This is a genomic window from Pseudomonas sp. yb_9 (assembly GCF_043103635.1).
Lineage (GTDB): Bacteria > Pseudomonadota > Gammaproteobacteria > Pseudomonadales > Pseudomonadaceae > Aquipseudomonas > Aquipseudomonas monteilii.
On the sequence record NZ_JBICKA010000052.1, the window covers coordinates 55,516 to 167,483 of the forward strand.

Here is a 111,968-nt window from a genome sequence, read left to right on the forward strand (position 1 = left end):
CCCATGAATGATCGAATCATCGAACTGTTCACCGACACCACATTCTTCGGCATTTCCATCCTCAACCTGCTGGTAGCGCTGTGCGTTGCCGTGCTGACGTTCGTGATTGCCAGAGCTGTCATCGGCCTGTTGATGCGCCGGGTGCAGCGCTGGTCCGAACATGACGGGGCAATGAGTCAGGTGCTGGCCAAGGTACTGGCCGGCACCAGCAACAGCCTGCTGCTGCTCGCTTCGCTGCTGGTGGGTTTGAGCATGCTGGACCTGCCCGAGCGCTGGCTGGGCCGGGTCAGTAGCTTGTGGGTCGTGGTCGCTGCCCTGCAGATCGGCCTCTGGGTCAATCGCGCCATCGCGCTGGGCCTGACCCGCTACTTCAGCCGGCACAGCGCCGACGGCCTATACCAAGGCAGTGCGCTGGCCACGCTTTCGGCCTGGGGCGCGCGCGTGCTGTTGTGGTCGGTGGTGTTGCTGGCCATGCTGTCCAATCTGGGCGTCAATATCACCGCCTTCGTGGCCAGCCTGGGTGTGGGCGGCATTGCCGTCGCCCTGGCCGTGCAGAACATCCTGGGTGACCTGTTCGCCTCGTTGTCGATTGCCGTCGACAAACCGTTCGAGGTCGGTGACTTCATCGTCATCGGGCCGCTGGCCGGTACGGTGGAGCACGTGGGGCTGAAGACCACGCGGATCCGCAGCCTGGGTGGCGAGCAGATCGTCATGGCCAATGCCAGCATGATCAGCAGCACGATCCAGAACTACAAGCGCTTGCAGGAACGACGCATCGTGTTCGAGTTCGGCTTGTCCTATGACACGCCCACCGAGGCGGTGAAACAGGCGCCCGCCCTCGTCGAAGAGGCGATCACAGCCCAACAGCAGGTGCGTTTTGACCGCGCTCATTTGCGCGGCTTTGGCAAAGAGGCACTGGAGTTCGAATGCGTCTATATCGTGAGAGACCCTGGCTACAACCTCTACATGGATATTCAGCAGGCGATCAATTTCCACCTGCTCGAGCGCTTCAACAGGATCGGTGCCAAGTTTGCCGTACCGGTACGTGCCATCAAGGTGACCGCACTGCCACAATCCCTCGAGCAGCCCCAAGCCCTTTGATCGACAGCGGCACTTTGGCCAGCATGGGCAGTCCTACTTGAATCCCGCTCGTAGATTGATCGGTGCCAGGCCTATAATCGCCGCCACTGCTCACTCCCGGTCCGCACAAGGCTCGTGCCCATGAAATCGTCCAGCAAGCCCACGCTCGCCTCGCCGCAAAACCCTGCGCTAAGCGCCAGCCATCTGGACTTTCCAGTGGTGGGTATCGGTGCATCGGCCGGCGGCCTGGAGGCGGTCCAGGCGTTTTTCAAGCACGCCCCCGAGAACTGCGGCATGGCATTCGTTGTGGTGTTGCACTTGTCGCCGGACCACCAGAGCCAGGCCGACCGCTTGATCCAGCGCGTCACGCGCATGCCGGTGTGCCAGGTAAGCGAGCCGGTACCGATCGAGCGTGACCACGTCTATGTCATTTCGCCGGCCAACCGCCTGTCCACCAATGACGGCTACCTGCGGGTCAGCCCGGCCAGGCGCAGCCGCGGTGACCACGTCGCCATCGACCTGTTCTTCCGCGACCTTGCTGATGTGCACAAGGACCATGCGTTCTGCGTGATCCTTTCGGGCAGCGGCAGCGATGGCGCAGTGGGCCTGTCGCGCATCAAGGAACAAGGTGGCGTGACCCTTGTGCAGTCGCCCGATGACGCCCAGTACCCTGACATGCCCAAGGCCGCCATCGCCACCGGCATGGTCGACCTGATCCTTCCGGTGACCGAGATTCCGGGCAAGCTGGTGGAACTGTGGCGCTCGGCTCAGAAGGTCAAACTGCCGGAAATCGAGGATGACAGCCTCCCGCCGCCGCTAGGCGAACGCTCAGGCGACCCAGCCCAATGCGACCCGCTACTCGACGACATCCTCGCCCGGCTGCATGCCAGCACCGGCCACGACTTCCAGCACTACAAGCGCGCGACCGTCCTGCGCCGGCTTGAACGTCGCCTGCACGTCACCGCGCAGACCGACCTTGCCAGTTACCGCGACTACCTCGAGCGGCATCCTGAAGAGTCTCGCGCCCTGTTGGCGGACATGCTGATCGGGGTCACCAACTTCTTTCGCGACCGGGACGCCTTCGAAGCGTTGCAACAACAGGCGATGCCGGGGCTGGCCAACGACGACAGCGAGGATCCGCAGCGCGAAATACGTATCTGGTCGGCGGGGTGTTCATCCGGCGAGGAAGCCTATAGCCTGGCGATTATGGCAACCGAGCAATTGGCGATGGAGCAGCGCAGTGCCAAGGTGCAGGTGTTCGCCACCGACCTCGACGAGCGCGCGATCAATGTCGGTCGGCTGGGCGTCTATCCCGAAGCCATCGCCACCGATGTTCCCACGGCCAGGCTGCGCCAGTTCTTCATTAAGGAAGATCAGAATTACCGCGTGCGCAAGGACATTCGCGAAAAAGTGCTGTTCGCCCGGCACAACCTGTTGTCCGATCCACCGTTCTCTCAGTTGGACCTGGTGGTATGCCGTAACTTGCTCATCTACCTGGACCGAGAAGTGCAACGGGAAATCCTGCGGCTGTTCCACTTCGCCCTGCGCAAAGGAGGTTACCTGTTCCTGGGCAGTTCGGAATCTGCGGACGTGGCGGCCGACCTGTTCATTCCCGTGGACAAACGCCATCGCATCTTCCGCGCCAGGGAAGTAGAACCGGCGCGCCGTCCGGGGCGGCTTCAGACGCCCGACACGCAAGCCGTACGCGCCAAACCCAAGCTCCTGCGCAAGCTGTCCTATGCTGAAATCCATCACCGGGCGTTGTCCAGGCGCTCACCGCCCAGCCTGATCGTCGATGGCGATGGCAACATCTTGCACATGAGTGATGGCGTCGGCCGCTTCCTGCGCCACGCCGGTGGCGAAGTCAGCCCCAGCCTGCTGAACCTGGTACTCACGCCGCTGCGCCCGGCCCTGCGCAGTACCCTGTTGCAGGCTCAGAACACCGGCCAGCCGGTCAGCTCGGGCGCAGTGATCACCACCGTCGACGATCAGCGCGTCGAAGTCCAGGTACAGGTACAGCCCCACCAGGACGAACCCAGTGGCAGCGAATGCCTGCTGGTGGTTTTTCAGGTTCGCGAAGCTGATCCCCACAACCCGCCTGCTATTCAGCAAACCGAAGGCATGGTGTTGAGCACCCTGGAGCGCGAACTGCAGCGTACCCGTCAGCAGTTGCAGGAAACCATCGCGCAATCGGACATCTCCAGCCAGGAGCTGATGGCCTCCAACGAAGAAATGCAGGCGATCAACGAAGAGTTGCGCCTGGCCAGCGAAGAGCTGGAAACCAGCAAGGAAGAGCTGCAATCCATCAACGAAGAACTGCTGACGGTCAACTACGAGCTCAAGACCAAGGTCGATGAAACCGACAAGATCAACGACTACCTGAGCAACCTGATCGCCTCGACCCAGATCGCCACCGTGTTTGTCGACCGCAACCTGCACATTCGCTGGTTCACCCCTGGGGCCACCGCCATTTTCAGCATATTGCCGGTCGACACCGGCCGCTCGCTGCTCGACATCACCCATCGCCTGGAATATCCAGGCCTGGCTGACGATGCGCGTGCGGTGATCGAGCGCGAAACCACGATCGAGCGTGAAGTGATCGGCCAGGACCAGCATTGGTACCTGGCGCGCCTGCTACCGTACCGGGCCAGCGAGCAGAATGTCGATGGCACCGTGCTGACGTTTATCGACATCACCAAGAGTCGCGCTGCCGAAGAACGCTTGCGTCAAGGTGAGGAGCGCATGCGCCTGGTCGCAGAGAGCACCCATGACTTCGCCATCATCCTGCTTGACGAACAAGGCCTGATCATCGACTGGAATACGGGCGCTGCGCTGATCTTCGGCTACGCCAAGGATGAAGTGCTGGGCCTTCACTATGCGCTGATTTTCACCGAGCAGGACCGCGAAAACGGCGAGCCGGAACGCGAATTGCGCGCTGCCCGCCTGCATGGCCGCGGCCAGGACGAACGCTGGCATGTGCGCAAGGACGGCAGCCGCTTCTATTGCAGCGGTGAAGTTTCACGCCTCAAGGGCAGCAGCCTGCGCGGTTACGTGAAGATCGCCCGTGACCTCACCGGCCACAAGCGCCTGCAAGACGAACAAAGCAAGCGCCTGGCCGAGTCACAAAGCTCCAGCCACATGAAGGACGAGTTCTTCGCGGTGATGTCCCATGAGCTCAAGCACCCGTTGAACCTGATTCAGCTCAATGCCGATATCTTGCGACGTATACCATCGGTCACAAGTACCGGCATGGCGAACAAAGCGGTCAACGTCATTCGCGATGCGGTCACCAGCCAGGCGCGGATCATCGATGATTTACTCGATGTAGCGCGCATCCGCACGGGCAAACTCAAACTGAAGACCCAGCCGGTCGATTTGTGCGCCGTGCTGCAGGGTATCTGCTCCGTAGCCTGCAATGAGCAGCGCGGCCGAAGTGTTCGGCTGACGCTGCCGGCTGATGGGGAACCGGTCTATGTGGAGGCCGACAGCACACGTGTCGAGCAGATCATCTGGAACCTACTGAACAACGCATTGAAGTTCAGCCCTGCCGATGGCGAAATTCTGTTGAGACTTGCTCGGCAGGATGAGCAGGCGCGACTTGAAGTCATTGATCAGGGTATAGGCCTCGCCAAAAACTCCCTGGAAGATATTTTTGAGCTGTTCAACCAGGCTGCACCCACCGGCCATGGGCGAGAGGGGCTAGGTATTGGCCTTTCCCTGGTTCGTCAATTGGTAGAAGCCCATGGCGGAGCGGTCAGCGTAGAGTCTCCCGGAATAGGCCAGGGTTGTACGTTCATCATCACCCTGCCTTTGTGCGTGTATACCCAGCAACCCCAGGCTCAGGGCGAAGCGCTGCCATCAGAAGGTCGCCTGAAAGGGATTCGCATCCTGCTGGTGGATGACTCGCTCGATGTGCTGGAAGTGATGGAACAATTGCTGTTGATGGAGGACGCCGACGTTGACGCCTACAGCGACCCGATACTGGCGCTGCAATCGGCGGCAGATGCGCGTTACGACGTGATTATTTCCGACATCGGCATGCCTGGCATGGACGGTCATGCACTGATTCGGGCGCTGCGCGGTCTGGAACATCTGCGCTACATCCCGGCCATCGCGTTGACTGGCTTCGGGGCAAGCGCTGACCAATACAAGTCCCGGCAGTCCGGGTTTGACCGCCACTTGAACAAGCCGGTGGGTTACGACGACCTGATCGACGCGATCGAGCGCCTGAATGGCTCAGCATCGGTCTGATTAACGGCAGATGGGCTTTGCGGGGGCGACTCACACCCCCTCAGTGCTTCCTGCCCTCCTCCTTCTGTTTTTCTTCGTCCTGCCCTTCAACCTTGTCCATCAGCAAAGGCATCGTGCCCAGCACCAACAGCGCCAGCACCGTGCTGACCAGCGCCGTGGCTTCGCGTCCCATCCCCGCTGCCGTACCGATGGCAGCCGTCATCCATAACCCGGCAGCTGTGGTCAGGCCTTTGACATGACTGGTGTCCTGGCCATTGCCCTTGAGAATGGTGCCCGCACCCAGAAAGCCGATACCGGCAACGATGCCCTGAATCACCCGGCTGAGTGCCTGCGCATCGGCACCTGCCATGCTGGGTGCCAGCACGAACAGCGCCGCACCCAGCGAAACCAGCATGTGCGTGCGCACCCCGGCGGACTTGCCCTTGTGCTCTCGCTCGAAGCCTAGAACAGAGCCCAATACGGCAGCCATCACCAGCCGTACCAGAATTCGCACGATCTCGCGCTCATCGCCAATATCGGCGAATTCGGCCTGGATTGTTTGCCAGATCATGTCCATTGACAGATACCGGCCGGATGAGGTTCTCTGCTGATGCGGCGCTCTTCACAGGCTCTCGTTGGTCCGATCTTGATCGGCATGGCAGCGGCTTCCGAGGACGGTTAAAGCGTATGACTGCGAGCACTGCAAGGTTGCTGCATCAAGTTCCACAAAGCGTCTTAAAGCCTTCAGATACATAGGCGCCTCAGGTGGCTTGACTTGATGTCAAAACCGGCCCGGTGATGTTCATCTCCTTACCAATCGTGCGTATAACTGGCAGTCAACACAGTGCCGGGTGCTGGCAAGTGGCTGGTGTTGTTGTTATTGCGCAGCAATTGACTGTAGAGCGGGTAGTAGTCGCGATTGAACAGGTTCTGGATGCCGACGCTTACCTTGTCGTCAGCGGATATCTGGTACTGGCTCACCAGGTCCACTGTCGTATAGCTACTCACTTGATGCCGACCGAAGCTGTCCACGCCATCGAGCCTATAGTCCTTGCCGTCGAAGAACGTAGCTTGCAAGCGGTTGCTCCACTCCAGTGTCGGCTTGTACTGGACGTAGGCGGTCAGCTTCAGGGGCGGAACGCGATAGCCGGTCATGTCTTGCCAGCCTTTGCCGTCCGGTTTTTCTCGTCCGCGCATCCAGGTCGCACTCCCCCCTGCGCCCCACACCGCATCGTCGGACAGCCAATCTGCACTGGCTTCGGCTCCGTAGATGCGCTCCTTGGTGCGGGTCAGAATCAGGCCATTGTTGAAACTCTGCACATCCCCCAGTTTGGAGGTGGTGTAGAACAGCGCCAAGGTACCGAGGGTGTTGCTGCCCAGCTCTCCTCGCCAGCCAAGCTCATAGTTGTTGGTTTTGACCGGTTCCAGGTTCGATACGCCGATGTCGAAACCACGGCGCGCATTGCGCAATTGAATGCCCACGTCGGGCAATTGGAAGCCCTGGCTGAAGGAGGCGTAGATCTCCTGGCCGAGTACCGGTGAGTAGACGACGCCCAGGTTCGACAGCACCGCATCGTAATGAACTTCGCCCCCCTTCACCGCCACCGGTGAGGCAGCGGTGGATTCGGACAACGGAACGAAGTCATCGAATTCGGCAGTGGAGTATTCGTAGCGCAGGCCGCCGTCGACAGACCAATGCTCATCAAAGCGATGCTGTAGCTGGGCGAACGCACCGGCGCTTCGCGTCCTCAGCGGGGGCATGTAGGTGAGCTTGCCCGTCTTGTCGAAGACCAGGCCGCCACTGGCGTCATAAACCGCAGGGTCGAAGACATCGAGCGGCATGTCGCTGCGCTCCTGGTTATAGTCGCCCCCCCACACCAGCTCGGTACTGCCGCTGTCGCCAAGTGGCGTGCGCAGGGTCAGGCGGCTGCCGAACACTTCGCTGTTCTGCATGATCTGGTCCACGTTGCTGCCGCGGGTAGCAACGGCCCGGGCATCGAACGGCGTGAAACGGGTGAAGTAGTCCCGGTAGTACATCTGGGCAGAGAGCCGGCTGCCGAGAATGTCGAGATTCTCGTACTCCAGGTTCACCAGCGTGTTGCGAATGCGGTTCTGTTCGTCAAGATCCAGGCCCTTGATCGCATTGGCCGGCACAGAGCCTGCGGGGAGTTTCGCGACGCTTGGGTCTGTAGCGTAGTCGGTGTCCTGGCGTGCATCGTAGTGGCTGACTGCAAGCTGGATTCGCTGGTTCTCGTCGATGTGCAGCCCCAGCTTGCCGCCGATGTTGTAGATGTTCGAATCGAACAGGTCACCTTGACTGGGCTCCGGGGCGATCCGGTCACCATGCGCATCGTACGAGGCACCGATGTGGCGGGTGCCGAAGTCGAACGCGTAGTCCACCGCTCCCTGAGAGCCTGCGAAATACTGCTGGAACTGGCCCCCCAGGCCATCGCTGCCCAGGCGGGTAAGTGGCGAGGTGGCGCTCAGGCTGGTTTCGGCACGGTTTTCACCACCTGCAGGTCGTGTAGTGATGGAGATGATGCCTCCCGTGGCGCCGCTGCCGTAGATGGCGCTGCTACCACGGATAACTTCGACCCGGTCGATCAGCGCCGGGTCGATATTGGCCAGGTTGCGCGACGAGTCGCGGTTGGTATTGAGCGGCACCCCGTCGACCATGACCAGCATGCTGCGCCCGCGCAGGGTCTGGCCATACTCGGTGATGGTGCGGCTGGAGTCGGACATGCCCGGAATCGCCTTGGCCAGTACCGTGGCCAGGCTGTCTGAACCCTGGCGCAGCTCCTGCAGTTGTTCATGCTCAAGAACGGTGGATTGCCGCGTTGCGGAAACCAGGCTGCTGCTGGTGCGCGAGGCGGTGATTTCCATCTGCGCCATTTCCACGGGCACGCTCTGGGTCACGGGGCTGGATGCGGGGGCACCCTGCGCGACGATGACGAACGTACGCTCATCCTTGGCCTGCAACTGCAAGCCACTGTCCTTGAGCAGCGTTTTAAGTGCTTGCTCAGGTGTGAACCGTCCTTTCACCGCAGGCGCGTTTCGGCCTGCACCGAGATCGCTGGCAAAGATGACCTGTACCGAAGACTGCTGTGCAAGGGCGTTGATGGCCTCCCCCAGCGGCGCGGCGGGGAGATCCACGTTCACCTTTTCCCGGCCCTGGGCCGACATTGCGATGAGCAGGCTACTGGCGAGCAATGACAGGCGTAGTTGGCGACTGCGGAGGGGAAAATGCACGTCTCGAGTTCCTTTTTCTGGTTGGGCTTTTTTCAATAGCCGCCATGAGAATCGAGAAACCCTACCTGCGCTTGAGCTTTATTTTCTTGCCGATTTACGTTGAATCCGCACGCTGCCATCCTCTGTTTTCAACACGGCGACGGGCAGGATGCTCGGTAGCAGATCCAGCAGTCGGTCGACATTGTGCGCTTCGAAGACCCCTGTCACCTTGAGTGCAGCCAAGCTTGGGTCGCTCAGCTCAATGGATGCCTTGCGATAGTGACGCAGCAACGACACCGCTTCATCCAGCGGCGTCTGCTCGAACACGATGCGATCATCTTTCCAGGCCATCGCCTTCAAGGCGTCGACCTTCGAAACCGGCATCAGTTGCCCGCCGATGGAGTCGACCTGTTGCCCTGGCCTGAGGGTGACAGGCGCGTGTTCTGAAGCTGCAGCGGTGACGTCCACGCGTCCACGGGCCAGGGTCACACGCACCGCATCGTTATCCAGCCGGCGGACATTGAACAGCGTACCGAGCACCTCGACCTTCGCCGGGCCAGCGGACACTACGAAGGGGCGATACACGGCCGAGGAGACATCGAAAAGCGCCTGCCCTGCGCGCAGGTCGACTTCGCGGCTGAGCAGACGCCAGCTGATATCGACATGCGTGCCACTGTCCAGCAGCAGCTTGCTTCCGTCGTTCAGCAGCACAGCACGCCGCTCACCAATGGCGGTAGCGAAACGCTCGCTCTTGTAGGCAGGGTTCAGCCAGGCCAGGCCTGCAAAGGCGATCGCAACCGCCAGCGTGATACCTGCCGACTTTGCTGCCTTCGAGGGCGCAGGCCTGGACGGCGGCATGGGGAACAGCTGCTTGAGCTCTTCACGATGTCGCCCAAGAGCCTCGTCCAGTGGCACCTGTTCGGGTTGCTTCGTCATGGGCGCACCTCATCACGCCCAAGCCGTTGCCGGCACGCCGCCAGCCCCAGGCGCAGGTGCTTTTCCACGGTCTTGATGGAAATACCGAGGCGAGTGGCTACTTCTGCCTGGGGGATTTGGTGAATCTTGTGCATGACGAAAACAGCTTGGCAGCGAGGTGGGAGGTCTGTGATCGCGTCGACGAGCAGTTGAAACTCGCGCTCGCTGTCATACCGGGTCATCGGGGTGGCCGCCGGGCAGGCCACCTCAGGCAGCTCGGAGACCGCCTCTACCCAGGCGCCCCGGCGGCGATCGCTACGATAGCGACTAATAGCGGTATCGTGGGAGATTTTTCGTAGCAAGGCCAATGGGGTTCGAACGTCTTCTTTCTCACCGCGCTCAAGCAACTGCACGCACACGTCATGCACCACATCACGCGCCATGCTTCTGTCGCCGAAGCGTCGGCGAATGTGGTCCACCAGATCGTCATAGTGACGTACCAATGTAGACAGCAGCGTCGGTTTGGCGGGATCGAACGACACGATGCATCCTGGATAAGAGGTAGGCTCCGAAACAAGACACAAGTGTAAATGAGAAATAATTGCGAATAAACCAGCTGCCGCGTTGCGGTATGCTAAATCGCAGGAAGGTGAGCAATGGTCAGCCCGTTGGCAACGGCAAAGGCCAGATCACCAACGGTCTGGTCGCTGTAGCTGCGGTAGTTGTTGGCTTGGCGATGGGCCACGATAAGCCCGAGTTGCTCGTAATAGCGCTATGTATGGCGGCCGACTTCACTCCGGCGCTCCAACTCTCCAACATTCACAGTAAAAACTCCTTGACTGTAGAGTACGCTCTACACCTTAGCCTGCGCCGATCATTCAAACAAGGATTCAGGTATGAGCGTGGAGTGCTTCGTCACAGGCGGTAGTGGGTTTGTGGGTCAACATCTGCTGGCCCATCTTACCGCCACAGGGCATAAGACTTGGGTGCTCATGCGCACCCCTGAAAATATCGGACGCCTCAAAGCGCAAGTCGGGCAACTGGGAGGTAACCCTGCGTATATCCATGCAGTTGGAGGAGATATCAGCAGGGATGGGCTTGGACTCAGCGAAGCAGACAGGCAATGCGTAGCTTCAGCCGCTGTGGTCTTCCACCTCGCGGCGCAGTTTACCTGGGGCCTGACAATGGAACAGGCCCGCGCAGTCAATGTACAAGGGGCGCTGAATGTCGCCGGGCTCGCGGCGAGCCAGCGCATGCGCTTGCTGATGGTGGGCGGTTATATGCTGCAGAACCTTACACATCTTGCAAGTATCGGAGTTGATAACGAGCACCCTGAAAACACCAATTGGCCTGCAGTCTACGGCCGTGTAGGTGGCTACGAAGGGAGCAAGCTGGAGTCCCATTTCGCCGTCATCCGTTACATGCAGGCGGTAGGCGCAGATTACGCGATCGTTCATCCTGCTACGGTGTGTGGTCACAGCGAGAGTGGGCACATCCCTGAAGGACAACCTCTGGTAGATCTCATTCGAAATCTGGCACTGGGCCGGTTCAAGGCTGTCCCGGGTTCCGACAGGCACTGGTTGCCATTGGTCAGCGTCGATTACCTGGTAAAGATGATGACCTGCGTGGCGTTCGACCCGTCAATGGCCAACCGGCAGGTGCTGGCGCTGTATGAGCACACGCCAAACCTGCAGGGTATGCTCGAACAATTGGCACAAACGCTGAATATAAGGGCTCCCCGCCGCCATGTACCTATAGGATTGCTGAAGTGGCTATTGGCGATTCCCGGACTGGCCACCCGATTATCGATCAGCGCCGAGTCACTGAACTTCGTCCAGACGCAGCGCTTCGACATGAGTGACAGCCAGCAACTGGAACTCAAGTATCAGCTGGCACATCCCGACATGGCGCGAGCGTTGGAAAAGACCGTGCGTTACGTCCAGGGTTACTTGCCCAATCGTCATGTTCACACTTCTGCAAACCCTGCCGGGAGATAACAAACGGGTTCTGCCCTGAGTCACCCAGCTGAGCCCTGCGCATCGGCACCTGCCATGCTCGGTGCCAGCACGAACTGAGGGTGTCCCTGGAGTTGACCATGTAAGGATTACTCCTTGCAATTTCTTCCACACGCCCGGAGCTACGGTCCGCAGGAAGTAAATCCGATCCCTAGCCGTGTTCGAGAAGATGTTGGGCAATGGCAATCCTCTCGATGACTACAATCCTTTCGCCCCACCCGCTGTTCACTCGGATGCAAACGAAGGTCGTTCCGCGAACCATGCCACCGCCAGCGCCTTGAACGCCTCGGCCGAAGGCGTCAGCGGATAGCGCTGATCATGCGCTGTACGCAGATCCTTGCCATCGAATACTTGTTGGCGGCCCAGGCATTCGAGTTTCTCAAGGAGCAGCGCGTTGGCGCAGGTACCCAGGTAGTCTGGCGGTTACTGCGCGAACGGGTGCCTGCCTATGCCCAGGACCGCTAGCTGGCTCCGGACATCGCCAGCAGTGCATCGATCCTGAAGAATCCCGGCCTGCTTGACGCTGCCTTTCCTTGGCTGCTATGACGCGTGCTGAACGGCGCCAGGGTGTTCACACTACAGCGCTTGATGCTGCCCCAAAGGATTACTCATGCTCTACATCGTCATGCTCGGCGGTCGCCACCCTCGAGCCCGTATCGAAGTCCACGATGTTGTCTTCGCCCAGGCCGACACCCTGGAACAGCTCCATCCCCAGTTGCGCGAAGCCTGGTTTGGCAGCGCACAAGGCCTGCACATCGACTCCTGGCTGGAAGTCGGCGGGGTCGATGGCTACCGTGTCGAACTGAGCCAAGTAGCCCCCGGCCCCGGCGCCATGCGCTTGTTTTTCCTGAACCTGGGCGGTTATGAACGGCAGGTATTTGGCGAAGCGCACCGGTACCTGCTGGTGGTGGCTGTCGACAAGGCCGAAGCCAAGCGCCTGGGCAAGCAACGTATGGCAGAAGATTGGCTCAAGCCGCATACCGACGCCGTGCTGGATGTCGACGATTGCCTGCCGGTCGACCTGGTGGCAGGACGCTATGTGCATCTGGTCAAGGGTGAGCATGCGGGTATTCGCCAATTCAGCGACTACATCCTGCTCTGAAGCCTATGAGCCCAGGCCAAAACCAGCCCGTTCTTTGACCCGAAAATCCTGCCAAACGTAAACAGTGACTCGGCATTGACCGGCTGGAAGTTGCTGAAGCCTTCGCGGATCAGGCGGCCGAAGTTGCCCCCGGTGATCGACACCAGCGCTTTATACGCTCAGAGGTTTGCCTGGAAGAACGGCGTCAGATGCTGCAAGGCCCTAAGCACGCCCGGGCCGTCGTACAGGTCCATGTGCGCCAGGCCGTCGAGCACCACCAGTTCCTTCTTGCCCTGCGCCTTGGCAAGTATCTGGAAGGCGCTGGAAGAATGATCGTGGTACCTAACCGATTGGTGAACTTCATCGTCTGACCTTGCGGGCAGCTCCTGAAAGCCATGAAACCGGCATATTTTGATAATGCCGGTTTTTTTGTTCAGTTTCAGCGCACGCTTGGAATTCGCATCTTTACCTGTGCAAAAACTTGTACATCAATTTATATTTGTACAGTATTTTGTTTTCCGGTATCACACGCATGGCAAGCAGAAGCGCGGCGCTCAGCCTGTACACCTTGGCCATTCTGACCGCAATGGCGCTGCCCGCAAGCGCAGACTGGCGGCAATCGCTGTCATCGGCACACATGGCCGGTAGCGGCGAGTTCAGCTGGTTTGGCCTGCGTCTGTATACCGCCCGGCTTTGGCACAGTGGTTCCGCGTGGGACTGGAACGAGCCGTTCGCCCTCGAGTTGATTTATCACCGGTCGCTGTCCAGAGACACATTGGTACAGGCCAGCATGGATGAAATGCAACGCCTGGCTGATCGCCCAATGCCGGCAGAGACCCTGAATCGTTGGTCCCAGGCTATGCGTCAAGCCTTTGTGGATGTACGCCCGGGCATGCGCATCAGTGGCCTATACCTGCCTGGAAAAGGTTGCCGCTTCTACGTCGATGGCCAACTTGTCCAGGAAGTGAACGACCCCGCCTTTGCCCGTGCCTTCTTTGCCATCTGGCTCGACCCGCGGGCCCGCGATCCACAGCTGCGCCAGCGATTGCTTGGGCTGACCGAGCAGGATCAAGGAGACTGAAACATGCACAAACTATTGCTGTTGATCGCCTGCCTGCTGCTGGGTAGCTGCAAAGTCGGCGTTGAGCATTACGCCCAGGAACAGCCACAGTTGGATTTGGTGGAGTTTTTCTCGCGGCCCGTGCAAGCCTGGGGCATGTTCCAGAAACGTTCAGGGGAAGTCGTCAAACGCTTTCATGTACGGATCGACAGCCGTCTCGAAGGTGAACAGTTGATCCTTGACGAGCACTTTGTCTACAGCGACGGCACGCGCCAACAGCGAACCTGGGCACTCACCCCGAACGGCCGCGGGCGCTGGCGTGGCACTGCGGGAGACGTGATCGGTGAGGCCAGCGGAGAAGTGGCAGGTAACGCGTTGCGCTGGCGCTACCGCCTGGATCTACCCGTTGATGGCCGCCACTGGGAGGTGGACCTGGATGACTGGATGTACCGGATGGACGAAGACACCCTCATCAACCGCTCCAGCATGAGCAAGCTCGGTGTGGAGATTGGGCAGATAACCTTGTTCTTCCGCCGTCTTCCGGCCAGCAAAGAGTAGTGCCGACGATGCGACTGGGCTTGGTGCTGGGCGACCAGCTGTCCTTCGACTTGCCGGTGCTGCGTGCGCTGGACCCTCAGCGCGATATGTTGTTGATGGCAGAAGTGGACGGTGAAGCACGCTATGTCCCTCATCACCCGCAAAAAATCGTGTTTATTTTCAGTGCAATGCGCCATTTTGCTCATGCATTGCGCGAACGGGGCTGGCGTGTGCAGTACCAAACATTGGACACGCCAGGCAACAGCGGCTCTATCGCCGGCGAGCTAAAGCGCTGGCTGGTGTTACTGGGCGCAGACGAGGTGCATGTAACCGAATGTGGAGAGTGGCGCCTGGAGCAGGCTCTACGCGATGCCGCGTTGCCACTTGTCTGGCACCGCGACACCCGCTTCCTGTGCTCACGCGAAGCGTTCGCACGATGGGCCGAGGGCCGCAAACAGCTGCGCATGGAGCATTTCTACAGGGGGATGCGCAAACGCTGCAACCTGCTGCTGGAGCCTGACGGCAGCCCCGCCGGCGGTGCCTGGAACTTCGATGGAGCCAACCGCAAGTCATTGCCACGCGGCTTGCGCGGGGCAATACGCGCGCAGTTTACCCGCGACGCCATCACCACTTCGGTCATTGCACTGGTTCGTGAGCGTTTTACCGACCATTACGGCGCAATCGATGCCTTCGACTATCCCGTAACCCACGAAGAGGCGCGGCAGCTCTGGGAACACTTTCTGGAATTCGGCTTGGCAGCCTTTGGCGACTACCAGGATGCGATGGCCGAAGGTGAACCCTATGTGTTCCATGCCCGCATCAGTGCAGCACTGAATGTTGGCCTGCTGGATGTGCGTCAGTTGTGCGAGGATGTCGACGCAGCCTGGCGTGAGCGGCGTGTGCCACTCAATGCGGCAGAGGGTTTTATACGGCAGCTGATTGGCTGGCGGGAATATGTGCGGGGTATCTACTGGTTGCGCATGCCCGAATACGCGCAACTCAATTACCTGGGTAATGTGCGTACGCTCCCCGAGTTCTACTGGACAGGCCAGACGCGCATGCGCTGTATGGCCCAGGTGATTGGGCAGACACTGAAGCTGGGCTACGCGCACCATATCCAGCGCTTGATGGTCACCGGCAATTTCGCGTTACTGGCCGGCATTGCCCCATCGGCGATATGCGAATGGTACCTGGCCGTGTACATGGATGCCTTCGACTGGGTCGAATTACCCAATACGTTGGGCATGGTGATGCACGCAGACGGGGGTTACCTGGGCTCGAAACCGTATTGCGCCAGCGGCCGCTACATCCAGCGGATGTCCGATCATTGCAAGGCGTGCAGTTACAAGGTCGATCGCGTTGTGGAGGACGACGCTTGCCCATTCAATGCGCTCTACTGGCATTTCCTTATCCGCCATCGCCCTTTGCTGTCTAGCAACCCCCGCCTGACGCTGGTTTATCGGGGGCTGGACAGCATGTCAGCCAGCCGACGCGACGCTGTCTGGCAACGTGGCCAGCAGCTAATGACGCACCTGGATGCCGGGGAGTCGATATGAAAAAACCGTTTCTACCCAGCAAAGTCTGCGCCGAGTGTGGCTTGCCTTTCACCTGGCGCAAGCGGTGGGCCGGCTGCTGGGAACAAGTGCGTTACTGTTCCGAACGCTGCCGCCGCTCACGCCACACGTCACATTAACGCGCTACCCGCTTTGCCCCACCAGAGCGGCTGGCCCGGCTGACGACAGCTTTCCCGGCACGATCGAATGCGACAGCGCATCACCGATCAACGACCAGCCCTTGAGCATCAGGAAACAGGACAGGAACGCACACACGCCGCCCACCAGCATCGACACCCACATCGCATTGCGCATATAGCCATGGGCGAACGGCTCGATCAGCCCTTCGACGATGGTTTGGGTGGTAACACGTCACGGGTCGAGGTAAGTCGGAACCAGACCCTCTTCCCCGTTGAGCGAGTCGACATACAGCACACCGCCATAGTGCGCGCCGGTTTGTCGGACACGGGGCTCTCACTGAAAATGGCCGGAACAGCAGCGCGCCAAGCAGCGCACCGGCAAGGCGTCAGGGTCCGGAAAGGTGCTTGTATTGTTCGAACATCCGACACTTCCACGTCTTGTCAGAGGAAACGGCTAGGTTGACGGTAGGGGCGCCGCTGTTTGAACCCGCACGACACGCACGGGTACTGCTGGCTTTAGTGCAACGAGTATGAATTGCTACCCTGCCGATCGCAAACAGGTCTACTGCCATTTCTCAATTCCCCCAAAGCCGCGTCAGGATGGTAGACTTCGCACCGGGTGCTAGCTGCATAACGCAGCAACGCAGGTTAAAGAACAGCGCAGGTCGGGCCGCCTTGCGGGGTTACTTGTACCTATGCAAAAAATTCGAATTCCCCTTGCCCAACAACTGGCCCGTCGCGCGTTCGCCACGCTTGAGCGCTTCCTGCATGTCGAGGCCGTAAGTGGTTTCGTTCTGCTCATCGCCGCCCTGGCCGCACTCGCCTGGGCAAACTCTTCACTCGCTGATAGCTATGATGCGCTCTGGCACACACCGCTCACGTTCGGTGTGGGTTCGATGGTCTTCTCGCAATCCCTGCACTTCTGGATCAATGATGGCCTGATGACCATTTTCTTCCTGGTGGTCGGCATGGAGATCCGCCGGGAAATCCACGAAGGCGCGCTGGCAAGCCTGCGCCAAGCCACCCTACCCATGGCGGCAGCCGTTGGCGGCGTGGTTGTACCTGCCCTGATCTACCTGGCGTTCGCTCATGCACCCCAAGAACAGAACGGCTGGGCGGTCCCCACGGCGACCGACATCGCCTTCGCGGTTGGCGTGCTCGCCTTGCTTGGCAAATCGATCCCGTCCAACGTGCGTATCTTCCTGCTGGCACTTGCGATCATCGACGACATCATCGCGGTGCTGATCATTGCAATCTTCTATTCGGGCGGCCTGGACTACGCAGGCTTTGGTGTTGCCATCATCGGCATCCTGCTGGTTGTCGGGCTGCAGAAGATCGGCGTTGGCTCGGCCTACGCTTACGTGATTCCGGGCGCAATTACCTGGCTCGGCGTGCTGATGACCGGCGCCCACCCCACACTGGCGGGTGTGGTGCTTGGGCTCATGACACCCGTTCGCTCAGCGCCCATGGGTGAGCGCCCTGTGGATGCCGTCAAACGGTTTTCCAACGACCTGTTCGGCACCGCAAAAGCGCCAGAGCAGGACAGCAGCAACCTGATTGACCCACTGAAACGCCTGCGGTTTGCCCAGCGTGAAATGGTACCGCCTGTGGTGCGGGTCCAGAGTGCACTGCACCCCTGGGTCGCCTTCGTGATAATGCCCCTGTTCGCGCTGGCCAATGCCGGGGTCGGGCTGTCTGGAGTAGACCTGTCCTCCGAAGGGCCATACCACGTCATGCTCGCTGTCACCCTGGCACTTGTCCTGGGCAAGCCCTTGGGCATCGTCGGCATCAGCTGGCTAATGGTGCGCCTGGGTTGGTGTGAGCTGCCCAAGGGTGTCACCTGGAGTGGCATTACCTTGATCGGCTTGCTGGCAGGTATCGGTTTCACCATGTCGATCTTTATTGCCAACCTTGCCTTTGTCGACCCTGGCGCACTGGGTGCGGCCAAGCTCGGCATTCTTACCGGCTCGCTCATTGCTGCAACAGTCGGGCTGTTGTGGGGCGCAGTCAGTGTTAGAAAAGCCGCCAGCCCACTGAACGCCAGCTAGCCTGCAAAGTACCGCTTGCGGGCCACGCTGCGTCTCGGCAGCCCGCAAGTCAGGCTCTCGGTTTTACATCTCGACCTGGGTGCCCAGTTCAATCACCCGGTTCAACGGCAATTTGAAATATTTCAGGTTACTGTTGGCATTCTTCAGCAAGAACGCGAACAGGTGCTCGCGCCACTTGGCCATGCCGATCCGCTTGGTCGGTACCACGGTTTCCCGGCTGAGGAAGTAGGTGGTGCGCATGGGGCTGAAGTCCAGTTCGGCTGCGCCGCACTGGCTCAACGCGAGCGGTACGTCTGGCTCTTCCATGAAGCCGAAGTGCAGGCTTACCCGGAAGAACCCATCGCCGAAATCTTCGATCTCGAAGCGCTCGCCCACGCTGACCCGCGGCGAATCCTCTGATACCACCGTCAACAGCACCACTTGCTCATGCAGTACCTGGTTGTGCAGCAGGTTATGCAGCAGTGCATGGGGCACGGCATCAGTGCGGGCCGTCAGGAACACCGCAGTACCCTGTACCCGATGCGGCGGCTGTGCCTGCACACTGGCAATGAAGAGGTCCAGCGGCAATGCTGACTCGTCCAGCCGATCGAAGATGATCGAGCGCCCGCGCTTCCAGGTAGTCATGAGCACGAACAGGGCCAGACCGGCAATCACCGGGAAGGCGCCACCCTGAAGAATCTTTGGTGCGTTGGCCGCGAAGTACAGACCATCCACCAGCAAGAAGCCCAACAACAGCGGAATCGCCAACCAGCGCGGCGTCTTCCACAGCAACAGCACCACCGCCGAGGCCAGCAGCGTGGTGATTAGCATGGTACCCGTCACCGCCACACCGTAAGCGGCGGCCAACGCGCTGGAAGACTCGAAACCGACCACCAGCAGCACCACACCCACCATCAGCGCCCAATTGACCATGCCGATGTAGATCTGCCCCTGCTCTTCACTGGAGGTGTGCTGGATGAACATACGCGGCACATAGCCCAACTGGATAGCCTGCCGCGTCAGCGAGAAGGCACCGGAAATCACCGCCTGCGAGGCGATGATGGTGGCCAGGGTGGCCAACCCGACCATCGGCAATAGCGCCCACTCGGGGGCCAGCAGATAGAACGGGTTACGCACTGCCGTTGGGTCGTTGAGGATCAACGCGCCTTGGCCGAAGTAATTGAGCACAAGGCCTGGCAACACCAACATGAACCATGCCCGGGAAATTGGCTTGCGGCCGAAATGCCCCATGTCGGCATACAGTGCCTCGGCCCCCGTCAGGGCCAGTACCACCGCGCCCAGTATCGCCACGCCCACACCCGGATGAGCGACGAAGAAGTGCACGGCCCATGCAGGGCTGAGCGCTTGCAGCACTTCGGGCCGTTGAGCGATTCCATAAACGCCAAGCGCGCCCAGCACCACGAACCACAGCACCATCACCGGCCCAAACAGTATGCCGATACGCGCCGTGCCATGCTTCTGGATCACGAACAGCCCGACCAGCACCACCACCGAGATCGGTACCACCCAGTGATCAATGCCATCGATGCCCAGTTGCAAGCCTTCGACCGCCGACAGCACAGAAATGGCCGGGGTGATCATGCTGTCACCATAGAACAGCGCCGCGCCGAACAGACCCAACAGCACCAGCACCCTGCTCAGGACTGAATAAGGCCGCGCCGCCCGCCTGGCCAGCGCAGTCAGTGCCATGATCCCGCCTTCGCCCTGGTTGCTAGCACGCAGGATGAACAGCACATATTTGACCGACACCACCCAGATCAGCGACCAGAACACCAGCGAGAGGATGCCCAGTACCCCTTCAATGTTGGCCTGCACGCCGAAATGGCCGTTGAACACTTCCTTGAGGGTGTACAACGGGCTGGTACCGATGTCGCCGTAGACCACGCCAACGGCAGCGACCAGCAGGCCGACGCCCGTGCTCTTGCCAGCGTGGGATTGATTTTCAGCAGTTGCGGTTTGGCTCACAGATAACGTCTCGTCTGTTTTGCGTAAATTCTGGCGTAGGTAGGAATTCGGGTGCTTGAAAAAGCTGCGCCAGTATCGGCCCTGGCCGTGATCCAGCGCATAAAGAATGCGTAAAAAAACCGTCGGCCGCCTCACCGTCCGCGTAAAAGAACAGCCGCCTTCACCCGCTGGCTGCCGGGGCGAAGAGCCCTTGGTTATTTTTTCATTTTGCTGCATCCAAGTGGCCTTCCCGTGGGTATTACCCAAGGGCAACACATCCTTGCCCTGCCAATCCCCCACCAGGAGATCACTCGATGAACATCACTCATGTCTCGTTTCTGCTTGCCTCTGGCCTGGTACTGGCCATGGTGCTGCCAGCCGCGCACGCCCAGACCGGAGTGCCCGATGCCGTAAAGGTGCCAAGCGGCTACAAAGTGGCGCTAGAAACCGTCGGCGTTGGCGAAATCACCTACGAATGCCGCGACAAAGCCGAGGCGCCCGGGCAGGCCGAATGGGCATTTGTTGGCCCTAGGGCCGTGCTCAATGATCGCAAAGGCAAACCTGTGGGGGACTATTTCGGCCCGCCCGCCACCTGGCAGGCGAAGGATGGCTCAAAGATAACCGGCACCCAATTGGCCATCGCCCCAGCGGCCAAGGGCGACCTGCCGTATCAACTGGTCAAGGCAAACCCCGCCGATGGCAAAGGTGCCATGAGTGGCATCAGCTTCGTCCAGCGCCTGGCCACACGTGGCGGCGTTGCACCACAAAGCGCCTGTACAGCGCAAAACAAGGGTGAGAAGCAGATCGTCAAATACCAGGCCGACTACATCTTCTGGGCCGCCAACTGAGGGCCGGGCGTACGAGCGTGCCGCCAGCCTTCAGCTACGCTCATGAGCACCCCCGGCCAGCCGGCCGGGGTATTTCTGCCAGCAGAAGGAACGCACCGGTTTGAACCTGCCTACGACGCCGTTCGACTTCCAGCGTTGCCTCGAGGCCTGTGCCATGGGCGAACGCAGCGCCTTGCAGGCGCTTTATGACCAGGAAGGTGCCCGGCTGCTTGGTGTAGCACGGCGCATCGCCCGTGACGATGCCATGGCCGAGGACATAGTCCATGATGCCTTCATCCGCATCTGGACCCGCGCCGCCACCTTCGACCCCGCGCGCGGTTCGGCAAGGGGCTGGATTTACAGCCTGACGCGGCACCTGGCACTGAATTTCATACGTGATACCCGTCGAGAAACCGTGCTGGACGATGTCGCCATTGATGCCATGGCGGCAATGGCACCCGAACACAATGACATGGCATTGCTGGCTGACTCGGCAAAGGTTCACCGTTGCCTCGATCAACTTGAGCCTGCTCCTCGCACGTGCATCCTGCATGCCTATGTCGACGGCTGCAGCCATGCCGAAATCGCCCACCTGCTCGGTAGCCCGCTGGGCACGGTCAAGGCCTGGATCAGACGTAGCCTGAAAGCGCTGCGGGAGTGCATGGAATGACGACCGAACCCGGCGCCGAAAACTTTGATGACCTCGACCAGCTGGCCGGGGAGTATGTGCTGGGCACATTATCGGCCGAACAGCATGCCGTGGTGGTCCGGCGCCTGGGCACCGACCGCGCATTACGCGATGCGGTAGACGCATGGGAGAACCGGTTGCTGGAGCTGAACACGCTGGCCACGCCCCAGCCGCCCAGCAGCAGGTTGTGGCAGCGGATCGAGCGCAGCCTGGGTGACCGCCCTGCCCGCCCTTCGTGGTGGCAACGCCTGGGGTTGTGGCAAGGTTTGGCCGCCACGAGTCTGGCCGCGAGCGTATTGCTGGCCCTGGCGTTAGTGACTGCGCAACCTCCGACAACCACCTACCTGGTGGTGCTCGTAGCGCCCACCACCCAGGCACCTGGCTGGGTGATCCAGGCCCGTGACACACACCAGATTCAGCTCATCCCCCTGGGCAAAACCGAGGTGCCGCCGGACAAAGTCTTGCAGTTCTGGACCAAGGGCGATCAATGGAAAGCGCCCGTCTCCCTTGGCCTGATCAGGCCTGGGCAACAGACCGACGTGCCGCTCGACAAGCTGCCTGCGTTGGAGCCCAATCAACTCTTCGAGCTGACGCTGGAGAAGCTGGGCGGTTCCCCAACAGGGCGGCCGACTGGCCCGGTGCAATTCATTGGGCGCGCGGTGAAAGTAATCTGAGGCGCCTGAAGACCCGACGCTCGGCCTGGCATACCCTCACTCACAGGTTGGTCTGGTCCTTGCTACGTAAGTGCCAAGCCGACGGTGATCGGTACCCACAATCACACTCCCGCTTTGGCGTTATCCGAATACTGCAACCACCGTCCGGTAACTGCAGACCCCTCGGGCCAGAACGCTGCAGCCATGATTGCCTGTGTAACGAGAGGTGACAATGATCATCAACGATACAAGCCTTGCGAGTGGTGAATGCTTCAGTGAGTTGCAACTGTTCACCGAACAGAACCAGTTATTCCTGCATTACGACCTGGACAACGTGCGCAGCAGTGTCGGGCGGATATTCAAACCCCATGAGCTGTCCGCCGTTCGCACTGGCGAGACGGTAGCGGCAAGCATGCACCATGTGGTCCGTGGGGGCCTGTCACTGGGGCGCCTGGAGTATGCGACGGAGGTCAATATCGACCCAGGGCGGCTTGAGGATTTCTATCTGGTCCAGATCCCCATCCACGGTGGCGCGACCATCCTCTGCGAAGGCATGGAGTTCGAATCCTCTCCCTTGGTAGCCTCGCTGCTGTCACCCAGCCTGCCGGCGCGCATGCGTTGGCAAGGTGGTGCGCCGCAACTGACACTGCGTATCGAACAGGCCGACATGGCCTACCACTGCCGCCAGCACATCCCACAAGCCAGCCAGCGCCTGCCGCGTTTCGACCCGCGCCTGGACTTCTCGCGCCCGGGCGCCGCCTACTTCCTGCAACTGCTCAACACCCTGGTCACCGCCATCGGCAGCCCGGAACACCCGCTGCACCAACCGCTGGTGCTCAAGCAATTTGAATCGGCACTGCTCAATTCGCTGCTGTATGGCCAGCCCCACAGTGCGCTGGACAACCTCGACCGCCCGGCAGAAAGCACTGTCTCGCCCTACTTCATCAAGCGCACCGAGGCCTTTATCCGAGAGCACCTGCACGAGCCGCTCAGCGTCGAGTCGCTGGCCGAACAGGCTGGCGTCAGTGTGCGCACCTTGTTCGCGGGCTTTCGCACCTTCCGCAATACCAGCCCGATGGCCTACCTGCGCGAATTGCGCCTCGAACAGGTGCATGAGGAGCTGGCGCGCAACGAGCAGGCTTCAGTGACCGATGTGGCGTTCAAATGGGGTTTCGCCCACTTGGGGCGGTTCGCTCAGGAGTACAAACGTCGCTATGGGGAACTGCCCTCGGCGACCCGACGGTTTCGAGCGTCCTGAGGGGACGGCGCGGTTGCCTCAGCGCAATCGCGCCAGTGTAGCGGATGGCGACTCACCGAACGCCTTGCGATAATCGCTGGCAAAGCGACCCAAATGACTGAAGCCCCACTCCAGCGCCACACTGGAGACACTGGCCGAGGCTCCGCCATTCAACAGCGCACTGCGCGCCGCTGCCAACCGATGATGCTTCAGGTAGGCCATGGGTGTCAGCCCATGATGGCGGCGAAAAGCCTCGTAGAGTTTTTCTCGCGACACCCCCGCGACCTGCTCCAGATTATCCAGGCGCAAGGTTTCGCGGGCATGCTGGTGAAGAAACTGGCGGGCACGCACCAGATACTCTGGAACGCGCTCCATTGCGCCCGGCTCCAGCTCCGCCGAATAGTTGCTCGGCTGGGCCAGCAGCAGGCCCCGAATCAGCAGGCATTCCATGTCGCGCGCCAGACGCGGCTGACCGTACAGCGCGCTCATCTGCGGCCAGTGCTCCAGCACCTGCCGGATGCTCAACCACCAGGCGGCCACCGCCGCGCACCCGGTATCCATTTCTGCACGAAAACGGATTGGCTCGGCCAGCGGCCGCTGCAACAAGGCTTCGGCCACTTCCTCAAGGGCCTGCCGGCGGATCACCACCTGAAGTTTCTCGCAGTCCCCTCCCAGCTCCAGCGAATGGGCTTCGAGGGGTGACACCACCAGGCCGCATGCTGCGTCGGATCGCACCTGGTCCCGCCCGCTGCGCAGGCGCTGCCGCCCGCGCAGAGGCAGGCTGATGCTGTAGGCATCGAGGGAGCGGATATCGATGTTCACCTCCGTGCCGTAGGCGATACGCCCAAGTACCGTGCCCAACGCCGGCAGGCGCGTGCCCAGGTGGCTGAAGCACAGCTGCTCCGGGTGCCGGGAGCGCAACTGGTGCGGGCCGCAGATCTCGCTCATCCATTGCTGGGCCAGGCCCAGTTCGGCACAGCGATTGTGCAGCGTGGCAGCGACGCTGTGCATGGGCATCTCCCGTCAAAACAATGGTCTGGCTCAATTGTCCGGCGCAGTACGGCCTCGCCACTATCCATTTTCTGCAGCTATTTGCAACCGTGTCATCCACGCACTGCAACGCCGGAAAAAATGGCTGATCAACGCCCATTAAGTGGCTAGAGCGAATGTGCTGCCAGCGCTTCAATCGTGCACACAACCCCAACAATGAGGACACGCCTGATGAGCGCCCGCAGCCTGACCCAATGGCAAACCTACGTCCAGGGTTGCCTGGACTTTCGCCCCGTCGAGGGGGTCTATCGCGTCGCCCGCGATATCTTCACCGAGCCAGAACTGTTCGACCTGGAGATGGAGCTGATTTTCGAGAAGCAGTGGATCTACGCCTGCCACGAAAGTGAAATCGCCAAGCCCAACGACTTCATCACCCTGCGCGCCGGCCGCCAGCCGATGATCATCACCCGTGACGGCAACGGCGAGCTGCATGCGCTGATCAATGCCTGCCAGCACCGCGGCGCCACCCTCACCCGCCAAGGCGCTGGCAACCAATCCACCTTCACCTGCCCGTTCCATGCCTGGTGCTACAAGAGCGATGGCCGGCTGGTCAAGGTCAAGGCCCCCGGCGAATACCCGGAAGGTTTCGACAAGGCCACCCGAGGCCTGCGCAAGGCGCGTATCCAGAGCTACAAGGGCTTCGTCTTCATCAGCCTCGACAGCAACGCCAACGACTCGCTGGAAGACTTCCTGGGTGATGCAGGGATCTTCTTCGACATGATGGTCGCCCAGTCGCCCACCGGCGAACTCGAAGTGCTACCCGGCAAATCGACCTACACCTACGACGGCAACTGGAAGCTGCAGAACGAGAACGGCCTGGACGGTTATCACGTGTCCACCGTGCACTACAACTACGTGTCTACCGTGCAGCACCGCCAGCAGGTCAACGCGGAAAAAGGCGGCAGCGGCAGCACCCTGGACTACAGCAAGCTGGGCGCTGGTGATGCCGAAACCGACGACGGCTGGTTTACCTTCCACAACGGCCACAGCCTGCTGTTCAGCGACATGCCCAACCCCGCCGTACGCCCCGGTTACGACAGTGTCATGCCGAGGCTGGTCGAGGAATACGGGCAGACTCGCGCCGAATGGATGATGCACCGCCTGCGCAACCTCAATATCTACCCGAGCCTGTTCTTCATGGACCAGATCAGCTCGCAGCTGCGCATCGTCCGCCCGGTGGCCTGGAACAAGACCGAGGTCATCAGCCAGTGCATCGGAGTCAAGGGCGAGTCCGCTGCCGACCGGCGCAACCGGATTCGCCAGTTCGAGGACTTCTTCAACGTCTCGGGCATGGGCACGCCAGACGACCTGGTGGAGTTCCGCGAGCAGCAGCGCGGTTTCCAGGCCCGCCTGGAACGCTGGAGCGACATCTCGCGAGGCCATCACCGCTGGGCAGACGGCCCCACGCCCAACAGCAAGGCGCTGGGCATTCAACCGGTGCTGACCGGCCGCGAATTCACCCACGAAGGGCTCTACGTCAACCAGCACGGCACCTGGCAGCGTCTGCTGCTCGAAGGCCTGGCCCGCCGCGCGCTGCAACTCAAGGAGGTTCAGGCATGAACATCACCCAGCACTACGCCATCGAACAATTCCTGATCCGCAAGGCCGAACTCTGCGACGCCCAGGACTGGGACGCCTATCTGGAGCTGTTCGATGCAGACAGCGAATTCCACCTGCCGCAGTGGATCAGCGAGCACCGCTATGTAGAAGACCCGGACCAGGGCCTGTCGTACATCTACTACGCCGACCGCTCCGGCCTGGAAGACCGGGTATTCCGCCTGCGCACTGGCAAGTCCGCAGCTTCCACGCCGCTACCTCGCACCTTGCATCAGTTCAGCAACCTGCGGCTGCGTATGCTGGGCGACAACGAATTCGAAGCACGCGTGGCCTGGCACACCCTGTACACCCGTCAGGGCCAGCAGAGCAGTTTCTTCGGCCACTGCACCTATCGCCTGCGACAGACCGGCGAAACGTTCCGCATTCGCCGCAAGCATGTACTGCTGCTCAACGACACCATCGATTCCGTGCTCGACTTCTACCACCTCTGAGGGCTGCCAGCATGACCCATAACGTTGCCCTCAGCTTCGCCGACGGCAAGACCTTCTTCATTGCCGTCAAGCCCGGCGAACTGCTGCTCGACGCTGCACTGCGCCAAGGCATCAGCCTGCCGCTGGACTGCCGCGAAGGCGTCTGCGGCACCTGCCAGGGCCGCTGCGAGGCCGGTCGCTATGAGCAGGACTACGTCGACGAAGAGGCCCTGAGCCCCCACGACCTGGCCCAACGCAAGGTACTGGCCTGCCAGACCCGCGTGCAGTCCGATGCCACCTTCTACTTCGACCACGATTCCAGCCATTGCCATGCTGGAGAACCCCTGCTGCTGCGCAGCCGCGTAACCGATGTGGAGCTGGTATCGGCCAGCACCGCCATCCTGCACCTGGATGCCAGCGAGCAGCCAGACACCCTGCACTTCCTGCCCGGCCAGTATGCCCGCTTGCAAGTGCCCGGCACCGATCAATGCCGTGCCTACTCATTCGCCAACCGGCCAAACCCTGGCAACCAGCTGCAGTTCCTGATTCGCCTGCTGCCAGACGGTGTGATGAGCAACTTCCTGCGCGAGCACTGCACGCCCGGCATGGAAATGCTGCTGGAGGCGCCGCTGGGCAGTTTCTACCTGCGTCAGGTGGAACGGCCGTTGGTGATGGTGGCGGGCGGTACTGGCCTGTCGGCGTTCCTCGGCATGCTCGACGAGATTGCCGAGCGCGGTGACTGCGGCTACCCGATCCAGCTGTTCTACGGTGTCAACCAGGAAGCCGACCTGTGCGAAACCGCGCGCCTGGAGGCCCTGCGCGCGCGTATTCCCGGCTTTGAGTTCACCCCCGTGGTCAGCCAGCCCGGCGCCAGCTGGACCGGAAGGCGCGGTTACATTCATGAGCACTTCGACCGTGAGCGACTGGTTGCCACGCCGTTCGACATGTACCTGTGCGGCCCGCCCCCCATGGTCGAAGCCGTGAAAAACTGGGTCACCGAGCAGGCCTCGGCCGGGGTGCAGGTTTACGCCGAGAAGTTCCTGCAAAGCGCCAGCCGGCGCTAACCCTGAAATAACGGCACAACAGAGGTAAACACAATGAGCCTGGGCATTTCTTGGAATGCCCGGGCTCAATGCATTCCGGGGCACGCTCTGCTGTGTCACGCACTCTTCAAAAAAAAAGGCCTGCCAAATGGGCAGGCCAAACCTTCATCAAGAGGCGAACACCGCCTCGATCAGAAGTGGTGGATATAGCGCACCTGCAACCGCGATCCGTCCGGGCGGTTTTCCACGTCCTGCTCGAAATAGGCGTTGAACACGAGGTGATCGTCCTTGGAAAAGCTGTACATCGCACCCGGCCCGATTGCCCAGACCTTTTCCCGGCGCCCAGAGACTTCATGGCCATCTACCCGGGTGTCACTGATCTGCTTGAGCCAGTACCCGTTGATGCCCAGGCGCAGTTGCGGGGTGACCGCATACTCGGTAGCGAAGTTGGTGTGCAGTGCCTGGCCAGCCTGAATATCGTCGGCATCGCCAAAGCCGTAGTTGGGGTCGTGGTTCTTGAAGTTGTAGAGGTAATGCGCACGCACCGAGGCGGTCCAGTCGGGGGTGAACCAATAGGTCGCCGCCCAGTAGGGGTTGAAAGAAACCGCATTGTTGCCGGGGTTGATGTCCTTCTTGTCGCTGTACTCGCCGGTGGGCAGGTTGACCTGCAATTCGATGCGGTGGACAAAGCGTGGGCCGTCCGGCCCCATGATCGGGTCGAACTGGATGAACGGCCCGATCAGCCAGTCACCCACCCCGCCCTGGTCCTTCAGGGCCGCGTTGTTCAAACCGTCATCGACTTTCATCCGGGTGACGATAGGCAACACCGTGTTCAGGCCCAGGCTGGCGTTGCCAACGCGCAGCTCAGACAGGTAACTGACCTGCGTCACCGCCACCTGATAGTCCAGCTGGGTCTTCGGCAAGCCCAGCTTGTCGCCGTTCTTGTCTACCAGCCGGTTCGCGCTGTAGTTCTGGAAGTACTGTTGCAGGTACCAGCCCGGCCCCGCCGGCAGGCCGCCGTCGAGAAAGCTGGTCAGGCCCAGGTTGACCACCGGCAGGTCATACGCTTGGGCCGCACCACTGCCCAGCGCAAGGGCGCAGGCCAGGTAACGGATGTTATTCATGCAAGGCTCCGAATGTTGTTTTTGGTGGCAGGAGACTCAACGGCCGAGTTCGGGGTGCGCGACGGCGACCCGGTACTGCCCGGCATGGAAGACCAGCGGTTCTCCGCCGCTGTATCGGTAGTGCTCGATTTCACCGAGGAAGATCAGGTGATCGCCGCCCTCGTACTGGGTGACGTTGCGGCACACCAGGGTAGCGATGGCACCGTCGAGCAGCGGCACGCCGGCGGTGGCCTCGACATGCTCGATGCCAGCGAACTTGTCTGACGAAGGCCGCGCAAAGTGCCCGGACAAACCGTGCTGGTCGCTGCCCAGCACATTGATGGCGAAATGGCTGGCGGCCAGGAAGTCGCTCACACTCGGCGCCGTGCGCGCCAGGCTCCAGAGCACCAGCGGCGGCTCCAGCGACACCGAGGAAAACGAATTGGCGGTCATCCCCACCTTGCGACCGTCGCTCGCCCGGGTGGTGACCACCGTAACCCCCGTGGCGAACTGCCCAAGCAGGTTGCGCAGGGCCCGTGGCTCGCTGCTGTCGGCGGCGATCAGATTGTCAGGCAAATGCATTGCGTTCATGCTCATGGCTCCTCAGGCTGCCTGCTGGCACAGCTTGTCAACAAAGGCCTGGCAGGCCTGGGCATCGAACCACCAGGGAGCAAACTGCCGCGGGTCATCGAAGTTGTTGGCGATGATCGAGGCCAGCGCCTGGGACTTACTGGCAGCGCCGAGCAGTTTCAGCAGGTGCTCGGGGGGCGGCAGCAGCATGCTGTTGGTCCAGCCGACCACGTGCTGGGCGTAGTCCCAGTAACGCTCGAAGGTCTGCACCATCCATTGCGGGGTGAACGCCTGGTCGCCATGAGCAACGATGGCATCGAGGTAGACCTTGCTGCACTTGGCAGCGTTGTTGGAGCCCTGGCCGGTAATCGGGTCGTTGACCACCAGGGCATCGGCCATGCCGAACACCGGCAGGCCTGACGGCAGCTCCAGCACCGGCTTGCGCACCATCGGCGTAAAACGTCCGGCCAGCACACCTCCCGCATCGGTCAGCTCTACATTGCGGCAACGCTCGGCCTCCCAAGGCACATAGCGGCGAACAATTTCCAGGCTGCGCTGCAAGTGCTGCTCGGGGCTCTGCACGTCTTGCCAGCAGTCCATCGGCCCGCCAGGCACGCCTTCGAACACCATGATTTCGCACGGCCCGCTCAAGGTCAGCGCCGGGAACACGAAGTACTCGCCTACGCCGGGGATCAGGTTGAAGGCCACCCGCGAATAGGGCGACATCGGCGTCATGCCTTTCACGTAGGTCAGCGCCAACGCCCGCTGCGGCTGGCTGAAGCAGGTGCGCTCGGCATCCTTGGGGAACAGGTTGACGATCTCGCCCTTGCCCGCCGCCAGCAGCACCAGGTCGTGGCTGACAGCCAACGCTTCCAGCTCTTTGACACCGACGTCCTGGATGGTCAACTCGCCGCCACGGCGGACGAACTCATCCATCCACACCGGCATCTTCAGGCGCTGGTCCACGGCTTGGGCGTAGCGTTCGAGGCGCGCACTCCAGTCAATCGCCTTGCTGCCCGGCTGTTCAGGGTGCGGGACGCTGAGGCCGATGCCTTCCACGGCGGGGCATTGTTCTTCCCAGAAGTTGAGGCCCAGGTCCCGTTCGGTCTGCAAGGCGGTGTTGAACATGCACTGGCTGGACATCACCTTGCCGGTACGAATCTGTTCAGCGGTGCGGTTGGTGGTAATGCTCACCTGGTAGCCCTGGGCAAGCAGCCCGAGCCCCAGTTGCAGGCCGGCCTGGCCGGCCCCGACGATAGCGATGCGACGCATGGAGTAACTCCCATTGTAGGATTGTTTTTGTGGAAAACAGCGCGCTTGGTGCGCGCTGGAAACACGCTTTCGCCAGCCTTATTCGGCCAGCCTTGGAATGGCCGGAACATTGCGCTCCGGCCCCATTACCGAGTAGCCACCGTCCACCGCGTAGTCAGCACCCGTGACGAAACTGGCCGCTGGCGAGCAAAGGAAGGCCACCACCTGGGCCACCTCGGCGGGGTCACCAAGGCGCCCCAGCAGGTGATAGTCGGCGGCCACCTGGTCGGCCTTGTTGCGATCACCGCCGCTGACCTCGGCGATGACCCGCGACCAGGTCCAGCCCGGCGACACCGAATTGACCCGGATGCCGTCGCCGGCCAGGTCCATGGCCATGCAGCGGGTCAACTGCTTGATGGCCGCCTTGGACACCGGGTACAGCCAGCGCCCGGTCTGCGCGCAGCCAGCGGAAATCGAGGCGAAATTGACCACCACCCCGCTGTTGGCCCTCAGCTCGTCGTGCAGTGCACGCACCAGCTGCACCGCCGACACCAGGTTGATATCCAGGGCCCGCAGCCATTCTGCCCGGTCAGAAGCCAAGCCTTGGTCGAGGTAGCTGCAAGCCAGGTTGATCACCATGTCGACCCGGCCCCAGCACTGCTTCACTGTGCCGACCGCCTGCTCGATGGCCGCATCGTCGGTCAGGTCCAGCGGCACAAACAGACATGCCTCAGCAAGACTTGACGCCACGTCGGCACCTTTCGGGTCGATATCCAACAGTGCCACCCGTGCCCCCGCAGCCACCAATACCTCCGCCACCGCCGCTCCGATCAGGGTCGCACCGCCACTGATCACCGCCACCTTACCTGCCAGGTTCATGCTCATGGCTCAACCCTCGATCGGTAGGTTGGCGCTACTGGCCCAACCCGGCATCAGGGTGTTGGACGGCAGCGTCTCGTCGAGCAGTTTGTGCGCAGTCTGCACACCGGCCACCGGTAGGCCGCTAGGGTCGAGCAAGCCGATCTGCACCATTACGCTGGCCTGGTCCCAGTAGATATGTTCGTGGTAGAGCTTCGGCCCGCGGAACTTGACCACACCTAACATCGGGATCTCGACAAACCGCCCTGTGGGTGCCACGCCCGGCAGCATCCAGTCGATTTCCTGATCGTGGGTGAAGCTCATGATGAACTCGTCGACGATCTGCGACGCACCGACAGTGCGCGAGATCGGCGTCAGTGCCATGTCCTTCGGGTTGCCATGCACGAAGTGGTAACGGTAGAACCGCGCCAGCTCGCGATAGCCGACACCACCTGTCATGGTCGGGATATGGTTGACGTAAGGCTGGGGGACCATGGTTGCCATGGTCGCCGGCACGTCGCGGGTAGCGAACTCGTGGCGGACATGTTCATCCCACAGCGCCGACAGGTTGTAGTCCGGCCCGATGGAACGGCGCAGCGCTGCGATGCTGCGTTCATGGGCGAGCAAGGCCGAGGGTTTGTGGTAGTGGTCGCTTGCTGGACGGGCGAACGCATGGTCGACACCCGGATAGACATAGGCCTCGGTGCCGGGCTTCTGATGCAGTGCGCGGATGATCGTTTCGCGGGCATCGGCCTGGCAGAACTGATCCTGTTCGGCAAAATGCAGCACCAGCCGGCCTGTCAGGCCTTCCAGTTCATGCAGCGCGTTCTCGATACCCACACCGTAGTAACCCACGGCGCAGGCCACTTCGGGCAAGCGGCACGCCGCCAGATAGGCAAGCTTGCCGCCGAGGCAATAGCCGACCACACCGAGGCCATCCGCGCTGCAAGCCTCCATGCTGCGCAGATGCCGCAGGCTGGCGGCAATATCGCGTACACCCAGTGCCTCGTCGAATGCCTGATACAGGGCGAAGGCACGCTGAAAATCCGCTTCGGTATAGCCCAGGTCCACGCCTGGCTCCTGGCGCCAATACAGGTCTGGCACCAGCACCGTATAGCCTTCTTGCGCCAGGTGGTCAGCCACCTCGCGCATGGCCGCGTTAACACCGAAGATTTCCTGGCACAGCACCACGCCCGGGCCATGGCCATCGATCGACGTGGCCAGGTAGGCCTGGAAGTGCTCGCCGGAATCGGCAGCGAGGGTAATGTATTGGCCCTTCATTGTTATGTCTCCAGTCGCGGGGGGATGGAGACATATTCAGGCGCTGGAAACCAAAGGGCTGTCCGGGAGGTGCGTGAATTATCCGTTGAGTGCGGGAAATTCGGCTAGGCAGTCAAGTAGCGTGCATCATCGCCGTCGCGCATCCCTGCGCACAGCCTGTGGAGGCACACCAAACCCACGCATGAACACCTCACGCAGATGCCGGCGGTCCCTGAACCCGGTCTCTCTGGCTACGACATCCAGGCTGTGGCGGCTCTGCTCGATCATCAAACGGGCTGCCTCCAGCCGCAGGCGCTCAACGGCCTTGGCGGGTGACTCACCGGTCTCAGCGGTGAATACACGGGTGAATTGCCTCGGGCTCAGGTGCACCACATCGGCAAGTTCCTCCACACTCAACGGGCGGCTGAGGTGTTTGCGGGCGTAATCCAGCGCGCTCTGGATACGGTCCGACTTGGGCGAGAGCGATAACAGTTCGGAATGCTGGGATTGCCCACCAGAGCGGCGTTGGTGCATGACCATCTTGTGCGCCACCGACCTTGCCAGGTCGGTGCCCAGGTCTTTTTCGACCATGCCCAGCGCCATGTCCAGAGCGGCGGTCATGCCGGCGGACGTCCATACCGGCCCGTCAACAATGAAAATCCGGTCTTCCTCGACGTCGATCTTCGGGTGCAACTCACGCAGCTTGTTTGCATAAGCCCAGTGGGTGGTGGCGCGCCGGCCATCCAGCACACCGGCCTGCGCCAACACGAAGCAGCCGGTACAAAGGCCTGCGGTGCGACGCGCACCGTCGACGAATCCACGCACGCTGGCAAGTACCTCTTCACTGGGGGGCGTGAGCGGGGTCAGCGTACCGGCGACCATCCAGGTGTCGGCCAGGCCCGGCGCGCTCAATGTCAACGTGTCGATATGCATCCCCAGGGAAGAACGCACCGTGCCACCCCCGATGGAAAAATTCTCGATCCTGTAAACCGCTTCGCCCGCTACGATATTGGCGAATTCGAATACGGTTTGTGTAGCCAGGGACATGACCTGGAAGCCTTCGGGTATCAGGTAGCCGACCCGGTGCATGATTGAAGCCCTCTTTGCGATGTCCTGAAAACGTACCATATACGTCATTTAAGTCAAAACACACATTCTGCATGATGACTCCACACCCAAATACCGGAGCATCACCATGACGCAGCAATTCAAAGGCACCGCGCTCATCACGGGCGCCTCCACCGGCATCGGTTCGATCTACGCAGACCATCTGGCACGACGTGGCTATGACCTGGTGCTGGTAGCACGCAACCGCGAACGCCTTAACGCATTGGCCGCCCGGCTCACCAGCGAAACCCGGCAGAACGTGGAAGTGTTCCCGGCCGACCTGGCCAACGCAGCCGACCTCGCCAAGGTCGAACGCAAACTGCGCGAAGACGCCAGCATCAGCCTGCTGGTGAACAATGCGGGTATCGGTACCCATACCGGCCTGCTGGAAAGTGACGTCGAACGCATGGCCGAAATGATCAGCCTCAACATCACCGCCCTCACCCGCCTCACCTACGCGGCGGTGCCAGGCTTTGTCGCTCGCAAGCAAGGCGCGGTCATTAATATCTCGTCCATCGTCAGCCTGGCGCCGGAGCTGCTCAACGGCGTCTACGGCGGCAGCAAGGCCTATGTCACCGCGTTTACGCAAGCGCTTGCCAAAGAGCTGGCAGGCAAAGGCGTTCAGGTCCAGGCAGTACTGCCTGGGGCCACCGCTACCGACCTTTGGCAGACAGGCGGTTTGCCGCTCGAAAACCTCGACCCTGCCATCGTGATGTCGGCCGAGGACCTGGTGGACGGCGCCCTGCAGGACTTCGACAAGGGTGTATTGATCTCCCTGCCTTCGGTGCACGACCTGCAAGCGTTCGAGCACTACGAAGCCAGCCGCAAGGCCTTGTTCGGCCAACTGTCCAGCAACCAGCTCGCGCCCCGCTACAGGGCCTAGTGACCAAGATGAGCCCAAGCCGCATCGTTCATTTTCATTGAAGACGAGAAAGTCTTACTGCATTCAGGCTATTTTTCGAGCAAATCAAAACGCTTAGCCTGAATGCACTTTTCGACCACCCTGGAGGTAGCGCCAATGAAGGCCGTCGTTTACACCCAACCCGGTTTGCCGATCCACGCCCCACAATCGCTGTACGACGCGGAACTGCCCGCCCCCAAACCCGGTGCCCGGGACCTGCTTGTCGAAGTCAGGGCCATTGCCGTCAACCCGGTTGATACTAAAATCCGTGCAAGCCGCGGCGGTGACCAGCCACAGGTGCTGGGCTGGGACGCTGTCGGCGTTGTCCGCGAGGTCGGGCCTGAGGTCACATTGTTCCGACCGGGCGATGAAGTTTTCTACGCCGGCGCCATTGACCGCCCGGGCAGCTACAGCGAGCTGCATGTGGTGGATGAACGCATCGTCGGTCACAAGCCTCGCAGCCTGGACAATGCCAGTGCCGCCGCCCTGCCCCTTACGTCCATTACCGCCTGGGAGCTGCTGTTCGACCGCCTGGGCGTTGAGGAAAACGCTGGCGAAGGCCAGCGCCTTCTGGTGGTCGGTGCCGGTGGCGGGGTTGGCTCCATCCTGGTACAGCTTGCCAGCAAACTCACTCGGCTGAACGTCATCGGCACAGCGTCAAGGCCCGAAACCCAGGCGTGGGTAAAGGCGCTGGGCGCCCATCATGTGATCGATCACGTCGAGTCGATTCCGCTTCAGCTGGAGGCGCTCAAGCTGGGCCCGGTCGATTACGTGATCAGCCTCACCCATACCGACACCTACCTGCCGCAACTGGTGGAAGTGCTTCGCCCACAAGGCAAGCTTGCGTTGATCGACGACCCGGCGCAGCTGGATGTCATGCCGCTCAAGCGCAAGTCACTGTCGCTGCACTGGGAACTCATGTTCACGCGTTCCCTGTACAAGACCGAGGACATGATCAAGCAGCACCAACTGCTCGATCGCGTTTCGCAACTGGTCGACAGCGGTGTGCTCAAAACCACCCTCGGCGAACACTACGGTACGATCAACGCCGAGCACCTCAAGCGCGCCCACGCCATGGTCGAAAGTGGAAAAGCGCGCGGCAAGATTGTGCTGGAAGGCTTCTGATTGCCGCCAGCACAACTACCCAGGCTACCCTGCATGGGTCAGCTAAGGCTGCTCGCCCGCGAGGAAGGCTTTGCTGATTTCACGGAACTGTTCGTGGCTTGCACTGCGCAGCAGTTCGAACACGACCATTTCACGGGTGACGACCTGTACGCCAGCCGCCGCCATGCGCTGGAGGGCCGCGAGGTGGTTTTCCGCTGTGCGGCTCGACGTGGCGTCGGCGACCACGAACACCTGCTTGCCACTGGCCAGCAGGTCGAGTGCGGTCTGCCGCACGCACACATGGCATTCGATGCCACAGAGAATGACCTGCTCACGCTGCATCATCGCCTGCGGCAGGCATTCGGCGGGTACGCAGGAAAAGTGCAGCTTCTCCACCACTGGCGCCGTGGCGCAGCGTTCCGGGTGAAAACCAACAATCACCAACGCAGCAATCGTGGCCCTAATGCTGCACCCACCACGGCCGGCACCAGCATCCCCAGCACATACCATACCCCCCAGAACGGCACGCCCATTTCAGGGCAGTGCAGGCAGTAGGCCAACGTCGCTGTGGCGCCTGCGAGCAAGCCCCCCGCCGCGCCAGCCTGACGCAGGCGGGTTGGTGCCAGGCCGCGCAAGGCGACGAACACCGCGATAAAGGCAGGCACAGAGAGCAAGGTGATGTTCAACGGGCAGGTGCGCCAGGTGCGGCCCAGGATCAGCTCGGCGCGGGCTTCCAGCGGAGCGCCAGACAGGCTCACGGCCGCGCCCAGCCAGACCAGCAGCAACGGCAGCCCCAACAAGGCCCAGCACGCACCGCCCTGCACACCCGGCCTGGCCAACCGCTGGGTCAGCCACAGCGACAGTATTGCCAAACTGCCGGGCAAGGCCAGCTTGGCCCAGAACAACGGTGTGGACGCGACCAGCGCCAGATCGTTACGGACACCGAACAGGGTCACGGTCAGCAATACCGCGCCCAGCATACCGCCCAGCAACGCCATACCCATACGCCGCGCCAGCACATGGCGGTCCACCGGCCCTTCCCCAGCGGCCAACAGGGCAATCAGTTCATCGGTCCTCATCGTCGCCCTTGCCTCCTATCAACTTGGCCAATGCCTTCAAGCCCCGGTGGATGTCAACCTTGACTGCCGAGGCAGAAAGCCCGGTCATGCGTGCAGTCTCCTCCACCGACAATCCCTCCAGCTTGACGTGAACGATGGGCAGGCGCTGGCGTGGCGGCAACTGCGCCAACAGCTTGCCCAGGTCCCGCGTGGCCTGGGCCGCCTCTTCCTCGCTGGCGGTGAACAGGTCGCTGTCATCCTCCAGCCCGTCGTGCAGCGCATCGTGGCGGGCATAACTGCGATAGTGATCCGCCAGCTTGTAGCAGGCAATGGCCTGCACCCAGGCGGTCAGCGGTTGCTGGGCCTGGTAGGTGTGGCGGGCGTTGTGCACCGCCAGCAACACCTCCTGTAGCAGGTCTTCCACTTCGCCGGGGCGCTGCGCCAGGCGCCTTAGTAAAAAACCACGCACATGCACCGCCAGCGCCGCCAGAAAGGCCCTGTACGCCACGGCATCGCCCGTCAACCCTTGCAGCAGTAACGCCTGCAACCGGGCTTCGCGTGCGATGAGTGCCTGCTGAGAAGTAGTTCGTAGCATTGGCCGCCCGGGTTACATCCACCGTGGAGTTTTTACCTAGGGTTGTTGCCTTCATACGTTAGGCGACGGCTACGACGTCGTGATTTTTTTTCCAGCGCCTGTAACCCGATCCGCCAAAGCCGCGAACTAGTTCATGAGCCGCCGGTACATCGCCACGGCCCCACTTCCCGGAGACACATCATGAAAACCCTCGCCCTCACCACCGCCGCCCTCGCACTCGCCTCACTGGCCGGTGCCGCCCTGGCCGCTGACGCGACCAACAACGCAACCGGCGCCGCCATGGAAAAATGCTACGGCGTTGCCATGGCCGGCAAGAACGACTGCAAGGCCGGCGCCGGCACCAGTTGCGCCGGCAGCGCGAAAAAGGACTACGACGGCATGCACTGGAAGAACGTACCCGCTGGCACCTGCACCTCCATCAAGACGCCCAATGGCATGGGCTCGCTGTCTCCGATCAAGTCGTGAGCGGAGGCCGCCGATCATGAACGGGATCACCTGCATGGGCGCCGGCCTGGGGCTCAAGGCCGAGCACTTTGCCGAAGTCTGGGCTTGCCAGGCCAACGGGCTGTGGTTTGAAGTGCACCCGGAAAACTACATGGTCGGCGGCCCACGGCTGGACGGGTTGCAGCGCATTGGCGAACGCCATCCACTGTCACTGCACGGCGTCGCGCTGTCACTGGCGGCCGATGCCGTACCCGATGCGCAGCACCTGCGTCGCCTGCGGGCGCTGGTCGATCTGGTGCAGCCGGCCTTGGTGTCGGAGCACCTGGCCTGGTCGACCTGGGGCGGGCAGTATCACCCTGACCTGCTGCCCTTCCCCCGCAGCAACGAGGCCCTTGCCCGTATCAGCGACAACATCCTTCGTACCCAGGACGCGCTGGGGCGCAGCCTCTCGCTGGAAAACCCCAGCCATTATCTGGAGCTGGATGGCCACGACTGGGATGAAACCGAATTTCTGCATGAACTGGTGCGCAGGACCGACTGCGGATTGTTGCTGGATGTCAACAACGTGTACGTGAGTGCCCAAAACCTCGGCTTCGACGCCGCCGGATACCTTGAGCGGTTCCCGGCAGGGGCAATCCGCGAAATACACTTGGCCGGCCACAGCCAGGACACGCAGAGCACGCTACTGATCGACTCCCATGACGCGGCCATCGCCGCACCGGTCTGGGCCTTGTACCAGCAAGTGATCGCACGCATCGGCCCGCGCCCGACCTTGATCGAGCGTGACGGCAACGTGCCCGCCTTCACGGAACTGCTAGCCGAACGCAATACCGCCCAGGCGCTGCTCGATCAGGCCGGAGCACGACCATGAACCTTTCCCTTGGCCAGTTTCAAACCGCCTTTGTCGAGGCGCTGTATCACCGCTCTGCCCCACAATTGGCCGCACTGACTGGCCAGCCAGCGTTTGCGGTGTATCGCAACACCGTGCTGGCAGGTTGTGTTGACGCCCTTCGCGCCAACTTCCCCGCCGTCGAGGCACTGGTCGGCCCGGCCTGGATGCAGGACGCTGCCGCAGCCTACGCACAATGCACGCCCCCCGACGACCCGCGGCTGATCCGCTACGGGGCGGCGTTTGCCGACTTTCTCGAACAACAGCAAGCCCATCACCGCTTGCCGTACCTGGCCGATGTGGCACGCCTGGATTTCGCCTGGTGCGAAGCCTTCAGTGCCCTTCGCGAGCCCTGCCTTGACCTGGCCGACCTTGCCGGCATGACCGCCACGGACCTGGCGTGCAGCTACCTGGCCCCGCGCAGCAGCGTGCGCTGGTACTGGTTCGCGCAAACTCCGGCGTTCAGCCTGTGGCGCCACAGCCGTGAAGGCCTGGCCTGGCCGCAAGACCAGCCCTGGCGCGCAGAAGGCGCTTTGTTGAGCGGCACTGACGAAGGTGTCGTACAACAAGCGCTGGAAATCGGGGGCTGTGCATTGCTCGATGCCTGCGCCCAAGGCCTGACGCTGGAGCAGGCCTCACAGGTTACGCAGCAGGCTCAGCCCGACCTGGACTTCGCCGCCCTGCTCGGTCGACTGCTGGCCGCCCAGGTGTTTCGTCCACTTTCCTTCGCTTGAGGAACCACCATGGACATCACCCATACTTCGCGCACTGGCCACGGTCTGCGCCAACGCTGGAACCACCTCGCCGAACGGCTGCACCTGCTGTTGAGCGACACACTGTTATGCCTGGTGGCACGCCTTGCCATTGCCTCGATCTTCTTTCTGTCCGGCCGTACCAAGGTCGAAGGCTTGCTGACCATCACGCCCAGCACCTATGACCTGTTCCAGAGCGAATATGCACTGCCGCTGGTGTCCCCCTGGCTGGCGGCCCACCTGGCCGCCTATGCAGAGCACCTGTTCCCGCTGTTGCTGGTACTGGGCCTGTATACGCGCCTTTCGGCCTTCGCCTTGCTGGGCATGACCACGGTGATCGAAGTGTTTGTCTACCCCGATGCCTGGCCAACGCACTTGTCCTGGGCCGGCTTGCTGCTGTTGTTGATCGGGCGGGGAGCCGGTGCGTTGTCGCTTGATCGGCTGCTGGGCGTGAGATGACCCGCCGTTGTAAAATCAGGCTCGCGCCTCGGTTTTGCGATGGCTTGGCAGACGAAGGCAGTTCGGGAGGGGCTGGTGGCAGACCATGTTGACTACAAGCGCAATAGCGAAATCCCCGGCCTGGTGCTGAGCGAGGGGCGGTTTTCCAGCTTTCGCTTTGATCGCCATTATCACCTCGACTACCACGTAGGCCTGATTACCGAGGGTGTGCAGCGCCAAGGGCTGAACGGCGAATCCGTGCTGCTTACCCCCGGCACCATTCAATTGATGCCGCCCTGCGAAATCCATGACGGTGTCAGTGCCGATACCGCGTCCTACACCCTCAAGACCTTTCGCGTTTCGGCCGCCCTGCTCAAGGATGTCACCGAGGAGCTGACCGGGCACGACCGGTTTTCTGCGCTTGGCGGCGCGCTGTTGCAAGACCCTGGGCTGTCCATGGAACTGGCGCACTTACACAGCACGCTGGCACAGGGCATGCCCGCGTCGCCCTTGTTCGTCGAGTCGCAATGGCTGACATTGCTGGGCCGCTTGTTCAGCGAAACCCGCATGGTCAAGCAGCAGTTCCTCAAAGGCACCCTCTCACCGCTGCAATGGCGCAGGGTGACAGAGCACTGCAACGCTCACCTGGCAGACAAGATCACCTTGCTGGAACTGGCTGCGTTGTGTGGCCTTGAGCGCTTCCAGTTCCTGAAAATGTTCAAGCAGACCGTGGGCATGACGCCCCATGCGTGGCTGGTTCGCCTGCGCCTGGAGCGCGCCTGCGAACTGCTCAGCCACACACAGTGGGAGCTGACCAAGGTTGCTCAGGAAGTCGGCTTTTACGATCAAAGCCATTTCAACCGGGCCTTCAAGCAGGCGTTTGGCGTGGCACCCTCGCTGTACTGACGCCCCCTTCCAGATCACTCAATTTTATACAAGCGCGTCTCGCACAGGCTTCTTAACCTTGGGCACCGGGCCGGACACCGCATTGTCCCCGCCCCGTACTGATAGAAACGGTCAAGGAGCCATTGATGACACTGCGCGCGTATTACACAAGCGATGAACTCACCCTGCGCACAGACGTGCTGAGCTGCACGCCAACGGATGACGGCAAGTTCCAGGTGGTGCTGGAGGAAACGCTGTTCCACCCACAAGGCGGTGGGCAACTGGCCGATCAGGGTGTCATCGCTGGCATACCGGTCAAGGGCGTAAGCCAGAATGAAAACCAGGTCATCCATGTCCTTGAGCACCCGGTTCCACTTGGCCCTGCCGAAATCGCTGTCTCACCTGACGTTCGCAGCTTGCACGCCCGTCTGCACTCCGCTGGCCACCTGATCTCTGGCGTAGGTCAGCTGTTGGGCTGGCAGCCGGTCAAGGGGCACCACTGGCCGGGTGAGTGCCGTGTGGTGTTAGAGCGCCAGCCGCAATCCGAGGCGCTGACGGCTGAGCAGCTGGAGCACGCCGTCAATCAACTGATCAACGATGACGTACCTCGCCACCTGCTTGACCAGAACGGCCTGAGAACGGTGTCTTTCGGTACGCTGCCCATGCACGGTTGCGGGGGTACGCATGTTGTATCCGCTGGCGAGATCGGCCCGGTCAAAGTGCTCAAGATCAAAGAAAAGAAGGGCCAGCTGTCTGTCCATTACGACATAGGCAACTGATCGGCCGCACTGCCCGGCTTCCAGGCCGCAGGCTGTGTACATGCAATCGACTTTACAGGAGGCCACCGCGTGGACTACATACCTCAACTCTTGACCATTGCTGCGGTCATGCTGCTGGGCTGCATAAGCCCGGGGCCGGACTTCATCGCCGTCACCTCCAACGCGCTGATCAGCCGCAAGCGCGGCCTGGGAGTTGCCCTGGGCACCGCCTTGGGCATCTGCGTCTGGGCCGTGATGGCGGTCATTGGCCTGGGCGTGCTGCTCACCAAACTGGCCTGGCTGTACGACGCCATCCGCGTGGTCGGGGTGTGCTACCTGCTCTACCTGGGCGCCAAGATGCTGCTCGGTGCTCGCCGCCCCTATCAGGAGCTGGCGATCGCCACCTCCAGCAATACCACTACCCCAGCGCCTCGGGTCGGCTTTCTGGTGTCGATGACCAACCCAAAGGCCGCTGTGTTCTTCGGCAGCTTTTTCATTACCGTACTGCCTCAGCATGCTCCCGTCTGGGTACTTGGCAGCGCTGTCGTGGTGGTGACGCTGGTTTCGTTCCTGTGGTTTTCAACGCTGGCCCTGATGTTTTCGACCCAACGGGTTCGCCTGATCTACGCGGGCATGCGACGGCCGATCGATGCGGCGATGGGGGCGGCGCTGGTCGGGCTTGGCGCGCACCTGGCGCTTGCCCGATAAAGGTCACTGGCGCCCCACGCCCATCGTCCTGTAAAGCTACTGCCGGTCAAGCTTTGCCGATGGGGCTCGTGCAGGCGCCGCGAACCATTTCTCGCGCGGTACCCATTTGTCCTGCGCCGGATCACCCAGGTAATGCGGCGACATGATCTGCACCCCATACTCGTTGAACACGTCCTGGATGTTGGCATGCAACAGGCTCAGCAACTCCGCACGCGGCCTTGGCGCGCGGGGTACTGCCTGGGCCACCAGGCGGTACTCGGGGTAGAAGTCTGAAAGGCCGGTCTGGAATACCTGCGGCGTGGGGTTTTCCAGTATGCCATCGGTGCGGTGAGCGGCTTCTACCAGCATGGCTTCCACCTGGCGCCACGGCGTGTCGTAGCCGATGGTGACAACCGTATCGACGATGTAACCTGGCCCCTGCACCACCCGCGAATAGTTGCGCGTCACCGACCCGGTAATCATCGAGTTGGGCAACGTCAGCACTTCGCCCAGGCCGGTGCGGATGGTGGTGTTGAACATGCCGACCTCAGTCACCGTGCCTTCGTTGTCGCCCACGCGCACGTATTCACCCGCCTTCAGCGTGCGTGAATACGTCAGGATCAGCCCCGCCGCTGCCTGCCCGACCACGCTGGAAGCCCCCAGCGAAATCATCAAACCGAGCAGTACCGACAGGCCCTTGAAGGCATCGGTGCCAGAGCCTGGCAGGTACGGGTATGCCATCACCAGGGCAAACAGCCAGATCGCCAGTGACGTCAGCCGCGTGGTGGGCTGCAGGGTTTCCTCGGTCAGCCATTTCAGCGTACCGGGGCGGGCCATGCGCTCCAGCATGCGCCGGCTGAAGCCACTGATGCCCCGGGCGATGAAGAAAATCATGACGGCCACGGCGATGCCAGGAATGGCGTGCAGAATGCCATCGAGCAGATAACGCAGCAGATCGAGCAGGTGCACGTTGAGGCTTTCACCCCACGGCCGTGTAAAAGGAAACTGCGATAGCACAAAGCTCAGCCACTGGTAGCTGAGCAGCAGCACGATTGCCCAGTACATCAGGCGCAGCAAACGGTCGATCAGAAAGTACACGTACTGCATGTCGAACAGCGGCAGCTGGCCCACCTTGATCTGCCGGGCACGTTCACGCATCAATTGCGGCAGGCGCCCGCGCAGTTTGCGCCGGCCCAGGTTGGCACCCTTGATCAGCACCACGAACACCAGTGTGGCGACGGCAGAAAACCCTAGCGCCTTGAGCAGGAAGCGCAGGCTGCGTGCTTCGCCGGTCTCATCCACTACCTGGCGCAACGTAGCGGCTGCCTGCTCGGCCGCTTCACGGGTATCGCCGCCCTCTACGCCCAGGTCCTGGGGCGCGACAATGAAGGCCCTGCGCCCGCCCAGCAGCACCAGGTGGCTATTGACGATCGGGTCGACACTGACCTTCAGCTCGTCGGTACCACGCAAGGCCTCGTCGATAACCGATGAGGCCCGCTGCGCGCGTGCAGCGGGGGTTTCGCCCAGCAGCGTGGCGTGAAAGGTGAAAATGCTGCGGTTGGCGATACGCAACTCTGCGGGTTCATCCGGCACACCATCAGTAGCTTTCCGAAGCACTGTTCAACCATCTGGCACCGGCTGGCTTCGAGGCCGTCAGTTCCGGCAGCTTTCCCAGGGGGCAGGTACTGCCCCGCAGCCTGAGCACCTTGCAGCAAGCCGGTATTTCGACCGAGGCCCTGAGCAGCAAGGGCAACGACGCCTTTGAAAGCAACCCGCCGGACATCGTCATTACCGTCTGCGACAACGCTGCCGGCGAAGCCTGCCCGGTGTATTTCGGCCCCGCGCTGAAAGCGCATTGGGGGCTTGCAGACCCGTCCGAAGTGCGGGGTGACGAAGCGGCGGTAGACGCGGCGTTCCAAGCCACGTTGACGCACATCGCGTCACGCTGCGACGCCTTCTTCGCACTGCCTTTCGACAACCTTGACCGTGATCAACTCCAGCACGCGCTGGATCGCATCGGCACGCGTTGAGCAGGCGTGCGAGGCGCATTCCCTGATACCGAGTGACGCGTTGCTTCAGGTTCTCGATACGGAAGCGCCCCCGCTCTGAATCCGGCCATACCGCCATGGAAGTACGCGTCGCCCGCTTCTCTTCTCACCACCTCCGGCAACTGCACGATCGCGTTCCCAAGCCTGAGTCATTAGACGGCCATGTGCCTTTGAGCATGGTGCTGCGTCGCACGCGGTACTGACGGTGTTCGCCCAGAGCATGATGCAAACCGCTCAACCCGCCTACCCTGCCCCCTGTCTAAGGCGTAATCCTTGAAAACTAACCACCCGATCCCATGGGAGCACCGTACGTGCCTATCGACTTCAGACCCGCTCAAGCCTCGGACGCGCAGGATATTGCGCGCTTCTTTCAACTGACATCGGAAGGCATGGCCGATTACATCTGGAGCAAACTTGCCGCACCTGGCGAAGCGTTGCTGAGTGTCGGTGCGTCTCGCTATGCCAGGGAACAGGGCGACTTTTCGTACAAGAACTGCCTGATGGCCACTTACGAAGGGCGCGTCATCGGCATGATGCACAGCTATGCCTTGCGCGAGCCTCCTGACAGGCCTGTCGAGACAGACCCGGTCCTCGCGCCGTATTCCGACATGGAAATACCCGACACCTTGTACATATCCAGCCTGGCCCTGGATGAGGCCTGGCGCAGCCAGGGGCTGGGCGCCCAGTTTCTTCGCCATGCCCAGCAGCGCGCGGAGGACGCTGGCCTGGAAGGGCTATGCCTGATCGATTATGCAGAAAACCACGGTGCCCGCCGCTTCTATGAACGTCACGGTTTTCAAATTGTTAAAACTTGCCAGATCGTTCCGCACCCGATGCTGGGCGTAACCGGTGAAGCCTATTTGATGTATCGCCCTAACCACAACGTGCTCGAGAAAAAACCATGAACAAGAAACTGACCGTGTTCCGCGAACTGGACATTCAACCGGTGCGCGACCTTCCCTTTTTTGAAGAGGTTGTGGAAGGCACCCCTCATACGCTGACGTCCAAGTACTATCACGATGAACAGCAAGGTCGCATTTCCGGAGAATGGGAAGCCAGCACCGGAGCGTGGCGCATCGACTACAAGGTTTGGGAGTTCTGCCATGTGCTGAGCGGACGCTGCGTCATCGAGCTCGAGGGTTGCGCCCCCATCACACTGGCCGCTGGCGACACGTTCATTATCGAACCGGGCGCCAAGGGCAAATGGACTGTGCTGGAAGACATGAAAAAGAACTTCGTGATCCTCTTGCCCACGAACTAGGCACGGGGTCACGTTTCATCGAGCGCAGCGTAAGGACAGTTTGCATGCTTGCCTGCTGGCGGCGCTCGAATGTATTTCGGCAGGCCACAACAGCCCTCTCCCTCTCAGTGTTTGCTTGGGTTGAAAGCGGTCACTTGCGAGCCGCACCTTTCACGCTGATGCCGCCAGTCCAGGAAATAGAGTTGCCTGGCACGGGCTACGTCCGTACTCGCGGCTCAAGCCCGCACTGATACTTGGCATCTTCAAGGCGTGCTTCAAACGCCTGGAGCCCTGCGTATATCTGTTGGAGCCCAGTGATTTGCCTCAGCACTTCGCGTTTCTTGTCGGCAATGGCCTTGCCCGCCAACTCCCACGGCAAATCAACACCCTGATGCCTCGGCAGAATCGCCTGCAGTTCCTTCAGTTTGAAACCCAACTGCTGCGCGCATTTGATGAACGTCAGCAGTTCGACACTCTGCTGGTTGTAAACGCGGTACTGCCCTTGGCGCTCGGGCGGCGGCAGCAGGCCAATCGCTTCATAGTGGCGGATGGTCTTGACCGTGGTGCCCGACAGTTGGGCTGCTTTGCCGATGTACATGAACGTCCTTTTCATAAGGGTGCGGCGCATCATTGCATGACGCCAGCGGTTCGGGAACCTCATTGGCGCAGGTCAGCCGGCGAGCTTTCGTGCCTGTTGGAGCCAGGCTCCGCGCCGCCGCGCGCTGGAGCCAAGCAGCGGCCCGAACATCAGGGTACGCAGCGGCCTGATACCGCAAAACTGCAACGTGGTCTTGCGCACTTGGTGAAGGCCAGGCATGCGATACACCCAGCGGTAGTACCACGGCGGTGTATCCATCGTCACCAGCAGATGCGCCGTACGGCCCTTGAGCAGTTGCTCGGGGAAAGCCTTGCCCGCCCTATAGCGGAACGCGAAACCGGGCAAGAACACGCGGTCGAAAAAGCCTTTCATCAATGCAGGGATACCGCCCCACCAAATGGGGTAGATAAAGGCTAAGTGCTCGGCCCAGGTGATGTCGGCCTGAGCCCTGAGCAGGTCGGGTTCCAGTGGCTGCGCTTGCCGGTAGCCGCTGCGCAGCACCGGGTCGAAGCTCAACGCATCAAGCCGTAACACCCTTACATCGTGGCCGGCACTCCTGGCCGCCTCGACATAACTCTCGGTCAGCGCTGCGCAGAAACTCTCGCCTGACGGGTGCCCCAGCACCACAAGTACTCGTTTGCTCATCATCACTTCATCCTGAACATGAAGCGTGCAGGGTAAAGTCTGCCCCTAACGGGAGAGTCAACTGCTCAGGCTTTATCCCTTCCATGCGCATCCAGTCAATCGCTTGTGCATGGGTGTGCAGGCCAGCTCAAGCCCTGAAGGCGAGGTGTAGATTCCTTCAGCCTCCCCCTGATAACCACATCGACGGTAGAACGAAGTGGCATTGGGGGTCGCGTCCAGATGAATCTCGCAAAGCCCGGCCTCAAGCGCCAGACGCTCCAGATACTGGACCATAGCCCTGCCAATTCCCTGCCCCATGAACGCTGGCAGTACAAACAGGGCCCCCAGCTCTCCGGACTGGAAATCGATGTACCCTGTGGCTACAGACGCTTGGCCCCACACTGCAATGTGGTAAGACCGCTCTACGCTGAGCCTGTACTGCTCCGTCAGTGGCACCTGCGTCCAGGCTTGAACCTGTTCCGCCGTGTAGACGGTAATACACTGGTGCCGTATCGCCTGAAGCCTGATAGTGAAAGCAGCCTCGGCGTCGCTGTACCTGGCTGGACGGATCTGTAACATGTTCACGCTCCTTGTCATGGGTGATCATGACCGGAGCATGAAAAAGCCCCGACCATTAGTGGCGGGGCTTAGGGTTACGTCAGGATTTACGCGCGCAACGTCCTATGGCCCGCCCAAGGCGGTCATCATGGGACGCATCATGTACACGCGGCTGCAAGTCGTCATAGGGGCATCATCGGATGATTCATGAGCGGTGTCAAAAGGGGCTGGCACGCACCCCTAGCGCAGTGCAGCCAACACGCTCGCCGCGTCACTGACCTCGAACTTGCCAGGCGCTTCCACCGCGACGTGCTGGACGATCAGGTCGTCGACCACCATGGCATAACGCAGCGAACGGCGCCCCAGCCCGCGGGCCGACAGGTCCTGGATCAAGCCCAGTGCATCGCTGAAGTCGCCATTGCCATCGCCGATCATCTTCACGGCATCGCCCACCTGCAGGCTGTTGCCCCAGGCATTCATGACAAAGGCATCGTTTACCGAAACGCAGAAAATTTCGTCAACGCCAGCCGCAAACAATGCTTGTGCCTGCGCTACGTAACCCGGAACGTGGCGTTCGGAGCACGTGGGCGTGAACGCGCCAGGCAAGCCGAAAATAACCACTTTTTTCTGCTTGCAGCGCTCGCGAACAGAAAAGGCATTCGGGCCGATCGCGCAGATGCCAGCGTCGTTGTTGTATTCGTAAAGGGTAACGTCGGGCAGTTGATCGCCAGTTTTGATCATCGTTGTCTCCTGCATCAGGTGATGATTGAGCAAGCCATGATGCCGCAGTCTGGTCGAAATGTCCGTGGTTGCCGTGCGGGTTTGATATCCCTGGCAGCTGAAATGCAAAAGCCGCAGCCTCTTGCGCGAACAGGAGACTACGGCTTGGGTGTTGATGACGCTAGCGGCCCAACCCCGTCAGACCGGCGCCACACCGATTTCAGCGCAATACGCTTCGGTTGCCTGCTCGATCACCTTGATATTCTTGTTGGCACGTACCAACAAGAAAACACCGAGCCCAATCATGATGATGCCGGGTACAAGCATGAACAGCATGGGCAACCCGAGGATGATGCAAAACCAGCCCACCAGTTTGAGGAACTTGGCAGCCTTGAGGAGCATGCTTTTCTGCGAGTAAATGGCGTCCGCGTCTTTGGTCGGCAGCATCTTGTAGCTGCCAATGATTTCCCGCTCGTTCGAAAACAGCATGGTATGCCTAATTCCCTTTAGTAAGTGTGTGAATTTACGCCACAGCAACCTTTGCGCTGTTGAAATAACACGAGGCTTGTCTAACGATTCACTGCGAGCCGTCCATGTATCTCACGAAGCTCAGGCGCTGCCAGGCGTTTGAGCTGGCGCAATTTAACCATGGTAAAGAACCCTTGTTCAATCGATTCTCTGGCCCGACAGGCACAGGCAGAATTATTCCCTGTCGCAAGGAACTCTTTAAACCGGGCGATGTCCTGATGCAACTTTGTCTGCGCAACGCGCCGAATAATATTATTATGATATCACCCTGAATGTGGCGCATCGCCTGTTCAGCGGGCCAGTATCGCCTGATGATGGTCGATCGAAGGCACAGCGTCCTGAACGCGCCGAGCCCTCAGCCATTCGCGCATTCGCGCAGTATCGAAAATCTGCCCCTCCTCCATCATGGCCAGGATGAGCGTTTGGGACATTCGGTAACATCCACATCGAGAACAACACCGCGCTTCCCATCCGTGGGCGCATTCGACAGTTTCAGCCTGCCCTGCGCAGATCAGACAACTCATGTAAGTCCCCTTTTATTCTTCTTCCATGAAGGGTGGTGGCAAATTCAAAAGATTAGTATGGCTTTCGATTGACATGAGATTTTCGTGCCAAGTCCCAAAATACCTTCTGCGCGCTTGAGAACCAGGCATGGCCCGAGGAGCGCTCATCTACAGTACAGGCTGTCATCCAAGGGCTCGCTCGGCGCGTCCATCAGGCACACGCCTGGTACTGGCCATGGCACACATCATGAGCAACGCTAAAAAACCTGTGAATTATCTTCAATACCTTTCATGTAGACGCCCTGCTTAAACTACGTCCTGATCAAGCATCAGCATAAAGTTTGTTGAGCGAAGGCCCCGGAAGGTGCAACTGGACAGCACTGGAAGGCTCGACCTCAAGCATCAGGACACCGCTCACCATGAATACAGCACCTACGTTTAGCGTCAAGCGCATTGCCTTCGACGAACATTATCACCCTGCCGAAAACACCCGCATCACCACCAACTTCGCCAATTTGGCGCGGGGGGCGAACCGCCAGGAAAACCTGCGCAACACCTTGACGATGATTGACAACCGTTTCAACGCCCTGGCGCATTGGGATAACCCCGACAATGACCGCTACCACGTCGAGCTGGAAATCATTTCGGTGGAAATGAACCTGGAAGCCGAACAGCACGGCAATACCCTGCCGTTGATAGAAATGCTGAAAACCCATATTGTCGACCGCACAACCAATACCCGCATCGAGGGCATGGTAGGCAATAACTTTTCCTCGTACGTTCGCGACTACGACTTCAGTGTACTGCTGCTGGAGCACAACAAGCATCGGTCAACCTTCAGCACGCCCGAGCACTTTGGCGCGCTGCACGGCAACCTGTTCAAGTGCTTCGTAAATTCGCAAACGTACCAGCAGCATTTCAACAAACCGCCGGTTATCTGCCTGAGTGTGTCGAGCAGCAAAACCTACTACCGCACCGAAAACCAGCACCCTGTACTGGGCACTGAATACCAGCAGGATGAATACTCGCTGACGGACGAATACTTCAAGAAAATGGGTTTGAAGGTTCGCTATTTCATGCCACCGGACAGTGTTGCCCCGTTGGCATTCTATTTTGCCGGTGACTTGCTCGCGGATTACACCAACCTTGAGCTGATCAGCACCATCAGCACCATGGATACCTTCCAGAAGATTTACCGCCCCGAAATCTACAATGCCAACTCTGCAGCCGGCAAGGCCTACCAGCCCAGCCTGAAGCATCAGGACTACTCGCTCACGCGCATTGTCTACGATCGGGATGAGCGCAGCCGACTGGCGATCGAACAGGGCAAATTTGCCGAGGCGCACTTTGTCAAACCCTATCAGGCCACCCTTGAGCAATGGTCCGCTCAATACGCCCGTTGAATCATTCAAAGTACAAGGTCATCGCTCATGAACACGCTACTCCCCACGTCCACTGCCGGCAGCCTGCCTAAACCGTCCTGGCTTGCCCAACCTGAAACACTCTGGTCGCCGTGGAAGTTGCAGGACGCGCAACTTATCGAAGGCAAACAGGATGCCCTGCGCCTGGCCTTGCAAGAACAACAACACGCCGGCATCGACATTGTCAGTGATGGTGAACAAACACGTCAGCACTTCGTCACCACCTTTATCGAGCACCTGAGTGGTGTTGATTTCGAGCGACGCGAGACCGTTAGAATCCGCGATCGTTACGACGCGAGCGTGCCAACCGTGGTGGGTGCTGTCGCCCGACAGAAACCCGTGTTTGTCGAAGATGCCAAGTTCTTGCGCCAACAGACCACGCAGCCGATAAAGTGGGCGCTGCCTGGTCCCATGACCATGATCGATACCTTGTACGACAGCCACTATAAAAGCCGCGAGAAACTGGCCTGGGAATTCGCCAAGATTCTCAATCAGGAAGCCAGGGAGCTGGAAGCGGCCGGTGTTGACATCATTCAGTTCGACGAACCGGCATTCAATGTCTTCTTCGACGAAGTGAATGACTGGGGCGTGGCCACGCTGGAAAGGGCCATTGAAGGCCTCAAGTGCGAAACAGCCGTCCACATCTGCTATGGCTATGGTATCAAAGCCAATACTGACTGGAAAAAGACCCTGGGCTCGGAGTGGCGGCAATATGAGCAAGCCTTCCCCAAACTGCAACAGTCCGGCATCGATATCATCTCGCTGGAATGCCATAACTCGCATGTTCCAATGGACCTGATCGAGCTGATTCGCGGCAAGAAAGTCATGGTCGGCGCCATTGATGTGGCCAGCCATGTCATTGAAACACCGGAGCAGGTTGCCGACACCCTGCGCAAGGCACTGCAGTTCGTCGATGCCGACAAACTCTACCCGTGCACCAATTGCGGTATGGCACCCCTGCCTCGTCAGGTAGCCAGCGGCAAGCTCAAGGCGTTGAGTGCAGGCGCGGCAATCGTCCGTCAGGAACTCGTCAACGCACGCTGAAGCAAACGCAGCCACAGGACCTACTATGTTGCTTTCCGGTAAGGCTATCGAGCCGTCGATTTTTCGCCAGGCGCTTGGGCACTTCGCATCCGGCATCACGGTGATTACATCGTACATTGACGGTGAGCCGGTCGGCTTCACCTGCCAGTCGTTCTACAGCGTGTCGATGAGCCCTGCGCTGGTGTCATTCAGCGTGATATCCCGTTCGGCCAGCTATCCGAAGATTCGCCAGGCTGGCCGCTTCATGGTCAACATCCTGTCAGGTGAACAGGTCGGCATTTCCAACCGCTTTGCGCAGCGCGGCACCGATAAATGGCAGGGCGTGCAATGGCAGATATCGCCCCTGGGTAACCCGATCATTGCTGGCAGCATCCACTGGCTTGATTGCGAAATTCACGCCGAACACGCCGCCGGGGATCACCTGATCGTGATTGGTGAAGTTAAAGCACTGAGCCAGCAGGCATCGGCTGATGCGCAGCCACTGCTGTATTTCAAGGGGCAATACCGCAACATCGCCGCGCACAACGCGGCTTGAGCCTCTGCCCCACCAACGGAAACCTACTGAAAGGGATTGCCAGGGCCGCTCGAGCGTGAGGAGAACCCACGTTCATCGAGTTGGTCCGTAATTTACCCATGATCGATTTACGCCACCTGCGAACCCTCCACGCGCTGCGTGAAACCGACAGCCTGCACGAGGCCGCCGAGCGCCTGCACCTGACCCAATCAGCCCTGTCGCACCAGTTCCGCGACATGGAGGAGCGTATCGGCATGCCGCTGTTCGTGCGCAAATCCAGGCCGGTGCGCTTCACCAGTGCGGGGCTGAAACTGTTGCAGCTGGCCGACCAGGTGTTGCCGCAAATTCGCAGTACCGAACGGGACCTTGGCAAGCTGGCCGGGGGCTCGGCCGGGCGGCTGCACATCGCCATCGAATGCCACAGCTGTTACCAGTGGCTGATGCCTTCAGTGGATGAGTTTCGCAGCGCCTGGCCAGAGGTGGAACTGGACCTCGCCTCCGGTTTTTCCTTCGCACCACTGCCAGCCCTGGAGCGCGGCGACCTGGACCTGGTAGTCACTTCCGACCCGGTAACACTGCCGGGCATCACCTACGTGCCGTTGTTCGGTTATGAGGCACTGCTGGCCATCGACAACCACCACGCCCTGCGCGACAAGCCTTACCTGGAACCTTCCGATATCGCCCACCAGACGCTGATCACCTACCCGATCGAACGCGCTCGCCTGGATATCTTCAGCCGCTTTCTCGACCCGGCCGACGTCGAGCCGGCACAGGTACGCACCTCGGAACTGACCGTGATGATGATGCAGCTGGTAGCGTCCGGGCGCGGTGTCTGCTGCCTGCCCAACTGGGCAGTGCATGAGTACAGCTCGCGTGGCTATGTAACTGCCAAGCGCCTTGGCGAACAGGGCTTGCAGGCCAGGCTCTACGCCGCACTGCGCAGTGACATGCTGGAAGTGCCATACGTGAGCGATTTTCTGCTCACCGCCAAGGACATCTCCTTCACCACGCTGGCGGGTGTCAGCGTGGCGTCAGGGCCCGTATTCTGACAGCTGCGCGTCCTTGGCAGTCCACGCCCCAATTCGGGTCAAAATCGATAACGGGGTTCAAAGCGCCCTTTTTTGATGCACGCCTGGCTGTCGGCCCGGCGTTGCTCACTCGTAGCTACAGCAAACACCGTCCCGTACTGCCACGGATTACCTGCCCAAATCCCGTGTTTCGCGGCGTTTCCCCCTCAACATCCCCGCTGCACAGCGTTTTCGGCACCTTCATTGCAATGCTTGTTGTGCTCACCGCACAGGCAATCCATCGCAACCGAGGCTCACGCGAGACACGGCACCCACCGACCCCAGCAAGGCAGCACCCCGAAAAACGCAGATGAACCGCAATGAAGCTGCCGGCAACGGCGGCAAGGAGTGGGTATGTCCCGGGCTTTTTTCAATGAAATGTACGAAGCGAACGGCAGTTGCCGCCCGCATTATCAGGAGTTCGCCCGCTGGCTGGCGAACACCCCGCTCGAGCTGCTGGAGCAGCGCCGACGTGAGGCGGACTTGTTGTTCCACCGTGCCGGCATCACCTTCACCTTGTACGGCGACAGCCAGGACACTGAGCGCCTGATCCCCTTCGATATCATCCCGCGCAGCATCCGCGCCAGCGAATGGCGCACGGTCGAGCGCGGCTGTATCCAGCGTGTGCAGGCGCTTAACCTGTTCCTGCAGGACATCTACCACGACCAGCGCATCCTCAAGGCCGGTATCATCCCGCCCGAGCAGGTACTGGCCAACGAGGGCTACCAGATCGCCATGCAGGGCCTGGACCTGCACCGCGGGCTGTATGCCCACATCGCCGGTGTCGACCTGGTGCGCGATGGCGATGGCAGCTACTTCGTGCTGGAAGACAACCTGCGCACCCCCAGCGGCGTCAGCTACATGCTCGAAGACCGCAAGATGATGATGCGCCTGTTCCCCGAACTGTTTGCCGCCCAACGTATCGCCCCCATCGACCACTACCCCAACCTGCTGCTGGACACGCTCAAGAGCGCCAGCCCGCTGGACAACCCCACGGCCGTGCTGCTCACCCCCGGCCGTTTCAACAGCGCCTATTTCGAGCATGCGTTCCTGGCCCGTGAAATGGGCATCGAGCTGGTCGAAGGCGCCGACCTGTTCGTGCGTGACGAGCATGTCTACATGCGCACCACCGCCGGCCCACAGCAGGTTGATGTGATCTACCGCCGCCTGGACGACGACTACCTCGACCCGCTGTCGTTCAACCCGGACTCGATGCTCGGTGTACCAGGGCTGATCTCGGTGTACCGCGCCGGCAATGTGGTACTGGCCAACGCCGTCGGCACCGGCGTAGCCGACGACAAGTCGATCTACCCCTATGTCGACGACATGATCCGCTACTACCTGGGCGAAGAGCCGATCCTGAACAACGTGCCCACCTGGCAGTGCCGCAAGCCTGCGGATCTGTCCCACGTCCTGGCCCACCTGCCTGAACTGGTGGTCAAGGAAACCCAGGGCTCCGGCGGCTACGGCATGCTGGTTGGGCCGGCATCGACCAGTGCCCAGATCGAAGACTTCCGCGCGCGCATCAAAGCCCGCCCGCACGCCTATATCGCGCAACCCACCTTGTGCCTGTCCACCTGCCCGACCTTTGTCGACAGCGGCATCGCACCACGCCACATCGACCTGCGCCCGTTCGTGCTTTCGGGCAGTGAAACCCGCCTGGTGCCCGGCGGCCTGACCCGCGTGGCGCTGAAGGAAGGCTCTCTGGTGGTCAACTCGTCGCAAGGCGGCGGTACCAAGGACACCTGGGTGGTGGAGGACTGAACCATGCTTTCGCGAACCGCTTCCGACCTGTACTGGATGTCGCGCTACCTGGAGCGTGCAGAAAACCTCGCGCGCATGCTTGAGGTCAGCTATTCGCTGTCGTTGATGCCCCAGGCCGGGCGCAGCGATGGCCATGCCGAGCTGGCGATGTCGCTGCTGGCATCCGGCACGCTGGACGACTACATCCGCCGGCACACCGAGCTCGACACCGAGCGCATGCTGCACTTCTTCGCCCTCGACGCGACCAACCCCAGCAGCATCTATTGCTGCCTGCAGGCCGCCCGCACCAATGCCCATGCAGTGCGTGGCCGCATCACCGCCGACATGTGGGAAAACATCAACGCCACCTGGATCGAGATGCGCAATATCGCCAGCAATGGCCTTGGCCGCTATGGCATCAGCCAGTTCTGCGACTGGGTCAAGGAACGCTCGCACCTGTTCCGTGGCGCCACCTCCGGCACCATCATGCGCAACGATGCCTACAGTTTCATCCGCCTGGGCACCTTCCTGGAACGCGCGGACAACACCCTGCGCCTGCTCGATGCGCGCTATGAAATGTTCGGCGAAACCTCCGAAGAGGTCAGCGACGATTCCGCCCGTGGTTATTACCAGTGGAGCGCCTTGCTGCGTGCGCTGACCTCGTATGAAGCCTTCAACGAGATCTATCGCGCCGCCCCCAGCGCGCGGCCGGTGTCCGAGCTGCTGCTGTTGCGGGTGGACGTTCCACGCTCGCTGCATGCCTGCATCGAGGAACTGGACCTGATCCTGGCCGGCCTGCCGGGCAGTACCGGGCGCGCCGCACAGCGCATGGCGGCCGAACTCAACGCGCGCCTGCGCTACACCGCCATCGATGAAGTCCTCGAAGCGGGCCTGCACCCTTGGCTCAGCGATTTTATCGGCCGCATCAACCAACTGGGCCAGGCGGTCCATCACTCCTACCTGGAGGTTGTATGAAACTGTCCATTCGCCACGACACCACCTACAGCTATGCCAGCGACGTCAGCAACAGCATCCAGTTTCTGCGCCTGACGCCGCGCAGCAGCGCACGCCAACGCATCAATGAATGGCAACTGGGCCTGCCCTGCAAGGTCAAAAGCCAGATCGACCCGTACGGCAACATCCTGCATGTGCTGACCCTGGACAAACCCCACGGCCACCTGGCGCTGACTGCCAGCGGGCAAGTAGAGATCGACCCGGACTGCGAGCAGGAGGCCGAAAGCCAGTCTCCCCTGCCATTCCTGCGTGTCAGCCGCCTGACCCAGGCCGATGACGCGCTCAAGGCCTTCGCCACCCGACAATGTGGCGAGCACAGAGACCGGGCGGCACTGACGGGGCTGATGCAAGGCTTGGCCGAGCACATGCCCTACCGCCCGGGGGCCACTTCGGTGGGTACCACCGCGATCGAAGCATTCAACGGCGGCGCCGGGGTGTGCCAGGACCACACCCACGCCTTCCTGGCCTGCGCCCGCAGCCTGGGGGTGCCGGCACGCTACGTTTCGGGCTACCTGTGCACCGAGGACGAGCAGCACCTGGCCAGCCACGCCTGGGCAGAAGCCTGGATCGACGACGCCTGGTACAGCTTCGACATCACCAACCGCCTGACGCGGCCAGACCGTCACCTGAAGCTGGCGGTTGGCCTGGACTACCTCGATGCCTGCCCGGTCCGGGGCGTACGCCGCGGCGGCGGTATCGAATCGATGCAGGCCAGCGTTCACGTGCACCGCCAGTGACACGTTTGCAGCAGGCCGGTCTTGCCGCGCAGATGCGGCAAGACCGCTCCATATCCAATACCAGGGAAACCGCATGACTTACTGTGTCGCCATGCACCTTGAGGACGGGCTTGTCTTCATCAGCGATTCACGCACCAACGCCGGCATCGACCAGATCTCCACCTTTGCCAAGTTGTTCGTGTTCAGCGTGCCGGGCGAGCGGCTGATCGTGCTGCAGACCGCCGGCAACCTGGCAACCTCGCAGTCGGTGGTGAACCTGCTGCAGCAACGCAGCCAGGGCAGCGGCCCTCACCTGCTGAACGTTGGCACGCTCTACGATGCAACGGTGCTGGTCGCCGACACCCTGCGCGAAGTGGTCAACCGTGACCGCAGCAAACTTACGGGCGACATCGACCTGAGCAGTTCATTCATTGTCGGTGGCCAGATAGCCGGCGCACCCATGGCCATCTACAACGTCTACGCGCAGGGCAATTTCTTCCAGGCCACGCCAGACACCCCGTTCCTGCAACTGGGCGAAAGCAAATACGGGCGGCCTATTCTCGACCGCAACCTGCAATACCAGACGCCACTCGATGAGGCGTTGCGTTGCGGCCTGATTTCGTTCGACTCCACCATCCGCAGCAACCTGTCGGTGGGCATGCCGCTGGACTTGCTGGTGTACCGCGAAGGCAGCCTGGAATGCATGACACGCAAACGCATTACCGGTGAGGATGCGTATTACCAGCAGATTCGTAGGCAATGGAGCGATGGGTTGAAGCGGTTGTTGGCTGAGCTGCCTGCGCCGCCTTATAGCTGATTGAGCAAACCATTCGTACCCTCTAGTGCCTGTACCGGCCCCTTCGCGGGCTTGCCCGCGAAGGGGCCGGCACTGGCAGCACATCAGTGAGCCTCAGCACAAAGCCGGTGACTCACTTCATCATGCCCAACTCGGCATCATCCATGAGTGCCTTGGCCAAGGCACACAGGTAATGCGAGGCCCAAATCAGCTACGGTTTGTCTTCCATCAAGCCATCCAGGGTCATGTCCCGTGCGTAGCCCATCAACTCTGAAGCCTGCTCGCGAGCGCTCTGGCAAGGAATGCCGGCCTCGATACGGAACAGGGGGTGGGTCTGGTTTTCACCTTGGTAGAAGGTGGTTTTGCCGACGGTGAATTTGTTTTTCTGTGTGTACATCGCACTGTGTTCTCGGGAGGGCCACCGCCAACCCGCTGTCAAACGGAAAGGTGGCAGCTGTGTATCAGCATGCATGACATGCATTCATCCATGCTGTGAGGAGCCATCGTTTGAGTCGATCAAATCGCTGAAATCTAATGGGTGCAAACCAACAAGAAGCTCGCACGGAAGCGATCAGCGATAGAGATAACTACACGATGACTCCAACGTTCTCATTATTCGTCCTGGGCACTGCAATACTCCTGATCGTAGCCATGATCAGCAAATTCAAAGTCCACCCTTTTCTCGCGTTGATGGCCGCAAGCCTGGTGGTAGGTGTCGGCACCGGCATGGCGCCCACGGCAATTGTGGCCGCATTCGAGAAAGGCATGGGCGGCACGCTGGGCTTTCTCGCCGGTATCATCGGCCTGGGCAGTATCCTCGGCAAATTGCTGGAAGAGTCTGGAGGTGCCAAACGCATCGCCACCACGCTTTTGAACACGCTGGGTGAACGCAATGCCTCCTGGGCAATGATGCTCGTTGGCTTCATCGCCGGCATCCCGGTGTTCTTCGAGGTTGGCTTCGTCCTGTTGATTCCGCTGATCTACGTGGTCGCACGTCAAACCCGCATCAGCATGCTGTACCTCGGTGTGCCACTGGCCACCTCGCTGATGGTGGTGCACTGCATTCTTCCACCACACCCCGCCGCCACGGCCATTACCGGCATGCTCAATGCGGATATCGGCACTGTCATCCTGTACGGGCTGATCGTTGGCCTCCCGACCGCCATCGTCGCGGGCCCGCTGTGGGTGCGTTTCACCTGCCGACGTGAAGCCAGCGAATCCCAACAGGCCTTCCTGTCTGCACGCACGGTGACTCAAGCAGAAGAACAGCCAATGCCCGCCTTCGGCATCACACTCGCCACCGTACTGCTGCCGCTTCTGTTGATGGTTGGCAAAACTCTGGCAGTCACTGTTCTGGACAAGGGGTCTGCGCTGTATGAGTGGGTGGCGTTTTTCGGCAGCCCATTGATTGCCCTGACGCTGTCGGTGGTGTTCGCCTACTGGGCGCTTGGCTTGCGTCGCGGCCTGCACATGGCTGGCCTGCTGAGCCTGACCCAGCGCTGCTTCCCTCCCCTGGCCGGCATTCTGCTGATCATCGGTGCCGGTGGCGCCTTCAATGACATGCTCGTGGGCAGCGGTATCGGCAAGGCACTGGCCGATGTGCTCAACCATACGCAACTCAATCCGATCATCCTTGCCTGGTTGATTGCCGGGATCATGCACTTTGCTGTCGGCTCGGCCACCGTTGCAATGATCAGCGCGGCCGGCATGGTCATGCCGATGCTTGGCCAGCATCCGGAATACAACCGGGAAATCCTGGTGATCGCTATCGGCGCCGGGGCCATCGGCTGGCCCCACATCACCGACTCGGCGTTCTGGGTGGTGAAGGAATACCTGGGCCTTTCCCTGAGCGACGCACTGAAGAAGTTCACGGCCGCTACAGTACTGGCCTCGGTAGTTGCCTTGTGCCTGACCCTGCTCCTTTCGAAGATTGTCTGATCTACTCTGCACATACTGCGCAACAGGTGAAATCATGATTCACGGAAAAACCCTTGAAGCCTGGCAACAAAGCCACCCGATCATCGCCGACCTGGTTGCCCTGAAAGAGACCAGCTGGTTCAACCCTGGTATCGCCGGAGCTGCCGAGGCCCTGCACGACGTAGGCCTGACGGCTGCTGACGTGCTGGCGACAAGCGTACGGTTGCAGCGATTTGCACCTTACCTCGCCACCGTGTTCCCCGAGACAGCCGCTACCGGTGGTGTCATCGAATCGCACATCACGCCGCTGGCGCAGCTTCGCGAACTTCTAATCGAGGAAGGATCACTGCAAAACGTGGGCAGCCTGTGGCTCAAGGCGGACAGTGACTTGCCTATTTCCGGCTCGATCAAAGCCCGGGGCGGTATTCATGAAGTGCTCAAGCACGCCGAAGACCTGGCCTTGGCGGCCGGCTTGATCACGCCAACGGATGACTACAGCAAACTGGCCAGCGACCAGGCCCGCGCATTCTTCAGCCAGTACAAGATCGCCGTAGGTTCAACCGGCAACCTCGGGCTGTCGATTGGCATCATGAGCGCCAAGCTGGGCTTCCAGGTAAGCGTGCACATGTCGTCTGACGCAAGGCAATGGAAGAAGGACAAGCTGCGTGCCAACGGCGTAACGGTGGTAGAGCATGCCTCCGACTACAGCGTGGCGGTCGAGCAAGGGCGCCAGCAGGCGGCTTCTGACTCCAGCTGTTACTTTGTCGACGACGAAAACTCCCCGCAGCTGTTCCTCGGCTATGCCGTTGCCGCCGAGCGCTTGGCACGCCAATTCGACCAGGCCGGCATCCAGGTGAACGCAGATCATCCGCTGTTCGTGTACCTGCCGTGCGGCGTCGGGGGCGGCCCCGGTGGTGTCGCATTCGGGCTGAAGCTGGTGTTCGGCGATGCGGTGCACTGTATCTTTGCCGAGCCCACCCACTCCCCCTGCATGCTGCTGGGTGTCTATACCGGCCTGCACGATGAAACCAGTGTGCAAGACTTCGGCATCGACAACATCACCGCCGCCGACGGCCTAGCGGTCGGTCGCCCGTCCGGATTTGTCGGCAAGGCCATGCAGCGGCTGATAGATGGTTACTACACGGTGACCGACGAAGCGCTGTACCGCTTGATGGTCATCGCCTATGAGCAGGACAAGGTCAAACTGGAACCCTCTGCCCTGGCCGGCGTACCCGGTATGGTACGGGTACTGCAAGCAGGTGAGTACCTGGCGCGCCAGGGCTTCACCCCCGCTCAGCTTCAGCAGGCCACTCACCTCGTCTGGGGCACGGGTGGCAGCATGGTACCGGACGATGAGTTCAACGCCTACCTGGCGAAGGGGTACAGCTTGCAGGCAAACGTGTAACCGCAGTCAGTACATTGTGCGAAAGGATTGATAGATGAAAAAAACCGGCGCCGCCGCCGTGAAACTCAATGGCTCGCACCTGGGCAGCCTGCATGTTTTTCTGGTGGCCGCACGGCACTTGAGCTTTTCGCGGGCCGCGGATGAGCTGTGCCTGACGGCCAGCGCTGTAAGCCATCGCATCAATCGCCTCGAAGATGAACTGGCGCTCAAGCTGTTCCATCGCATGCCGCGCAAGGTCAGCCTCACCGAAGACGGCGAGCGCCTGTTCGCGGTCATGCAGCGGACCATGGATGAGCTCAGCGAGGCCGTGCAGGAACGCGCTCACGCCGAGATCGCCGGCCAACTGACATTGTATGTACGCCCGTCAGTAGCACAATGCTGGCTGGTGCCGCGGCTTGCGCAGTTCACTTCCCACTACCCTGATATCCAGCTGGATATCAGGGTGGGCAATGAGAGCATCGACTACCGCACACGCAAGATCGACCTGGTCCTCTGTTACTCGGATGGCCATCACCCCGGGCTCAAGACCCTCCACTTGATGAACGAGCGGATCGCCCCCGTGTGCTCCCCCCATTACGCAGAAATCCATGCATTGACCGGCGACCTGCACCGGCTGGACCACTGCACCGCCTTGCATGACGTAGCAGCCTGGGACAATGCTGCATTCGATGCAGAGTGGCAGCTGTGGGCCAGCACCACCGGCGCCGGTATTACCCCTCCACACCGGTTTCTAACATTCGATCGCTCCGACCTTTGCACACTCGCAGCGCTGAACCATGCCGGCATCGCCATCGGCCGGGAACAACTGGTCAGAGAGCGCATTGCACGCGGTGAGCTGGTCCTGCCGTTGGGTGGTTTCGTCGAGACCCCCAGCTATGGCTACTACCTGGTCTACCCGCCTCATGACCCGATGCCCAGACGGTTGCAGGTGTTGATCGACTGGCTTGTGGAATGCGCCCAAGCGCCCGACTCAAGCCATTGACTTGCTCAACCACGGATGCACTGCGCAAACACCAGTTCCTGCAAATAGGCCACATTGAACCGGGTCCAGGGCGTCACGGCCTTCTGGTTGGTCCGGAAGATCGCCTCCGGCGGTAGCCTCCCGCACCCGGTTCTGGAGGCGCATCGGGTGCCGCAGGTAATGCCCTTCGCTGAGGATCACATCCGCCGTGCGTTCGCACAGTTCCGAACAACTGGTGTGCAACCTCATCTGCAAGTCGGCCAACTCGTCGATGACGGGTAGTAGCCCGGGTTTTCCACCAGCACCGCATCGCCCGGTACCACGAAGCGGCGAATGATCAGGTCCAGCGCATGGTTGGCGCCAAGCACATGACCCACGCCGTCCCCACGGCATTGCTCGGCATCCCCGGCGACACCATGGCCCCACCCCTGATGCGCGAAGCCAACTTCCTGCGCAACCTGGGCGTACCGCATATCGCCCTGCGCAAGATGATCTCCGGTGCGGTCATCGCTGCCCTGGTGGCAGAGCCGTTGGCAGTGCTGTGGGCCTCGGTGCTGGCGCTGCTGCCCTTCGTGCTGGCGATCATCGCCTTGCAGACCCTGACCGGCCAGCACTGCCTGAACACCACCACCGACCAGCGTTATTTAAAGTCACGTTAGTGAGTAGACTAACATTCTACAATGCTGACCGAAGAGCAAGATTTTACTCACAACTGGATCCAAAGTTAACGGTGTGCCCTGGTTGCTCTAGTTCGCTGTAGGTCGTTAACGGGCGATGATGAATTACCCCAACAACTGGCTCAATACCGCGCGCAGTTTCCCCGGTTTAACCGGCTTGTTCAGCAGCGGCGCCCCCAACTTCTGCAAGCCCCGACGGCACTGGTCGCTGCGGTCGGCGGTAATGATCACCGCTGGTATCGCAACCGCAAAATGCTCACGCAAGTGCTTGACCACCTGGCAGCCCACCACCCCATGGTCGAGGTGGTAGTCGGCCAGGATCAATTCCGGAGCCCGCCCCTGCAACGCCAGCAAAGCTGCCTCCTGATCGGTTGCAGTGACCACTTCACAGCCCCACTGCTCCAGCAACGCGCCCATGCTCTCGAGGATGCTCACTTCGTTGTCCAGCACCAGCAAGCGGCGGCCCGGCAGCGGGTTGCCGGCACTTGGCAGCGGCACAGCCTGGTGAACGGCCAGCGGCACTTCTTTGCCAATCGGTACCTCGATACTGAACATCGAGCCGCGCCCCGGCCATGAACGTACCTCGATCCGGTAACCGAGAATCTTGGCAATCCGTTCAACGATAGCCAGCCCCAGCCCCACCCCTTTGCGATCCGCAGCACGGCCGACGTCCAACTGGTTGAATTCGAGGAAAATGGCATCCAGCCGATCCGCAGCAATGCCCCGGCCAGTGTCCCACACCTCAAGCCGCAGATGCTCGCCACGGCGCCTGGCACCTAGCAGTATCCGGCCTTCGTCGGTGTAGCGGCAGGCATTGCTGAGGAAGTTGCGCAGAATGCGCGTCAGCAACCGCAGGTCGGTGCTGATGGCATGGTCAGCGATACGTGCGTGCAGCGTCAGGCCTGCCGCATCAGCCACTGTGCGAAACTCCGAGACCAGCGGCGCGAAGACTTCGTCGAGACGGTACACGGCCACGTCCGGTTTGACCGCTGCCTGGTCGAGCCGGGAAATGTCCAGCAGGTCGGTCAACAGGTCTTCGGCGCCTTCCAGGGCCTGGTGGGTGCGCTCCACCAGCACATGCTCGGCCTCTGGCAAAGGCCGTTCGCGCAAGGTAGAGATCAGCAAGCGGGCGGCGTTCAGCGGTTGCAGCAAGTCATGGCTGGCGGCGGCAAGGTATTTGTCCTTGCTGCGGTTGGCGGCCTCTGCGGCATCCCGGGCCTCCAGCAATTCATCGGTACGCGCAGCAACCCGTTGTTCCAGTTCGTCGTTGAGCTGTTGCAAACGCTGCTGGGCCTGCTTGCGTTCGGTGATGTCGGCGACAAAACCTTCCACCAGCCCTTCCTGCCCTGGCTTTAGCAGCAGGTTCATCAGCACATCCAGGTGGCTGCCATCCTTGCGGCGCAGGCGGGTTTCGTAGCCGTGCAGGCTGCGCTCACGGGCGAGGATCGCGGTAATCGCCTGCAGTTCTTCGGCGCCGCCGTCAAACAGGTGAGTGGCCAGGTCAGTCAGGGAAAACAGCACCGCTTGCGGGTCGTCGTAGCCAAGCATGCGCGCCAACGCCGGGTTGGCGGCACGCATGCCGTCCTGCAGGCTGGCCTGGAAAATGCCGTGCACGGCGTTTTCGAACAGCCATTTATAGCGGTTGCGTTCGGCTTCCAGTTCGTCCAGGCGGGCAGAAAGCTCCGGATAATGGCTTTTGCGCGCCGAGTGGTCGCCGAGCCCCAGCAGCCCGGCCAGCGCCCGCTGCTGCTCGTCAGAGGGCCTCGCCATAGACCACCTCGACATCACGCTGGCTCGACGCGCGGGGGTTGGTGAGAATGCACGGATCATCCATCGCATGCTGCGACAGGAACGGAATATCGGACGTGCGCACGCCGTGCAGGCCCAGGGTTTCGTGGAAGCCGATGGCGTGCTTCAGGGCGATCAGGTGTTCCACCAGGCGCCCGCAAATCTGCCGGTGGTTGAGGCCACGGCAATCAATGCCGAACACCTCGGCAATCACCTTGAAGCGCTCCGGCGCCGAGCTGTAGTTGAACGCCACCACGTGCTCCACCAGCACCGCGTTGCACAAGCCATGGGGCAGGTCCAGAAACCCGCCAAGGCTGTGCGACATCGCGTGCACTGCACCCAGGATCGCGTTGGAAAACGCAAGCCCCGCCTGCATGCTGCCCAGCATGATCTTCTCGCGCAGGGCGATATCGGTGGGGTTGGCGATCATCTCCACCAGGTTGCCATTGATCAGGCGCATGGCTTCCAGCGCGTGGGGGTCGGTCAGCGGGCCATGGCCGGTGGACACGAAGGCCTCGATGGCATGCACCAGCGCATCGATACCAGTACAGGCCGACAGGAACGGGTCCATGCTCAGGGTGGTTTGCGGGTCGATCAGCGACACATCCGGCACCACCGCCTTGCTGACGATGGAGAACTTCATGCGTTCCTGCTGGTTGGAAATGATCACGAACTGCGACACGTCCGCCGAGGTGCCGGCGGTGGTGGGGATCAGGATCAGCGGCGGGCTGGGCACGCGGATCATGTCCACGCCTTCGAATTCGAGGATGCTGCGCCCATGGGCAACCACGATGCCGATGGCCTTGCCGCAATCCATCGGGCTGCCGCCGCCCACGGCGACGATCACGTCGCAGTGGTTTTGCCGGTAGATTTCGGCGCCGAGCATCACCTCTTCCACCCGTGGGTTGGGCGATACAGCCGTATACAGGCAGTAGTCGATGCCCTGCGCCTGCAGGCTGGCTTCCACATCCGCCACCCAGCCGGCGGCAATCACGCCGGGGTCGCTGACCACCAGCACCTTGCGGGCGCCGAAGGTTTTGGCGTAATTGGCAACGTTATGCCGGCAACCGGCACCGAAGATGATTTCAGGCGATACAAACTTGCGAAGCGGGCTGAAACTCTGGCTCATCGTGAAGCCTGTTCTTATTGTTCTGGAAGGTAACTGCCAGCGTAAAGCATCCCGCAGCGAAAGCAACCAGACCAAAGCGTGGCACTGGCTCAACCACAGGGAATCAGGGGGAACCGGCCACCGTGGCGATGGCCGGGCGGCACATCAACGATTGGCGAAATACATCGTCACTTCAAAGCCGATGCGCAGGTCGGTAAAGGCGGGTTTATTCCACATGGGCAATCCTCTTCTTATGCCGGGGGATTCCGGTAGAGGCATTAATGCACGGGAACGGACTGAGCCGAATGCTACTTTGGAAGGAAGTTGCAGAGTGCATTGGTAGGAGGGAGAAGATACCTGTGCCGGCCTATTCGCGGGTAAACCCGCTCCCACAGGTACCGCACAAGTCTTGAAAACTGTGCAATCCCTGTGGGAGCGGGTTTACCCGCGAAGAAGGCGACGCGGTTTAGAAGAAGCCCAATGGGTTGATGTCGTAGCTCACCAGCAAGTTCTTGGTCTGCTGATAGTGGTCAAGCATCATCTTGTGGGTCTCACGGCCCACCCCCGACTTCTTGTACCCGCCAAACGCCGCATGCGCCGGGTACAGGTGATAGCAGTTGGTCCACACGCGGCCAGCCTTGATCCCACGGCCCATGCGGTAAGCACGGTTGATATCGCGGGTCCAGAGGCCGGCACCCAGGCCAAACTCGGTGTCGTTGGCGATCGCCAGCGCTTCGGCTTCGTCCTTGAAGGTGGTCACGCCCACCACCGGCCCGAAGATTTCCTCCTGGAACACGCGCATCGCGTTGGTGCCCTTGAGCAGGGTCGGCTGGATGTAGTAACCCGTGGCCAGGTCGCCTTGCAGCCGCTCGGCAGCACCACCGGTGAGCAGCTGCGCACCCTCTTCCCGGGCGATATCCAGGTAAGAGAGGATCTTGTCATATTGCTGTTCCGAAGCCTGGGCGCCCACCATGGTCTCGGTGTCCAACGGGTTGCCCCGGGTGATCTTGGCGATCTTTTTCATCACCTCGGCCATGAACGGCTCGTAGATCGACTCCTGGATCAGCGCCCGCGACGGGCAAGTGCACACTTCGCCCTGGTTGAAGAACGCCAGCACCAGGCCTTCGGCGGCCTTTTCGATGAACGCGGGCTCCGCCTGCATGATGTCTTCGAAGAAGATGTTCGGCGACTTGCCGCCCAGTTCGACAGTAGACGGGATGATGTTCTCGGCGGCGCATTTCATGATGTGCGAGCCCACCGGGGTGGAGCCGGTGAAGGCGATCTTGGCAATGCGCTTGCTGGTGGCCAACGCCTCGCCAGCCTCACGGCCAAAGCCCTGGACGATGTTCAGCACGCCGGCCGGCAGCAGGTCGGCAATCAGCTCAGCAAAAATGGTGATCGACAGCGGTGTCTGTTCAGCCGGTTTGAGCACTACGCAGTTGCCGGCAGCCAGGGCCGGGGCAAGCTTCCAGGCTGCCATCAGCAGCGGGAAGTTCCACGGGATGATTTGCCCGACCACACCCAGCGGCTCGTGAATGTGATAGGCCACGGTGCCTTCGTTGATCTCGGCCGCCCCGCCTTCCTGGGCACGAATGCAGCCGGCGAAATAGCGGAAGTGATCGGCCGCAAGCGGCACGTCGGCATTGAGCGTTTCGCGCACGGCCTTGCCGTTGTCCCAGCTTTCGGTAACGGCCAGCACCTCCAGGTTCTGCTCGATACGGTCGGCGATTTTCAGCAGCACCAGGGCGCGGTCCTGCACCGAGGTCTTGCCCCAGGCTTCAGCGGCGGCATGCGCAGCGTCCAGCGCCCGATCGATGTCCTGAGCGGTGGAGCGCGGGAATTCGGCGATCGGCTGGCCATTGACCGGCGAGCTGTTGGTGAAGTACTGGCCAGCCAATGGCGGCACGAACGCGCCGTTGATGAAGTTGCCATAGCGTGGCTTGAAGGACACGACGGCGCCTGGAGTTCCGGGTTGTGCGTAGATCATGCTGAGCCTCTGTGGGTCGATGCCTGTCCAGCGACAGGCGATGCAGCGATGGTAAAAAGCCCCGCGTGCCAGGCGAATGCATCGTTGGCAGCGGGGCTCTCCTCATTTGGTAGTAGGCGGCAGGGCCGCAGCCTTACGGCTTGGCGCTGGCCGTTTGCTGCAACTGCTTGGGCAGCTTGAAGGTCCAGAGCATGCCGCCCTGGTTGAAGTCCTTGACCCGCTTGGCCACTTCGCCGCCCCACAGCGGTACGGCGCCGCCCCACCCGGAAACCACCGACACATATTGCTCGCCGTCCATTTCCCAGGTCACGGGCGAGCCGAGCACGCCGGAGCCGGTCTGGAATTCCCAGACCTTGTCACCGGTCTTGGCGTTGAAGGCCTGCAGGAAACCTTCCGGCGTACCGGTAAACACCAGGTTGCCCTTGGTGGTCAGCACCCCGCCCCACAGCGGCGCGTAGTTCTTGTGGCGCCACACTTCCTTGCCGCTGATCGGGTCGATGGCACGCAGCACGCCGATGTAGTCTTCGTTGAGCGGCTTGATGGTGAAGCCGGCACCGAGGAACGCCGCACCCTTCTTGTAGGCAATGCCTTCGTTCCAGATGTCCATGCCCCACTCGTTGGACGGCACGTAGAACAACCCGGTGTCCTTGTTGTAGGCCATCGGCATCCAGTTCTTGGCACCGAGGAAGGCCGGCGCGACGAACACCGAGCTGCCTTTGGCCTCGCTACCCGGTGCGCCCGGGCGGCTGGCTTCGTTGTAGATCGGCCGCCCGTCCTTGTCCAGGCCGGTGGCCCAGGTGATCTTGTCGACGAAGGGGAAGCCACGGATGAACTTGCCGTTGGTGCGGTCCAACACGTAGAAGAAGCCGTTACGGTCGGCGGTGGCGGCGGCCTTGATCTCTTTGCCGCCGTCCTTGTAGTTGAACGAAATCAGCTCGTTGACGCCGTCGAAGTCCCAGCCGTCATGCGGCGTGCTCTGGAAGTGCCACTTGATGGTGCCGTCGTCCGGGTTCAACGCCAGGCGCGACGAGGAATACAGGTTGTCGCCAGGGCGCAGGTGCGAGTTCCATGGCGCCGGGTTGCCGGTGCCGAACAGGATCAGGTTGGTTTCCGGGTCGTAGTAACCGCCCAGCCACGGCGCAGCGCCGCCGGTCTTCCACAGGTCGCCTGGCCAGGTCTTGCCCGCCTCGCCGCCGGAGATACCGTTTTCGATGGCCTTGCCGTCTTTGTACACGTAGCCCATATGCCCTTCCACGGTAGGGCGCATCCACAGCAGCTCGCCGTTCACCGGGTTGTAGGCCTGGATCTTGCCCACCACGCCGAACTCGCCACCGGCCACGCCGGTGATCAACTTACCGTTGACGATCATGGGCGCGGCACTGATGGAATAGCCTTCCTTGTGGTCGGCCACCTTCTTGCTCCACACCACCTTGCCGGTGTCCTTGTTCAAGGCCACCAGCTTGGCGTCCAGCGTGCCGAAGAACACCAGGTCGCCGTACAGTGCCACGCCCCGGTTGATCACGTCGCAGCACGGGCGAATGTCATCCGGCAGGCGCGCATCGTATTGCCACAGTTTCTTGCCGGTGCGGGCGTCCACGGCAAACACCCGCGAGTAGGAGCCGGTCAGGTACATCACCCCGTCCTTGATCAGCGGCTGGGCCTGCTGGCCGCGCTGCTTCTCACCGCCAAAAGAGAACGCCCAGACCGGGCGCAGTTCCTTGACGTTGTTGGCATTGAGCAGGTCCAGCGGGCTGTAGCGCTGGCCCTGCACGCCCAGGCCATTGGTCACGATCTGCTGCGGGTTCTTCGGGTCCTGAAGGATTTCTTCATTGCTGACAGCGGCGTGGGCCGCACCAGCAAGCAGCATGGCGCTGAACACCAGGCTCACGGCGAACAAGGGGCGACGCGGGGATCGGGTCATGACGGCTACCTTTGGTTTTTTGTTGTATCCGGGAAAATTTCCCGGTGTGCCGGGAATTCTTGGTCCCGACCCGGTTGCCAACAATTGCCCGCAGTGCGGAGATTTCTAGTTCCTTGGTACAAGGCTGGCGGACGGTTCACTATCAACGCGCTGTAAACGCTGACGCTCATAACGCGGATACAGGTGACTGACGCTGCGAATCAACTCGTACCGCGTCAGGCTGATACCGGCAAATCGCGCGGGGATGGGGCTGCGGATCATCTCGGCCATGTCATCACCACGGGCCGCGCCGTCGCGCATCAGGCCATCCAGCCAGCCCAGGTAGTCGCGCATCTGCGCAAAGGGCCGGGCATCGCTGGCAACCGGACCATGACCCGGCACCAGCTGCTTCCAGGGCAGCGCTTGCAAGGTGTCCAGATCCTTGAGCCACACCTCCAGCCCCGGGCTGTTGGGCGTGGTCAGGGCACGCTCGTAAAACACCAGGTCGCCGGCGAACAGCACGCCGGTCTTTTCATCCAGAATCGCCAAGTCGGCACCGGTATGCCCGCCCAGGGCCAGCAGACGCAGCCGGTGCCCGCCGACCTCGTGGATACCCGCCTCCAGCACACGGCTGGGCAGCACGACTTCGGTGCCGCGCATCCAGTCGCCGACCAGGCGGTACATGTTCTCAGCCATGGCATCGCCCTGCTGGCGCAACAAATCACCGGTACCGGCCAATGCCCCGATAGGGACATCGGTGAAGGCCTGGTTGCCCAGCACATGGTCGGGGTGATGATGGGTCAGCAGCACCTCCAGCACCGGCTTTTCGGTGGTGGAGGCGATGGCCTGGCGCAGCGCTTCGCCGTAGCGTTTCGAGGGGCCGCTGTCGATCACCACCACACCGCTGTCGGTGACGATGAACGCGGTGTTGACGATGTTGCCGCCGTTGCTCCTGGCGAAATTGTCGGTGCTGCCTTCCAGCAGCCAGGTATCTGCGGCTATTTGCCGAGGTGCAAGCCGATATTCAAAGTCAGCCCAGGCCGGCAGGCCCAGGCACAGCAGCAACAAGGGTATCCAACGCATACAGGCGCCTCTGGTCACAGGTGAAGTCGGGCAACAGGGTCAGGGCACCGCCGCCTCGAACTGGTTGCCACTGTTGTCCTGCAGCACCAGCCGGGTCGGCCCGGGGCCCTGGATATCGAACCCGAGGTTGGGGTTTTCGCTGACGGCCGGGTACAGCTCGAGGTGGGCCAGGCGCTGGCCGTTCGCATCTTGCAACTCGGCCTGGTTGAGGAAGAATTCGGGAATGCCGCTGACCAGGCCGTTATCCATCGGGTGAGCCACCTGCAGGCGCAAGCGGCTGCTGTCGCCACGCGGGTAGCGCCCGCCCAGCACTTCGCCGAGGTGCTCCTCCCAGCCAGGTTGCGTGCGCACCACACTGGGTGCGGTGCAGCCACCGCCAGCGGCGTCGATCAGGGTCGAGCCGACGTGCCACAGGCCGTCACGCGTCTGCACCGCAGCGCGCAGCGGCGTGGCCTGTTCGATGCGGATGCGGATCGACAACCAGGGCAGCACGCGCTCGCCGGGCTGGAAATCGACAATACGCGGCAAAGGGTTCAGCTCCGCCCAGGCGATGATACGTACCACATCGCCAGAAAACGCCCGGGCATCGATCTCCAGCGGCACCTGGCGCGCGTCCTCGGCAAACGGCGGCGCCAGAAGCTTGACCCGGTCGTCGAAGACGAACGCGGCCTGGCCCAGTAGCTGCTTGTGGTAGAAGTCCCACATTACCGAGGGTACCGGGTCTGTCTGGGTACCTTGCGTGGCCGCCAGGGCCGCACAAGGCATCCAGCAGGCCAGCAAAAAAGTCGCTCGCCAGTTCATGGCCTGCTCCTATTGATACATCTCCGGGACCTCGTAACGCAGGCCGTAAGCAGCATACATGGCCTTGAGCCGGCCATCACGGATCATCGCTTCGAGGGCTTCTTCCACGGCATAGGCCAACTGGCGATTGCTTTCATGCACCGCCATGCCAATCTCCCAGGCCTGCTTGCCCAGGTTGGGGTAGGCGTTTTCCGCCAGCGCCAGTTGCGGATCGGCAGCCTGGTGCAGTTGCCAGTCAACCTCGCCGCGCATGGCCATCACCGCGTCCACCTGCCCGGCCTGCATCGCGGCGAACGCCTGTTGCACACCGGGGTAATGGTGGGTTTTGGCACTGAGCATGCCGTTGAACACCGACGTCAGGTAAAACGACGGCACGCTGTCTACCTCGACCCCGATGGGGTGCTGCTGGAACACTGCCACACTGGCCACCGATGCCAGTCGACGGCGGTCGTACGCGACTTGCCAGCGCTCTTCCTGATAGGGGCCGAACATCACCACCTGGCCGTTTTCCAGCTCGCCCACCTCGTTGCGTTTTTGCGCATAGTCGTGGTCGTAAGGCACCCGCATCATCAGGTCGGCCAACTGCTGGTGGCGCAGCGGGCTGCCGCGCCAGATATAATCGCGCAGGTCATCGTCGAGCTTTTCCCCGGGCGGCGCCCACATCAGATGCAGGCGCACCCCCATGGCCGTGGCCAGGGCCTGTGCCAGCTCCACATCCACACCGCGGGGCTTGCCGTGGTCCTCGAAACTGTAAGGGGCAAAATCCTTGTACACCGCCACCTTCAACTCGCCGGCAGCGATGATCGCGTCATAGTTGCGCACCTGCGCCTGGGCTGCTGCGCAACACAGCAGCAGGCCGCTCAACAGCACCGCCCACAGACGCATGGCCGTCACTCCTCGACGTGCACGCTGTCCAGATAGGTACGTACCGCCCACAAGGCTTCCTGGCTCAGGTAGTCGGCCATCTTCGGCATGTACACGCGGCCGTCGCGAACCGCGCCATGGCGTACCCGCTCGACGAACCACTCATCGCCCGCCTCACCCGCATCAAGCATGCGCAGGTCGGGCGCAATGCCACCGGATTTCGCTTCAAGGCCATGGCAGGCGGCGCAATTCTGGTTGTAGGCAGAAGCGCCGATTTCCACGGCCTTGTCGTGCTCCGGCGAAGTACGGTACGGGTTGACCGCCGCCCAGCCGTCGCCGTCCAGGCTTACGCCAGCGTCCTTGATCGGGGTCAGGCCTTTGGTCTCCACCGCCTGGGGCACCACGTTGCCATGAGCCCAGGCCGTACCGCTCAGCACAGCCGCAGCCAGCAGCCCTGTAGCCAGCAACACATTGCGTTTTGTTGTCATTGTTATGCCCTCACCATTGCACGCAAAGCCTCAACCACAGAGGCCGTGCCGCCATCTTAAAAACAGCCCGCAGGCGGTCGAATGCTGCTTTGGTGGCCGGGCCTTACTCCCTTGGTAGTAGGGCTTGTGGTGAAGGGCCAATTGAGGTGCCGCTCGGGAACTATTCCCGGCAAGGGCGGGATATTTTCCGTATCCGGCCAAGGCTGCATCGCCGCACCCTGTGCAGGCCAAAACCTCCACAGGGAACTGCAACCATGACAACAAGAACGCTACCCGCCCTTTCCCCTCTGGCCCTCAGCGTGCGGGCCCTGCTGCTGGCCGGTAGCCTGGCCCTGAGCAACGCGGCCATCGCGGCCACCCCCCCAGCGGCACCTGCCGGCAAGAACGTGACCTGGGAAGACATCGCCAACGACCACCTGACCACCAAGGACGTGCTGCAATACGGCATGGGCACCAATGCCCAACGCTGGAGCCCGTTGGCCCAGGTCAACGACAAGAACGTGTTCAAGCTCACCCCGGCGTGGTCCTATTCCTTCGGTGACGAGAAGCAGCGCGGCCAGGAATCCCAGGCCATCGTCAGTGACGGCGTGGTCTACGTCACCGGCTCCTACTCGCGGGTATTCGCCCTGGATGCCAAAACCGGCAAACGCCTGTGGACCTACAACCACCGCCTGCCCGACAACATTCGCCCGTGCTGCGACGTGGTCAACCGCGGGGCGGCGATCTACGGCGACAAGATCTACTTCGGCACCCTGGACGCGCGGGTCATCGCCCTGGACAAGCACACCGGCAAGGTGGTGTGGAACAAGAAGTTCGGCGACCACAGCGCCGGCTACACCATGACCGGCGCCCCGGTGCTGATCAAGGACAAGACCAGCGGCAAGGTGCTGCTGATCCATGGCAGCTCCGGCGATGAGTTCGGTGTGGTCGGCCAGCTGTTCGCCCGCGACCCGGAAACGGGTGAAGAAGTGTGGATGCGGCCCTTCGTCGAAGGCCATATGGGCCGGCTGAACGGCAAGGACAGTACCCCGACCGGCGACGTCAAGGCGCCGTCCTGGCCAGATAACCCAACCACCGAGACCGGCAAGGTCGAAGCCTGGAGCCACGGCGGCGGCGCCCCTTGGCAAAGTGCAAGCTTCGATGCCGAGACCAACACCATCATCGTCGGCGCTGGCAACCCCGGCCCCTGGAACACCTGGGCACGCACCTCCAAGGATGGCAACCCCCACGACTACGACAGCCTCTACACCTCGGGCCAGGTCGGCGTCGACCCAAGCACCGGCGAGGTGAAGTGGTTCTACCAGCACACGCCCAACGATGCCTGGGACTTCTCTGGCAACAACGAGCTGGTGCTGTTCGACTACAAGGACAAGGACGGCAAGGTGGTCAAGGCCACCGCCCACGCCGACCGCAACGGCTTCTTCTACGTGGTCGACCGCAACAACGGCAAGCTGCAGAACGCCTTCCCGTTCGTGGACAACATCACCTGGGCCAGCCACATCGACCTGAAAACCGGTCGCCCGGTAGAAAACCCTGGCCAGCGCCCACCCAAGCCGCTGCCGGGTGAAACCAAGGGCAAACCGGTGGAAGTGTCACCGCCATTCCTCGGTGGCAAGAACTGGAACCCCATGGCCTACAGCCAGGACACCGGCCTGTTCTACATCCCCGGCAACCAGTGGAAGGAGGAGTACTGGACCGAGGAAGTGAACTACAAGAAAGGCTCGGCGTACCTGGGCATGGGCTTCCGCATCAAGCGCATGTACGACGACCACGTCGGCACCCTGCGGGCGATGGACCCGACCACCGGCAAGCTGGTGTGGGAGCACAAGGAGCACCTGCCACTGTGGGCCGGCGTGCTGGCCACCAAGGGCAACTTGGTGTTCACCGGCACCGGCGACGGCTTCTTCAAGGCCTTCGACGCCAAGACGGGCAAGGAGCTGTGGAAGTTCCAGACCGGCAGCGGCATCGTTTCGCCGCCCATCACCTGGGAGCAGGACGGCGAACAGTACATCGGCGTGACCGTGGGCTACGGCGGCGCCGTGCCGTTGTGGGGCGGTGACATGGCTGAGCTGACCAAGCCGGTGGCCCAGGGTGGTTCGTTCTGGGTGTTCAAGATCCCGAGCTGGGACAACAAGACCGCGCAGCGTTGATCGCCAGCGGGGAGCGGGCCAACCCCCTCCCCGCTTTTGCTCATCTTCCGCCAGGAGCCTTCTACCATGAACTACCTGCCCTATGCCTTGCTGTTGGTACTCTCCCCCGCCATGGCGGTAAGTGCCGACGAAGATGGCAACGATGCCCCCTTGACCGTCAACGGTTGCGTGATTGCCGAAGCCAGCCAGTGCCCGGGGGCCAACCTTCGCGGCGCCAACCTGGCCAACCAGGACCTGCGCAAGATGAACCTGGCCGGCGCCGACCTGCGTGAGGCCGACCTGCGCCATGCCCGGCTGGACCTGGCCAACCTGGAAAAGGCTCGCCTACAAGGCGCCAACCTGACCCGCGCCAGCCTGCAGCAGAGCAACCTGCGCCTGGCTGACCTGAGCAACAGCAAGTTGGTCGCCATCCAGGGCTGGGGCATGTTCGCCCAAGGCGCGCAGTTCGAGAAAGCCGACCTCGGCGCGGCCTACTTGCAGTTCGCCCGGCTGTCAGGAGCAAAGATGCACCAGGCCAACCTGCAGGCCGCAGATCTGGAAATGGCCTGGCTGAGCAAGACGGACCTGCAGGAGGCCAACCTGGGGGACGCTAATCTGCAAGAAGCCAAATTTGGCCAGAGCAACCTGGAACGCGCCGATTTGCGCGGGGCGCGGCAGCATTACGGGAATTTTCAGGAGGCCAACATGGAGGGGTGCAAGGGGTGCCCTGAGACTTGGGATAATTGAGCGAAGGGTTCGCCGGTGCATATTCAGCGCCTGTGAGATCAAGCGCCGCGCGGGCGGCGCTCGGTCTCACAGGCGCCGCAGCTATCACGTCGAATCACCCCGCCACCCGCACCACCCCCAGATCAATCCCCAGATGTACCAGCTCGGCATGCGAGCTGACCTGCAACTTGCTCTTGAGCAAGGTCAGGTGATTGGACACAGTCTTGCCACTGATACACAACTGCTCGGCAATCACCCGCGCCGGAGTGCCTTTGGCCAACATCGTGAAAATCTCCAACTCACGCTGGGTCATGCGCTGCAAACGCGGGTCATTGGCACTTTGTTGTGACGTGCAAGCCAACTGGGTAGCCAAAGGCTGTTCGATATAAGCATGCCCGGCCAACACCCGCTGCACCGCCTCGATCAACACCTCGGGCGCCGAGTTTTTGGTCAGGTAACCCAAGGCCCCGGCTTCAAGCGCCTGGCGCACCAGCGGCAGCTCATCGTGCATGCTGAAAAACAGCACCCGCAACTGGGGCAGGCGCTGGCGCAGGCGGCGGGTGGTTTCAAGGCCGCTAATGCCAGGCAGGCCAAAATCCATGATCACCAGGTTAGGCACTTGCTCCTGAACCCGGGCCAAGGCCTCTTCGCCACTGGCAGCCTCACGCACTTCCATCGTGGGCAACACCGCCCGCAGCAGGCTGGCATAGCCCTGGCGGACCACGGCATGGTCATCGACCAATACAATATTCATCACACCTCCAAGGGAATATTCAGAGCCAATGCCCAGCCAGCCCCGGGGCGGCTGAAAATGCGCAGTTCGCCCCCCAGGCTGCGGGCGCGTTCGGCCATCGAATGCAGGCCTACGCCGGGCCGCTGCGGCTGACGGGCTCCGCAGCCATTGTCGCGAATCAGCAGGCGCAGGCCCTTGGCGCTGCGCTGCAGGCGTACCCGCACCTGGCTGGCACCGGCATGCCGGGCGACATTGGTCAGCGCCTCTTGCAGCAACCGGTACAGGTGCGTGCGGCTCGTCCCGGGCAACGTTGGCAAGCGCTCGCCAACCTGGAGGCGACAAGCGATACCCTGGCTGGCCTGCCACTGGTTGACGAGCAGGTCGAAGGCTTCAGCCAGCGGCATGTGTTGCAACGCCACCGGATACAGGTCACGCACCAACGCACGAAAGCCCTGTTGCAGGCGTTCGCAATTGAGTGCCAGGGCTTGCGCCGTCTGTTCCACCACGGTCGGCTGGTCGGCCACCATGCGCAACAGGCAGATCTGGGCACGGATACCTGCCAGGTATTGGCCAAGGTCGTCGTGCAGCGTCTGCGCCAGGTGGGTGCGCTCCTGCTCCTGCACCGCCAGCAGGGCCTGCGTCAGTTGCGTATTGTCGGCCTGGGTCTGCTCCAGGGTGGCGGCCATGCGGTTGAAGTGTTCCGCCAGCTGACGGGCCTCCGGCAGGCCGGCCTCGCGCAGGCGGGCCGTCAACTGCCCGCCCGAGACCTGACGCAAGGCTTGCAGCAGTTCATCCAGCAACCCCATGCCACGCCGTACCGCCCAGCGGATGGTCAACAGGCTCAATAGCAATGCCAGGCCGAACAAGCCGAGCAGTTGCTGCAAGGCATCCCAGACCTCGTCGATCTCATCCCGCGCATCTACAGCAATCAGCACCCGGGCCCCGTCATTCAGGTCCAGCAGCCGGCTGCTACTGTGCCGTTCACCCAACAGCTGGCGGCCCAGCCAGGCATCCAGGCCGCTCTGCGCCGGTAGCTGCGGTGCTTCCCCCACCGCCAGCCAGTGTACCCGCACATGGCGCAGGCTCTGGGTCAGCCGTGGTTGCAGGCTTGCCGGGTCACGTTCGGCGGTGTCGCCGAGGTAAGCCACCACGGCTTCGGCAGACTGCAACTCACGCTCAACATCCGCCACCGCCTGGTGCAACAGCACGCCGGCACAGGCCAGCGTCACCAGGGCAAAGCAGCAGGTGACCCAGAGGTTGATCCGCCACAGGGCCGACAGGTTGACAGGGCGCACAGGCGATTCTCCTTGGGCGTTTTAGCCCATCGTGTTTCCCATCGTAAAGCCGCAGCACCTAGGCCGAATTACTACCTTGGTACCGGCCGGGCGCTACTTTCTGCATATTTCCCCCTCCCAGTGGGCTTCCTATGCTGGCGCCATCTGCCGTGGAGTATGTTATGCGCCAGCCTGCCCCTCTTGCCCTGACCTGTCTGCTGGCCCTGGCCGCAGCGCTGTGCGCACCGCTGGCATCCGCCGCAGAACCCTTGCAGGTACGCATCGGCTACCTGAGCTATCGCCCCGACCCAGGCCCGTTGTTGTCCAACATCATCCCCGAGCCTGCCGATGCCGGGCTGCAAGGCGCGGAATTGGCGATTGTCGACAGCAACAGCACAGGGCGCTTCCTGAAGCAGCAATTCCAGCTGGCCAAGGCCACCGCCGACAGCCCCGAAGCCTTGCTGCAGGCGGCCAAGGCCCAGCACGACCAGGGCCTGCGGCTGTTCGTGGTGAATGCCCCGGCCGCCAGCCTGCGCGCGTTGTCTGCCGCCCTGCCCGACAGCCTGCTGTTCAATGCCGGCAGCCCCGACGACAGCTTGCGCAGCAGCCAGTGCCCGGGCAATGTGCTGCACAGCCTGCCGAGCCGGGCCATGCTGGCCGACGCCCTGGTGCAGTTCATGGTATTGCGCAAATGGCAGCGGGCGCTGTTGGTGGTCGGCCAGACCGAGGACGACCAGGCTTACGCCGCCGCCCTGCGCAGGGCCATGAAGCGCTTTGGCGTGCAGCTGGTTGCAGAGAAAGCCTGGACCTTTGACAACGACCAGCGCCGCAGCGCCCAGGCCGACATGCCGTTGTTCACGCAAACCGCCGAATACGATGTGGTGCTTGTGGCGGACGAACGCGGCGACTTCGGCGAGTACCTGCCCTACCAGACCTGGTACCCGCGCCCGGTGGCAGGCACCCAGGGGCTGACCCCCACCGGCTGGCACAAGACCGTGGAAACCTTCGGCGCCGCGCAGCTGCAAAAACGCTTCGAAGCCCAGGCCGGGCGCTGGATGAACGACCGCGACTTTGCCGCCTGGATGGCCGTGCGCAGCGTCGCCAGTGCGGTCAGCAAACTGCGCCAGACCGAACCACGTGCATTGCAGCAACTGCTGCTCAGCGAGCAGTTGCCGCTGGACGGGTTCAAGGGCCGCAAGCTCAGCTACCGCCCGTGGAACGGCGAACTGCGCCAGCCAATCCCGCTGGTACAGCCGCGCGCCCTGGTCAGCACCTCGCCGCAGGAAGGTTTCCTGCACCCCTTCAACGAAATGGACAGCCTGGGCTACGACAAGCCCGAAGTGACCTGCAGCTACCCCTGACCCGATCACCACAACAATAAGGAATTCGCCATGCGCCGCCTCTTTCACAGGGCCCTGCTTTGCCCCAGCCTGCTATCGGCCGCCCTGGCACTGGCCAGCGGGCATACCATGGCTGCCACTGCCTGGGTCTCCAACGAGAAAGACAACAGCCTCAGCCTGATCGACATGCAAACGCTTGAAGTCACCGACACCTTGCCGGTCGGCCAGCGCCCGCGCGGCCTGCTGCTGTCCCACGACAACAAACTGCTGTACATCTGCGCCAGCGATTCGGACCGGGTGCAGGTGATGGACGTGGCCACCCGCAAGATCATCAAGGAGCTGCCCTCCGGCAAGGACCCCGAGCAGTTCGCCCTGCACCCCAACGACCGCTGGCTGTACGTGTCCAACGAGGATGACGCACTGGTGACAGTGATCGACACCGTCACCGACGAGGTGCTGGGGCAGATCGACGTTGGCATCGAACCCGAAGGCATGGCGGTCAGCCCTGACGGCAAATGGGCAGTCAACACCAGCGAAACCACCAACATGCTGCACTGGATCGACACCAGCACTCAGACGTTGGCCGACAGCACCCTGGTCGATCAGCGGCCACGCTTCGTCGAGTTCAACAAGGACGGTTCGCGGCTGTGGGCATCGGCGGAAATCGGCGGCACGGTGACCATTCTTGACGTGGCCACGCGCCAGGTACTCAAAACCCTGAACTTCCAGATCAAGGGCGTACACCCGGACAAGGTCCAGCCGGTGGGCATCAAGCTCAGCGCCGATGGCAAGTACGCCTTCGTCGCCCTGGGCCCGGCCAACCATGTGGCGGTGATCGATGCCAACACCTACGAGGTACTCGACTACCTGTTGGTCGGGCGACGGGTCTGGCAGCTGGCGTTCACGCCGGACCAGAGCCAGTTGCTGGCCACCAACGGCGTCAGCGGCGATGTTTCGGTCATCGATGCGAAAAACCTCAAAGTGCTCAAGTCGGTGAAGGTCGGGCGCTACCCCTGGGGTGTGGTGGTCACACCATGAACGCCCTCGACGTCAGTGACGTAAGCTTTGCCTATGGCCAGCGCGCGGCACTCAAACAGGTCGGGTTCAGCCTGGCGCCAGGGCACTTCGCCGCATTGCTGGGCCCCAACGGTGCCGGCAAATCGACACTTATCGCGCTGCTTACCCGCCTGTACGACCTGCAGCACGGCGACATCCGCGTAGGCGGCTGCTCGCTGCGCAATGCCGCACGCCCGGCTTTGCGCCAGCTGGGCGTGGTGTTTCAGCAAAGCACCCTCGACCTGGACCTGACCGTTGAACAGAACCTGCGCTACCACGCGGCGCTGCATGGCCTGTCGCGGCGCCAGAGCAGCCAACGGGTCGACGCCGAACTGGCCCGTCAAGGGCTGGGCGAACGTCGGCATGAGCGTGTTCGTGCGCTGAACATCGGCCATCGGCGCCGGGTGGAGATTGCCCGCGCCCTGCTGCACGAACCACGCCTACTACTGCTTGACGAAGCCAGTGTCGGCCTCGACCCGGCCAGCCGCCTGGCGCTCAACCAGCACGTACGACGGCTGTGCCGCGAGCAGCAGCTCAGCGTGCTGTGGACCACCCACCTGCTGGACGAGGTCCAGCCCAGCGATGACCTGCTCATATTGCATCAAGGCCGCCTGGTAGCACGCGGTACCGCCGACGCCCTGAGCCTGGAGCACGGTGGCGACCTCGACAGTGCCTTTGCCCGGCTGACCAGCGCGCCCTCAGGAGCCAACGCCCAATGAACGCTTACTGGCAATGTTTCAACGGCATCATGCTGCGCGAATGGCTACGCTTCGTGATGCAGCGCACGCGCCTGCTCAGTGCGCTGGTGCGCCCGCTGCTGTGGTTGCTGGTGTTCGCCGCCGGGTTTCGTGCGGCCCTGGGCATTGCCATCATCGAGCCCTACGACACCTACATTCCCTACGAGGTGTACATCATCCCGGGCCTGGCCTGCATGATCTTGCTGTTCAATGGCATGCAGGGCTCGCTGTCGATGGTGTATGACCGGGAGATGGGCAGCATGCGCGTGCTGCTGACCAGCCCATTGCCACGGCCGTTCCTGCTGGGCAGCAAGCTGTTGGCGACCGCGTTGATTTCCCTGCTGCAGGTGTATGCCTTCCTCGCCATCGCCTGGCTGTACGGCGTACAGCCGCCCGCTGCGGGCCTGCTGCTGGCACTGCCGGCAATGCTGCTGGTTGCGTTGATGCTCAGCGCCCTGGGGCTGCTGCTGTCGAACGCGATCCGCCAGCTGGAGAACTTTGCCGGGGTGATGAACTTCGTGATCTTCCCGCTGTTTTTTCTGTCGTCGGCGTTGTACCCGCTGTGGAAGATGCGCGAGGCCAGCCAGTGGCTGTACTGGCTGTGTGCGGTGAACCCGTTCACCCATGCGGTAGAACTTGTGCGCTTTGCCCTTTACGAGCGCCTGAACCTGCTGGCGTTGGTGGTGTGCCTTGGGTTGACGGCGCTGTTCACCCTGCTGGCGATCCTCACTTTCAACCCCCAGCATGCGGCGCTGCGCAAGCCGCGTTGAACCTGTCGCCCATATACCTGAGCATTTTTCTACTACTTTAGTACTGCCTTTGCTGTCTGATCGTCGCATTCACAACACACCACCGCTGGCATGTAATGGGCCTATAACAAGAAGGATAAAACCATGCCACGTGCCCCGCACCCTTTGCTGGCTGCCCTTTCGCTGTGTCTGTCACTGGGTATCGCCCAGGCCGACACCACCCCGCTGTTTTCCGCCGAAGGCTACCGCGCCACCCTCTACCGCAGCCCGACCCCGCAACAGGTCGAGGGCGGCCAGGTCATCGACACCGCCGCGCTGCAAACGCTGCTGGCAAACAGCCCCAGGCCCGTACTGATCGACGTCTATCGCCGCCAATGGCTGCAAGGCCAATTCATCGAAGACGAACCGCACGCCAACCTCCCCGGTAGCCTTTGGCTGGCCAACACCGGCGACGGCGAGCTGAGCCCGGCCTGGCAGGACTACTTCGTGCGCAACCTGCAAAAAGCCACTGCCGGGCACCCGGAGCACCCCCTGGTTTTTTATTGCCGCTCCGATTGCTGGTTAAGCTGGAACGCGGTAAAACGCGCTAGAGCCCTGGGCTACAACAACCTGTACTGGTACCGCGACGGCCTGGACGCCTGGCAGCAGGCCAACCTGCCGCTGCAGCCAGCACAACCCGTGCCCTTTCCCTGAACTGCCTGCAAATGCGTGCCCCGCCCCCTCCAATAAAAACAAGGTGAAAAGGCCATGTACAAAATTTTGATTGCCGACGATCACCCGCTGTTTCGCGAAGCCATCCACAACGTCATCAGCGATGGTTTCCAGGGCAGCGAGGTCATGGAAACCGCCGACCTGGACAGCGCCCTGGCCCTGACCCAGGCGCACGACGACCTCGACCTGATCCTGCTCGACCTGAACATGCCCGGCATGCACGGCCTTAACGGCCTGATTACCCTGCGCAACGAGGCGCCGACCACCCCGGTGGTGATCGTTTCGGCCGAGCAGGAAAAGCAGATCGTGCTGCAGGCCATCACCTACGGTGCCGTGGGTTTCATCACCAAGTCCTCGCCCCGTTCGCAGATGATCGAAGCGATCGAGCAGATCCTCAACGGCAATGTCTACCTGCCGCCCGACATCATCCGCGCCCAGAAAAGCAGCACCAGCCGGCGCCACAACGAGGCGCCGAGCTTCCCGCCGGAAATGCTCCAGGCCCTGACACGCAAGCAGCTGTTGGTGCTGGAGCGCATGACCAAGGGGGAGTCGAACAAGCAGATTGCCTATACGCTGGATATCGCTGAAACCACGGTCAAGGCCCATGTTTCGGCGATCTTGCGCAAGCTCAATGTGCATAATCGGGTCCAGGCCATCTTGAGTGCTGGTGATATTGATTTTGCTGATTACCTGCGGCGTTAGCCTGTTCTGGCCTCTTCGCGGGCAAGCCCGCTGCCACAGGGATTGTGCAGCTTTGAAGCCTGTAGAATTCCTGTGGGAGCGGGCTTGCCCGCGAAGAGGCCGGTAGCTATGTCCCGCTGTTTGCCAGCAGATGACTCATCGCCGTCTTGAGCTTCATCGGCCGCACCGGCTTGTGCATCAGGGTGTGGCCCAGCTCGCGAATCTGCTGCTTGAGGTCGTTGCTGTAGTTGGCGGTTATCATCAACGCCGGTAATGGCTGGGTGCGCCGGGCATTGATCCGCGCCACGGCGTCGACACCGTTGCAGTCGTTGTCCAGGTGGTAATCCGCTATCAACAGGTCGGCTTCGGCATGGTAGTTGTCCACCTGGCGCGCCAGGTCTTCCTCCGACAGCGCCGTGACCACCCGGCAGCCCCACCCCTCCAGCAAGGTGCGCATGCCGGCGCAAATCGCCGCGTCGTTATCCAGCACCCACACCCGCGCCCCGCGCAGGCGCTCGAGCATCGGCTCGCTGACCACCTGGCTCGGCTGAGTTTTGGGCGCGGTGGTGCTCAGTGGCACTTCGACGGCAAATACCGAGCCTTTGCCAAGCCATGAACGTACCCTTATCCGATGCCCAAGGATGCCGGCGATCTTTTCTACAATCGCCAGGCCCAGGCCCAAGCCACGGTCCTGGTCCGGGCGCTGTACATCACCGCGCTTGAACTCCTGGAACATGTCGTCCAGGTGCTCTTCGGCAATGCCGATGCCACTGTCCCACACTTCGATCCGCAGACCGCCACGCAGGCGCCGGCAGCCCAGCACCACACGCCCGCTGCGGGTATAGCGAATGGCATTGCTGAGCAGGTTGCGCAGGATCCGCGCCAGCAGCTGGATGTCACTGCGCACCACCGCCGAGCAGCCCACGAAATGCAGTTCAAGGCCTTCACTGCGCGCCACCTGTGCGTATTCGGCAGCAAGGTTGTCCATCAGCTCGCGCAGGGCAAACGGGGCGACATCGGCTTTGATCACCCCGGCATCGAGCTTGGAAATGTCGACCAGAGTGCCGAGCAGGTTTTCCACATCTTCCAGCGAATTGCTGACGTTACGCACCAGGTGGGCACTGTCTTGCGGGTCGCGGCGCTCCAGCAATGCGCTGGTGAACAGCCGCGCCGCGTTCAGCGGTTGCAGCAGGTCGTGGCTGACCGCTGCGAGGAACTTGGTTTTCGACAGGTTGGCCTGTTCGGCCTCGCGCTTGGCCTCGCGCAGGCGAGCCTCGGCTTGGCTTCGCTCTTCGATTTCACGCAGCAACTGGTCGTTGAGGCTGGTGAGTTCGGCGGTGCGTTCACGCACCCGCTGCTCCAGGTGCTGATAGGCCTGGTGCAGCGCCTGGGCAGTGTTGCGCCGCTCGGTAATATCGCGGATCAACACGAAGATGCCCACCACCTCGCCGCTGGCCAGGCGGTTCGGCACGTAGGAGCGCAGCATGTAGCGTTCCTGGCCATTGATATTGGTTTCGGCAAATTCGAAGGTAACGCTCTCCCCCGCCAGTGCGCGTGCCACATAGGCTTCCAGGCGCTGATAGTGCTGCTCGCTGTGGGCCTCGCGCAGGCTCTGGCCGAGCATCACACCGTGCGGCCAGCAGTACCATTCCTCGTAGACCTTGTTGGTGAACTCGTAGACCAGATCGGCGTTCAGGTAAGCGATCAGCGCCGGTACATTATCGGTAATCAGGCGAATCTGGTGCTGGTGGGCGGTCTCGGCCCGCTGTCGGGCCTCGCTGAGCAAGCGGTTGACGGCCTTGAGCTCGGCCATGGCCTGGTTCAGGGCATCGGTGCGTTCACGTACCTGCTCGGCCAGCACCACGGAATGCTGAAACGCCGCATAGGGATCGTTGCCCCGGGTTACCCCAGACTCGATGCGTTCGATCAACGCACCGTTGATCCGCTGCAGCTTTTGGTTTTCGTGCTGCAGCCGGGTGACCTCGGCCTGCAGTTCAGCGCCCGACAGGAGGCCGGTTGCGGGCAATGGCGACCCCGGTGAAGGTCTGGTTGATGTGCATGCCATTGAACTGTTCTCCGTAGGTGTTGAAGCCGATCACCCGCTGCTCACGCAGAAACGCGCCGACCGGTTCCAGGCCCTGCCGGGCCTCCAGTTCCAGCCGCCGCAGGAAGCAATCACAACCAATGGTCAGCAGCAGCGGGCCGAGGCGCTGGCGCAGGCCGTCGAACAGCTGGTGCAGGTTGGGCAACAGCGGGCCCGGGGTCATGGCCGTGAGCACGATGCCGTTTTCCACTGCACAGTAAAAACTCAGGCTCAGGTCCGGGTGCACCTGCTGGATCGCCCGCACGTAGTACTGGTCGTGAATACGTACAGCCAGCGGGTGGGCAGCGAACACCCGATGGTCAAGCGCAGCCACGGGTACGCCGATGTGGCGGGCGTACTCTTCGGCTGCGGGCTCGGCATTCAATTCGAAAACCCGGCGCTGGGCGCTGTCGGCGCCGGTTACCACCAGCTTTTCCTGGCGCGGCAAAATGTGGTGCGTGGTGAACACTTCAAAATCGAGCCAGGTGTTGACCAGCACCACCACAGCCGCCCCGTTGTGAAAGGCGCCGCCGTAGTACACATGGGTGCGTGTCAGGTAGTTGTCGTCACCGGCAGAGCCCCCGAAATGCGGAATGTCACCTAATGCCGCGCTGAGCGCGGCAAGCACCATTTCCTCGCGGCTGGACAGGCCGTCGAGCAAGGTCAGGGCAAAGCTGTGACCCTTGATGGGTGCCAACGTATTGCTGCGGCAGGTGCCGACCAGGCGCTCGACCATCTGCTGCGCGTCGATCAGGCTGAAGTGCTCCATTTCATCGATCAGCGCGGTGGCGATGGAAAAGTGCCGGTGATCAAAGCCTACCGCTGTGACGCAATTACGGCCGTACCCCTGGGGCGTGATTTCGCCGGCGCTGGTGCAGCCGACCAGGCGGATGCCGCCAAAACCCTGCTCCAGGGCCTCACCCAAGGCCTGCAAGTCGTATTCGGCGGAACAGAAGAACAGCACGAAACCCAGGTGCGGGTGCAGCAATTGCCGCGCCAGGTCCTGGGCGGCCAACCGGGCGTCGGTGGCCTGGGACATGGCGCTGACCACACCGTCGTTTTGAGCCTGCTGCATTGGGGTCTCCGGCGCGGGGTGGCTGAGGGGTCAGTGTACGAAGGTGTTTGCGGGGGACGAATGCTACTTGGGTAGCGGGTGGGCGGTTCCATGGGCGTAAATGTTGGGGCCGCTTTGCGGCCCCGGGTGCCTACCAGGTCAGCACCGCACCCACTGCAAAGGTATCGGTGTCTTCGTTCTGCGCACTGGTGTCATGCCCATCGATGGAAAACTGGTTGTACTCGGCCACCAGCTTCAGGTTGTCGTTGACTTCATGGAACAGTGCCACGCCACGGGTCTCGTAGTCCGCACCGCTGCCCACCGCGCCGTTGCCGTCGTCCTTGGTCTTGCCATACGACAAGGCAATGCGGTTTTTGCCGACCTTGTACGAACCCTGCAACAGGTAGCCGTCACTGTCGACGTTACGCAAGACCGGTTCGCCGGCATTGTTGGTAAAGAACGGGTTGATACCCTTGGCCTGGAACCCCGAGCCGGTCAGCGACAGCCCGCCCATCTTCGCCTGCACGCCATAGCCAACACCTTTGGACGTGATCGTCTCCACCGTCGAGTCGGTATTGTCGGAGGTCTGGTAGCTGCCGTTGACCCAGCTGTAGATCTGCGCCCCGCCCAGGTCGAACTGGTAGGTAATTTCGCTCTCGGTACGCGGGTTTTCCTGGTAGGCCTTGCCGGTCGGGCTGCTGTCGTTGGTGTCCACCGGGTCCATGATGCCCACCGCCACGCGCAGGCCGTCCATTACCGGGGTGCGGTAGGTGATCTGCGAGGTGGGGAACGGGTATGGGTAGCCACTGCCGATGTTGCCGAACGACACCCCGCCGCCGTCCACCAGCCCCAAGGTGTCACTGACCTGGCCGTAGCCGGCCAGCAGTTCGTCGAGCAGGATGTTGGAACGGGCGAACAGCCCGAAGTCCTTGCCGATCAACACCTCGCCCCACTCGGGATTGGCCACGGTGCCGTAGAACTGGCGCACGTCGATGGCGGTGTCGGTGCCGTTGGTTTCACTGTCGTTGATGGTGACCCAGAACGAGGCACGTGCGCCGAGCTTCAGGTCATCCACCTGCTTGCCCATGTTGAAGCCCAGGTAGTTGGGCAGGAAGCCCATTTTCACCCGCGACTGGCGGCGATCGAACTGCTCGCCTTCGCGGTCGACCTTGCTGTTGACGTAGAAGGCATTGATGTAGCCGTCGGTGGAAAAGGTGGTCTGGTCTTTGTCATACAGCATGATCTCGGCTTCGGCGACGCCACTCAGGCCCAGGGCAGAAAAGCTGGCGATGGCGGCGGCGAGGAAACGAGGCGGCAGGTGCTTATTGTTGTTGTACATGGCGCGCTCCAAACAGGGGACTGGATGTCGGAGGCGATTATCAGAACAGGGCAAATTGCCAGATACGCTGCTTTGGGGCGGGGTGTTGGGTGCTTTGGGGTGGCGGGGGTGGCGCAGTGATTAGGTGCTGGTACCTGCTTGGGTCGGGATGCAAGACTTAGGACGTATGTAGGAATGGTCGGCGGGTATTGATACACCTGAACGAACCGGGGCTGCAAAGCAGCCCCAATTACGCTATCTGAGAGCTATCGCTTAGCTTCAGGAAGCAAGCACCTGCGAACGCTGGCGCAATGGCATTTCATAGCGGTGCGGTTGCTGCCAGGCCAGCCGTGCCTGCACATCGACCGCCGCGTCCTTCACCTTCTGTGTCCAGTTCTCATCCTTCGGGCACACGACCACAACGCGGAACCCGTGGTCGACGCCTTCCAGCCGCACACCTTCGGAGTCATCGACATGCAGGTCGATATCGAACGCCGAGGGTAACTTCGAGGGGGAATTCTCCAGGCCTTTCTGGGCCAGGATGTGTTGGTGCCGGTCGCTGTTGACCACGCCATCGACATGGATGCCATACAACATCAGCCAGCGGCGAATGTAGGCCGGTGTGCGCCCCGAAGAGGTATAGATCCAGATGCTGCACCCCTGGCGGCGCAGGTCGCGAATCAGCGAACGCGTGCCACTGCGCAGGGGTTCGCCCAACCAGCGGTGGACGAAGCCCGGCAGCTTGCTGTCTTCGGCATCAGCGTGCTCAGGCAAGCAGGCGAGCGTGTCGTCGATATCAAAGGAAATGCGCACCTGGCCACGTTTGAGCTTGCGCTCGATGGCTTGGCGCCCGCGCTGGAGCATGGATGAACGAAGCATCAGCGGCTCCTCTCGCAGGCAGGCACAGGCGTACTGCTCAGAAAGAACTTGTCGGGCTCAGGCGCCTTCGCTTCAAGGAAAGCGGCGTACTTTTTCTTGATTTTGGGTAGTTCGTACAAAGCCTTGACACCGTGTTTGGCGGAGTTGCGAATGACCGAGGACGGGTTGAAGTAACCCTCGGCGTTATCCAGCGACAGCACGAATGGCGGCAGCCCGGCACGCATCAGCAAATAGCTGACAATGAGCGAACCCGTGCGGTTGTTGCCTTCGATGAACAGCTGGGGCTTGCTGAGGATACGTACATACACACCGGCAGCCCGCTTCCAGACCGAATCGCTGCGGTACGCGCAGTACCAGTTGTACAAATCCTTGATGCCACCTTCGACGTTGTTGAAAAAGTGCGCCTCGGTTGCAGCCAGGTGGGGGGCGAACTCCAGGCGGCGGGCCTGGTCGCTGCCGCACAGCACGGTGGCATTGATTTCCAGCATCAGGTTCAGCTGTTGCAGGTCGAACAGGTCGATACCGCGAGCGACATAGTCGTCAATCAGGGCATAGCCTTCAAGCACATTCAGCAGCACCTCGTCGGTGAACGGGTCCCTCGGTTCGGTGAAATGCTGGCTGAGTTCGGCAAAGCGGCCTTGCACCTCGCGCAGTGCGCGCTCTACCGCTGACAGATCAAGACGACGCATCGCTCGCATTGGAAATCCCGGGTAACACTTTAACGGAAGGTAACGCGGCCGGGCGTTGCACCCTTCCTGGCTGCAACGCCCGGCCACCTTGAAAAGCGATCAGCTGAACTTGCCGCTGATGTAGTCGGCAGTCAGTTGTTCACGCGGGTTCTGGAAAATCTGCGTGGTCGGGCCCATCTCGACCAGGTAACCGGTACGGGTACCCTGGGAGATATCGACCGAGAAGAACGCGGTGGTGTCGGCGACACGAATCGCCTGCTGCATGTTGTGGGTGACCAGCGCGATGGTGTAGTCCTTCTTCAGTTCGACCATCAGCTCTTCCACGCGACGGGTAGCGATGGGGTCGAGTGCCGAGCACGGCTCGTCCAGCAGCAGCACCTCCGGTTCGGTGGCAATAGCACGCGCAATACACAGGCGCTGCTGCTGGCCGCCGGACAGGGACAGGCCGCTGACCTTGAGCTTGTCCTTCACTTCGTCCCACAGGGCGGCGCCTTGCAGGGCGTGCTTTACGCGGTCACCCAGGTCGCCCTTGTAGCGGTTCAGGCGCAGGCCAAAGGCAACGTTGTCGAAGATGCTCATCGAGAACGGGTTGGGCTGTTGGAACACCATGCCGATGTAGCGGCGCACGACTACCGGGTCGACGCCCTTGCCGTAGACATCCTGGCCCAGGAAGTGCACATGCCCTTCGAAGCGGAAGCCTTTGACCAGGTCGTTCATGCGGTTGAGGCTACGCAGCACGGTACTCTTGCCGCAGCCGGACGGCCCGATGAAGCCGGTGATCTCGTTCTTGCGGATCGGCACATGGCTGTCGCGTACGGCCATGAAGTTGCCGTAGAAGATCTTGTCCAGCTTGCAGTCCATGACGATGGGGGCTTCGTTGACCATGGGAGCGGCCTTTTGTGCTGTGGATACGTTCAAGTTTGGATGCTCCCTTTCTCAATACTTGGGCTTGCCGAATACACGGCTAAGAATGTTGATTACCAGCACGATCATTACCAGTACCAGCGAGGCCGCCCAGGCGAGCTCCAGCTGATTGTCGAACGGCATGCCGGAGAAGTTGTAAATCAGTACGGCCAGCGAGGCAGTCGGGTTCATGACCGCCAGGCTGCCGTCGTGATAAATCCAGTAGTTGCTGAACAGCGCGGTGAACAGCAGCGGCGCGGTTTCGCCAGCGGCGCGGGCCACGGCCAGCATGACGCCGGTCAGGATGGCCGGCAGGCCGGTGGGCAAGACGATCTTCCAGATCACCTGTGCACGGGTGCAACCCATGCCGTAGGCAGCATCTTTCATGATCTTGGGCACCATCTTCATCGACTCTTCGGCGGTCAGCACCACGATCGGCAGCATGAGTACCGCCAGGGCCACGCCACCGGCCGGCGCCGAATAGGTACCGGTGGTCATCACCACCAGGGCGTAGGCAAATACACCGGCCAGGATCGACGGCAGGCCAGTGAGCATCTTGGCGGCAAAGCGCGCGGCGTTGGCCAGCTTGCTGTCCGGCCCGAGCTCGGCCAGGAATACCGCCGCCAAGATGCCAACCGGTACCGCGATGGCTGCGGCGATACCGACCATGACGAAGGTACCGGCCATGGCGTTGCCGAAGCCACCGCCCATCTCGAAGCCGGTGGGTGGCAGCTCAGTGAACACTTCCAGGTTAAGGCGTGCACCGCCGCGAGTAACCAGCATGTACAGCACGGAAATCAGCGGCACGCTGGCCACCAGTGCGGCCACCCAGGCCAGGGTGGTCAGTATCAGGCTGCGCAGGGCACGGCCTTCCAGCTTGCGCTGCAGGCTGGGCAAAGCAGTTGTTGGGGTGCTGAGGTCCGTCATTATTTGTTACCCCGCTGGGCGTAGAGCATGATCATCGAGCCGAGCACGTTCACCAGCAGGGTGATGAACATCAGCACCAGTGCGGCGTACATCAGTACTTCGACCTCGTTCGGGCCGGCTTCCGGGAAGTTCAGCGCCAGCAGCGCCGCCAGGGTGTTGGCCGGGGCGAACAGGGACACGGAAATGGTGTTGGCATTGCCGACCAGCATGGCCAGCGCCATGGTTTCACCCAGGGCACGGCCCAGGCCCAGCACTAGCGAGCCAAAGATGCCGGTGGCGGCGGATGGCACCATCACCTTGAGGATGGCTTCCCAGTGGGTAGTCCCCATGCCGTAGGCCGCCTGCTTGGTTTTCATCGGTACGCTGGTGAGCGCATCCTGGGAAACGGCGGCAATGGTCGGCAGTATCATGATGGCCAACACCAGTGCCGCAGGCAGCAGGCCAGGGCCACTCAGGGAGGTGCCGAAGAACGGGATCCAGCCCAGCTCGCTGTTCAACCAGGTGGTCAGCGGGCGGATGGCCGGGATAACGACGTAGATGCCCCACAGGCCATACACCACGCTGGGGATGGCGGCGAGCAGCTCGACGATGGTGCGGAACACGGCAGCCAGCCGTGCCGGCAGGAAATCCTGGGTAAGGAAAATGGCCATGCTGACGCCAAAGAAACCGGCGATCAACAGTGCGATGAAGGCGCTGTAAAGCGTGCCCCAGATCGCTGGCAGAATACCGTACTTGCCTTGGTTAACGTCCCAGACCGTGCCGAACAGCACGTCAAAACCGTGTTTTTCAATGCCTGGCAGTGCCTTGCGGCCCACTTCGTAGACCAGCGCGACGACCAGCGCCAATACCAGCACCACACCAATGCGTGCAAGCGCACGGAAGGTACGGTCAACCAGGAAGTCTTTCGCAGACGGTGGCTGGCACGCGGAGTCGGGGTTATCCGGTATGGCAAAGGGTGTGTTCATGGGCAAATTCCGGGACAAGGGACAAACACGCCCGGCACGGCTTCACTGCCATACCGGGAGCGCCTGGGTATTACTGGATGTTGGCCGACGCTTTGCGCACCTGGTCGACAACCGACGGTGGCAGCGGGATGTAACCCATCGAATCGGCGATGGTCTGGCCTTTGGTCAGGCTGTACTCGACCATTTCACGCATGGCTTTGGCCTTGGCCGGGTTGCCGTTGTCCTTGCGGAAGATCATCCAGGTGTAGGAGGTGATCGGGTAGGACTTGGCACCGGTCGGGTCTGGCAGCCAGGCCACCAGGTTTTCCGGCATGTTCACCGCAGCCAGTGCTTCGGCACCGCTCTCGGCGTTCGGCACGACGTATTGGCCAGCCTTGTTCTGCAGCACGGCGAAGTCGACCTTGGCCAGCTTAGCAAAACCGTACTCGATGTAGCCGATGGCGCCTGGGGTCTGGCGGACGGTGGCGGTTACGCCATCGTTTTTCGGCGATTTGATGAACTTGTCAGTGGCCGGCCAGTTAACGGTGTTGCCTTCACCCAGCCCTTGCTTGAAGTCAGCGTTGATGGCCGACAGGTGCTTGGTGAAGACGGCGGTGGTACCGCTGGAGTCGGCACGCACCACCACGGTGATCGGGGTGGCAGGCAGCTTCAGCTCAGGGTTGGCCGCAGCGATTTGCGGGTCGTTCCACTGGGTGATCTTGCCGAGGAAGATGTTGGAGTACACATCGCGCGGCAGCTTCAGGCCTTTAGGGTTGCCCGGCAGGTTGTAAGCCAGCACGATTTCACCGGCGGTCATTGGCAGCAACTGCACGCCTTCGCCAACCTTGGCAATGTCTGCTTCGCTCATGGCCGAGTCGCTGGCGGCGAAGTCGACGGTCTTGTTCAGGAAGTCCTGTACACCCGCCCCGCTCCCCTTGGACTGGTAATCAACGGTGACGCCAGCGGTGTTCTTGCTGAAGTCCTTGAACCAGGTCAGGTAGATGGGTGCAGGGAAGCTGGCACCGGAACCGGTCAGGCGAACGTTTTCGGAAGCAAAGGCTGCCGAAGTGGCGCAGAGGGAAACGGCAACAGCGAGTGCAGCAGACTTCATCAGGCGTTTCATCAAAATGTGCTCCGTGTGATGGCCGGCACACTTTGCATCAGCTGTGTTACAGCTTTGTGACTATTGAATGGCAGGCCGCACGTTAGAGCTTTCTGGTTGCGCCATCACGGCAGATTGATGCCATGCGCGGCTCACCGGCATCAACCAAGGCCGGCAATACCCCCCTCATCTGTTTCTGGGCAGCGGTTACGGCATAGGCACTCGAACTCCGCCGCAGCCCGGGTCGGAAAGTTGAGGCTCAGGCGCATCTTGTCTTGCGTGTCATAAAGGTCGTAGCCCTCCCCCAACACGGCAGGAAAGCCGAGGCGGCGCGGGTAGATTTCTTTCTGGAGCGGCACGGCAGGAACCACAACGAAGCGCGTCTGCATGATCATCCCTCTTCGGCAGTGCTTTAGTATTAGTACTGCTAGAGGAAAGCATCAAGCTGACTCATGCAAAATTGCGCGGGCGGTCATCAGGCCCGGTAAAGGCTGAATACCCTCATCAGGATGAGCACGCAAAAGCCCAGCAGGCAGAGCACACCGATACCATAGAAAAGTGTTCGCCAAGGCTGCAGCGCCGCCAGGTAGGCCCCTGTGTGCAGGCCCCTGGCCAAGGTGAACACGACGCACAGCCAGGCAGTGAGTGCGGCAGGCGAATCCAGTGCAATGGCCAGCCCGCCAAGGGCAAAAAAAGCCGGGATGTTCTCAAGATCATTGGCCCACACTCTGGCGGCGCGGATTACCTGCGGGCGCTCCGCTGGCTGAGGGGCGCGCTTGAAGACAGCGGCATCCTCCGGGTTGGTGAACGCGACAACGCGCAAGCGGTGGTAACCCTGATAACAGGAGACCAGGAACATCTTCAGGAACAACGCGACCACGCAAAGCGCAAAGACATGCAAGCCCATCGTCCTCTCCTTGGTAGGGTTTGCCAGCACAGTAGTGATAGGGTTGCTTGCGCTCAATGACCCGTGAGGTCATGGACATTGCACTCAAGGACGATCAGGGCAACGCATGAATCCGCATCTTTTCCATCGAAATACCCCTGCCCCACAGACCACGGCGGGCCAGCATCTGCGTCAGCTGCGCCGGCAGGCCAACCTCAGCCAACTGGAACTGGCGCTGCTGGCGGGGCTGTCGCAGCGTCATCTGAGCTGTGTGGAAACCGGGCGCGCCAAGCCCAGCCCGAGCACCTTGCATGCCCTGCTTTCGGCGCTTGGCGCGCCGCTGGCGTTATGTAATGAGGTGTTCGTCGCCGCCGGGTACGCGCCCCGCTACGCGGCCTCGCCACTCGATGCGCCTGAACTGGCCTTGGTACACACCGCTATCGACCATATCCTGCAGGTGAACAACCCCGCACCGGCAATCGTCATCGACAGCAACTGGGACGTCATCGCCGCCAATACCAGTACGGGTCTGCTGTTGGCGATGGCAGGCGTTACGGCACAACCGGTGACAGGGCTTAACCTGTTGCAAACACTGCTCTGCCCTGGCGGCCTGGGCGACCACCTGGCCAATGCGCAAGAGATCCGCGCCGCTGCCTGGCAGCGCGCCACCAGGGAGGCCGCCGGCAACCCGGCACTGGCCGAGCGCTTGCACAGCCTGCCGGCCCCGGCCAGCCCACTTGAAACGGCGGCGGCGGCTCCCGTGTTGCTCACCCGTGTATGCACGCCTTACGGTGTGCTGACGTTTCTGTCCACCTTCACCACATTCGGCATGCCGCAGGACATTACCGTGCAATCACTGCGCATCGAGCACCTGATCCCTGCCGACCCGCAGACACGGCAGCGGATGCAGGCGGCATTCGAACAGTGGTCGGCCGTTACAGGGTGAACGACAACGTCTGGCCAAGGAACCTGGCACTGACCTGATGCCCTGCTGCCTTCAGGTCGAAGGGCTGGCACATGGCCCCCGTGGTTACCACATCCCCGGCATTCAGGGTAAAGCCACGTTCGGCAGCATGGGCATACAGGTGGGCCAGCGACACCAACGGGTCGGTTGCGGCATCGTCCGTCAAGCCCCGCACGCGTAGTTCGCCATCAACATGCACCTCGGTGGTCTCGGCCAGGTCGGCCAGCAAAGGCACGTCGATGCCTGCGCCGAGGCTGCTACCCACGACCAAGGCTTCAAACCCCACGTTGTCCGCCACGAAGCTTGGCCAGCCGACGCTCTTGCGGTCGACAAAGCGCGAGCGCACCACTTCGAAGGTGACGCAAGTGGCGCGCACATCAGCGCGGCGCCTTCAGCCTGCGATACTTCATGGGCATAGGGTTGTGCCGGCGGGCCACCTGGGTGGCTTTCACCAGCCTTGGCGCGCAAATCGGGCCGTTGCTCGGCGACCCGCGCAACTACGGCTTCGACATGACCTTCGCTGCGGTCTTACTAAAAAAGCCTGGATAAATGGCCAACCAACCCTGTTACCCAAGCTACTGCAACCGCCACGGCGCAAGGTAACAGGTACAAACCCGTGACCGCCTTGGTCAGCCGGCCATGGATGCGTATACCTATCATTTTTGCCAGTAGTACCCGACTTGAAATCACGAGAGACTTATACCTGCACGCTTGCACACTTCTCAATGGACCGAGGTAATAGCACGATGAATGCCACACCTATTTTCAGGTTATATTTTTACCAGAACAAAAGTCTTATTTCAATCAAAGAGCACGCTAGAACTCATTCTGCTTTCAGAAATGGCGAACAGCCACTCGCGCTAATGGATTCGAGAAAAACAGGTGATTCCTGCCTTATTGCAATCAATGCTAGCCACTCAGTTCTTAACTACCAAAACACCAACCAAAAAAAAACAAATGTTTATTCACCCTATGGCTATGACCCCGCTGAAAACTCAATATTGGAGTTAATCAGCTTCACTGGTCAGGCATTGGACTCCATGACAAACTGTTACGCGCTTGGAGCGGGGCATCGCAATTACAGCCCTATTCTTATGCGCTTCCTAAGCCCTGACAGCTTAAGCCCCTTCAGGGACGGAGGGATAAACACATACGCTTACTGCTCTTCCGACCCCATTAACTATTCAGACCCATCCGCACAGACAAGACGCGTAGTCAGTAATATCGGCGTACCTCGCGGAGGAGTAAAAGCCCAGGTATTCAAACGCCAAGCCCAGGCATCCAAAGACCTAAGCAAACGCCCCCCATTGCAACGAGATAGCGTCACACACCCTATCAAAGGGGAGAAACTAATATCCGGCGACAAAAGATCCGTGCACTTCAATAAACATCTGATGCCCAGTAATATCTCTCACGGAGTCAACGACGAACCAAAATCCATCCTGAAAAATAAACGCACCTATTCTCAGAACGACATTGATATCGGCTCATTTAACATTTTCGACCAAGCAAGCCGACAGAACTATGCCAACGAACATAACATAATGATATTAAACACCCTACCCCGGGGACATCCGCTACAAACGGCAATACAATCTGAAATTAACTTAGGAAATGGATCTAACTCTCTCGCCACGGACAACGCTGCTGTCCGTGGCGAAATACCACCTTTACCGCCTAGACTCAATCCAACTACTTGATAACATTGAGCCGGAATAATGCGCTGAATCGGGATCTATCGGGGTGACCTCATAACCGGCAGCCAACCCCGACACAGAGGACAAGGCCTCCCGGCGATAGTACCTGCCAAAAGACCTTCAGACCGAAAGCTGTACCAACGGCGCCGTCCACAAGCTACCCAGATTCTGCAACAACGGCCCGGCAGCCCCCTGCTGCCCAACGTAAAGTAGAAACAATGGTTTTCCTTCTTGCCGGTGGTGGTGTTTGCCATTGTCGTCACAGGGGTGCTGCGCGTGCTGTTGCCAGCATGATTCGCTGCAGCTGCAGCTGCAGCTTCTCCATTCCATTGACACACATCAAGCCCTCACGCCGGGTTCGCGCGAGGATGGCTTCAAGCAAGGAATGACTCAAGCACCGCCAGCCGCACAGCAATAGGGATTTACCCAATATCACTGTGCGCGGCCTTGGACAAGGAGCCCCACATGAACCCGCTGAAACACATACTGGTTGCCACCGACCTGTCCCCCTATGCCCGCAACGCTGCGGAGCGCGCCGCCTACCTGAGCAAGGCGCAACAGGCCTCGCTTGACCTGCTCTACGTTGCCAACCCTGCACCCTTCGAGCGCCTGAAGCAGTTGGTAGTGCCTGACGACGACCTGTTGAAGCGCGTACTGGATAGCGCCGGGGAAAAAATCCACGCGCTGGCCGCCATGTTGTTCCAGCGCTACGACATCTCTGCAGGTGTGCAGGTTGCCAGCGGCTCGGTAACCACGGAAATCACCCGGGTGGTACAGGACAAACACAGCAGCCTGCTGGTGTGCGGCGCCAGGGGCCAAAGCGTGGCTCGGCGCCTGCTGCTGGGCTCGACCGTGCAGAAAATGCTCAGCCGCATGCCCTGCCCTTTGCTGGTGGTCAAGCCTGCCCCTCGTGATGCCTACCGCACGGTGCTGGTTCCCGTCGACTTTTCCCCCGTATCGCTGCGCGCCATCGCGTTGGCCAGGCGTATTGCCCCACAGGCCGAGATCATCCTGTTACATGTGTACGAAGCACCGTTCGAAAGCAGCGTGCGCTTCGCCCATATCGACCACGACACCCTCACCCACTACCGCAATGTGATCCGCAAGGATGCAGTGACACAGCTCGCCGCCCTGAGCAAGGCAGCCGGCATGCCCGATGCACGGCAGATCGTGGTGCATGGCGACCCCGGCTGGCGCATTGCCGAACAGGAACAGGAGCTGGAATGCGACCTGATCGTGGTCGGCAAGCAGGGTACCAGCGCGCTGGAGGAGCTGTTGGTGGGTAGCGTCACCAAGCATGTACTGAACGAATCGCAGTGTGATGTGCTAGTGTCGCCATAACACCCCGGACCAAGCGGGCAGCCTCCTTCCGAAGGCTGCACTGCCTACGGGCAGCATTCCCAAGTCCAGAAACTAATATGTACAGTGGCATTGCCATTGCAAGCGCTCTGCTCAGGGCGTTTCATCGATTGCGCTGATGTTTACTATCAAGCCGCCTGCCTGTCGGCCTGAAAAGGCCGTCCCTATAATCCCCAGCAAATCCCCCCGCTCCTGCGCCTGCTACAGGCGATATCCCTCATGGAACCGAACCCCATGCCAAGCAACCGCCAGGCCCCTCGCGGCCTTCCCGAACATAGTCAACAGAGTGTCCTGCAGCAATGGCTGGCAATCCTCTCGGTCGCCGTGGGTGCCTTCGCCCTGGTCACCAGTGAGTTCCTCCCGGTGGGGGTGCTCAACGATGTGGCCAGCGACCTGGGCATCAGTGCCGGCCTTGCCGGCCTGATGGTGACCCTGCCCGGCATCATGGCCGCATTGGCCGCACCCTTGATTTCCGTCGGCGTGGGTGCGCTGGACCGGCGCTACCTGCTGATCGGCCTGACGCTGATCATGATCATCGCCAACGCGACCGTGGCCTATGCCGGCGACTTCAACCTGTTGTTGGTCGGCCGTGTGCTGCTGGGCGTCAGCATTGGTGGTTTCTGGGCGACCGCCATCGCCCTCAGCGGCCGACTGGCACCTGACGGCATGGGCGTGGCCAAGGCCAACTCCATCATCATGGCTGGCGTAACCCTGGCAACCGTCGTGGGTGTACCCGTGGGCACCTGGCTGAGTGGCCTGATGGGCTGGCGCATGACCTTCCTGGTGACTGCGCTGGTGGGCGTGCCCGTGCTGCTGGCGCAAATGTTCCTGCTGCCGCGGCTGATGCCGGAAAAGGCCATTCGCATCAGTGACCTGCCGGCGCTGTTCATCAACCCGCAAGCGCGGGTCGGCCTGATCGCCGTGTTGCTGATTGGCCTGGCGCACTTTGCCGCATACACCTACGTTGCACCGTTCTTCAAACAGAATGCCGGCTTCGACGGGCCTACGATCGGCTCCTTGTTGCTGCTGTATGGTGTGGCCGGCTTCATGGGTAACATCTTCGCCGGCTTTGCAGCCAACCGCAGCGTGCGGCATACCCTGATGCTGGTCGCGTTGATGATCGCCGTCAGCACAGCCCTGTTCCCGCACTTCGCCACCGGCATGACCGGCGCCGCGATGCTGATTGCATTGTGGGGCTTCGCCTTCGGTGCGTTCCCGGCCTGCGCCAACATCTGGATGTTTGTCGTAGCCCCCAAGGATGTCGAGCGTGGCATGCCGCTGTTCGTGGCCATGTTCCAGGTGATCATTGCCGTGGGCTCGTTCTTCGGCGGCCAGGTGGTCGACCACATGGGCACAGCGGTGCTGCTGAGCCTGGCTACGGCGCTGGTAGGCTGCGGCTTTGTCACGGTGTTGGTGCTGGGCCGCAACGTCAGCAACAGCCTGGCGGCGCAGCCAGGCTGAGTTGTAGTGCCGGGGCTGCTGTTCAGCCCCTCGCGGGTAAGCCTGCGTCTGCATACAGGCGCTCCCTGCACTGACCGTCATAACCTGAACCTACCCGCCAGCGCTGTCATCTGCCCGACCAACCCCGACAACGCCTTGCTCGCTTCGCTGGTTTGCTGTGCGCCCGCCGCCGAGTGGTTCGACAGCTCACGGATGTTCAGCAAGTTACGGTCCACCTCCCGCGCCACCTGGGCCTGCTCTTCGGCCGCACTGGCAATGACCAGGTTGCGCTCGTTGATTTCGCCGATCGCACTGTAGATGCCCTCCAGCACCTGCCCTGAGGCCAGGGTCACGTCCAGCGTCGACTGGGCACGGTTGGTGCTGGCCTGCATCGAAGCCACTGCGGCCTCGGTGCCCGCCTGCACGCGGCCGATCATCTGCTCGATTTCCTGGGTCGACTGTTGTGTGCGGTAGGCCAACGTGCGCACTTCATCCGCCACCACAGCGAAGCCACGGCCGGCCTCACCTGCGCGGGCAGCCTCGATGGCCGCATTGAGCGCCAGCAGGTTGGTTTGCTCGGACACCGAGCGGATCACCTCCAGCACCTTGCCGATATCCCGTACCTGCCCGACCAACTGCTCAAGGTGCGCACTGCTGGTCTGGATCTCGCGGGTCATGGCCTCGGTGCCGTCGATGTTGTCGCTGACCTGACGACGGCTTTGTGCGGCCAGCTGGTTGGACTCACTGGTGGTCTGCGAAGTGGTGATGGCATTACGTGCAACCTCCTCCACAGCCGTGGTCATTTCGGTCACGGCGGTAGCGGCCTGCTCCAGCTCTTGCCCCTGCTGGCGCAGGTTGTTGGCGCTTTCCTCGGTGACCGCGTTCAATGCCGTGGCAGCAGCGTCCAGCTGCCGGGCGCAGTGGTCGATTTGCCCAAGGGTATCGCGCTGGCTCTGCTGCATGCGTTGCAGTTCATGGAACAGCTGGCCGATCTCGTTATTGCCCTGCCCTTGCACCGGCACGCTCAGGTCGCCACCGGCAATGCGCTGGAAATGCCGACCGGCTTCACGCAACGGGTGCAGTACCCGCTGGGCAATGAAGGCCCAGCACAGCACCGCCAACAGCAAGGTCACACCCAGTAGGCCCAGACTCAACCATTGCGCACGAGCCAAGCGCCGATCGGACTCAAGCATGATCTGCTGGCCACGTTCACTCAGTGCGCCCACCAGTTGCTGACGTAACGCTTGCAACCGGCCCATGGCATTGCCGGCGTCGCTGTTGACCTTGAAGTACTGCTCCAGCGAACGCTGGCGGGTCGCTTCCCGCTGCCCCGCCACTGCCTTGGCGTACTCGGCAAAGGTAGCCTGCAGCTCGATAGCCAGTGTGCGAAGGGCGGTCTCGCGCGCGCTTTCGACAAATTCGTCGACCAGCTTCTGGCTCTTGTCGTTCAGCTCGACCGACAGCGCCATGCGCTTGCCTGCGCTCTCGTCATGGCCACCCAACTGCTCGATGAAACCCGAGGACACATTGGCACTGGAACGAATCGCCATGAGCAACGCATTGTTCAACCGGTCCGACTGGTGTGCGGTCTGGTCCAGTTCGGTGATCTGCTGGTCACTGCCCACAGCTGCCCACCAGGCGCTCACGGTAGAAAACAGCAAGGTCAGGCTGAACAGCGACAATACCCAGAACATTCCGGTACGTATCTTCAGGTTGGCAAGCATGCGGGCAGTACTCCTGGTTGGCACCACTTCTGGTCGATGATTCGACGGTGGGTGTGCTGCTATCGGAGGTGCCGGCGCAGGCTTGAGGTGCCTGGAGGCGGTTATGGGCGGTAACCGAACAGATTGCGAAGAGGCCAGCCTCAACGCCCGAGGAAGTCGACCACAGCCTCAGCGAACGCCTGGGGTTGATCCAGCATGACGAAGTGGAAGCTGCCGTCGATCCGCTTGAAACTGATGCCCCGCGTGCCGGCATAGGCATTAGCGAAGGTTGCATCGACACTGGCCGCAGGTATGCCATACAGCGGGTCATAGGCATACACGACCTCTACCGGCGCCTGGATACGGCCAAGTTCCGGGCGCAAGTCGGTGGTCATCAGTTCATGGGTGGCATCGGCTACCGTCTCGCGGTCCGAGCGCAGCGCTGCATCAACCAGTGCCGGCCTGGCCGCTGCGGTCTTGGCTAACCGGTCGATGGCTGCCCGCTGCATCGTTTCGGCCTGCGCTGCCGGTGCCGCCAACATCGCCTCGCGCAAGGCGCCAGCCTGTGATGCTGCGGTTTCAGCGGTTGCCGCCGGATCGATCAATAACGTGTAGAACGGCAGCGCGTCGACCACCATCAGCCGCCCCACCTGCTCAGGGTGACGCGCGCCGAGCATCAGCGCAACCTCGCCGCCCAGCGAATGGCCAATGATGGCCGGTGCCTCCAGGTGCTGGCTGCGGATATAGCCTGCGACTGCCTCGGCCACGGGAGCTGCCACACGCCCCTGCGCAGCGGGCACGGCAGGCGCGCCGGCAAAACCTGCAACCTGCACCAGATGCAGGCGGTGCTGCTGGCGCAGCACACTGGCGAGCCCTGCCCATACCTCACGCGATGAGGCCAGCCCAGGTATCAGGATAACGTCTGGCCCGGCGCCCTCGACCTGCACAGAAATGCGTTCATCAGCCGTAGGCACTGGCTGGCCTGGTGCGGCTAACGCCGAAGACAGGGCAACGCTGGCACCGATTGCCGCAAGCAGGGTTCGTACACGCATAGTGGCCATTCCTTTGACTTGAACCTGGAAAAGCCCGCCACTATAAGGCGTGCCACGCGGCATGGGTAAACTATCGTTTGCAACCCGGTGCGCTACACCGTTAAAGTCGGGGCCTGGGCGCCGGCTGCGCCTGCGGTCCGCGCGAAGGGGTTGCCCGAGCCATACACCCCTACATTTTCGTACCAGCTCCCGGCTTGTCGGCGGACCGAGCCCCAAAGGAGTTGGCATGCCCGCCATCAATGCATCTCGCCACCACGGCCTGCTCGACCTGCCTGCCTTGCGCAAACGCGCCAAGCGCTTGCTGACTGCACTGAAAAACCACGAAGCCGACGACACCCGCGAGCAATTGCGCACGCTTGGCCTGCCCGGCCCCGACTACCGGCTTGCCGACACCCAATGGCTGGTCGCCCGCGAGGCCGGATTTGCCAGCTGGCCCAGGCTCAAGGCCCATGCCGATGCCGTGGCGTTCGCCGCGCGCCATCCCGGTTTTTCTGCGGATGACGAGGCTGCCGTACAGCATTGGCGCTGTGGCAACGACATCGCCCACAGCTTGCGCACCGCCGGGTTTACCGGCGCCTTCCAGATGTTCGAAGACCCGATGGTCATGGGGCCGGTACCGGCATTGCCCGAGGCACAGTACTGGCAGGTGCGTGGTGCCTACGTGCAGCAGGCGTTCAAGCTGACCCCACAAGACCTTGAGCAGCGCCAGGCGGTACAGCGCAATGCATTGGCCGGGCTGAGCCACGACAGCCAGCTCGTGTTGTGGTGCGAGGCCGACGCCTACGACCAACTGTTCCTGATTCGCGTGCTCGCCAGCCTGCCCGGCCTGCCCCGTCGGCTGGAGCTGATCGAAATTGACCAGGTGCCCGGTATCGAGCGCTTCATCGGCATCGGCCAACTGGCCCCCGACCTGCTGGCCTGGCTGTGGCCACAACGTCGCGCACTGGGCGAGGATGCACTGGCCCTGGCGCGCCAGGCATGGGCGGCCTACACCGCACCTGATCCACAGGCCTGGGCACGCCTGGCCGGCCGCCAACATACGGCCTTGCCATTGCTGGGTCGGGCACTGGCGCGCCAGCTGCAAGAGCTGCCGGGAGCGATCGATGGTTTGAGCCTTACCGAACGCCTGCTGCTGCGTGCACTGGCGTCACGCGGCGAGATGGCGGCCGGGCGCGTGTTTGGCCAGTTGATGATGCAGGATGATCCCCTGCCTTACTTGGGCGACATGATGTTCCACGTCCTGCTGCAGCCCCTGATCCATGGGCCGCAGCCATTACTGCTGGAAGGTCCTGGAGAGGCCTGGGCACAGCGGCGGTTGCAGCTGACCCCGCTCGCCGAACAGGTGCTTGCCGGGAAGGTCCACTGGCTCGATTGCCACCCCGCGCCGCATTGGGTTGGCGGGGTGCTGATCGATGCGGCGGACAGGCCTTGGGTGGTCAGCGAGCAAGGCGAGGTGTGGCGGCGTCGATAGCGGTTCAGCAAGGGGGCCGCTGGGCGGCCTGCGCCAACCGTTGCGTGGCCAGCCGGATCTCATCCACATCCAGCGAAGCAAACCCCAGGCGTAGGGCGTTCTCGGCATGGCCAAACGGGGAGAACTGCCGCCCACTGCGCACCACCAGGTCCAGCTCCAGCGCTTTCTCGACCAACTCATCCACATTGATTGCGTCGGCAAAGCGCACCCACAGCGCCAGGCCCCCTTCCGGCTCCTGTACGCAAATGTGCTCGCCAAACGCTTCGTGCAAGCACGCCAACAGGGTCTCCCGGCGGCGTCGGTACTCGCGGTTGACCCGGCGCAAGTGCTTCTTCAGCTCGCCCTCATTAATCAAATCCGCCAGCATGCGCTGCATCACCGCATCGCCCTGCCCCAAGGTCAGCGTCGCTCGGCGCTCCAGCACGGCAATCACCTCCACGGGCGCCACGATGTAACTGCAGCGAAACGTACTGCCCAAGGGCTTGGACATCGTGCCGATGTAGATCACATGCCGCTGCTGGCGGTCGCTGGCCAAAGGCAGGTAGGGCCGCCCGGAGAAGTGGTATTCGTAGTCGTAGTCTTCCTCGACCACGCAAAAGTCGTGCTGGCGCGCCAGCTCCAGCAACTGCTGCCGGCGCCCGGCCGGCAGGCTGACCGTGGTGGGGAACTGGTGATGGGGCGTGATGTACATCATCCTTACCTTGTGCTGCCTGCACAGGGCATCGAGCTGATCCACCCGGCAGCCCTCATGGTCCAGCTCCACAGTGACCAGCCGGGCACCCAGCTGACGAAAGATCTCCCACGCAGGGGGATAACTCAGGCGCTCGACCAGCACAACATCACCCGGCTTGAGCAACACGCTGGCCACCAGCGACAACGACATCTGCACCCCCTGTGTCAGGCAGATATGCTCGGCGCCAACGTTCAGGCTGCGATTGTGCCGCAGCATGTCAGCCAGGGCGCTGCGCAGGTAGCGGCTGCTGCATTCACTGCCGTGGCGCACGCTGTTGCTGATGAAACTGCTGCGCAAGGCATTGCGGTAATAGCGGTGCAGTACAGCCTGCGGCAGCAGGCGGTGGTCACAGGCACCGTTGTCGAAAAACAACGCACCTGGCCGCCCCTGCTGCGCGGCGGCCTGCTCGTTCGCCGCAAAGTAGGCAACAGCGGGTTCCTCGGGCAGCGCCAGGGCAAAGCGCCGGGTGGCATCCGGTTCGGCCCGCGCACTGGCCGCCAGCTGCTGGCTGACAAAGGTGCCCCGGCGCTGCACGCTTTGTAGCCAGCCTTTGGTTTCGGCTTCCTCATAGGCCAGGATCACCGTCTTGCGGTTGACGTTCAGCAATTGCGCCATCTCCCGCGTGCCCGGCAAGGGCGTGCCAGGGCGCAGGCGACCCTCACTGATCGCGGCCACCAAGCCCTCGACAATCTGCCGGTACGAAGCTTGCGCCCCGTCGAGTTTGAGCAGCGGCTGCCATTTACGAAGCTGGACCATGTAAATTATCCAAATCTGGAGGTTCTGCTGGTCCTGGACTATAGCAACAATCAAAGCTCCATTTGAGCCGAGGTGTTCATGCAAAGCCGCCACGTCATTGAATTGTCGCCCTCGGGCAAAACCTTCGAAGCCAGCCACGAGTTGCTGCTCGATGCCATGCTCGCCAGCGGCTTGCCGGTACCCTTCTCCTGCCGCCGTGGCGCCTGTGGCTCGTGCAAGGTCAAGGTGGTGTCGGGGCAGTATCACGACAAGCAGCGAGATGCGGACACACCGGCCCCCTCCTATCCCCTGGCTGCCGACGAGATGCTGCTGTGTCAGAGCCACGCCTGCAGCGACATGTGCCTGGAGATACCCGGCTGGTCACTGGATACCCCGGCACTGGAAGTCCGCGCCCAAGTGGTTGGCCGGCGCGCGCTGAGCACGGATATCGTCGAGCTCGTGCTGCAGCCTGCCCAGCCACTGGATGTTCGGGCCGGCCAGTATGTGCGGTTCCAGCTGGGCAATGGCGACAGCCGCTGTTTCTCCATTGCCAACCTGCCAGCCCAGGAACAGGGGCAACTGGTGTTTCACATTCGCAAGGTCAGCGGTGGCCTGTTCACCGAAGGCGTGTTGCCCACCCTGCAAGCAGGTGCTTCAGTAACGCTCGAAGGCCCACTGGGTGCCTGCACCTGGCAACACGAGGACCAACGCCCGTTGGTGCTGCTCGCCACCGGCACAGGTTATGCCGGCATCAAGCCCTTGCTGCTGACTGCCTTGGCCCGCGATGCCGAGGTCACGTTGTATTGGGGCGGTTCATCGCAAGCGGACTTCTACGACCATGAGTTTCTCGAACAGGCCAGCCATGCGCACCCACGCTTTCGCTGGCACCCGGTACACTCGGACCAGGCGCGAGTGCAGCAGGCGGCGCTGGCCCACCCGCATCGCTGGGACGATACCCAGGTCTACGCCTGCGGCAATGCCACAATGATCAGCCAGGCCCGCGAACACTGCATTGCGGCAGGCGTACACCCCCATCGTTTTGTCGCCGAAGCCTTTGTCGCCAGTGGCGCACCGGCAGCGCAGGCCTCATCGGCCAGCACACTGCACCCGAAGCTGGAAAAGGTCGGCCCGCGCTATTCGCTGGACGGCATGCTCGCAGCCCGCGAGCAGTCGGTACGGTCCGTGGCCGCGATAGCCAGCCAACTGCAGGTCGGCATGACCACTGCACAGGCGCTTGAAATGGCCGCGCAAACCCTGCAGGCGATGGGTGCGTCGCACACCTGGCACCCCACCTACATCCGCTTCGGCGATGACACCGTGCGTACCCCACGGCAAGGTATTGATCTGCAACGCGTATTACGTACCACGGATATCGTCGTGGTCGACGTCGGCCCGGTCTGGGATGGTTACGAAGGTGACTATGGCGACACCTTCGTGTTCGGCCAGCACGAACTGCACCACGCCTGCGTCAAGGCATTGCATGAGGTGTTCGACGAAACCCGTCAGGCCTGGGGCCTTGGGCTGACCGGGCGCGAACTGTATGACTTCGCCGAACGCAGTGCCCAGGCCAAAGGCTGGCAGCTCGAGCGCAACTTGGCCGGGCACCGCATCGCCGATTTCCCCCATGTGCTGTATGGGCAGGACAAACTGGCCGAGGTAGAGATCGTCCCTAGCGAGGTGGTATGGGTACTGGAAATACAGCTGTGCCACCCTACCGAACCCGTCGGGGCGTTTTTTGAAGACATCCTGATTGGCGAGGCCAGGCCTGTCGTGGCGACCACAGCTTGAAACGACCGTCAGGACGCGAGGTGCGCGTCAATCAGGCGCGCAACCCCTTCGGCATGCCTGTGGCCCAAGCCATGACCGGGCTGATCGAGTCTGCGCCAACGCAAGGCGGAATCTCAAGGGTTGTTGGCTCTGATGGGTTTAGACCTACTGAAGTGCCCAAATCAGCAGCGAACGCTATGCCTGCCAAGGGCGAAAGCGGACACGCGTGAACGGCTGCTTTCGACCCAGGCTGTGTGAAAACACCTGCGATTGTCTAACCTTCTGATCGTCGAGATCGTGGCGGGGACGATCATGAAACGGTTCATTGAAGGTGAAGCCCGGACGCAAGTCACGCTGCTGCCGGAGTGCCTGGATGATTACATCACCGAAGAAAACCCAGTTCGGGTGGTCGACGTTTTCGTCGATGAACTCGACCTCGGAGCACTCGGGTTCGAGGGTGTCGATCCGGCTGCAACGGGTCGTCCGGCCTACCATCCAGCAGTCCTGCTAAAAATCTACATCTATGGCTACCTCAATCGGATTCAGTCCAGCCGCCGGCTTGAACGCGAGGCAGCGCGCAATGTCGAGCTGATGTGGTTAGCGGGCCGGTTGGCGCCTGACTTCAAAACGATTGCCGACTTTCGCCGAGACAACGGCAAAGCCATTCGCAGCGTCTGCCGGCAATTCGTAGTGCTTTGCCGCAACCTCAATCTTTTCTCCCCAAGCGTTTTATGCGTCCGTATACGGCTATCTGGGCCGCTGCCGCGGCCCAGATAGCACAGGCAGCGCCTGGCGCCCGACTGAGTGAGACCTGCACTTAGATCTGCTGAATTTACAGGCTGACCCAGCTTCTTTCGCTCCTCGACGTACTTACTTGCGTTTTCACACAGCCTGGACCCACAGCAGCCGTTCGACGTGTCTACGGAACCATCGGCGATTCAGCTCTGTATCCGACATCAGGGTAACCATCGCCACGGCGTGCCCGGACAAGGCGTAAAAATCAGTTCACCCGGAGTATGGGGCAACGATTTCAATGAGTAAGAATACGACATGCTCATGACCTCAAATAGACCGGATATTGACTCTCTTGGATAGTTCTTCCGCCGACTCTTTGCGCTCGGAGTAGCGATCTACCAAATAATCCTGGCGATCACGCAGCAGCAGCGTGAACTTAGTCAATTCCTCCATCACGTCGACCAGCCGATCGTAGAAAGAAGACGGCTTCATGCGCCCGGCCTCATCGAACTCCAGGAAGGCTTTCGGCACCGACGACTGGTTCGGGATGGTAAACATACGCATCCAGCGGCCAAGCACACGCAGTTGGTTCACCACGTTAAAAGACTGCGAGCCACCGCAAACCTGCATCACGGCGAGGGTCTTGCCCTGGGTCGGGCGAACGGCGCCCATGGCCAGCGGTACCCAATCGATCTGCGCCTTGAAGACAGCACTCATTGAGCCGTGACGCTCGGGTGAGCACCACACCTGGCCCTCGGACCACTGCATCAGCTCGCGGAGTTCCAGCACCTTCTCGTGGGAGTCCGGAGCGTCATCCGGCAGCGGCAGGCCGGAAGGGTCGAAAATACGGGTTTCGGCGCCGAACTCTTCCAGCAGGCGCGCAGCTTCCTGGACCATCAAGCGGCTGAATGAGCGTTCGCGGGTCGATCCGTAAAGCAGCAGGATGCGCGGTTTGTGTGTGGAAGGATCCTTCGGCGCCAGCCGCTCCAGCGACGGCAGATCAATCAGTTCTGGTTGGACATTTGGCAGGTGGTCGTTCATTTCGGTCTCCATTGGTCCAGGGCCTAAAGCGCGCCGATGCGGGCAAGCTCGGCTTTCAGTTCGTCCTGGCTCAGTTGCGAGAAAGGCAGCGCAATGAAGGCGCGCGCGCGCTCATCGATCTTCGCAAGTGTTGTCTGGAAGGCTTCTTCGATTTCTGCCTCACTCCCGGTGACCGCCGAAGGGTCGGCCAGGCCCCAGTGGGCTTTGAGCGATGGGCCAAAGAAGATCGGGCAGGCCTCGCCGGCAGCACGGTCGCACACGGTGACAACGATGTCGGGAGGAGAGCTCTCGAAGGCATCCGAGGCCTTGCTTGAAAGACCAGCGGTGGGGATACCGGCGGCTTCCAGGGTATTCAGTGCCCGCTCATTGACCTTACCGCTTGGAAAGCTGCCCGAGCTCACAGCTTCCATACCCTCGGGGGCCAGGTGATTGAACAGCGCCTCGGACAGGATGCTGCGGCAGCTGTTGTGGGTGCACATGAACAAGACTTTCATCAGGTATCTCCGGTTCAAAAGCTCAGGCGGATGGCCAATGCGGCCAAGGTGGCAAGCAGGATCGGCAGCGTCAGGACGATGCCGGTGCGGAAGTAGTAACCCCAGGTGATGACGATGTTCTTGCGGGCCAGCACGTGCAGCCACAGCAAGGTGGCCAGGCTGCCGATGGGGGTGATTTTCGGACCGAGGTCACAGCCGATGACGTTGGCGTAGATCATGGCCTCGCGCACAATGCCGGTGGCTTCGGCAGAATGGATCGACAAGGCCCCTACCAGCACAGTGGGCATATTGTTCATGACCGACGACAGGCCAGCGGCGAGCAACCCCGTCCCGAGGGATGCGCCCCAGATCCCGTAGCCGGCGAAGACATTGAGGATCTGCGTCAGGTACTCGGTGAGGCCGGCGTTACGCAGGCCATAGACCACGAGGTACATGCCAAGTGAGAACACCACGACCTGCCAGGGCGCGTCCTTGAGCACCTTACGGGTAGAAATAACGTGCCCGCGCGCGGCGATCAGGTAGAGGATCAGCGCACAGGCAGCAGCGATGGCGCTGATCGGTACACCCAGCGGCTCGATGGCGAAGAAGCCGACCAGCAACAGCGCAAGCACCCACCAGCCGGCAACGAACGTCGCCTTGTCGCGGATAGCGGCTTCGGGAGCCTTCAGTTGGTCGAGTTCATAGGTACGCGGCAGGTCCTTGCGGAAGAACCACAGCAGCATGCCCAACGTGGCGGCGATGCTGACCAGGTTCACCGGCACCATGACCGAGGCGTACTCGCTGAAGCCAATGCCAAAGTAGTCGGCGGAAACGATGTTCACCAGGTTGGATACCACCAGCGGCAAGCTCGCGGTATCGGCGATGAAGCCCGCCGCCATGACGAATGCCAGCGTCGCCGCCGGGGAGAAGCGCAGGGCCAGCAGCATGGCGATGACGATCGGGGTCAGGATCAGTGCCGCACCGTCGTTAGCGAACAGCGCCGAGACGGCGGCGCCCAGCAGGATGATGAAGGCGAACAGCTTGCGGCTGCTGCCATTGCCCCAGCGGGCCACGTGCAATGCCGCCCACTCGAAGAACCCCGCCTCATCCAGCAGCAGGCTGATGATGATGACGGCGATGAAAGTGGCGGTAGCGTTCCAGACGATCTGCCAGACCACGGGGATATCGGACAGGCTCACGACGCCCGCCAGCAGTGCCACGACGGCCCCCAGTGCGGCGCTCCAGCCCACGCCCAGGCCTTTGGGCTGCCAGATGACGAGAACGATCGTCACCAAGAAAATCAAAAAAGCGATCAGCATGGCTACAACTCAATCAGCGAAGGGAAGTCTTAAGCACAGGCAACAGGGCTCTGCGGCCGCTCGCCCATTTCGGCAAGGCGCAATGCATCGGGGCTCAACCATTCCTGGTTGGCTTCGACAACGCCCTTCAGTATCGCGTCCACCCACTGCGGCAGTTCGGGGTGCAGTCGGTAGTACACCCACTGACCCTTGCGGCGATCCATCAGGATTCCAGCCTCGCGCAACTGAGCCAGGTGCCGGGAGATCTTCGGCTGGCTCAGTTCCAGCGCGTGGGTAAGTTCGCAGACACAGAGTTCGCCTTCACGGGCGATCAGCAGGGTCATCCGGGCCCGGGTGTCATCAGCCAGGCATTTGAAAACGATGGGGGGTGTCAGTGTTTCCCGCATGTGACCTCCTGGGAAATGCGTGTACGGCCAATATCTGCAAAACCGAATATATGACGACTCGAATATACGGTAAAGTAGATATTTACAACCGCCTCGCCTTACGGGACGTCATAAAAACCGGACAATGCCCGCGCTCTGGGCCCTATACTGGCCGTCGATACCATCCCCAGACTCTCCAATGAACCAGCCTGATATCTCTGTCCGGTTGCTTGGTACCGATCAAATCCAAGGCCTGGCTGAGCATCTGACTGCAGCGGGCTTGCCGACCCAAGACCTTTTGCAGCCCGAAGGTGGGACATCACCGTACCCGCAAGCACCAGATGCACCATGCCCAGCGGAACGGTTTTCTTCGGGTTGTGAATCTCGTGAGTCGCACCTCAGCAATGAGGCAGCCTCTGAAGGCTGAGACCTGTAGTAGCGGGTTTACCCGCTCCTACAGGAATCGGGCCCTGTTTCAGGGCGATAGTGTTGCCCCTAGCCCATCTGCTGCCACAGGATCAGCAGCCCAGGCACCCAGGCGGTGAAGATCGCGCATACCAGGGTCATCACCGCCACCAGCCGCTGGATTTTCCTGGCCAGTGCCAACAACAGGAAAAAGCTGAACCACAAAACCGTCCACGCGGCCCAGTTCAGCACATCCCACACCTTCATCAGGCCCTCGGCGCCCGGGATGGAGCTGACCGTCACCACCAGCGCCGTCACGCTGACGAACAGGCAGAACCAGCCCAAGCCGCGGCCGTCGACCTGCAACAACTGGTTGGCGGCCACCCACAGGTAGGTAAAGGCGAACAGGATGGTCAAGGCACCCGCCTTGATGCCTTCGGCCGCGCCCACCACGAAAATCAGGTAGACCGCCACCAATAGGCTGAGCAAGCCGACAAACAGGTTGATCACCGCCACTTCACGGTCGGTGATACGCCCCATCAGCCAGATGCTGTTGATGAACAACACCGCACCCACATACAGCAGAACCAGTCCGTACAACATGGCAACCTCTTCTCATTCGAATTGTTTAAGGGTTTTTCTTGCCATTTCCAACATCGACAACCGCTGTTTCATTGCCTCTTTCGACAGGTAGGCATGGGCTTCAGGCTCCTGCCAGCCCTGAGCCGCCATCAACAGGACCTTGGCCTTGTTGATGTCGGCTTGGTGTTCCAGGCGCTCCTGCAACTGGGCGTTCTTCTGCATCAAACGGGCGTGGGCTTCGCTATTGCTCCTGGCGCACACCAGCGCCGGCAGCACCTTGTGGCTGTCCAGCGGCAGCACGATCACGCCATGGCACCCCAGCTCCAGAATCTGCGAGAGGATGGTCGGGCTTTCGTACTCCACCAGCGCGACAGCGGTCAGGCGAACCCCGCCCTGGGCCAGCAGCTTGCCCAGTTCGCCATGGTGGCGCCCTTCGAACACCCCGCAAAACACCAGGTCGGTGTGGGTGTCGAACGCCTTGGGCGGTGGCCAGTACTGCTTTACCGAACAACCGATGCGCATCAGTTGCAACACCAGGGCATCGGTGATTTCACTGGGCGGGCAAACAATGCCTACATGCAGCTCACGCAGCGTATTCAGGATGTTCGTGGTGCTCATGAGGGGCCGCCTCCCGCCATGCTCGCCGTCCAGTCATCGAGGTTGTGCACCACCACATAGGGATCGGGGCGGATAGCCACGGGCGACTGCCATTTGATGCAGATCTGCCCGCTCGCATCGATCTCGCCTATGCGCGCGAACAGGTGCGAATGGTTGTTCTGCTGCTCCACATGCACCCTGCCCTGGGGGCTGTCCAGGCTCGCGTGGTACAGGTGATTGCGGATCACCTCCACCTCAAGGCTTTCGGTGGCATTCACCGCCTGGCACAACATGCGCATCTGGCTGTAGGCGGCCTCGGCCCAGGCGGTGATGCGCACATCAGCCGGGAAAAACGCCCGACACGCGCTGACGAACGCTTGGCTTTGTGGCGAGTCGACACTGGTGAAATACGGCGCCACGACGATGTTGCCACAGGCCACCTTGGCGCCCATCTCGGCGATTTCGGCCTCACTGGTGGTC

General features: G+C 61.5%; 109 protein-coding genes and 8 pseudogenes (1 of these 117 running past the window's edge). 57 read left to right on the forward strand and 60 right to left on the reverse strand.

Features of this window, described 5'->3' with window-relative positions; translation table 11 throughout:
- Nucleotides 1-3: 3 nt before the first annotated feature.
- Both ACF8MI_RS15175 and ACF8MI_RS15180 read left to right on the forward strand, forming a co-directional pair.
- Complete coding sequence (locus tag ACF8MI_RS15175; RefSeq protein WP_200928505.1) at nt 4-1,101, forward strand: mechanosensitive ion channel family protein; 1,098 nt, start codon at nt 4-6, stop codon at nt 1,099-1,101.
- A 120-nt stretch (nt 1,102-1,221) separates the two neighbouring features.
- On the forward strand, nt 1,222-5,331 hold the full coding sequence (locus ACF8MI_RS15180; protein ID WP_200928506.1) for a CheR family methyltransferase: 4,110 nt from the start codon (nt 1,222-1,224) through the stop codon (nt 5,329-5,331).
- Between the two features lie 40 nt (nt 5,332-5,371).
- On the opposite strand, the gene ACF8MI_RS15185 is transcribed toward ACF8MI_RS15180, so the two are convergent.
- The 5 genes and pseudogenes from ACF8MI_RS15185 to ACF8MI_RS15205 form a co-directional block, all read right to left on the reverse strand.
- Entirely contained in the window at nt 5,372-5,887 is a 516-nt protein-coding gene (locus ACF8MI_RS15185) for an MgtC/SapB family protein (RefSeq protein WP_392517593.1), read from the reverse strand.
- A 233-nt stretch (nt 5,888-6,120) separates the two neighbouring features.
- Nucleotides 6,121-8,559, reverse strand: a complete 2,439-nt coding sequence (locus ACF8MI_RS15190) for a TonB-dependent receptor (protein WP_200928507.1) — start codon at nt 8,557-8,559, stop codon at nt 6,121-6,123.
- Between the two features lie 78 nt (nt 8,560-8,637).
- On the reverse strand, nt 8,638-9,474 hold the full coding sequence (locus ACF8MI_RS15195; RefSeq protein WP_060500058.1) for a FecR family protein: 837 nt from the start codon (nt 9,472-9,474) through the stop codon (nt 8,638-8,640).
- A complete protein-coding gene (locus tag ACF8MI_RS15200) occupies nt 9,471-9,995 on the reverse strand; it encodes an RNA polymerase sigma factor (protein WP_104834928.1) in 525 nt (174 codons plus the stop codon). Before ACF8MI_RS15200 ends, ACF8MI_RS15195 begins: the two co-directional genes overlap by 4 nt.
- Nucleotides 9,996-10,099: 104 nt before the next feature.
- Nucleotides 10,100-10,276: pseudogene (locus ACF8MI_RS15205) on the reverse strand (MerR family transcriptional regulator); the annotation flags it as partial.
- Between the two features lie 73 nt (nt 10,277-10,349).
- Between ACF8MI_RS15205 and ACF8MI_RS15210 the strand changes: the two are divergent.
- From ACF8MI_RS15210 to ACF8MI_RS15245, 8 genes and pseudogenes are all read left to right on the forward strand, one after another.
- Nucleotides 10,350-11,450: an SDR family oxidoreductase gene (locus ACF8MI_RS15210; RefSeq protein ID WP_060500056.1), complete on the forward strand. Its 1,101-nt coding sequence runs from the start codon at nt 10,350-10,352 to the stop codon at nt 11,448-11,450.
- A gap of 339 nt (nt 11,451-11,789) precedes the next feature.
- Nucleotides 11,790-12,014 (forward strand): annotated as a pseudogene (locus tag ACF8MI_RS15215) (histidine ammonia-lyase); the annotation flags it as partial.
- Nucleotides 12,015-12,078: 64 nt separating this feature from the next.
- The gene (locus ACF8MI_RS15220; protein ID WP_060500055.1) at nt 12,079-12,570 is read left to right on the forward strand and encodes a DUF1543 domain-containing protein; all 492 of its coding nucleotides are present in this window, start codon (nt 12,079-12,081) and stop codon (nt 12,568-12,570) included.
- A gap of 188 nt (nt 12,571-12,758) precedes the next feature.
- Complete coding sequence (locus ACF8MI_RS15225) at nt 12,759-12,920, forward strand: hypothetical protein (protein WP_156342171.1); 162 nt, start codon at nt 12,759-12,761, stop codon at nt 12,918-12,920.
- A 161-nt stretch (nt 12,921-13,081) separates the two neighbouring features.
- Nucleotides 13,082-13,630, forward strand: coding sequence for a chalcone isomerase family protein (locus tag ACF8MI_RS15230; protein WP_060500054.1), 549 nt, complete (start codon nt 13,082-13,084; stop codon nt 13,628-13,630).
- A gap of 3 nt (nt 13,631-13,633) precedes the next feature.
- Entirely contained in the window at nt 13,634-14,167 is a 534-nt protein-coding gene (locus ACF8MI_RS15235) for a DUF3833 domain-containing protein (protein ID WP_200928508.1), read from the forward strand.
- A gap of 8 nt (nt 14,168-14,175) precedes the next feature.
- Entirely contained in the window at nt 14,176-15,702 is a 1,527-nt protein-coding gene (locus ACF8MI_RS15240) for a cryptochrome/photolyase family protein (protein WP_200928509.1), read from the forward strand.
- Nucleotides 15,699-15,839, forward strand: coding sequence for a DUF2256 domain-containing protein (locus ACF8MI_RS15245; protein WP_104834933.1), 141 nt, complete (start codon nt 15,699-15,701; stop codon nt 15,837-15,839). The genes ACF8MI_RS15240 and ACF8MI_RS15245 overlap by 4 nt, the downstream gene beginning before the upstream one ends.
- Before the next feature lie 4 nt (nt 15,840-15,843).
- On the opposite strand, the gene ACF8MI_RS15250 is transcribed toward ACF8MI_RS15245, so the two are convergent.
- Entirely contained in the window at nt 15,844-16,014 is a 171-nt protein-coding gene (locus ACF8MI_RS15250) for a metal ABC transporter permease (RefSeq protein WP_198035904.1), read from the reverse strand.
- Nucleotides 16,015-16,534: 520 nt separating this feature from the next.
- Between ACF8MI_RS15250 and nhaA the strand changes: the two genes are divergently transcribed.
- On the forward strand, nt 16,535-17,887 hold the full coding sequence (nhaA, locus tag ACF8MI_RS15255; RefSeq protein ID WP_060500051.1) for a Na+/H+ antiporter NhaA: 1,353 nt from the start codon (nt 16,535-16,537) through the stop codon (nt 17,885-17,887).
- A gap of 63 nt (nt 17,888-17,950) precedes the next feature.
- On the opposite strand, the gene ACF8MI_RS15260 is transcribed toward nhaA, so the two are convergent.
- Nucleotides 17,951-19,852, reverse strand: coding sequence for a potassium transporter Kup (locus ACF8MI_RS15260; RefSeq protein WP_200928510.1), 1,902 nt, complete (start codon nt 19,850-19,852; stop codon nt 17,951-17,953).
- 293 nt (nt 19,853-20,145) lie between these two features.
- On the opposite strand from ACF8MI_RS15260, the gene ACF8MI_RS15265 reads away from it, so the two are divergent.
- The 4 genes from ACF8MI_RS15265 (at nt 20,146) to ACF8MI_RS15280 (ending at nt 23,257) form a co-directional block, all read left to right on the forward strand.
- The gene (locus tag ACF8MI_RS15265; protein ID WP_060500049.1) at nt 20,146-20,679 is read left to right on the forward strand and encodes a DUF3455 domain-containing protein; all 534 of its coding nucleotides are present in this window, start codon (nt 20,146-20,148) and stop codon (nt 20,677-20,679) included.
- A 100-nt stretch (nt 20,680-20,779) separates the two neighbouring features.
- Entirely contained in the window at nt 20,780-21,328 is a 549-nt protein-coding gene (locus ACF8MI_RS15270; RefSeq protein WP_060500048.1) for a sigma-70 family RNA polymerase sigma factor, read from the forward strand.
- Complete coding sequence (locus tag ACF8MI_RS15275; protein ID WP_060500047.1) at nt 21,325-22,020, forward strand: anti-sigma factor domain-containing protein; 696 nt, start codon at nt 21,325-21,327, stop codon at nt 22,018-22,020. Before ACF8MI_RS15270 ends, ACF8MI_RS15275 begins: the two co-directional genes overlap by 4 nt.
- Nucleotides 22,021-22,231: 211 nt before the next feature.
- Complete coding sequence (locus ACF8MI_RS15280) at nt 22,232-23,257, forward strand: AraC family transcriptional regulator (protein WP_060500046.1); 1,026 nt, start codon at nt 22,232-22,234, stop codon at nt 23,255-23,257.
- Nucleotides 23,258-23,275: 18 nt separating this feature from the next.
- Here the strand turns inward: ACF8MI_RS15280 and ACF8MI_RS15285 are convergent, their stop codons facing one another.
- Nucleotides 23,276-24,247: an AraC family transcriptional regulator gene (locus ACF8MI_RS15285; RefSeq protein WP_200928511.1), complete on the reverse strand. Its 972-nt coding sequence runs from the start codon at nt 24,245-24,247 to the stop codon at nt 23,276-23,278.
- Between the two features lie 210 nt (nt 24,248-24,457).
- Between ACF8MI_RS15285 and antA the strand changes: the two genes are divergently transcribed.
- Genes antA through antC form a run of 3 tightly spaced genes read left to right on the forward strand, consistent with a single transcriptional unit; the run spans nt 24,458 to nt 27,377 of the window.
- Nucleotides 24,458-25,846, forward strand: a complete 1,389-nt coding sequence (gene antA / locus ACF8MI_RS15290; protein ID WP_200928512.1) for an anthranilate 1,2-dioxygenase large subunit — start codon at nt 24,458-24,460, stop codon at nt 25,844-25,846.
- Nucleotides 25,843-26,334: an anthranilate 1,2-dioxygenase small subunit gene (gene antB, locus ACF8MI_RS15295; protein ID WP_200928513.1), complete on the forward strand. Its 492-nt coding sequence runs from the start codon at nt 25,843-25,845 to the stop codon at nt 26,332-26,334. Before antA ends, antB begins: the two co-directional genes overlap by 4 nt.
- An 11-nt stretch (nt 26,335-26,345) precedes the next feature.
- On the forward strand, nt 26,346-27,377 hold the full coding sequence (gene antC, locus ACF8MI_RS15300) for an anthranilate 1,2-dioxygenase electron transfer component AntC (RefSeq protein ID WP_200928514.1): 1,032 nt from the start codon (nt 26,346-26,348) through the stop codon (nt 27,375-27,377).
- A 170-nt stretch (nt 27,378-27,547) separates the two neighbouring features.
- Here the strand turns inward: antC and ACF8MI_RS15305 are convergent, their stop codons facing one another.
- The 6 genes from ACF8MI_RS15305 to ACF8MI_RS15330 all read right to left on the reverse strand — a co-directional run bounded on the left by ACF8MI_RS15305 (nt 27,548) and on the right by ACF8MI_RS15330 (nt 33,487).
- Nucleotides 27,548-28,480, reverse strand: a complete 933-nt coding sequence (locus ACF8MI_RS15305; protein ID WP_200928515.1) for a transporter — start codon at nt 28,478-28,480, stop codon at nt 27,548-27,550.
- Between the two features lie 36 nt (nt 28,481-28,516).
- Nucleotides 28,517-29,050 carry a flavin reductase family protein gene (locus ACF8MI_RS15310; RefSeq protein ID WP_104834937.1) on the reverse strand — a complete coding sequence of 178 codons (534 nt, stop codon included), beginning with the start codon at nt 29,048-29,050 and terminating at the stop codon, nt 28,517-28,519.
- 12 nt (nt 29,051-29,062) lie between these two features.
- Nucleotides 29,063-30,301 (reverse strand): styrene monooxygenase/indole monooxygenase family protein, encoded by a 1,239-nt coding sequence (locus ACF8MI_RS15315; protein WP_200928516.1) that lies wholly within the window; start codon nt 30,299-30,301, stop codon nt 29,063-29,065.
- 78 nt (nt 30,302-30,379) lie between these two features.
- The gene (locus ACF8MI_RS15320) at nt 30,380-31,165 is read right to left on the reverse strand and encodes an SDR family oxidoreductase (protein WP_060500038.1); all 786 of its coding nucleotides are present in this window, start codon (nt 31,163-31,165) and stop codon (nt 30,380-30,382) included.
- 3 nt (nt 31,166-31,168) lie between these two features.
- Complete coding sequence (locus ACF8MI_RS15325) at nt 31,169-32,419, reverse strand: dienelactone hydrolase family protein (RefSeq protein ID WP_200928517.1); 1,251 nt, start codon at nt 32,417-32,419, stop codon at nt 31,169-31,171.
- 126 nt (nt 32,420-32,545) lie between these two features.
- Nucleotides 32,546-33,487, reverse strand: a complete 942-nt coding sequence (locus ACF8MI_RS15330; protein WP_060500036.1) for a GlxA family transcriptional regulator — start codon at nt 33,485-33,487, stop codon at nt 32,546-32,548.
- A gap of 106 nt (nt 33,488-33,593) precedes the next feature.
- Between ACF8MI_RS15330 and ACF8MI_RS15335 the strand changes: the two genes are divergently transcribed.
- The gene (locus ACF8MI_RS15335) at nt 33,594-34,388 is read left to right on the forward strand and encodes an SDR family oxidoreductase (RefSeq protein WP_060500035.1); all 795 of its coding nucleotides are present in this window, start codon (nt 33,594-33,596) and stop codon (nt 34,386-34,388) included.
- Between the two features lie 135 nt (nt 34,389-34,523).
- Entirely contained in the window at nt 34,524-35,531 is a 1,008-nt protein-coding gene (locus ACF8MI_RS15340; protein WP_200928518.1) for a zinc-binding alcohol dehydrogenase family protein, read from the forward strand.
- Nucleotides 35,532-35,573: 42 nt separating this feature from the next.
- On the opposite strand, the pseudogene ACF8MI_RS15345 reads toward ACF8MI_RS15340, so the two are convergent.
- From ACF8MI_RS15345 to ACF8MI_RS15355, 3 genes and pseudogenes are all read right to left on the reverse strand, one after another.
- A pseudogene (locus tag ACF8MI_RS15345) lies at nt 35,574-35,915 on the reverse strand (isochorismatase family protein); the annotation flags it as partial.
- A 32-nt stretch (nt 35,916-35,947) separates the two neighbouring features.
- Nucleotides 35,948-36,589 carry a DUF1109 domain-containing protein gene (locus tag ACF8MI_RS15350; protein ID WP_060500033.1) on the reverse strand — a complete coding sequence of 214 codons (642 nt, stop codon included), beginning with the start codon at nt 36,587-36,589 and terminating at the stop codon, nt 35,948-35,950.
- Complete coding sequence (locus tag ACF8MI_RS15355) at nt 36,576-37,163, reverse strand: sigma-70 family RNA polymerase sigma factor (RefSeq protein WP_200928519.1); 588 nt, start codon at nt 37,161-37,163, stop codon at nt 36,576-36,578. Before ACF8MI_RS15355 ends, ACF8MI_RS15350 begins: the two co-directional genes overlap by 14 nt.
- Nucleotides 37,164-37,343: 180 nt before the next feature.
- Here ACF8MI_RS15355 and ACF8MI_RS15360 point away from each other — a divergent pair, with 180 nt between their 5' ends.
- The 7 genes from ACF8MI_RS15360 to ACF8MI_RS15390 all read left to right on the forward strand — a co-directional run bounded on the left by ACF8MI_RS15360 (nt 37,344) and on the right by ACF8MI_RS15390 (nt 42,037).
- Nucleotides 37,344-37,628 (forward strand): DUF2282 domain-containing protein, encoded by a 285-nt coding sequence (locus ACF8MI_RS15360; RefSeq protein ID WP_060500032.1) that lies wholly within the window; start codon nt 37,344-37,346, stop codon nt 37,626-37,628.
- 16 nt (nt 37,629-37,644) lie between these two features.
- A complete protein-coding gene (locus ACF8MI_RS15365) occupies nt 37,645-38,478 on the forward strand; it encodes a DUF692 domain-containing protein (RefSeq protein WP_060500031.1) in 834 nt (277 codons plus the stop codon).
- Nucleotides 38,475-39,230, forward strand: coding sequence for a DNA-binding domain-containing protein (locus tag ACF8MI_RS15370; protein ID WP_200928520.1), 756 nt, complete (start codon nt 38,475-38,477; stop codon nt 39,228-39,230). The genes ACF8MI_RS15365 and ACF8MI_RS15370 overlap by 4 nt, the downstream gene beginning before the upstream one ends.
- A 9-nt stretch (nt 39,231-39,239) precedes the next feature.
- Complete coding sequence (locus ACF8MI_RS15375; RefSeq protein ID WP_060500029.1) at nt 39,240-39,707, forward strand: DoxX family protein; 468 nt, start codon at nt 39,240-39,242, stop codon at nt 39,705-39,707.
- A gap of 75 nt (nt 39,708-39,782) precedes the next feature.
- Entirely contained in the window at nt 39,783-40,592 is an 810-nt protein-coding gene (locus ACF8MI_RS15380; RefSeq protein WP_060500028.1) for an AraC family transcriptional regulator, read from the forward strand.
- Nucleotides 40,593-40,717: 125 nt separating this feature from the next.
- The gene (locus tag ACF8MI_RS15385) at nt 40,718-41,350 is read left to right on the forward strand and encodes a hypothetical protein (protein ID WP_060500027.1); all 633 of its coding nucleotides are present in this window, start codon (nt 40,718-40,720) and stop codon (nt 41,348-41,350) included.
- A 69-nt stretch (nt 41,351-41,419) separates the two neighbouring features.
- Nucleotides 41,420-42,037, forward strand: a complete 618-nt coding sequence (locus ACF8MI_RS15390; protein ID WP_182408599.1) for a LysE family translocator — start codon at nt 41,420-41,422, stop codon at nt 42,035-42,037.
- A gap of 36 nt (nt 42,038-42,073) precedes the next feature.
- Here ACF8MI_RS15390 and ACF8MI_RS15395 read toward each other — a convergent pair whose 3' ends face one another.
- Entirely contained in the window at nt 42,074-43,633 is a 1,560-nt protein-coding gene (locus ACF8MI_RS15395) for a mechanosensitive ion channel family protein (protein ID WP_233458181.1), read from the reverse strand.
- Between ACF8MI_RS15395 and ACF8MI_RS15400 the strand changes: the two genes are divergently transcribed.
- The 3 genes from ACF8MI_RS15400 (at nt 43,633) to ACF8MI_RS15410 (ending at nt 45,325) form a co-directional block, all read left to right on the forward strand.
- Nucleotides 43,633-44,046, forward strand: coding sequence for an arsenate reductase ArsC (locus tag ACF8MI_RS15400; protein ID WP_164525239.1), 414 nt, complete (start codon nt 43,633-43,635; stop codon nt 44,044-44,046). The genes ACF8MI_RS15395 and ACF8MI_RS15400 overlap by 1 nt on opposite strands.
- Nucleotides 44,047-44,360: 314 nt before the next feature.
- Complete coding sequence (locus ACF8MI_RS15405; RefSeq protein ID WP_156866746.1) at nt 44,361-44,969, forward strand: GNAT family N-acetyltransferase; 609 nt, start codon at nt 44,361-44,363, stop codon at nt 44,967-44,969.
- The gene (locus ACF8MI_RS15410; protein WP_104834948.1) at nt 44,966-45,325 is read left to right on the forward strand and encodes a cupin domain-containing protein; all 360 of its coding nucleotides are present in this window, start codon (nt 44,966-44,968) and stop codon (nt 45,323-45,325) included. Before ACF8MI_RS15405 ends, ACF8MI_RS15410 begins: the two co-directional genes overlap by 4 nt.
- Before the next feature lie 196 nt (nt 45,326-45,521).
- Here ACF8MI_RS15410 and ACF8MI_RS15415 read toward each other — a convergent pair whose 3' ends face one another.
- From ACF8MI_RS15415 to ACF8MI_RS15440, 6 genes are all read right to left on the reverse strand, one after another.
- Complete coding sequence (locus ACF8MI_RS15415; RefSeq protein WP_104834950.1) at nt 45,522-45,902, reverse strand: MerR family transcriptional regulator; 381 nt, start codon at nt 45,900-45,902, stop codon at nt 45,522-45,524.
- 72 nt (nt 45,903-45,974) lie between these two features.
- A complete protein-coding gene (locus ACF8MI_RS15420) occupies nt 45,975-46,550 on the reverse strand; it encodes an NAD(P)H-dependent oxidoreductase (protein WP_104834951.1) in 576 nt (191 codons plus the stop codon).
- Between the two features lie 69 nt (nt 46,551-46,619).
- The gene (locus ACF8MI_RS15425) at nt 46,620-47,105 is read right to left on the reverse strand and encodes a GNAT family N-acetyltransferase (protein WP_104834953.1); all 486 of its coding nucleotides are present in this window, start codon (nt 47,103-47,105) and stop codon (nt 46,620-46,622) included.
- Between the two features lie 219 nt (nt 47,106-47,324).
- Nucleotides 47,325-47,825, reverse strand: a complete 501-nt coding sequence (locus ACF8MI_RS15430) for a peroxiredoxin (RefSeq protein WP_156866747.1) — start codon at nt 47,823-47,825, stop codon at nt 47,325-47,327.
- A 177-nt stretch (nt 47,826-48,002) separates the two neighbouring features.
- Nucleotides 48,003-48,293, reverse strand: a complete 291-nt coding sequence (locus ACF8MI_RS15435) for a hypothetical protein (RefSeq protein ID WP_060501668.1) — start codon at nt 48,291-48,293, stop codon at nt 48,003-48,005.
- Nucleotides 48,294-48,622: 329 nt separating this feature from the next.
- Nucleotides 48,623-48,763, reverse strand: a complete 141-nt coding sequence (locus tag ACF8MI_RS15440; protein WP_177337144.1) for a hypothetical protein — start codon at nt 48,761-48,763, stop codon at nt 48,623-48,625.
- Nucleotides 48,764-49,254: 491 nt separating this feature from the next.
- On the opposite strand from ACF8MI_RS15440, the gene ACF8MI_RS15445 reads away from it, so the two are divergent.
- The 8 genes from ACF8MI_RS15445 to ACF8MI_RS15480 all read left to right on the forward strand — a co-directional run bounded on the left by ACF8MI_RS15445 (nt 49,255) and on the right by ACF8MI_RS15480 (nt 57,171).
- A complete protein-coding gene (locus ACF8MI_RS15445) occupies nt 49,255-50,238 on the forward strand; it encodes a DUF1852 domain-containing protein (protein ID WP_200928521.1) in 984 nt (327 codons plus the stop codon).
- Nucleotides 50,239-50,265: 27 nt separating this feature from the next.
- Nucleotides 50,266-51,300, forward strand: coding sequence for a methionine synthase (locus ACF8MI_RS15450; RefSeq protein WP_060501664.1), 1,035 nt, complete (start codon nt 50,266-50,268; stop codon nt 51,298-51,300).
- A gap of 25 nt (nt 51,301-51,325) precedes the next feature.
- On the forward strand, nt 51,326-51,835 hold the full coding sequence (locus tag ACF8MI_RS15455) for a flavin reductase family protein (RefSeq protein WP_060501662.1): 510 nt from the start codon (nt 51,326-51,328) through the stop codon (nt 51,833-51,835).
- A gap of 98 nt (nt 51,836-51,933) precedes the next feature.
- On the forward strand, nt 51,934-52,863 hold the full coding sequence (locus tag ACF8MI_RS15460) for a LysR family transcriptional regulator (RefSeq protein ID WP_200928522.1): 930 nt from the start codon (nt 51,934-51,936) through the stop codon (nt 52,861-52,863).
- A gap of 372 nt (nt 52,864-53,235) precedes the next feature.
- On the forward strand, nt 53,236-54,645 hold the full coding sequence (locus ACF8MI_RS15465) for a circularly permuted type 2 ATP-grasp protein (protein WP_060501657.1): 1,410 nt from the start codon (nt 53,236-53,238) through the stop codon (nt 54,643-54,645).
- A 3-nt stretch (nt 54,646-54,648) separates the two neighbouring features.
- The gene (locus tag ACF8MI_RS15470; RefSeq protein WP_060501655.1) at nt 54,649-55,599 is read left to right on the forward strand and encodes an alpha-E domain-containing protein; all 951 of its coding nucleotides are present in this window, start codon (nt 54,649-54,651) and stop codon (nt 55,597-55,599) included.
- Entirely contained in the window at nt 55,596-56,375 is a 780-nt protein-coding gene (locus ACF8MI_RS15475) for a transglutaminase family protein (protein WP_200928523.1), read from the forward strand. The genes ACF8MI_RS15470 and ACF8MI_RS15475 overlap by 4 nt, the downstream gene beginning before the upstream one ends.
- Nucleotides 56,376-56,448: 73 nt before the next feature.
- A complete protein-coding gene (locus ACF8MI_RS15480; protein ID WP_060501652.1) occupies nt 56,449-57,171 on the forward strand; it encodes a hypothetical protein in 723 nt (240 codons plus the stop codon).
- Between the two features lie 112 nt (nt 57,172-57,283).
- Here ACF8MI_RS15480 and ACF8MI_RS15485 read toward each other — a convergent pair.
- A pseudogene (locus tag ACF8MI_RS15485) lies at nt 57,284-57,547 on the reverse strand (DUF3077 domain-containing protein).
- Between the two features lie 197 nt (nt 57,548-57,744).
- On the opposite strand from ACF8MI_RS15485, the gene ACF8MI_RS15490 reads away from it, so the two are divergent.
- The 3 genes from ACF8MI_RS15490 to dsdC are packed head-to-tail and all read left to right on the forward strand — an operon-like array spanning nt 57,745 to nt 61,454.
- A complete protein-coding gene (locus ACF8MI_RS15490; protein WP_200928524.1) occupies nt 57,745-59,088 on the forward strand; it encodes a gluconate:H+ symporter in 1,344 nt (447 codons plus the stop codon).
- A gap of 34 nt (nt 59,089-59,122) precedes the next feature.
- Nucleotides 59,123-60,472, forward strand: coding sequence for a D-serine ammonia-lyase (locus ACF8MI_RS15495; RefSeq protein ID WP_060499172.1), 1,350 nt, complete (start codon nt 59,123-59,125; stop codon nt 60,470-60,472).
- 34 nt (nt 60,473-60,506) lie between these two features.
- Entirely contained in the window at nt 60,507-61,454 is a 948-nt protein-coding gene (dsdC, locus tag ACF8MI_RS15500) for a DNA-binding transcriptional regulator DsdC (protein WP_200928525.1), read from the forward strand.
- A 224-nt stretch (nt 61,455-61,678) separates the two neighbouring features.
- Here the strand turns inward: dsdC and ACF8MI_RS15505 are convergent, their stop codons facing one another.
- Nucleotides 61,679-61,801 carry a hypothetical protein gene (locus ACF8MI_RS15505; protein WP_263298266.1) on the reverse strand — a complete coding sequence of 41 codons (123 nt, stop codon included), beginning with the start codon at nt 61,799-61,801 and terminating at the stop codon, nt 61,679-61,681.
- Here ACF8MI_RS15505 and ACF8MI_RS15510 point away from each other — a divergent pair.
- Nucleotides 61,793-62,047 (forward strand): annotated as a pseudogene (locus ACF8MI_RS15510) (hypothetical protein); the annotation flags it as partial. The gene ACF8MI_RS15505 and the pseudogene ACF8MI_RS15510 overlap by 9 nt on opposite strands.
- 168 nt (nt 62,048-62,215) lie before the next feature.
- Here the strand turns inward: ACF8MI_RS15510 and ACF8MI_RS15515 are convergent.
- The 9 genes from ACF8MI_RS15515 to pedF form a co-directional block, all read right to left on the reverse strand.
- Nucleotides 62,216-63,880, reverse strand: a complete 1,665-nt coding sequence (locus ACF8MI_RS15515) for a NahK/ErcS family hybrid sensor histidine kinase/response regulator (RefSeq protein WP_060499175.1) — start codon at nt 63,878-63,880, stop codon at nt 62,216-62,218.
- Nucleotides 63,864-65,027, reverse strand: coding sequence for an alcohol dehydrogenase-like regulatory protein ErcA (gene ercA / locus ACF8MI_RS15520; protein WP_014591380.1), 1,164 nt, complete (start codon nt 65,025-65,027; stop codon nt 63,864-63,866). Before ercA ends, ACF8MI_RS15515 begins: the two co-directional genes overlap by 17 nt.
- A gap of 144 nt (nt 65,028-65,171) precedes the next feature.
- Nucleotides 65,172-65,243, reverse strand: coding sequence for a pyrroloquinoline quinone precursor peptide PqqA (gene pqqA / locus ACF8MI_RS15525; RefSeq protein ID WP_010455123.1), 72 nt, complete (start codon nt 65,241-65,243; stop codon nt 65,172-65,174).
- Nucleotides 65,244-65,472: 229 nt separating this feature from the next.
- Entirely contained in the window at nt 65,473-66,993 is a 1,521-nt protein-coding gene (locus tag ACF8MI_RS15530) for an aldehyde dehydrogenase family protein (RefSeq protein WP_104834961.1), read from the reverse strand.
- A 133-nt stretch (nt 66,994-67,126) separates the two neighbouring features.
- A complete protein-coding gene (gene pedH, locus ACF8MI_RS15535; protein WP_200928527.1) occupies nt 67,127-68,914 on the reverse strand; it encodes a PQQ-dependent alcohol dehydrogenase PedH in 1,788 nt (595 codons plus the stop codon).
- Nucleotides 68,915-69,019: 105 nt separating this feature from the next.
- On the reverse strand, nt 69,020-69,976 hold the full coding sequence (locus ACF8MI_RS15540) for a quinoprotein relay system zinc metallohydrolase 1 (RefSeq protein ID WP_060499178.1): 957 nt from the start codon (nt 69,974-69,976) through the stop codon (nt 69,020-69,022).
- Between the two features lie 39 nt (nt 69,977-70,015).
- The gene (locus tag ACF8MI_RS15545; protein WP_016714299.1) at nt 70,016-70,777 is read right to left on the reverse strand and encodes a quinoprotein dehydrogenase-associated SoxYZ-like carrier; all 762 of its coding nucleotides are present in this window, start codon (nt 70,775-70,777) and stop codon (nt 70,016-70,018) included.
- A gap of 9 nt (nt 70,778-70,786) precedes the next feature.
- Nucleotides 70,787-71,662: an ABC transporter substrate-binding protein gene (locus tag ACF8MI_RS15550; RefSeq protein ID WP_104834964.1), complete on the reverse strand. Its 876-nt coding sequence runs from the start codon at nt 71,660-71,662 to the stop codon at nt 70,787-70,789.
- Nucleotides 71,663-71,667: 5 nt separating this feature from the next.
- Nucleotides 71,668-72,129 carry a cytochrome c-550 PedF gene (gene pedF, locus ACF8MI_RS15555; RefSeq protein WP_016714301.1) on the reverse strand — a complete coding sequence of 154 codons (462 nt, stop codon included), beginning with the start codon at nt 72,127-72,129 and terminating at the stop codon, nt 71,668-71,670.
- A gap of 254 nt (nt 72,130-72,383) precedes the next feature.
- Between pedF and exaA the strand changes: the two genes are divergently transcribed.
- Nucleotides 72,384-74,279, forward strand: a complete 1,896-nt coding sequence (gene exaA / locus ACF8MI_RS15560; RefSeq protein ID WP_392517594.1) for a quinoprotein ethanol dehydrogenase — start codon at nt 72,384-72,386, stop codon at nt 74,277-74,279.
- A 66-nt stretch (nt 74,280-74,345) separates the two neighbouring features.
- The gene (locus ACF8MI_RS15565; RefSeq protein ID WP_200928529.1) at nt 74,346-75,005 is read left to right on the forward strand and encodes a pentapeptide repeat-containing protein; all 660 of its coding nucleotides are present in this window, start codon (nt 74,346-74,348) and stop codon (nt 75,003-75,005) included.
- Between the two features lie 94 nt (nt 75,006-75,099).
- Here ACF8MI_RS15565 and ACF8MI_RS15570 read toward each other — a convergent pair whose 3' ends face one another.
- Together ACF8MI_RS15570 and ACF8MI_RS15575 are read right to left on the reverse strand one after the other, a co-directional pair.
- A complete protein-coding gene (locus ACF8MI_RS15570) occupies nt 75,100-75,738 on the reverse strand; it encodes a response regulator transcription factor (protein WP_060499182.1) in 639 nt (212 codons plus the stop codon).
- Nucleotides 75,738-77,012: a histidine kinase gene (locus ACF8MI_RS15575; RefSeq protein WP_060499183.1), complete on the reverse strand. Its 1,275-nt coding sequence runs from the start codon at nt 77,010-77,012 to the stop codon at nt 75,738-75,740. Before ACF8MI_RS15575 ends, ACF8MI_RS15570 begins: the two co-directional genes overlap by 1 nt.
- Before the next feature lie 161 nt (nt 77,013-77,173).
- Between ACF8MI_RS15575 and ACF8MI_RS15580 the strand changes: the two genes are divergently transcribed.
- From ACF8MI_RS15580 to ACF8MI_RS15605, 6 genes are all read left to right on the forward strand, one after another.
- Entirely contained in the window at nt 77,174-78,352 is a 1,179-nt protein-coding gene (locus ACF8MI_RS15580) for an ABC transporter substrate-binding protein (RefSeq protein ID WP_060499184.1), read from the forward strand.
- Nucleotides 78,353-78,382: 30 nt separating this feature from the next.
- Nucleotides 78,383-79,369: a YVTN family beta-propeller repeat protein gene (locus tag ACF8MI_RS15585; RefSeq protein WP_060499185.1), complete on the forward strand. Its 987-nt coding sequence runs from the start codon at nt 78,383-78,385 to the stop codon at nt 79,367-79,369.
- Complete coding sequence (locus ACF8MI_RS15590) at nt 79,366-80,106, forward strand: ABC transporter ATP-binding protein (protein WP_164524460.1); 741 nt, start codon at nt 79,366-79,368, stop codon at nt 80,104-80,106. Before ACF8MI_RS15585 ends, ACF8MI_RS15590 begins: the two co-directional genes overlap by 4 nt.
- Nucleotides 80,103-80,894 carry an ABC transporter permease gene (locus ACF8MI_RS15595; RefSeq protein ID WP_060499187.1) on the forward strand — a complete coding sequence of 264 codons (792 nt, stop codon included), beginning with the start codon at nt 80,103-80,105 and terminating at the stop codon, nt 80,892-80,894. Before ACF8MI_RS15590 ends, ACF8MI_RS15595 begins: the two co-directional genes overlap by 4 nt.
- Nucleotides 80,895-81,017: 123 nt before the next feature.
- Nucleotides 81,018-81,566 (forward strand): PQQ-dependent catabolism-associated CXXCW motif protein, encoded by a 549-nt coding sequence (locus tag ACF8MI_RS15600; RefSeq protein WP_200928530.1) that lies wholly within the window; start codon nt 81,018-81,020, stop codon nt 81,564-81,566.
- 54 nt (nt 81,567-81,620) lie between these two features.
- Nucleotides 81,621-82,286, forward strand: a complete 666-nt coding sequence (locus ACF8MI_RS15605; RefSeq protein WP_019096518.1) for a response regulator transcription factor — start codon at nt 81,621-81,623, stop codon at nt 82,284-82,286.
- 106 nt (nt 82,287-82,392) lie between these two features.
- Here ACF8MI_RS15605 and ACF8MI_RS15610 read toward each other — a convergent pair whose 3' ends face one another.
- The 11 genes from ACF8MI_RS15610 to ACF8MI_RS15660 all read right to left on the reverse strand — a co-directional run bounded on the left by ACF8MI_RS15610 (nt 82,393) and on the right by ACF8MI_RS15660 (nt 93,071).
- The gene (locus ACF8MI_RS15610; RefSeq protein ID WP_374754798.1) at nt 82,393-84,330 is read right to left on the reverse strand and encodes a NahK/ErcS family hybrid sensor histidine kinase/response regulator; all 1,938 of its coding nucleotides are present in this window, start codon (nt 84,328-84,330) and stop codon (nt 82,393-82,395) included.
- Complete coding sequence (nosP, locus tag ACF8MI_RS15615; protein ID WP_060499190.1) at nt 84,260-85,423, reverse strand: nitric oxide-sensing protein NosP; 1,164 nt, start codon at nt 85,421-85,423, stop codon at nt 84,260-84,262. The genes ACF8MI_RS15610 and nosP overlap by 71 nt, the downstream gene beginning before the upstream one ends.
- A gap of 130 nt (nt 85,424-85,553) precedes the next feature.
- Nucleotides 85,554-86,741: a porin gene (locus tag ACF8MI_RS15620; RefSeq protein WP_200928531.1), complete on the reverse strand. Its 1,188-nt coding sequence runs from the start codon at nt 86,739-86,741 to the stop codon at nt 85,554-85,556.
- Nucleotides 86,742-86,999: 258 nt separating this feature from the next.
- A complete protein-coding gene (locus ACF8MI_RS15625; protein ID WP_060499191.1) occupies nt 87,000-87,599 on the reverse strand; it encodes a hypothetical protein in 600 nt (199 codons plus the stop codon).
- Nucleotides 87,599-88,297, reverse strand: coding sequence for a hypothetical protein (locus tag ACF8MI_RS15630; RefSeq protein WP_060499192.1), 699 nt, complete (start codon nt 88,295-88,297; stop codon nt 87,599-87,601). The genes ACF8MI_RS15625 and ACF8MI_RS15630 overlap by 1 nt, the downstream gene beginning before the upstream one ends.
- Before the next feature lie 90 nt (nt 88,298-88,387).
- Nucleotides 88,388-89,173: a phosphate ABC transporter ATP-binding protein PstB gene (pstB, locus tag ACF8MI_RS15635; RefSeq protein ID WP_060499193.1), complete on the reverse strand. Its 786-nt coding sequence runs from the start codon at nt 89,171-89,173 to the stop codon at nt 88,388-88,390.
- Nucleotides 89,174-89,224: 51 nt separating this feature from the next.
- Nucleotides 89,225-90,118, reverse strand: coding sequence for a phosphate ABC transporter permease PstA (pstA, locus tag ACF8MI_RS15640; RefSeq protein ID WP_016714318.1), 894 nt, complete (start codon nt 90,116-90,118; stop codon nt 89,225-89,227).
- A complete protein-coding gene (gene pstC, locus ACF8MI_RS15645; RefSeq protein ID WP_104834972.1) occupies nt 90,118-91,083 on the reverse strand; it encodes a phosphate ABC transporter permease subunit PstC in 966 nt (321 codons plus the stop codon). The genes pstA and pstC overlap by 1 nt, the downstream gene beginning before the upstream one ends.
- A gap of 70 nt (nt 91,084-91,153) precedes the next feature.
- Nucleotides 91,154-92,185, reverse strand: a complete 1,032-nt coding sequence (pstS, locus tag ACF8MI_RS15650; protein ID WP_016714320.1) for a phosphate ABC transporter substrate-binding protein PstS — start codon at nt 92,183-92,185, stop codon at nt 91,154-91,156.
- Nucleotides 92,186-92,325: 140 nt separating this feature from the next.
- Entirely contained in the window at nt 92,326-92,559 is a 234-nt protein-coding gene (locus ACF8MI_RS15655; protein WP_016714321.1) for a hypothetical protein, read from the reverse strand.
- Between the two features lie 80 nt (nt 92,560-92,639).
- Entirely contained in the window at nt 92,640-93,071 is a 432-nt protein-coding gene (locus ACF8MI_RS15660) for an MAPEG family protein (protein ID WP_025753187.1), read from the reverse strand.
- A 106-nt stretch (nt 93,072-93,177) separates the two neighbouring features.
- On the opposite strand from ACF8MI_RS15660, the gene ACF8MI_RS15665 reads away from it, so the two are divergent.
- Entirely contained in the window at nt 93,178-93,996 is an 819-nt protein-coding gene (locus ACF8MI_RS15665; protein WP_025753189.1) for a helix-turn-helix domain-containing protein, read from the forward strand.
- On the opposite strand, the pseudogene ACF8MI_RS15670 reads toward ACF8MI_RS15665, so the two are convergent.
- Nucleotides 93,986-94,393: pseudogene (locus tag ACF8MI_RS15670) on the reverse strand (hydratase); the annotation flags it as partial. The gene ACF8MI_RS15665 and the pseudogene ACF8MI_RS15670 sit on opposite strands and share 11 nt — an antisense overlap.
- 367 nt (nt 94,394-94,760) lie before the next feature.
- Between ACF8MI_RS15670 and ACF8MI_RS15675 the strand changes: the two are divergent.
- On the forward strand, nt 94,761-95,714 hold the full coding sequence (locus ACF8MI_RS15675) for an RHS repeat-associated core domain-containing protein (protein ID WP_392517595.1): 954 nt from the start codon (nt 94,761-94,763) through the stop codon (nt 95,712-95,714).
- A 117-nt stretch (nt 95,715-95,831) separates the two neighbouring features.
- Here the strand turns inward: ACF8MI_RS15675 and ACF8MI_RS15680 are convergent.
- Nucleotides 95,832-95,933: pseudogene (locus ACF8MI_RS15680) on the reverse strand (DUF2780 domain-containing protein); the annotation flags it as partial.
- A gap of 243 nt (nt 95,934-96,176) precedes the next feature.
- Between ACF8MI_RS15680 and ACF8MI_RS15685 the strand changes: the two are divergent.
- Both ACF8MI_RS15685 and ACF8MI_RS15690 read left to right on the forward strand, forming a co-directional pair.
- Entirely contained in the window at nt 96,177-97,052 is an 876-nt protein-coding gene (locus ACF8MI_RS15685) for a universal stress protein (protein ID WP_060499197.1), read from the forward strand.
- A 252-nt stretch (nt 97,053-97,304) separates the two neighbouring features.
- Entirely contained in the window at nt 97,305-98,531 is a 1,227-nt protein-coding gene (locus ACF8MI_RS15690) for an MFS transporter (RefSeq protein ID WP_104835467.1), read from the forward strand.
- Between the two features lie 77 nt (nt 98,532-98,608).
- Here the strand turns inward: ACF8MI_RS15690 and ACF8MI_RS15695 are convergent, their stop codons facing one another.
- Nucleotides 98,609-100,234 (reverse strand): methyl-accepting chemotaxis protein, encoded by a 1,626-nt coding sequence (locus ACF8MI_RS15695; protein WP_392517596.1) that lies wholly within the window; start codon nt 100,232-100,234, stop codon nt 98,609-98,611.
- A gap of 140 nt (nt 100,235-100,374) precedes the next feature.
- A complete protein-coding gene (locus ACF8MI_RS15700) occupies nt 100,375-101,265 on the reverse strand; it encodes an alpha/beta fold hydrolase (RefSeq protein WP_104834978.1) in 891 nt (296 codons plus the stop codon).
- 226 nt (nt 101,266-101,491) lie between these two features.
- Between ACF8MI_RS15700 and ACF8MI_RS15705 the strand changes: the two genes are divergently transcribed.
- The gene (locus ACF8MI_RS15705) at nt 101,492-102,736 is read left to right on the forward strand and encodes a DUF1835 domain-containing protein (protein WP_104834980.1); all 1,245 of its coding nucleotides are present in this window, start codon (nt 101,492-101,494) and stop codon (nt 102,734-102,736) included.
- Between the two features lie 4 nt (nt 102,737-102,740).
- On the opposite strand, the gene ACF8MI_RS15710 is transcribed toward ACF8MI_RS15705, so the two are convergent.
- The gene (locus tag ACF8MI_RS15710) at nt 102,741-104,225 is read right to left on the reverse strand and encodes a PLP-dependent aminotransferase family protein (RefSeq protein ID WP_060499201.1); all 1,485 of its coding nucleotides are present in this window, start codon (nt 104,223-104,225) and stop codon (nt 102,741-102,743) included.
- A 78-nt stretch (nt 104,226-104,303) separates the two neighbouring features.
- On the opposite strand from ACF8MI_RS15710, the gene ACF8MI_RS15715 reads away from it, so the two are divergent.
- Entirely contained in the window at nt 104,304-105,992 is a 1,689-nt protein-coding gene (locus tag ACF8MI_RS15715) for an NAD(P)H dependent flavin oxidoreductase family protein (protein ID WP_156866754.1), read from the forward strand.
- A 291-nt stretch (nt 105,993-106,283) separates the two neighbouring features.
- Nucleotides 106,284-106,709, forward strand: a pseudogene (locus ACF8MI_RS15720) (transposase); the annotation flags it as partial.
- Nucleotides 106,710-107,033: 324 nt separating this feature from the next.
- On the opposite strand, the gene arsH reads toward ACF8MI_RS15720, so the two are convergent.
- From arsH to ACF8MI_RS15755, 7 genes are all read right to left on the reverse strand, one after another.
- Nucleotides 107,034-107,747, reverse strand: coding sequence for an arsenical resistance protein ArsH (arsH, locus tag ACF8MI_RS15725; RefSeq protein WP_023048559.1), 714 nt, complete (start codon nt 107,745-107,747; stop codon nt 107,034-107,036).
- 23 nt (nt 107,748-107,770) lie between these two features.
- Entirely contained in the window at nt 107,771-108,241 is a 471-nt protein-coding gene (locus ACF8MI_RS15730; RefSeq protein ID WP_392517597.1) for an arsenate reductase ArsC, read from the reverse strand.
- Between the two features lie 14 nt (nt 108,242-108,255).
- Nucleotides 108,256-109,539, reverse strand: coding sequence for an arsenic transporter (locus ACF8MI_RS15735; protein ID WP_019099351.1), 1,284 nt, complete (start codon nt 109,537-109,539; stop codon nt 108,256-108,258).
- A 29-nt stretch (nt 109,540-109,568) separates the two neighbouring features.
- The gene (locus ACF8MI_RS15740; protein WP_025753212.1) at nt 109,569-109,925 is read right to left on the reverse strand and encodes a metalloregulator ArsR/SmtB family transcription factor; all 357 of its coding nucleotides are present in this window, start codon (nt 109,923-109,925) and stop codon (nt 109,569-109,571) included.
- Nucleotides 109,926-110,399: 474 nt separating this feature from the next.
- On the reverse strand, nt 110,400-110,912 hold the full coding sequence (locus tag ACF8MI_RS15745) for an AmiS/UreI family transporter (protein WP_060499203.1): 513 nt from the start codon (nt 110,910-110,912) through the stop codon (nt 110,400-110,402).
- Nucleotides 110,913-110,924: 12 nt separating this feature from the next.
- A complete protein-coding gene (locus tag ACF8MI_RS15750; protein ID WP_060499204.1) occupies nt 110,925-111,509 on the reverse strand; it encodes an ANTAR domain-containing response regulator in 585 nt (194 codons plus the stop codon).
- A protein-coding gene (locus ACF8MI_RS15755) for a transporter substrate-binding domain-containing protein (RefSeq protein WP_060499205.1) crosses the window boundary here: on the reverse strand, nt 111,506-111,968 show its final stretch. It continues 695 nt past the right edge of the window; the window shows 463 of its 1,158 coding nt (coding positions 696-1,158); its start codon lies off the right edge, out of view — the gene reads right to left on this strand; the stop codon is at nt 111,506-111,508. Before ACF8MI_RS15755 ends, ACF8MI_RS15750 begins: the two co-directional genes overlap by 4 nt.

Bases quoted from the DNA above. Each gene is read 5' to 3' on its own strand.
- pstC (WP_104834972.1), bottom strand. From the start codon at position 91,083: ATGAACACACCCTTTGCCATACCGGATAACCCCGACTCCGCGTGCCAG.
- ACF8MI_RS15430 (WP_156866747.1), bottom strand. From the start codon at position 47,825: ATGATCAAAACTGGCGATCAACTGCCCGACGTTACCCTTTACGAATAC.
- ACF8MI_RS15340 (WP_200928518.1), top strand. From the start codon at position 34,524: ATGAAGGCCGTCGTTTACACCCAACCCGGTTTGCCGATCCACGCCCCA.
- dsdC (WP_200928525.1), top strand. From the start codon at position 60,507: ATGAAAAAAACCGGCGCCGCCGCCGTGAAACTCAATGGCTCGCACCTG.
- ACF8MI_RS15195 (WP_060500058.1), bottom strand. From the start codon at position 9,474: ATGACGAAGCAACCCGAACAGGTGCCACTGGACGAGGCTCTTGGGCGA.
- ACF8MI_RS15445 (WP_200928521.1), top strand. From the start codon at position 49,255: ATGAATACAGCACCTACGTTTAGCGTCAAGCGCATTGCCTTCGACGAA.
- ACF8MI_RS15420 (WP_104834951.1), bottom strand. From the start codon at position 46,550: ATGATGAGCAAACGAGTACTTGTGGTGCTGGGGCACCCGTCAGGCGAG.
- ACF8MI_RS15370 (WP_200928520.1), top strand. From the start codon at position 38,475: ATGAACCTTTCCCTTGGCCAGTTTCAAACCGCCTTTGTCGAGGCGCTG.
- ACF8MI_RS15310 (WP_104834937.1), bottom strand. From the start codon at position 29,050: ATGAACGCAATGCATTTGCCTGACAATCTGATCGCCGCCGACAGCAGC.
- ACF8MI_RS15675 (WP_392517595.1), top strand. From the start codon at position 94,761: ATGAATGCCACACCTATTTTCAGGTTATATTTTTACCAGAACAAAAGT.
- ACF8MI_RS15460 (WP_200928522.1), top strand. From the start codon at position 51,934: ATGATCGATTTACGCCACCTGCGAACCCTCCACGCGCTGCGTGAAACC.
- pstA (WP_016714318.1), bottom strand. From the start codon at position 90,118: ATGACGGACCTCAGCACCCCAACAACTGCTTTGCCCAGCCTGCAGCGC.
- ACF8MI_RS15375 (WP_060500029.1), top strand. From the start codon at position 39,240: ATGGACATCACCCATACTTCGCGCACTGGCCACGGTCTGCGCCAACGC.
- ACF8MI_RS15695 (WP_392517596.1), bottom strand. From the start codon at position 100,234: ATGCTTGCCAACCTGAAGATACGTACCGGAATGTTCTGGGTATTGTCG.
- ACF8MI_RS15330 (WP_060500036.1), bottom strand. From the start codon at position 33,487: ATGCACCGGGTCGGCTACCTGATACCCGAAGGCTTCCAGGTCATGTCC.
- ACF8MI_RS15480 (WP_060501652.1), top strand. From the start codon at position 56,449: ATGACTTACTGTGTCGCCATGCACCTTGAGGACGGGCTTGTCTTCATC.
- ACF8MI_RS15610 (WP_374754798.1), bottom strand. From the start codon at position 84,330: ATGGCATGCACATCAACCAGACCTTCACCGGGGTCGCCATTGCCCGCA.
- ACF8MI_RS15385 (WP_060500027.1), top strand. From the start codon at position 40,718: ATGACACTGCGCGCGTATTACACAAGCGATGAACTCACCCTGCGCACA.
- ACF8MI_RS15745 (WP_060499203.1), bottom strand. From the start codon at position 110,912: ATGTTGTACGGACTGGTTCTGCTGTATGTGGGTGCGGTGTTGTTCATC.
- ACF8MI_RS15600 (WP_200928530.1), top strand. From the start codon at position 81,018: ATGCCACGTGCCCCGCACCCTTTGCTGGCTGCCCTTTCGCTGTGTCTG.
- ACF8MI_RS15275 (WP_060500047.1), top strand. From the start codon at position 21,325: ATGACGACCGAACCCGGCGCCGAAAACTTTGATGACCTCGACCAGCTG.
- pedF (WP_016714301.1), bottom strand. From the start codon at position 72,129: ATGACAACAAAACGCAATGTGTTGCTGGCTACAGGGCTGCTGGCTGCG.
- ACF8MI_RS15335 (WP_060500035.1), top strand. From the start codon at position 33,594: ATGACGCAGCAATTCAAAGGCACCGCGCTCATCACGGGCGCCTCCACC.
- ACF8MI_RS15570 (WP_060499182.1), bottom strand. From the start codon at position 75,738: ATGAATATTGTATTGGTCGATGACCATGCCGTGGTCCGCCAGGGCTAT.
- ACF8MI_RS15625 (WP_060499191.1), bottom strand. From the start codon at position 87,599: ATGCTTCGTTCATCCATGCTCCAGCGCGGGCGCCAAGCCATCGAGCGC.
- ACF8MI_RS15580 (WP_060499184.1), top strand. From the start codon at position 77,174: ATGCGCCAGCCTGCCCCTCTTGCCCTGACCTGTCTGCTGGCCCTGGCC.
- ACF8MI_RS15220 (WP_060500055.1), top strand. From the start codon at position 12,079: ATGCTCTACATCGTCATGCTCGGCGGTCGCCACCCTCGAGCCCGTATC.
- ACF8MI_RS15250 (WP_198035904.1), bottom strand. From the start codon at position 16,014: ATGCGCAATGCGATGTGGGTGTCGATGCTGGTGGGCGGCGTGTGTGCG.
- ACF8MI_RS15355 (WP_200928519.1), bottom strand. From the start codon at position 37,163: ATGCTACGAACTACTTCTCAGCAGGCACTCATCGCACGCGAAGCCCGG.
- ACF8MI_RS15305 (WP_200928515.1), bottom strand. From the start codon at position 28,480: ATGAATAACATCCGTTACCTGGCCTGCGCCCTTGCGCTGGGCAGTGGT.
- ACF8MI_RS15605 (WP_019096518.1), top strand. From the start codon at position 81,621: ATGTACAAAATTTTGATTGCCGACGATCACCCGCTGTTTCGCGAAGCC.
- ACF8MI_RS15545 (WP_016714299.1), bottom strand. From the start codon at position 70,777: ATGAACTGGCGAGCGACTTTTTTGCTGGCCTGCTGGATGCCTTGTGCG.
- ACF8MI_RS15455 (WP_060501662.1), top strand. From the start codon at position 51,326: ATGTTGCTTTCCGGTAAGGCTATCGAGCCGTCGATTTTTCGCCAGGCG.
- ACF8MI_RS15530 (WP_104834961.1), bottom strand. From the start codon at position 66,993: ATGATCTACGCACAACCCGGAACTCCAGGCGCCGTCGTGTCCTTCAAG.
- pedH (WP_200928527.1), bottom strand. From the start codon at position 68,914: ATGACCCGATCCCCGCGTCGCCCCTTGTTCGCCGTGAGCCTGGTGTTC.
- ACF8MI_RS15285 (WP_200928511.1), bottom strand. From the start codon at position 24,247: ATGCACAGCGTCGCTGCCACGCTGCACAATCGCTGTGCCGAACTGGGC.
- nhaA (WP_060500051.1), top strand. From the start codon at position 16,535: ATGCAAAAAATTCGAATTCCCCTTGCCCAACAACTGGCCCGTCGCGCG.
- ACF8MI_RS15515 (WP_060499175.1), bottom strand. From the start codon at position 63,880: ATGGCGAGGCCCTCTGACGAGCAGCAGCGGGCGCTGGCCGGGCTGCTG.
- ACF8MI_RS15715 (WP_156866754.1), top strand. From the start codon at position 104,304: ATGCAAAGCCGCCACGTCATTGAATTGTCGCCCTCGGGCAAAACCTTC.
- ACF8MI_RS15230 (WP_060500054.1), top strand. From the start codon at position 13,082: ATGGCAAGCAGAAGCGCGGCGCTCAGCCTGTACACCTTGGCCATTCTG.
- ACF8MI_RS15465 (WP_060501657.1), top strand. From the start codon at position 53,236: ATGTCCCGGGCTTTTTTCAATGAAATGTACGAAGCGAACGGCAGTTGC.
- antA (WP_200928512.1), top strand. From the start codon at position 24,458: ATGAGCGCCCGCAGCCTGACCCAATGGCAAACCTACGTCCAGGGTTGC.
- ACF8MI_RS15750 (WP_060499204.1), bottom strand. From the start codon at position 111,509: ATGAGCACCACGAACATCCTGAATACGCTGCGTGAGCTGCATGTAGGC.
- ACF8MI_RS15435 (WP_060501668.1), bottom strand. From the start codon at position 48,293: ATGCTGTTTTCGAACGAGCGGGAAATCATTGGCAGCTACAAGATGCTG.
- ACF8MI_RS15360 (WP_060500032.1), top strand. From the start codon at position 37,344: ATGAAAACCCTCGCCCTCACCACCGCCGCCCTCGCACTCGCCTCACTG.
- ACF8MI_RS15325 (WP_200928517.1), bottom strand. From the start codon at position 32,419: ATGAAGGGCCAATACATTACCCTCGCTGCCGATTCCGGCGAGCACTTC.
- ACF8MI_RS15245 (WP_104834933.1), top strand. From the start codon at position 15,699: ATGAAAAAACCGTTTCTACCCAGCAAAGTCTGCGCCGAGTGTGGCTTG.
- ACF8MI_RS15475 (WP_200928523.1), top strand. From the start codon at position 55,596: ATGAAACTGTCCATTCGCCACGACACCACCTACAGCTATGCCAGCGAC.
- pstB (WP_060499193.1), bottom strand. From the start codon at position 89,173: ATGGTCAACGAAGCCCCCATCGTCATGGACTGCAAGCTGGACAAGATC.
- nosP (WP_060499190.1), bottom strand. From the start codon at position 85,423: ATGCAGCAGGCTCAAAACGACGGTGTGGTCAGCGCCATGTCCCAGGCC.
- ACF8MI_RS15730 (WP_392517597.1), bottom strand. From the start codon at position 108,241: ATGAAAGTCTTGTTCATGTGCACCCACAACAGCTGCCGCAGCATCCTG.
- ACF8MI_RS15735 (WP_019099351.1), bottom strand. From the start codon at position 109,539: ATGCTGATCGCTTTTTTGATTTTCTTGGTGACGATCGTTCTCGTCATC.
- ercA (WP_014591380.1), bottom strand. From the start codon at position 65,027: ATGAGCCAGAGTTTCAGCCCGCTTCGCAAGTTTGTATCGCCTGAAATC.
- ACF8MI_RS15265 (WP_060500049.1), top strand. From the start codon at position 20,146: ATGAACATCACTCATGTCTCGTTTCTGCTTGCCTCTGGCCTGGTACTG.
- ACF8MI_RS15740 (WP_025753212.1), bottom strand. From the start codon at position 109,925: ATGCGGGAAACACTGACACCCCCCATCGTTTTCAAATGCCTGGCTGAT.
- ACF8MI_RS15540 (WP_060499178.1), bottom strand. From the start codon at position 69,976: ATGCGTTGGATACCCTTGTTGCTGCTGTGCCTGGGCCTGCCGGCCTGG.
- ACF8MI_RS15690 (WP_104835467.1), top strand. From the start codon at position 97,305: ATGCCAAGCAACCGCCAGGCCCCTCGCGGCCTTCCCGAACATAGTCAA.
- ACF8MI_RS15550 (WP_104834964.1), bottom strand. From the start codon at position 71,662: ATGCGTCTGTGGGCGGTGCTGTTGAGCGGCCTGCTGCTGTGTTGCGCA.
- exaA (WP_392517594.1), top strand. From the start codon at position 72,384: ATGACAACAAGAACGCTACCCGCCCTTTCCCCTCTGGCCCTCAGCGTG.
- ACF8MI_RS15660 (WP_025753187.1), bottom strand. From the start codon at position 93,071: ATGGGCTTGCATGTCTTTGCGCTTTGCGTGGTCGCGTTGTTCCTGAAG.
- antC (WP_200928514.1), top strand. From the start codon at position 26,346: ATGACCCATAACGTTGCCCTCAGCTTCGCCGACGGCAAGACCTTCTTC.
- ACF8MI_RS15705 (WP_104834980.1), top strand. From the start codon at position 101,492: ATGCCCGCCATCAATGCATCTCGCCACCACGGCCTGCTCGACCTGCCT.
- ACF8MI_RS15235 (WP_200928508.1), top strand. From the start codon at position 13,634: ATGCACAAACTATTGCTGTTGATCGCCTGCCTGCTGCTGGGTAGCTGC.
- ACF8MI_RS15185 (WP_392517593.1), bottom strand. From the start codon at position 5,887: ATGGACATGATCTGGCAAACAATCCAGGCCGAATTCGCCGATATTGGC.
- ACF8MI_RS15210 (WP_060500056.1), top strand. From the start codon at position 10,350: ATGAGCGTGGAGTGCTTCGTCACAGGCGGTAGTGGGTTTGTGGGTCAA.
- ACF8MI_RS15315 (WP_200928516.1), bottom strand. From the start codon at position 30,301: ATGCGTCGCATCGCTATCGTCGGGGCCGGCCAGGCCGGCCTGCAACTG.
- pstS (WP_016714320.1), bottom strand. From the start codon at position 92,185: ATGAAACGCCTGATGAAGTCTGCTGCACTCGCTGTTGCCGTTTCCCTC.
- ACF8MI_RS15225 (WP_156342171.1), top strand. From the start codon at position 12,759: ATGCTGCAAGGCCCTAAGCACGCCCGGGCCGTCGTACAGGTCCATGTG.
- ACF8MI_RS15240 (WP_200928509.1), top strand. From the start codon at position 14,176: ATGCGACTGGGCTTGGTGCTGGGCGACCAGCTGTCCTTCGACTTGCCG.
- ACF8MI_RS15280 (WP_060500046.1), top strand. From the start codon at position 22,232: ATGATCATCAACGATACAAGCCTTGCGAGTGGTGAATGCTTCAGTGAG.
- arsH (WP_023048559.1), bottom strand. From the start codon at position 107,747: ATGAACGACCACCTGCCAAATGTCCAACCAGAACTGATTGATCTGCCG.
- ACF8MI_RS15495 (WP_060499172.1), top strand. From the start codon at position 59,123: ATGATTCACGGAAAAACCCTTGAAGCCTGGCAACAAAGCCACCCGATC.
- ACF8MI_RS15685 (WP_060499197.1), top strand. From the start codon at position 96,177: ATGAACCCGCTGAAACACATACTGGTTGCCACCGACCTGTCCCCCTAT.
- ACF8MI_RS15470 (WP_060501655.1), top strand. From the start codon at position 54,649: ATGCTTTCGCGAACCGCTTCCGACCTGTACTGGATGTCGCGCTACCTG.
- ACF8MI_RS15180 (WP_200928506.1), top strand. From the start codon at position 1,222: ATGAAATCGTCCAGCAAGCCCACGCTCGCCTCGCCGCAAAACCCTGCG.
- ACF8MI_RS15490 (WP_200928524.1), top strand. From the start codon at position 57,745: ATGACTCCAACGTTCTCATTATTCGTCCTGGGCACTGCAATACTCCTG.
- ACF8MI_RS15585 (WP_060499185.1), top strand. From the start codon at position 78,383: ATGCGCCGCCTCTTTCACAGGGCCCTGCTTTGCCCCAGCCTGCTATCG.
- ACF8MI_RS15450 (WP_060501664.1), top strand. From the start codon at position 50,266: ATGAACACGCTACTCCCCACGTCCACTGCCGGCAGCCTGCCTAAACCG.
- ACF8MI_RS15655 (WP_016714321.1), bottom strand. From the start codon at position 92,559: ATGATCATGCAGACGCGCTTCGTTGTGGTTCCTGCCGTGCCGCTCCAG.
- ACF8MI_RS15415 (WP_104834950.1), bottom strand. From the start codon at position 45,902: ATGTACATCGGCAAAGCAGCCCAACTGTCGGGCACCACGGTCAAGACC.
- ACF8MI_RS15350 (WP_060500033.1), bottom strand. From the start codon at position 36,589: ATGAGGACCGATGAACTGATTGCCCTGTTGGCCGCTGGGGAAGGGCCG.
- ACF8MI_RS15620 (WP_200928531.1), bottom strand. From the start codon at position 86,741: ATGTACAACAACAATAAGCACCTGCCGCCTCGTTTCCTCGCCGCCGCC.
- ACF8MI_RS15175 (WP_200928505.1), top strand. From the start codon at position 4: ATGAATGATCGAATCATCGAACTGTTCACCGACACCACATTCTTCGGC.
- ACF8MI_RS15595 (WP_060499187.1), top strand. From the start codon at position 80,103: ATGAACGCTTACTGGCAATGTTTCAACGGCATCATGCTGCGCGAATGG.
- ACF8MI_RS15365 (WP_060500031.1), top strand. From the start codon at position 37,645: ATGAACGGGATCACCTGCATGGGCGCCGGCCTGGGGCTCAAGGCCGAG.
- ACF8MI_RS15630 (WP_060499192.1), bottom strand. From the start codon at position 88,297: ATGCGAGCGATGCGTCGTCTTGATCTGTCAGCGGTAGAGCGCGCACTG.
- antB (WP_200928513.1), top strand. From the start codon at position 25,843: ATGAACATCACCCAGCACTACGCCATCGAACAATTCCTGATCCGCAAG.
- ACF8MI_RS15700 (WP_104834978.1), bottom strand. From the start codon at position 101,265: ATGCGTGTACGAACCCTGCTTGCGGCAATCGGTGCCAGCGTTGCCCTG.
- ACF8MI_RS15665 (WP_025753189.1), top strand. From the start codon at position 93,178: ATGAATCCGCATCTTTTCCATCGAAATACCCCTGCCCCACAGACCACG.
- ACF8MI_RS15405 (WP_156866746.1), top strand. From the start codon at position 44,361: ATGGGAGCACCGTACGTGCCTATCGACTTCAGACCCGCTCAAGCCTCG.
- ACF8MI_RS15410 (WP_104834948.1), top strand. From the start codon at position 44,966: ATGAACAAGAAACTGACCGTGTTCCGCGAACTGGACATTCAACCGGTG.
- ACF8MI_RS15425 (WP_104834953.1), bottom strand. From the start codon at position 47,105: ATGTTACAGATCCGTCCAGCCAGGTACAGCGACGCCGAGGCTGCTTTC.
- ACF8MI_RS15440 (WP_177337144.1), bottom strand. From the start codon at position 48,763: ATGTCCCAAACGCTCATCCTGGCCATGATGGAGGAGGGGCAGATTTTC.
- ACF8MI_RS15590 (WP_164524460.1), top strand. From the start codon at position 79,366: ATGAACGCCCTCGACGTCAGTGACGTAAGCTTTGCCTATGGCCAGCGC.
- ACF8MI_RS15565 (WP_200928529.1), top strand. From the start codon at position 74,346: ATGAACTACCTGCCCTATGCCTTGCTGTTGGTACTCTCCCCCGCCATG.
- ACF8MI_RS15320 (WP_060500038.1), bottom strand. From the start codon at position 31,165: ATGAGCATGAACCTGGCAGGTAAGGTGGCGGTGATCAGTGGCGGTGCG.
- ACF8MI_RS15710 (WP_060499201.1), bottom strand. From the start codon at position 104,225: ATGGTCCAGCTTCGTAAATGGCAGCCGCTGCTCAAACTCGACGGGGCG.